The 109,455-nt window shown below is 72.7% G+C and carries 110 protein-coding genes and 5 pseudogenes (2 of these 115 cut by a window edge); 66 read left to right on the top strand and 49 right to left on the bottom strand.

Annotated features, from left to right (window positions below; all coding sequences use genetic code 11):
- Positions 1 to 1,095, top strand: the 3' portion of a protein-coding gene (locus tag ACIRG6_RS35145; RefSeq protein WP_403325833.1) for an SDR family oxidoreductase. 462 nt of this gene lie to the left of the window's left edge; only the last 1,095 of its 1,557 coding nucleotides appear in the window; its start codon lies off the left edge, out of view; its stop codon occupies positions 1,093 to 1,095.
- Positions 1,096 to 1,152: 57 nt separating this feature from the next.
- Positions 1,153 to 2,529 carry a cryptochrome/photolyase family protein gene (locus ACIRG6_RS35140; RefSeq protein WP_403325830.1) on the top strand — a complete coding sequence of 459 codons (1,377 nt, stop codon included), beginning with the start codon at positions 1,153 to 1,155 and terminating at the stop codon, positions 2,527 to 2,529.
- A 15-nt stretch (positions 2,530 to 2,544) separates the two neighbouring features.
- Here ACIRG6_RS35140 and ACIRG6_RS35135 read toward each other — a convergent pair whose 3' ends face one another.
- The 5 genes from ACIRG6_RS35135 to ACIRG6_RS35115 form a co-directional block, all read right to left on the bottom strand.
- Entirely contained in the window at positions 2,545 to 3,000 is a 456-nt protein-coding gene (locus ACIRG6_RS35135) for a hypothetical protein (protein WP_350724091.1), read from the bottom strand.
- 30 nt (positions 3,001 to 3,030) lie between these two features.
- Positions 3,031 to 3,363 carry a DUF3140 domain-containing protein gene (locus ACIRG6_RS35130; protein WP_364684378.1) on the bottom strand — a complete coding sequence of 111 codons (333 nt, stop codon included), beginning with the start codon at positions 3,361 to 3,363 and terminating at the stop codon, positions 3,031 to 3,033.
- 6 nt (positions 3,364 to 3,369) lie between these two features.
- Positions 3,370 to 3,597: a hypervirulence associated TUDOR domain-containing protein gene (locus tag ACIRG6_RS35125; RefSeq protein ID WP_239769125.1), complete on the bottom strand. Its 228-nt coding sequence runs from the start codon at positions 3,595 to 3,597 to the stop codon at positions 3,370 to 3,372.
- Between the two features lie 151 nt (positions 3,598 to 3,748).
- Entirely contained in the window at positions 3,749 to 6,139 is a 2,391-nt protein-coding gene (locus tag ACIRG6_RS35120; protein ID WP_403325826.1) for an ATP-binding cassette domain-containing protein, read from the bottom strand.
- A 109-nt stretch (positions 6,140 to 6,248) separates the two neighbouring features.
- Positions 6,249 to 6,659, bottom strand: a complete 411-nt coding sequence (locus ACIRG6_RS35115) for a VOC family protein (RefSeq protein WP_318215670.1) — start codon at positions 6,657 to 6,659, stop codon at positions 6,249 to 6,251.
- A gap of 130 nt (positions 6,660 to 6,789) precedes the next feature.
- Between ACIRG6_RS35115 and ACIRG6_RS35110 the strand changes: the two genes are divergently transcribed.
- The 3 genes from ACIRG6_RS35110 (at position 6,790) to ACIRG6_RS35100 (ending at position 8,172) form a co-directional block, all read left to right on the top strand.
- A complete protein-coding gene (locus ACIRG6_RS35110; RefSeq protein WP_225632872.1) occupies positions 6,790 to 7,218 on the top strand; it encodes a helix-turn-helix transcriptional regulator in 429 nt (142 codons plus the stop codon).
- Positions 7,219 to 7,228: 10 nt separating this feature from the next.
- Complete coding sequence (locus tag ACIRG6_RS35105; RefSeq protein WP_225632875.1) at positions 7,229 to 7,645, top strand: VOC family protein; 417 nt, start codon at positions 7,229 to 7,231, stop codon at positions 7,643 to 7,645.
- Positions 7,646 to 7,941: 296 nt separating this feature from the next.
- Positions 7,942 to 8,172, top strand: a complete 231-nt coding sequence (locus tag ACIRG6_RS35100) for a DUF5133 domain-containing protein (RefSeq protein WP_225632876.1) — start codon at positions 7,942 to 7,944, stop codon at positions 8,170 to 8,172.
- 131 nt (positions 8,173 to 8,303) lie between these two features.
- Here ACIRG6_RS35100 and ACIRG6_RS35095 read toward each other — a convergent pair whose 3' ends face one another.
- Entirely contained in the window at positions 8,304 to 9,296 is a 993-nt protein-coding gene (locus ACIRG6_RS35095) for an NADPH:quinone reductase (protein ID WP_364684427.1), read from the bottom strand.
- A gap of 302 nt (positions 9,297 to 9,598) precedes the next feature.
- On the opposite strand from ACIRG6_RS35095, the gene ACIRG6_RS35090 reads away from it, so the two are divergent.
- On the top strand, positions 9,599 to 11,662 hold the full coding sequence (locus ACIRG6_RS35090; RefSeq protein WP_364824614.1) for a SpoIIE family protein phosphatase: 2,064 nt from the start codon (positions 9,599 to 9,601) through the stop codon (positions 11,660 to 11,662).
- Positions 11,663 to 11,716: 54 nt separating this feature from the next.
- Here ACIRG6_RS35090 and ACIRG6_RS35085 read toward each other — a convergent pair whose 3' ends face one another.
- Positions 11,717 to 12,646: a LysR family transcriptional regulator gene (locus ACIRG6_RS35085; RefSeq protein ID WP_364824617.1), complete on the bottom strand. Its 930-nt coding sequence runs from the start codon at positions 12,644 to 12,646 to the stop codon at positions 11,717 to 11,719.
- Positions 12,647 to 12,773: 127 nt separating this feature from the next.
- Here ACIRG6_RS35085 and ACIRG6_RS35080 point away from each other — a divergent pair, with 127 nt between their 5' ends.
- The 10 genes and pseudogenes from ACIRG6_RS35080 (at position 12,774) to ACIRG6_RS35035 (ending at position 21,778) form a co-directional block, all read left to right on the top strand.
- Positions 12,774 to 13,775, top strand: coding sequence for a fumarylacetoacetate hydrolase family protein (locus ACIRG6_RS35080; RefSeq protein ID WP_403325820.1), 1,002 nt, complete (start codon positions 12,774 to 12,776; stop codon positions 13,773 to 13,775).
- The gene (locus tag ACIRG6_RS35075; RefSeq protein ID WP_364824621.1) at positions 13,772 to 14,764 is read left to right on the top strand and encodes a cyclase family protein; all 993 of its coding nucleotides are present in this window, start codon (positions 13,772 to 13,774) and stop codon (positions 14,762 to 14,764) included. The genes ACIRG6_RS35080 and ACIRG6_RS35075 overlap by 4 nt, the downstream gene beginning before the upstream one ends.
- 23 nt (positions 14,765 to 14,787) lie before the next feature.
- Positions 14,788 to 15,918, top strand: coding sequence for an FAD-dependent oxidoreductase (locus ACIRG6_RS35070; protein ID WP_403325817.1), 1,131 nt, complete (start codon positions 14,788 to 14,790; stop codon positions 15,916 to 15,918).
- Positions 15,915 to 16,928: an amidohydrolase family protein gene (locus ACIRG6_RS35065; RefSeq protein ID WP_403325813.1), complete on the top strand. Its 1,014-nt coding sequence runs from the start codon at positions 15,915 to 15,917 to the stop codon at positions 16,926 to 16,928. Before ACIRG6_RS35070 ends, ACIRG6_RS35065 begins: the two co-directional genes overlap by 4 nt.
- Positions 16,929 to 16,941: 13 nt before the next feature.
- Positions 16,942 to 17,880, top strand: coding sequence for a VOC family protein (locus ACIRG6_RS35060; protein ID WP_403325810.1), 939 nt, complete (start codon positions 16,942 to 16,944; stop codon positions 17,878 to 17,880).
- Between the two features lie 116 nt (positions 17,881 to 17,996).
- Positions 17,997 to 18,968 (top strand): fumarylacetoacetate hydrolase family protein, encoded by a 972-nt coding sequence (locus ACIRG6_RS35055; protein ID WP_403325803.1) that lies wholly within the window; start codon positions 17,997 to 17,999, stop codon positions 18,966 to 18,968.
- On the top strand, positions 18,965 to 19,723 hold the full coding sequence (locus tag ACIRG6_RS35050; RefSeq protein ID WP_403325800.1) for an SDR family NAD(P)-dependent oxidoreductase: 759 nt from the start codon (positions 18,965 to 18,967) through the stop codon (positions 19,721 to 19,723). Before ACIRG6_RS35055 ends, ACIRG6_RS35050 begins: the two co-directional genes overlap by 4 nt.
- Positions 19,720 to 19,872, top strand: coding sequence for a hypothetical protein (locus ACIRG6_RS35045; protein ID WP_403325797.1), 153 nt, complete (start codon positions 19,720 to 19,722; stop codon positions 19,870 to 19,872). Before ACIRG6_RS35050 ends, ACIRG6_RS35045 begins: the two co-directional genes overlap by 4 nt.
- Before the next feature lie 17 nt (positions 19,873 to 19,889).
- Positions 19,890 to 20,354, top strand: a pseudogene (locus ACIRG6_RS35040) (CoA-transferase); the annotation flags it as partial.
- 137 nt (positions 20,355 to 20,491) lie between these two features.
- On the top strand, positions 20,492 to 21,778 hold the full coding sequence (locus ACIRG6_RS35035) for a phosphatase PAP2 family protein (protein WP_364684352.1): 1,287 nt from the start codon (positions 20,492 to 20,494) through the stop codon (positions 21,776 to 21,778).
- Positions 21,779 to 21,787: 9 nt separating this feature from the next.
- On the opposite strand, the gene ACIRG6_RS35030 is transcribed toward ACIRG6_RS35035, so the two are convergent.
- The 4 genes and pseudogenes from ACIRG6_RS35030 to ACIRG6_RS35015 form a co-directional block, all read right to left on the bottom strand.
- Complete coding sequence (locus ACIRG6_RS35030) at positions 21,788 to 22,552, bottom strand: glucose 1-dehydrogenase (protein ID WP_350724120.1); 765 nt, start codon at positions 22,550 to 22,552, stop codon at positions 21,788 to 21,790.
- A 65-nt stretch (positions 22,553 to 22,617) separates the two neighbouring features.
- Entirely contained in the window at positions 22,618 to 23,238 is a 621-nt protein-coding gene (locus tag ACIRG6_RS35025; protein WP_364824640.1) for a TetR/AcrR family transcriptional regulator, read from the bottom strand.
- Positions 23,239 to 23,247: 9 nt separating this feature from the next.
- A complete protein-coding gene (locus tag ACIRG6_RS35020) occupies positions 23,248 to 23,628 on the bottom strand; it encodes a hypothetical protein (RefSeq protein WP_403325899.1) in 381 nt (126 codons plus the stop codon).
- 4 nt (positions 23,629 to 23,632) lie between these two features.
- Positions 23,633 to 23,935, bottom strand: a pseudogene (locus tag ACIRG6_RS35015) (FUSC family protein); the annotation flags it as partial.
- A 144-nt stretch (positions 23,936 to 24,079) separates the two neighbouring features.
- Between ACIRG6_RS35015 and ACIRG6_RS35010 the strand changes: the two are divergent.
- Entirely contained in the window at positions 24,080 to 26,584 is a 2,505-nt protein-coding gene (locus tag ACIRG6_RS35010) for an ATP-dependent Clp protease ATP-binding subunit (RefSeq protein ID WP_364684344.1), read from the top strand.
- Positions 26,581 to 27,120 carry a DUF488 domain-containing protein gene (locus ACIRG6_RS35005; RefSeq protein WP_364824642.1) on the top strand — a complete coding sequence of 180 codons (540 nt, stop codon included), beginning with the start codon at positions 26,581 to 26,583 and terminating at the stop codon, positions 27,118 to 27,120. Before ACIRG6_RS35010 ends, ACIRG6_RS35005 begins: the two co-directional genes overlap by 4 nt.
- A 4-nt stretch (positions 27,121 to 27,124) precedes the next feature.
- Here ACIRG6_RS35005 and ACIRG6_RS35000 read toward each other — a convergent pair whose 3' ends face one another.
- Both ACIRG6_RS35000 and ACIRG6_RS34995 read right to left on the bottom strand, forming a co-directional pair.
- The gene (locus tag ACIRG6_RS35000; protein ID WP_364824644.1) at positions 27,125 to 27,496 is read right to left on the bottom strand and encodes a DUF488 domain-containing protein; all 372 of its coding nucleotides are present in this window, start codon (positions 27,494 to 27,496) and stop codon (positions 27,125 to 27,127) included.
- The gene (locus tag ACIRG6_RS34995) at positions 27,493 to 27,870 is read right to left on the bottom strand and encodes a GreA/GreB family elongation factor (protein ID WP_403325790.1); all 378 of its coding nucleotides are present in this window, start codon (positions 27,868 to 27,870) and stop codon (positions 27,493 to 27,495) included. The genes ACIRG6_RS35000 and ACIRG6_RS34995 overlap by 4 nt, the downstream gene beginning before the upstream one ends.
- A 405-nt stretch (positions 27,871 to 28,275) precedes the next feature.
- Here ACIRG6_RS34995 and ACIRG6_RS34990 point away from each other — a divergent pair, with 405 nt between their 5' ends.
- On the top strand, positions 28,276 to 28,476 hold the full coding sequence (locus ACIRG6_RS34990; protein ID WP_403325896.1) for a hypothetical protein: 201 nt from the start codon (positions 28,276 to 28,278) through the stop codon (positions 28,474 to 28,476).
- A 26-nt stretch (positions 28,477 to 28,502) separates the two neighbouring features.
- Here ACIRG6_RS34990 and ACIRG6_RS34985 read toward each other — a convergent pair whose 3' ends face one another.
- From ACIRG6_RS34985 to ACIRG6_RS34970, 4 genes are all read right to left on the bottom strand, one after another.
- On the bottom strand, positions 28,503 to 29,435 hold the full coding sequence (locus ACIRG6_RS34985; RefSeq protein WP_364824647.1) for a TIGR03564 family F420-dependent LLM class oxidoreductase: 933 nt from the start codon (positions 29,433 to 29,435) through the stop codon (positions 28,503 to 28,505).
- Positions 29,432 to 29,890, bottom strand: a complete 459-nt coding sequence (locus tag ACIRG6_RS34980) for a MerR family transcriptional regulator (RefSeq protein WP_364684337.1) — start codon at positions 29,888 to 29,890, stop codon at positions 29,432 to 29,434. Before ACIRG6_RS34980 ends, ACIRG6_RS34985 begins: the two co-directional genes overlap by 4 nt.
- A gap of 34 nt (positions 29,891 to 29,924) precedes the next feature.
- Positions 29,925 to 30,986, bottom strand: a complete 1,062-nt coding sequence (locus ACIRG6_RS34975) for an MDR family NADP-dependent oxidoreductase (protein ID WP_403325787.1) — start codon at positions 30,984 to 30,986, stop codon at positions 29,925 to 29,927.
- A gap of 363 nt (positions 30,987 to 31,349) precedes the next feature.
- Complete coding sequence (locus ACIRG6_RS34970) at positions 31,350 to 32,177, bottom strand: SCO6745 family protein (protein ID WP_403325784.1); 828 nt, start codon at positions 32,175 to 32,177, stop codon at positions 31,350 to 31,352.
- Between the two features lie 368 nt (positions 32,178 to 32,545).
- Here ACIRG6_RS34970 and ACIRG6_RS34965 point away from each other — a divergent pair, with 368 nt between their 5' ends.
- Entirely contained in the window at positions 32,546 to 34,771 is a 2,226-nt protein-coding gene (locus ACIRG6_RS34965) for a penicillin acylase family protein (RefSeq protein ID WP_403325782.1), read from the top strand.
- 273 nt (positions 34,772 to 35,044) lie between these two features.
- Here ACIRG6_RS34965 and ACIRG6_RS34960 read toward each other — a convergent pair whose 3' ends face one another.
- Positions 35,045 to 36,019: an alpha/beta hydrolase gene (locus tag ACIRG6_RS34960; protein WP_403325779.1), complete on the bottom strand. Its 975-nt coding sequence runs from the start codon at positions 36,017 to 36,019 to the stop codon at positions 35,045 to 35,047.
- Between the two features lie 337 nt (positions 36,020 to 36,356).
- On the opposite strand from ACIRG6_RS34960, the gene ACIRG6_RS34955 reads away from it, so the two are divergent.
- The 4 genes from ACIRG6_RS34955 (at position 36,357) to ACIRG6_RS34940 (ending at position 41,055) form a co-directional block, all read left to right on the top strand.
- Positions 36,357 to 37,601 (top strand): NADH:flavin oxidoreductase/NADH oxidase family protein, encoded by a 1,245-nt coding sequence (locus tag ACIRG6_RS34955; protein ID WP_403325776.1) that lies wholly within the window; start codon positions 36,357 to 36,359, stop codon positions 37,599 to 37,601.
- A 181-nt stretch (positions 37,602 to 37,782) separates the two neighbouring features.
- The gene (locus tag ACIRG6_RS34950) at positions 37,783 to 38,703 is read left to right on the top strand and encodes an acetoacetate decarboxylase family protein (protein WP_403325773.1); all 921 of its coding nucleotides are present in this window, start codon (positions 37,783 to 37,785) and stop codon (positions 38,701 to 38,703) included.
- 14 nt (positions 38,704 to 38,717) lie between these two features.
- A complete protein-coding gene (locus ACIRG6_RS34945) occupies positions 38,718 to 40,316 on the top strand; it encodes a succinic semialdehyde dehydrogenase (RefSeq protein ID WP_403325770.1) in 1,599 nt (532 codons plus the stop codon).
- Positions 40,317 to 40,446: 130 nt separating this feature from the next.
- Positions 40,447 to 41,055, top strand: coding sequence for a TetR/AcrR family transcriptional regulator (locus ACIRG6_RS34940; protein ID WP_364826067.1), 609 nt, complete (start codon positions 40,447 to 40,449; stop codon positions 41,053 to 41,055).
- Between the two features lie 100 nt (positions 41,056 to 41,155).
- Here ACIRG6_RS34940 and ACIRG6_RS34935 read toward each other — a convergent pair whose 3' ends face one another.
- A complete protein-coding gene (locus tag ACIRG6_RS34935) occupies positions 41,156 to 41,632 on the bottom strand; it encodes an ATP-binding protein (RefSeq protein WP_364826070.1) in 477 nt (158 codons plus the stop codon).
- Between the two features lie 557 nt (positions 41,633 to 42,189).
- On the opposite strand from ACIRG6_RS34935, the gene ACIRG6_RS34930 reads away from it, so the two are divergent.
- From ACIRG6_RS34930 to ACIRG6_RS34910, 5 genes and pseudogenes are all read left to right on the top strand, one after another.
- A complete protein-coding gene (locus ACIRG6_RS34930) occupies positions 42,190 to 42,864 on the top strand; it encodes an Lsr2 family DNA-binding protein (protein WP_403325766.1) in 675 nt (224 codons plus the stop codon).
- A gap of 105 nt (positions 42,865 to 42,969) precedes the next feature.
- The gene (locus ACIRG6_RS34925) at positions 42,970 to 43,434 is read left to right on the top strand and encodes a MarR family transcriptional regulator (RefSeq protein WP_403325758.1); all 465 of its coding nucleotides are present in this window, start codon (positions 42,970 to 42,972) and stop codon (positions 43,432 to 43,434) included.
- 339 nt (positions 43,435 to 43,773) lie between these two features.
- Positions 43,774 to 44,462: pseudogene (locus ACIRG6_RS34920) on the top strand (haloacid dehalogenase type II).
- A gap of 640 nt (positions 44,463 to 45,102) precedes the next feature.
- Positions 45,103 to 46,161 carry an AraC-like ligand-binding domain-containing protein gene (locus tag ACIRG6_RS34915; RefSeq protein WP_403325755.1) on the top strand — a complete coding sequence of 353 codons (1,059 nt, stop codon included), beginning with the start codon at positions 45,103 to 45,105 and terminating at the stop codon, positions 46,159 to 46,161.
- Between the two features lie 369 nt (positions 46,162 to 46,530).
- The gene (locus ACIRG6_RS34910) at positions 46,531 to 47,292 is read left to right on the top strand and encodes an alpha/beta hydrolase (protein WP_403325752.1); all 762 of its coding nucleotides are present in this window, start codon (positions 46,531 to 46,533) and stop codon (positions 47,290 to 47,292) included.
- A 21-nt stretch (positions 47,293 to 47,313) separates the two neighbouring features.
- On the opposite strand, the gene ACIRG6_RS34905 is transcribed toward ACIRG6_RS34910, so the two are convergent.
- From ACIRG6_RS34905 to ACIRG6_RS34890, 4 genes and pseudogenes are all read right to left on the bottom strand, one after another.
- Complete coding sequence (locus tag ACIRG6_RS34905; protein WP_403325749.1) at positions 47,314 to 49,572, bottom strand: ATP-binding protein; 2,259 nt, start codon at positions 49,570 to 49,572, stop codon at positions 47,314 to 47,316.
- Between the two features lie 89 nt (positions 49,573 to 49,661).
- Positions 49,662 to 50,513: an NmrA/HSCARG family protein gene (locus tag ACIRG6_RS34900; RefSeq protein ID WP_403325746.1), complete on the bottom strand. Its 852-nt coding sequence runs from the start codon at positions 50,511 to 50,513 to the stop codon at positions 49,662 to 49,664.
- Positions 50,514 to 50,853: 340 nt separating this feature from the next.
- Positions 50,854 to 51,012 (bottom strand): annotated as a pseudogene (locus ACIRG6_RS34895) (alpha/beta hydrolase); the annotation flags it as partial.
- 9 nt (positions 51,013 to 51,021) lie between these two features.
- Complete coding sequence (locus ACIRG6_RS34890) at positions 51,022 to 51,993, bottom strand: alpha/beta hydrolase (RefSeq protein ID WP_403325743.1); 972 nt, start codon at positions 51,991 to 51,993, stop codon at positions 51,022 to 51,024.
- Between the two features lie 364 nt (positions 51,994 to 52,357).
- On the opposite strand from ACIRG6_RS34890, the gene ACIRG6_RS34885 reads away from it, so the two are divergent.
- The 6 genes and pseudogenes from ACIRG6_RS34885 to ACIRG6_RS34860 form a co-directional block, all read left to right on the top strand.
- On the top strand, positions 52,358 to 54,235 hold the full coding sequence (locus ACIRG6_RS34885; protein ID WP_403325892.1) for an amidohydrolase: 1,878 nt from the start codon (positions 52,358 to 52,360) through the stop codon (positions 54,233 to 54,235).
- 100 nt (positions 54,236 to 54,335) lie between these two features.
- Positions 54,336 to 54,998: a hydrolase gene (locus tag ACIRG6_RS34880; RefSeq protein WP_364686823.1), complete on the top strand. Its 663-nt coding sequence runs from the start codon at positions 54,336 to 54,338 to the stop codon at positions 54,996 to 54,998.
- A gap of 49 nt (positions 54,999 to 55,047) precedes the next feature.
- Positions 55,048 to 55,581, top strand: coding sequence for a DoxX family protein (locus ACIRG6_RS34875; RefSeq protein WP_403325740.1), 534 nt, complete (start codon positions 55,048 to 55,050; stop codon positions 55,579 to 55,581).
- On the top strand, positions 55,562 to 56,299 hold the full coding sequence (locus tag ACIRG6_RS34870) for a YoaK family protein (RefSeq protein ID WP_403325737.1): 738 nt from the start codon (positions 55,562 to 55,564) through the stop codon (positions 56,297 to 56,299). The genes ACIRG6_RS34875 and ACIRG6_RS34870 overlap by 20 nt, the downstream gene beginning before the upstream one ends.
- 91 nt (positions 56,300 to 56,390) lie before the next feature.
- Complete coding sequence (locus ACIRG6_RS34865; RefSeq protein WP_403325734.1) at positions 56,391 to 56,522, top strand: hypothetical protein; 132 nt, start codon at positions 56,391 to 56,393, stop codon at positions 56,520 to 56,522.
- Positions 56,480 to 56,578, top strand: a pseudogene (locus ACIRG6_RS34860) (MFS transporter); the annotation flags it as partial. The gene ACIRG6_RS34865 and the pseudogene ACIRG6_RS34860, both read left to right, overlap by 43 nt.
- 168 nt (positions 56,579 to 56,746) lie before the next feature.
- Here ACIRG6_RS34860 and ACIRG6_RS34855 read toward each other — a convergent pair.
- The 4 genes from ACIRG6_RS34855 to ACIRG6_RS34840 form a co-directional block, all read right to left on the bottom strand.
- On the bottom strand, positions 56,747 to 56,914 hold the full coding sequence (locus ACIRG6_RS34855) for a WhiB family transcriptional regulator (RefSeq protein ID WP_403325731.1): 168 nt from the start codon (positions 56,912 to 56,914) through the stop codon (positions 56,747 to 56,749).
- A gap of 135 nt (positions 56,915 to 57,049) precedes the next feature.
- Entirely contained in the window at positions 57,050 to 57,703 is a 654-nt protein-coding gene (locus ACIRG6_RS34850) for a CE1759 family FMN reductase (RefSeq protein WP_403325729.1), read from the bottom strand.
- On the bottom strand, positions 57,700 to 58,800 hold the full coding sequence (locus ACIRG6_RS34845) for an LLM class flavin-dependent oxidoreductase (RefSeq protein WP_365024835.1): 1,101 nt from the start codon (positions 58,798 to 58,800) through the stop codon (positions 57,700 to 57,702). The genes ACIRG6_RS34850 and ACIRG6_RS34845 overlap by 4 nt, the downstream gene beginning before the upstream one ends.
- Positions 58,801 to 58,871: 71 nt before the next feature.
- The gene (locus ACIRG6_RS34840; protein WP_403325726.1) at positions 58,872 to 59,303 is read right to left on the bottom strand and encodes an SsgA family sporulation/cell division regulator; all 432 of its coding nucleotides are present in this window, start codon (positions 59,301 to 59,303) and stop codon (positions 58,872 to 58,874) included.
- Between the two features lie 260 nt (positions 59,304 to 59,563).
- On the opposite strand from ACIRG6_RS34840, the gene ACIRG6_RS34835 reads away from it, so the two are divergent.
- From ACIRG6_RS34835 to ACIRG6_RS34815, 5 genes are all read left to right on the top strand, one after another.
- Positions 59,564 to 60,031, top strand: coding sequence for a universal stress protein (locus ACIRG6_RS34835; protein ID WP_403325723.1), 468 nt, complete (start codon positions 59,564 to 59,566; stop codon positions 60,029 to 60,031).
- A gap of 420 nt (positions 60,032 to 60,451) precedes the next feature.
- A complete protein-coding gene (locus tag ACIRG6_RS34830) occupies positions 60,452 to 61,174 on the top strand; it encodes an alpha/beta fold hydrolase (protein ID WP_364682389.1) in 723 nt (240 codons plus the stop codon).
- A 50-nt stretch (positions 61,175 to 61,224) separates the two neighbouring features.
- Positions 61,225 to 62,076, top strand: coding sequence for an alpha/beta fold hydrolase (locus tag ACIRG6_RS34825; protein ID WP_364682387.1), 852 nt, complete (start codon positions 61,225 to 61,227; stop codon positions 62,074 to 62,076).
- Between the two features lie 101 nt (positions 62,077 to 62,177).
- Positions 62,178 to 62,642, top strand: a complete 465-nt coding sequence (locus ACIRG6_RS34820; protein WP_364682385.1) for a DUF5709 domain-containing protein — start codon at positions 62,178 to 62,180, stop codon at positions 62,640 to 62,642.
- Positions 62,643 to 62,718: 76 nt separating this feature from the next.
- Positions 62,719 to 62,928 carry a hypothetical protein gene (locus tag ACIRG6_RS34815; protein WP_364682383.1) on the top strand — a complete coding sequence of 70 codons (210 nt, stop codon included), beginning with the start codon at positions 62,719 to 62,721 and terminating at the stop codon, positions 62,926 to 62,928.
- A 186-nt stretch (positions 62,929 to 63,114) separates the two neighbouring features.
- Here the strand turns inward: ACIRG6_RS34815 and ACIRG6_RS34810 are convergent, their stop codons facing one another.
- Positions 63,115 to 64,080 (bottom strand): pirin family protein, encoded by a 966-nt coding sequence (locus tag ACIRG6_RS34810; RefSeq protein ID WP_403325719.1) that lies wholly within the window; start codon positions 64,078 to 64,080, stop codon positions 63,115 to 63,117.
- 150 nt (positions 64,081 to 64,230) lie between these two features.
- Here ACIRG6_RS34810 and ACIRG6_RS34805 point away from each other — a divergent pair, with 150 nt between their 5' ends.
- Both ACIRG6_RS34805 and ACIRG6_RS34800 read left to right on the top strand, forming a co-directional pair.
- Entirely contained in the window at positions 64,231 to 64,581 is a 351-nt protein-coding gene (locus ACIRG6_RS34805; protein ID WP_364682379.1) for a tetratricopeptide repeat protein, read from the top strand.
- A 117-nt stretch (positions 64,582 to 64,698) separates the two neighbouring features.
- Positions 64,699 to 65,343: a peptide deformylase gene (locus ACIRG6_RS34800; RefSeq protein ID WP_403325716.1), complete on the top strand. Its 645-nt coding sequence runs from the start codon at positions 64,699 to 64,701 to the stop codon at positions 65,341 to 65,343.
- Positions 65,344 to 65,427: 84 nt separating this feature from the next.
- Here ACIRG6_RS34800 and ACIRG6_RS34795 read toward each other — a convergent pair whose 3' ends face one another.
- Entirely contained in the window at positions 65,428 to 66,861 is a 1,434-nt protein-coding gene (locus tag ACIRG6_RS34795) for a dihydrolipoyl dehydrogenase family protein (RefSeq protein ID WP_364682375.1), read from the bottom strand.
- A 120-nt stretch (positions 66,862 to 66,981) separates the two neighbouring features.
- Here ACIRG6_RS34795 and trxA point away from each other — a divergent pair, with 120 nt between their 5' ends.
- Positions 66,982 to 67,383, top strand: coding sequence for a thioredoxin (gene trxA / locus ACIRG6_RS34790; protein WP_225635843.1), 402 nt, complete (start codon positions 66,982 to 66,984; stop codon positions 67,381 to 67,383).
- A 12-nt stretch (positions 67,384 to 67,395) separates the two neighbouring features.
- Here the strand turns inward: trxA and ACIRG6_RS34785 are convergent, their stop codons facing one another.
- Together ACIRG6_RS34785 and ACIRG6_RS34780 are read right to left on the bottom strand one after the other, a co-directional pair.
- Positions 67,396 to 68,430, bottom strand: a complete 1,035-nt coding sequence (locus ACIRG6_RS34785) for a LacI family DNA-binding transcriptional regulator (protein WP_372462640.1) — start codon at positions 68,428 to 68,430, stop codon at positions 67,396 to 67,398.
- 559 nt (positions 68,431 to 68,989) lie between these two features.
- A complete protein-coding gene (locus ACIRG6_RS34780; protein WP_364682373.1) occupies positions 68,990 to 69,658 on the bottom strand; it encodes a TetR/AcrR family transcriptional regulator in 669 nt (222 codons plus the stop codon).
- Positions 69,659 to 69,799: 141 nt separating this feature from the next.
- Between ACIRG6_RS34780 and ACIRG6_RS34775 the strand changes: the two genes are divergently transcribed.
- Positions 69,800 to 70,360 carry an NAD(P)H-dependent oxidoreductase gene (locus tag ACIRG6_RS34775; RefSeq protein ID WP_364682371.1) on the top strand — a complete coding sequence of 187 codons (561 nt, stop codon included), beginning with the start codon at positions 69,800 to 69,802 and terminating at the stop codon, positions 70,358 to 70,360.
- A gap of 56 nt (positions 70,361 to 70,416) precedes the next feature.
- Here ACIRG6_RS34775 and ACIRG6_RS34770 read toward each other — a convergent pair whose 3' ends face one another.
- On the bottom strand, positions 70,417 to 71,322 hold the full coding sequence (locus tag ACIRG6_RS34770) for a LysR family transcriptional regulator (protein WP_364682370.1): 906 nt from the start codon (positions 71,320 to 71,322) through the stop codon (positions 70,417 to 70,419).
- Between the two features lie 144 nt (positions 71,323 to 71,466).
- Here ACIRG6_RS34770 and ACIRG6_RS34765 point away from each other — a divergent pair, with 144 nt between their 5' ends.
- The 4 genes from ACIRG6_RS34765 to ACIRG6_RS34750 all read left to right on the top strand — a co-directional run bounded on the left by ACIRG6_RS34765 (position 71,467) and on the right by ACIRG6_RS34750 (position 75,863).
- Entirely contained in the window at positions 71,467 to 71,685 is a 219-nt protein-coding gene (locus ACIRG6_RS34765; RefSeq protein WP_318215601.1) for a hypothetical protein, read from the top strand.
- Positions 71,686 to 71,836: 151 nt separating this feature from the next.
- Positions 71,837 to 73,030 carry a CaiB/BaiF CoA transferase family protein gene (locus ACIRG6_RS34760; RefSeq protein ID WP_365022834.1) on the top strand — a complete coding sequence of 398 codons (1,194 nt, stop codon included), beginning with the start codon at positions 71,837 to 71,839 and terminating at the stop codon, positions 73,028 to 73,030.
- 155 nt (positions 73,031 to 73,185) lie between these two features.
- Positions 73,186 to 74,400, top strand: a complete 1,215-nt coding sequence (locus tag ACIRG6_RS34755) for a polysaccharide pyruvyl transferase family protein (protein WP_350721783.1) — start codon at positions 73,186 to 73,188, stop codon at positions 74,398 to 74,400.
- 14 nt (positions 74,401 to 74,414) lie between these two features.
- Positions 74,415 to 75,863 (top strand): FAD-dependent oxidoreductase, encoded by a 1,449-nt coding sequence (locus ACIRG6_RS34750; RefSeq protein WP_403325710.1) that lies wholly within the window; start codon positions 74,415 to 74,417, stop codon positions 75,861 to 75,863.
- Between the two features lie 22 nt (positions 75,864 to 75,885).
- Here ACIRG6_RS34750 and ACIRG6_RS34745 read toward each other — a convergent pair whose 3' ends face one another.
- The 4 genes from ACIRG6_RS34745 to ACIRG6_RS34730 all read right to left on the bottom strand — a co-directional run bounded on the left by ACIRG6_RS34745 (position 75,886) and on the right by ACIRG6_RS34730 (position 80,022).
- Positions 75,886 to 76,905 carry a sigma-70 family RNA polymerase sigma factor gene (locus ACIRG6_RS34745; RefSeq protein WP_403325707.1) on the bottom strand — a complete coding sequence of 340 codons (1,020 nt, stop codon included), beginning with the start codon at positions 76,903 to 76,905 and terminating at the stop codon, positions 75,886 to 75,888.
- An 81-nt stretch (positions 76,906 to 76,986) separates the two neighbouring features.
- Complete coding sequence (locus ACIRG6_RS34740; protein ID WP_403325705.1) at positions 76,987 to 77,412, bottom strand: CBS domain-containing protein; 426 nt, start codon at positions 77,410 to 77,412, stop codon at positions 76,987 to 76,989.
- An 89-nt stretch (positions 77,413 to 77,501) separates the two neighbouring features.
- Positions 77,502 to 77,936, bottom strand: coding sequence for a PPC domain-containing DNA-binding protein (locus ACIRG6_RS34735; RefSeq protein ID WP_350721779.1), 435 nt, complete (start codon positions 77,934 to 77,936; stop codon positions 77,502 to 77,504).
- A 76-nt stretch (positions 77,937 to 78,012) separates the two neighbouring features.
- Positions 78,013 to 80,022, bottom strand: coding sequence for an AfsR/SARP family transcriptional regulator (locus tag ACIRG6_RS34730; RefSeq protein ID WP_403325887.1), 2,010 nt, complete (start codon positions 80,020 to 80,022; stop codon positions 78,013 to 78,015).
- Between the two features lie 147 nt (positions 80,023 to 80,169).
- On the opposite strand from ACIRG6_RS34730, the gene ACIRG6_RS34725 reads away from it, so the two are divergent.
- Positions 80,170 to 81,048 carry an alpha/beta fold hydrolase gene (locus ACIRG6_RS34725; RefSeq protein ID WP_403325702.1) on the top strand — a complete coding sequence of 293 codons (879 nt, stop codon included), beginning with the start codon at positions 80,170 to 80,172 and terminating at the stop codon, positions 81,046 to 81,048.
- A gap of 30 nt (positions 81,049 to 81,078) precedes the next feature.
- Here the strand turns inward: ACIRG6_RS34725 and ACIRG6_RS34720 are convergent, their stop codons facing one another.
- Positions 81,079 to 81,507 carry a VOC family protein gene (locus ACIRG6_RS34720; protein ID WP_318215593.1) on the bottom strand — a complete coding sequence of 143 codons (429 nt, stop codon included), beginning with the start codon at positions 81,505 to 81,507 and terminating at the stop codon, positions 81,079 to 81,081.
- 174 nt (positions 81,508 to 81,681) lie between these two features.
- Between ACIRG6_RS34720 and ACIRG6_RS34715 the strand changes: the two genes are divergently transcribed.
- The 5 genes from ACIRG6_RS34715 (at position 81,682) to ACIRG6_RS34695 (ending at position 89,127) form a co-directional block, all read left to right on the top strand.
- Positions 81,682 to 82,320, top strand: coding sequence for a LysE family translocator (locus ACIRG6_RS34715; protein ID WP_364824946.1), 639 nt, complete (start codon positions 81,682 to 81,684; stop codon positions 82,318 to 82,320).
- A 332-nt stretch (positions 82,321 to 82,652) separates the two neighbouring features.
- The gene (lanKC, locus tag ACIRG6_RS34710; protein ID WP_403325700.1) at positions 82,653 to 85,271 is read left to right on the top strand and encodes a class III lanthionine synthetase LanKC; all 2,619 of its coding nucleotides are present in this window, start codon (positions 82,653 to 82,655) and stop codon (positions 85,269 to 85,271) included.
- 35 nt (positions 85,272 to 85,306) lie between these two features.
- On the top strand, positions 85,307 to 85,435 hold the full coding sequence (gene ramS / locus ACIRG6_RS34705) for a mycelium formation morphogenetic lantipeptide SapB (protein ID WP_003972313.1): 129 nt from the start codon (positions 85,307 to 85,309) through the stop codon (positions 85,433 to 85,435).
- Between the two features lie 135 nt (positions 85,436 to 85,570).
- Positions 85,571 to 87,343, top strand: coding sequence for an ABC transporter ATP-binding protein (locus ACIRG6_RS34700; RefSeq protein WP_403325884.1), 1,773 nt, complete (start codon positions 85,571 to 85,573; stop codon positions 87,341 to 87,343).
- On the top strand, positions 87,340 to 89,127 hold the full coding sequence (locus ACIRG6_RS34695) for an ATP-binding cassette domain-containing protein (protein WP_403325697.1): 1,788 nt from the start codon (positions 87,340 to 87,342) through the stop codon (positions 89,125 to 89,127). The genes ACIRG6_RS34700 and ACIRG6_RS34695 overlap by 4 nt, the downstream gene beginning before the upstream one ends.
- Before the next feature lie 27 nt (positions 89,128 to 89,154).
- Here ACIRG6_RS34695 and ACIRG6_RS34690 read toward each other — a convergent pair whose 3' ends face one another.
- Positions 89,155 to 89,736, bottom strand: a complete 582-nt coding sequence (locus tag ACIRG6_RS34690; protein ID WP_403325694.1) for a LuxR C-terminal-related transcriptional regulator — start codon at positions 89,734 to 89,736, stop codon at positions 89,155 to 89,157.
- A gap of 407 nt (positions 89,737 to 90,143) precedes the next feature.
- Positions 90,144 to 90,380 carry a hypothetical protein gene (locus tag ACIRG6_RS34685; RefSeq protein WP_318215588.1) on the bottom strand — a complete coding sequence of 79 codons (237 nt, stop codon included), beginning with the start codon at positions 90,378 to 90,380 and terminating at the stop codon, positions 90,144 to 90,146.
- A 163-nt stretch (positions 90,381 to 90,543) separates the two neighbouring features.
- On the opposite strand from ACIRG6_RS34685, the gene ACIRG6_RS34680 reads away from it, so the two are divergent.
- The 3 genes from ACIRG6_RS34680 (at position 90,544) to ACIRG6_RS34670 (ending at position 92,612) form a co-directional block, all read left to right on the top strand.
- Entirely contained in the window at positions 90,544 to 90,630 is an 87-nt protein-coding gene (locus ACIRG6_RS34680; protein WP_350721800.1) for a putative leader peptide, read from the top strand.
- 225 nt (positions 90,631 to 90,855) lie between these two features.
- The gene (gene ssuE, locus ACIRG6_RS34675) at positions 90,856 to 91,410 is read left to right on the top strand and encodes an NADPH-dependent FMN reductase (RefSeq protein ID WP_403325691.1); all 555 of its coding nucleotides are present in this window, start codon (positions 90,856 to 90,858) and stop codon (positions 91,408 to 91,410) included.
- A 38-nt stretch (positions 91,411 to 91,448) separates the two neighbouring features.
- Entirely contained in the window at positions 91,449 to 92,612 is a 1,164-nt protein-coding gene (locus ACIRG6_RS34670) for an LLM class flavin-dependent oxidoreductase (RefSeq protein ID WP_403325688.1), read from the top strand.
- A 33-nt stretch (positions 92,613 to 92,645) separates the two neighbouring features.
- Here ACIRG6_RS34670 and ACIRG6_RS34665 read toward each other — a convergent pair whose 3' ends face one another.
- Entirely contained in the window at positions 92,646 to 93,071 is a 426-nt protein-coding gene (locus ACIRG6_RS34665; RefSeq protein WP_239764842.1) for a PPOX class F420-dependent oxidoreductase, read from the bottom strand.
- Between the two features lie 81 nt (positions 93,072 to 93,152).
- A complete protein-coding gene (locus tag ACIRG6_RS34660; RefSeq protein WP_403325685.1) occupies positions 93,153 to 94,043 on the bottom strand; it encodes an NAD(P)-dependent oxidoreductase in 891 nt (296 codons plus the stop codon).
- Positions 94,044 to 94,180: 137 nt separating this feature from the next.
- On the opposite strand from ACIRG6_RS34660, the gene ACIRG6_RS34655 reads away from it, so the two are divergent.
- The gene (locus tag ACIRG6_RS34655; protein WP_350721799.1) at positions 94,181 to 94,627 is read left to right on the top strand and encodes a type II toxin-antitoxin system PemK/MazF family toxin; all 447 of its coding nucleotides are present in this window, start codon (positions 94,181 to 94,183) and stop codon (positions 94,625 to 94,627) included.
- Here the strand turns inward: ACIRG6_RS34655 and ACIRG6_RS34650 are convergent.
- Positions 94,612 to 95,451 carry a TIGR02452 family protein gene (locus ACIRG6_RS34650; protein ID WP_392149544.1) on the bottom strand — a complete coding sequence of 280 codons (840 nt, stop codon included), beginning with the start codon at positions 95,449 to 95,451 and terminating at the stop codon, positions 94,612 to 94,614. The genes ACIRG6_RS34655 and ACIRG6_RS34650 overlap by 16 nt on opposite strands.
- Complete coding sequence (locus ACIRG6_RS34645; RefSeq protein WP_364682344.1) at positions 95,448 to 95,714, bottom strand: hypothetical protein; 267 nt, start codon at positions 95,712 to 95,714, stop codon at positions 95,448 to 95,450. The genes ACIRG6_RS34650 and ACIRG6_RS34645 overlap by 4 nt, the downstream gene beginning before the upstream one ends.
- Before the next feature lie 25 nt (positions 95,715 to 95,739).
- On the opposite strand from ACIRG6_RS34645, the gene egtA reads away from it, so the two are divergent.
- The 4 genes from egtA to egtD are packed head-to-tail and all read left to right on the top strand — an operon-like array spanning position 95,740 to position 100,209.
- The gene (gene egtA, locus ACIRG6_RS34640) at positions 95,740 to 97,041 is read left to right on the top strand and encodes an ergothioneine biosynthesis glutamate--cysteine ligase EgtA (RefSeq protein ID WP_364682342.1); all 1,302 of its coding nucleotides are present in this window, start codon (positions 95,740 to 95,742) and stop codon (positions 97,039 to 97,041) included.
- Positions 97,038 to 98,417, top strand: a complete 1,380-nt coding sequence (egtB, locus tag ACIRG6_RS34635; protein ID WP_403325681.1) for an ergothioneine biosynthesis protein EgtB — start codon at positions 97,038 to 97,040, stop codon at positions 98,415 to 98,417. Before egtA ends, egtB begins: the two co-directional genes overlap by 4 nt.
- The gene (gene egtC / locus ACIRG6_RS34630; RefSeq protein WP_365022828.1) at positions 98,417 to 99,250 is read left to right on the top strand and encodes an ergothioneine biosynthesis protein EgtC; all 834 of its coding nucleotides are present in this window, start codon (positions 98,417 to 98,419) and stop codon (positions 99,248 to 99,250) included. Before egtB ends, egtC begins: the two co-directional genes overlap by 1 nt.
- Complete coding sequence (egtD, locus tag ACIRG6_RS34625; RefSeq protein WP_364824964.1) at positions 99,247 to 100,209, top strand: L-histidine N(alpha)-methyltransferase; 963 nt, start codon at positions 99,247 to 99,249, stop codon at positions 100,207 to 100,209. The genes egtC and egtD overlap by 4 nt, the downstream gene beginning before the upstream one ends.
- Before the next feature lie 33 nt (positions 100,210 to 100,242).
- Here egtD and ACIRG6_RS34620 read toward each other — a convergent pair whose 3' ends face one another.
- Entirely contained in the window at positions 100,243 to 101,508 is a 1,266-nt protein-coding gene (locus ACIRG6_RS34620) for an extracellular solute-binding protein (RefSeq protein ID WP_364682336.1), read from the bottom strand.
- Between the two features lie 278 nt (positions 101,509 to 101,786).
- On the opposite strand from ACIRG6_RS34620, the gene ACIRG6_RS34615 reads away from it, so the two are divergent.
- Positions 101,787 to 102,002 carry a dodecin gene (locus tag ACIRG6_RS34615; protein WP_189233697.1) on the top strand — a complete coding sequence of 72 codons (216 nt, stop codon included), beginning with the start codon at positions 101,787 to 101,789 and terminating at the stop codon, positions 102,000 to 102,002.
- 53 nt (positions 102,003 to 102,055) lie between these two features.
- Here ACIRG6_RS34615 and ACIRG6_RS34610 read toward each other — a convergent pair whose 3' ends face one another.
- The gene (locus tag ACIRG6_RS34610) at positions 102,056 to 102,547 is read right to left on the bottom strand and encodes a phosphatase domain-containing protein (protein ID WP_239764833.1); all 492 of its coding nucleotides are present in this window, start codon (positions 102,545 to 102,547) and stop codon (positions 102,056 to 102,058) included.
- Positions 102,548 to 102,651: 104 nt separating this feature from the next.
- Between ACIRG6_RS34610 and rpmF the strand changes: the two genes are divergently transcribed.
- Genes rpmF through ACIRG6_RS34595 form a run of 3 tightly spaced genes read left to right on the top strand, consistent with a single transcriptional unit; the run spans position 102,652 to position 106,304 of the window.
- Positions 102,652 to 102,822: a 50S ribosomal protein L32 gene (gene rpmF / locus ACIRG6_RS34605; protein WP_364682333.1), complete on the top strand. Its 171-nt coding sequence runs from the start codon at positions 102,652 to 102,654 to the stop codon at positions 102,820 to 102,822.
- A gap of 60 nt (positions 102,823 to 102,882) precedes the next feature.
- Positions 102,883 to 103,902, top strand: coding sequence for an LLM class flavin-dependent oxidoreductase (locus tag ACIRG6_RS34600; RefSeq protein ID WP_403325675.1), 1,020 nt, complete (start codon positions 102,883 to 102,885; stop codon positions 103,900 to 103,902).
- A 56-nt stretch (positions 103,903 to 103,958) separates the two neighbouring features.
- Positions 103,959 to 106,304, top strand: a complete 2,346-nt coding sequence (locus tag ACIRG6_RS34595; RefSeq protein ID WP_403325672.1) for an ATP-binding cassette domain-containing protein — start codon at positions 103,959 to 103,961, stop codon at positions 106,302 to 106,304.
- Positions 106,305 to 106,347: 43 nt separating this feature from the next.
- Here ACIRG6_RS34595 and ACIRG6_RS34590 read toward each other — a convergent pair whose 3' ends face one another.
- The 4 genes from ACIRG6_RS34590 to ACIRG6_RS34575 form a co-directional block, all read right to left on the bottom strand.
- The gene (locus ACIRG6_RS34590) at positions 106,348 to 107,247 is read right to left on the bottom strand and encodes a PRC and DUF2382 domain-containing protein (RefSeq protein WP_364682327.1); all 900 of its coding nucleotides are present in this window, start codon (positions 107,245 to 107,247) and stop codon (positions 106,348 to 106,350) included.
- Between the two features lie 72 nt (positions 107,248 to 107,319).
- Positions 107,320 to 108,162 carry a lysophospholipid acyltransferase family protein gene (locus ACIRG6_RS34585; protein ID WP_403325669.1) on the bottom strand — a complete coding sequence of 281 codons (843 nt, stop codon included), beginning with the start codon at positions 108,160 to 108,162 and terminating at the stop codon, positions 107,320 to 107,322.
- Positions 108,159 to 108,932, bottom strand: a complete 774-nt coding sequence (locus ACIRG6_RS34580) for a GNAT family N-acetyltransferase (RefSeq protein ID WP_403325666.1) — start codon at positions 108,930 to 108,932, stop codon at positions 108,159 to 108,161. Before ACIRG6_RS34580 ends, ACIRG6_RS34585 begins: the two co-directional genes overlap by 4 nt.
- Positions 108,933 to 109,121: 189 nt before the next feature.
- On the bottom strand, positions 109,122 to 109,455 hold the end of the coding sequence (locus ACIRG6_RS34575) for a succinate dehydrogenase/fumarate reductase iron-sulfur subunit (RefSeq protein WP_239764826.1). It continues 416 nt past the right edge of the window; 334 of the gene's 750 nt are visible here — the last part of the coding sequence; the start codon falls outside the window, past its right edge — the gene reads right to left on this strand; its stop codon occupies positions 109,122 to 109,124.

The following is a 109,455-nucleotide window of genomic DNA, read 5'->3' as shown; positions in this document are numbered from 1 at the left end:
GCCTCCGGTGTGCCCACGACCGTTCTGCGGGCCGCCGTCATCATCGGCTCGGGCTCGGCCTCCTTCGAGATGCTGCGCTACCTCACGGAGCGGCTGCCGGTGATGGTCACGCCGAGCTGGGTCCACACCCGTATCCAGCCGGTCGCCGTCCGGGACGTGCTGCGCGCCCTCGTCGGCAGCGCGCGCATGCCGGACGACGTCAGCCGCGCCTTCGACGTCGGCGGCCCCGACGTCCTCACCTACCGGGACATGATGCTCCGCTACGCCGAGGTGGCCGAGCTGCCGCGACGGCTGATCCTTTCCGTGCCGGTGCTCACGCCCGGCCTGTCCAGTCACTGGGTCGGGCTGGTCACCCCGGTGCCGGCGTCGATCGCGCGTCCGCTCACCGAGTCGCTGCGCCACGAGGTGGTGTGCCGGGACAACGACATCGAGCGGTACGCGCCGGCACCCCCCGGGTATCCCCTCGGTTTCGACGACGCCCTCCGGCTGGCGCTGCGCCGGGTGCGGGAGGCACGCGTCACCACCCGCTGGTCGTCCGCGTCCCTCCCCGGTGCGCCCAGCGACCCGCTGCCCACCGACCCCGACTGGGCGGGCGGCAGCCTCTACACCGACCACCGCGTGCTGAGCGTCGACGCCCCGCCCGAAGCGCTGTGGCGGGTGATCGAGGGCATCGGCGGCGACAACGGCTGGTACTCCTTCCCGCTCGCCTGGGCGGTACGCGGCTGGCTGGACCGGCTGGTCGGCGGGGTGGGCCTGCGCCGCGGCCGGCGCGACGCCGCCCGGTTGCGGGCGGGCGACTCGCTGGACTTCTGGCGGGTGGAGGAGATCGTCCCCGGCCGGCTGCTGCGGCTGCGCGCCGAGATGCGGCTGCCGGGACTCGCCTGGCTGGAGATGTACGCCGAGACCGACGGGGCCGGCCGGACTCTGTACCGCCAGCGGGCCCTGTTCCATCCGCACGGGCTGGCGGGCCACGCCTACTGGTGGAGCGTGTCGCCCTTCCACGCCGTGGTGTTCGGCGGCATGGCCCGCAACATCGCCCGGGCCGCCGCCCGCACGCCCCGGCCCGGACCGTCCCACCGGACGCCGGCCGTCTGAGGCCCCGCGCGGCGTCCCGAGGGCGCCTGCCGCACCCCACCCCCGCGAAGGAGCACCATGGCCGTTCGGGTCGTCCTGTTCACCGCCGATCTGCGCCTGCACGACCACCCGCCGCTGCGCGCCGCCCTCGGCCGGGGCGGTGACGTGGTGCCGCTGTTCGTCCGGGACCGGGCCGTCGACGCCGCGGGGTTCGCGGTGCCCAACCGGCTGGCCTTCCTCGCCGACTGCCTGGAAGATCTGGACGCGCGGCTGCGTGAGCGGGGCGGGCGGCTGGTCGTGCGCTCCGGTGACGTGGTCGAGGAGGTGTGCACGGTGGTGCGGGAGGCGCAGGCCGACGAGGTGCACCTGGCGGCCGATGTGAGCGGCTACGCCCACCGCCGCGAGGAGCGGCTGCGGGGCGCCCTCCGGGCCCAGGGGTGCCGGCTGCACGTCCACGACGCCGTGACCACCGTCCTGGCCCCCGGTTCCGTCACTCCCGCGGCCTCCGACCACTTCGCCGTCTTCACGCCGTACCTGCGGCGCTGGTCCGCACAGCGCGTGCGGGAGGCCCTGGCGGCCCCGCGCCGCATCAGCGTCCCGGACGGCGTCGGGTCACAGCCGCTGCCGTCGCGCCCGGATCCCGCGGAACTGTCACCCGGACTGCCCCCGGGCGGTGAGAGCGAGGCACGCAAGCGGCTGACGGCCTGGCTGCGCGGCCCCGTGACCGGCTACGCGGACCACCAGGACGACCTGGCCGGCGACGCCACCTCCCGCCTCTCCCCCGACCTGCACTTCGGCACGCTCTCCCCGGTGGAACTCGTCCACCGCGCGCGCCGCGTCGGCGGCCCGGGCGCGGAGGCGTTCGTGCGGCAGTTGGCCTGGCGCGACTTCCACCGCCAGGTCCTGGCCGCCCGTCCGCACGCCGCCGCCCACGACTACCGGACCCGGAACGACCACTGGCGCACCGGCGCCGGGGCCCGGCGGGACGTGGACGCGTGGAAGGCGGGCCGTACCGGCTATCCCCTCGTCGACGCGGCCATGCGTCAGCTGCGCCACGAGGGCTGGATGCACAACCGCGGCCGTCTGCTGACCGCGTCCTTCCTGAGCAAGACGCTCTACGTGGACTGGCGCGTGGGCGCCCGGCACTTCCTGGATCTGCTCGTGGACGGCGACGTGGCCAACAACCAGCTCAACTGGCAGTGGATGGCGGGCACCGGTACCGACACCCGCCCCCACCGCGTCCTCAGTCCCGTCGCCCAGGCCAGGCGGTTCGACCCCGACGGCGCGTACGTGCGCCGCTGGGTTCCCGAACTGGCCGGGATCGACGGGGCGGCCGTGCACGAGCCCTGGAAGCTGCCCGGCCCCGCGCGCGCCGCCTGCGCGGCGTATCCCGACCCCGTCGTGGACCTGGCCGAGGGCCTGGCCCGTTTCCGGCGGGCGCGCGGACGCGACTGAGCGGGTGCCCGCTCGTCACGTGAAGGGGGGGTTCGGCGAACGGGTGCCGGGGCTGTCGGGGCGGGCGGTGTGGTCGGCGTGGTTCCGGGTGCGGCGGGCTTCCTTCATCTCCGCCTCGTACAGATGGCGCCGGCCGTCGGCCAGCTGCCCCACCACCTGGTTCTCCAGGTCCTTGAACGCCCGGTAGTACGTCTGGTCGTACGCCTCGACGATCTGGAAGGTCCAGTGGCCGGGGATGACGTTGCGCCCGAGGATCTCCGTCTCGACGCGCTGCGCCCACTGCGGGTGGCCGGCCTCGCGCAGCAGTTCCACGGCGCGGTCCAGTTCCAGATCGGCGGTGCCGGTGAGCTGGTGGAAGGAGTACAGGTGCCCGCGGGCGCGTTCGGTGGTCTCCAGCGCCTTGGACAGGGACCCGAGGGCCTCCACCGTCTCGTCGCCGACGCCCTCGGGACGCCGGTACATGTCTGTCATGGGGTGTCCCTCCGGTGCGGTGGCACGGCGTCAGTCCAGCGGATCGTGGCCCCAGTTCATCAGCGAGTGCCGCCAGCGGGTGTCACTGACGTCCCCCGACGGGCGCTGCGCCAGGTGCCGGCGGACGTAACCGACGACCTTGCGCATGTGCTCGTAGTCGTCGTCCGTGAGGTCGTTCTTCTTCGCCCGCAGGATGTCCACGATGCGGCGGCCGGAGGCGTGCCCGGTGGACTCTCCGCCGTCCTTGTGCTGTCCGGCGTCGCGGGAGGCGTCGGTGGCGAGCCACTTCTCCAGTTCGGCCGGGGTCATGTTCACCAGCTCGCGGAAGGCGTCCCAGGCTTCCTTCCGCTCTCCGTCGTCCACGTCCGCTCACTTCTTCCTGAGGGCGGACGGCTTGTGCACCGCGGACTTGCCGGACTTGTCGCTGCGGACCTGGTACTGCGGGTCGTCCGGTGAGGCGTCGACCGTGCGGCCCGCGGCCTCGGTCCGTTCGGTGATCTCCTTCTCCACCGTGCCCTCGGTCTCGCTGCCGTGACTGCTCCAGGCGACCTTGTCGCCCTTCTTCGGCTTCTTGCCCTTGCCGTGCTGTGCGGCCATACCGGTACTCCCTGCTTCCTCGGTCCCGACGGCGTCGCCCGGCAGGACGGCCACCGGGACCCGCTCCGCGGCCCCCGACCAGCGTGGACCGCGTACCGCCGCGCCACCACTCGGGCGTGCCCGGACGGGAAGGCGTCCGGGCACGGACCGGTCAGGCCCCGACGTAGGCCGCGAGGTGCTCACCGGTGAGGGTGGAGCGGGCGGCGACGAGGTCGGCGGGGGTGCCCTCGAAGACGATCCGGCCTCCGTCGTGGCCGGCACCCGGACCGAGGTCGATGATCCAGTCGGCGTGGGCCATGACCGCCTGGTGGTGCTCGACGACCACGACGGACTTGCCGGAGTCGACGAGCCGGTCCAGGAGGCCGAGCAGCTGCTCGACGTCGGCGAGGTGGAGGCCGGTGGTCGGCTCGTCGAGTACGTAGATGCCGCCCTTGTCGGCCATGCGGGTGGCCAGCTTGAGCCGCTGCCGCTCGCCGCCGGACAGTGTGGTGAGCGGCTGGCCGAGGGTGAGGTAGCCGAGGCCGACGTCGGCGAGCCGTTCGAGGATCCGGTGCGCGGCGGGCGTGCGCGCCTCACCGGCGCCGAAGAACTCCTCCGCCTCGGTCACCTGCATGGCGAGCACCTCGCTGATGTCCCGGCCGCCGAGGTGGTACTCCAGCACCGACGCCTGGAACCGCTTGCCCTCGCAGTCCTCGCAGGGAGTCGCGACGCCCGCCATCATCGCCAGGTCGGTGTAGACGACGCCGGCGCCGTTGCAGGTGGGGCAGGCGCCCTCGGAGTTGGCGCTGAACAGGGCGGGCTTGACGCCGTTGGCCTTCGCGAACGCCTTGCGGACGGGGTCGAGCAGTCCGGTGTAGGTCGCCGGGTTGCTCCGCCGCGAGCCCTTGATGGGACTCTGGTCGACCGAGACGACGTCCGCCCCGGCGGGGACCGATCCGTGGATCAGGGAGCTCTTGCCGGAGCCCGCCACCCCGGTGACCACGCAGAGCACCCCGAGCGGGATGTCGACGTCGACGCCCCGGAGGTTGTGCGTGGTCGCGCCCCGGATCTCCAGCGCGCCGGCCGGCTTGCGCACGCTCTCCTTGAGGCCGGCCCGGTCGTCGAGGTGGCGGCCGGTGATCGTGTCGCTGGCCCGCAGGCCCTCGACGGTGCCCTCGAAGCAGACGGTGCCGCCGGCCGTGCCGGCGCCGGGACCGAGGTCGACGACGTGGTCGGCGATGGCGATGGTCTCCGGCTTGTGCTCCACGACGAGGACCGTGTTGCCCTTGTCCCGCAGCCGCAGCAGCAGGTCGTTCATCCGCTGGATGTCGTGGGGGTGCAGGCCGATCGTGGGCTCGTCGAAGACGTAGGTGACGTCGGTGAGCGAGGAGCCGAGGTGGCGGATCATCTTGACGCGCTGTGCCTCGCCGCCCGACAGGGTGCCGGCCGGCCGGTCGAGGGAGAGGTAGCCCAGCCCGATCTCCACGAACGAGTCGAGGGTGTGCCGCAGCGCGGTGAGCAGGGGTGCCACCGACGGCTCGTCGAGGGAGCGGACCCACTCGGCAAGGTCGCGGATCTCCATGGCGCAGGCGTCGGCGATGCTGACCTTCCCGATCCGCGAGTTCCGGGCGCCCTCACTGAGCCGCGTGCCGTCGCACTCGGGGCAGGTGGTGAAGGTGACGGCCCGTTCCACGAAGGCCCGGATGTGCGGCTGCATCGCCTCCTTGTCCTTGGACAGGAACGACTTCTGGATCTTGGGGATCAGGCCCTCGTAGGTGAGGTTGACGCCGTTGACCTTGACCTTGACCGGCTCGCCGTGGAGGAAGGCGTGCAGTTCCTTCTCGGTGTAGTCACGGATCGGCTTGTCCGGGTCGACGAAGCCGGACTGGGCGTAGACCTGCACGGTCCACTGGCTGTCCGACTTCCAGCCGGGGATGGTGAACGCGCCCTCGCTGAGCGACTTGGAGTCGTCGTAGAGCTGGGTGAGGTCGATGTCGGAGACCGTGCCCCGGCCCTCGCACCGGGTGCACATGCCGCCGGTGCGCTGGTAGGTGGCCTTCACGGCCTTCTTGTTGCCGCGCTCGACGGTGATCGCGCCGCTCGCCCGGACCGAGGCGGTGTTGAAGGAGTACGCGCTGGGCGGGCCGATGTGCGGCTCGCCGAGCCGGCTGAACAGGATGCGCAGCATCGCGTTGGCGTCGGTGGCGGTGCCGACGGTGGAGCGGGGGTCGCCGCCCATGCGCTGCTGGTCGACGCTGATCGCGGTCGTCAGGCCGTCGAGGACGTCGACCTCGGGCCGGGCCAGGGTCGGCATGAAGCCCTGCACGAAGGCGCTGTAGGTCTCGTTGATCAGCCGTTGCGACTCGGCGGCGATCGTGTCGAACACCAGTGAGCTCTTGCCCGACCCGGAGACCCCGGTGAAGACCGTCAGGCGGCGCTTCGGGATATCGATGCTGACGTCCTTGAGGTTGTTCTCCCGCGCGCCGTGCACGCGGATCAGGTCGTGGCCGTCGGCGGCGTGCGGCACAGTCGGGCGGGTGTCGGGCCGCGCGGCCTTGCTCATGGTGTCTCCCTCTGTCGGGCGGGGCCGGCTGCGCGGCCTCCGCCGGCATCCCCTGGCTCGGTCTGCGAGCAGTATGTCCGGTCGCCGCGCACCGTCGGTGCCGAACGGCTCAGCGGCGTTCGTTGACGCGGACCAGGTTGCCGGCGGGGTCGCGGACGGCACAGTCGCGCAGGCCGTACGGCTGCTCGGCCGGCTCCTGGACGACCTCGGCGCCGCCGGACCGCAGCCGCGCGAAGGTGGCGTCGAGGTCGTCGGTGGCCAGGGTGATGCGGGCGTAGGTGCCCTTGGCCATCATCTCGGTGATGGTGCGGCGCTCGTCGTCGGTGATGCCGGGGGCGGTGGCGGGCGGCTCCAGGACGAGCGACGTCTCGGGCCGGCCGGCGGGGCCGACCGTGATCCAGCGCAGGGCGCCCTCCCCGACGTCGCCCCGGACCTCGAAGCCGAGGGTGTCGCGGTAGAAGGCGAGGGAGGCCTCCGGGTCGTGGTGCGGGAGGAAGGTCCAGTGAAGGCTGATGTCCATGCCGGCCAGGCTAGGCACGGCTCCCGGGCGGGTGCTTCTCCGTTCCTGACCGGTCCGGTCGGCCGCCGGCCGGTGCCCCGACGGGCTCCCGAGGTGGCTCGGCCCGTCGGGGCTGTGGGAAACTCACCGCATGGGACGGCCGACACTCGACGACCTCGTCCGGCTGCGGCGGGCCCGCGACCGGATGGACCGCGACTACGCCGAACCGCTGGACGTCCCGGCCCTCGCGCGTGACGCCCTGATGTCGCCGGGGCACTTCTCCCGCAGTTTCCGCGCCGCGTTCGGCGAGACGCCCTACAGCTACCTGATGACCCGCCGCATCGAGCGCGCCAAGGCGCTGCTGCGGCGCGGCGACCTGACGGTGACGGAGGTCTGCTTCGAGGTGGGCTGTACGTCGCTGGGCTCGTTCAGCTCGCGTTTCACGGAGCTGGTCGGCGAGAGCCCGAGCGTCTACCGGACCCGCGACCACGGCCCCGGCGCCGCCGTCCCCGCCTGCATGGCCAAGATCCACACCCGGCCGGTCAGAAAGAGAGAAGCGGGTCCCGCGGCACGGCCGTAGCGTGAACGGTATGGACATCAAGCTCTCCCAGTGCTTCATCGCCGTCGACGACCACGACAGGGCGATCGCCTTCTACCGCGACGTGCTCGGCCTCGAGGTGCGCAACGACGTCGGCTTCGAGGGGATGCGCTGGGTGACCGTCGGGTCGCCCACGCAGCCGGACGTGAACATCGTCCTGGAACCGCCCGCGGCCGACCCCAATGTCTCGCCGGCGGACAAGCAGGCCATGGCCGAGCTGATGGCCAAGGGCCTGCTGCGCGGCGTCATCTTCGCGACGGACGACTGCGACGCCACCTTCGAGCGCATCAGTGCCGCGGGCGGCGAGGTGCTGCAGGAGCCGATGGACCAGCCCTACGGCGTCCGCGACTGCGCGTTCCGCGACCCCACGGGCAACCTGCTGCGCTTCACCCAGCCGCTCGGGAAGTGAGACCGGCGGGCCGCTTTCGGCGGTAACGGTTTGAGCCCCGTGCCGCGGGGCATTCGGCGTGCCAGGTGCTTGGGATCACAGGCCCGTCGCGGCGGCGGCCATCGGTCGCTCTCCGAAGCGCCTTCCGGAGCCCTTCCGCGACTGTTCGACCCGGTCGAGGCGGGAGGAAGCAGACTCGATGATCACCAGGAGCGACCGCGCACGGCACCGCCGCGTCGGCGGAAGACCCCCTCCCTGCCCGGTGTCGACCGACGTCCGACCAGCCCCGCCCGACCCTCGCACAAGGGAGTAGTCCCATGCTCATGGCCCACCCCGCCGTTCTGACCGACCTGCTCAAGCAGTACGCCTCCCTGCAGGCCCTGCACGCCGAGCACGGCACGCCCGAGGCCCGTCAGCGGCTGGAGGACGTCTCCTACACCCTGTGCATCGCCACCGGGACCCGGGACATCGAGTCGGCCCTGGTGGCCGCCCGCCACCAACTGCCGGGCGCCCGCCCGACGGACGACTCGGTCGTCGCCTCCGCGTAGCGGGCCGCCGGCCGGGGCCGGTCCGACGGCGTCCGGCGGCGGCAGGGGCGGGCGGCACCAGGGTGCCGCCCGCCCCGCCGGTGCCGTGGGGGCCTGTGCGCCCCACGGCAGGCACCTCGCGGCCCGCCGTCTCATGCGCTCTCCCGGCCGGCCGGTACGAGGATCAGCCGGCCGCGCACCGTGCCGGCCTCCAGCCTCCGGTGCGCCTCCGCCGTCATCGACAACGGCAGGCGGTCGGCGATGCGCGGGCGCCACGGGGTGTCGCGCAGGACGCTCACGACCCCCTCGGCCGCCTCGGCGAGGTCGGCGGTCGTGGCGTTGCTGATGGCGAAGCCCACGATGCTCGCGTCCTTGGTGTACAGGCGGCCCAGCGGCAGAGCCGAGGGACCACCGCCCAGTCCCACCATGGCGACCAGGCGCCCGCCGTGCGCCAGCAGATCGACGGAGTCGGCCAGCACACCGTGCCCGGAGGTGTCGAGGTGCAGGTCGTATCCGCGGGGTGCGGCCCGGCGCAGTTGCTCACCGAGACCGGGCGCCCGGTGGTCGAGGACCTCCGCGGCGCCCAGGGCGCGGACCGCCGCGGCGTCCTCGGCACGCGCCGTCGCGATCACCCGTGCGCCGGCCCGGGCGGCCAGTGCGACGGCGGCGCCGCCCACGTTGCCGGCCCCGCCGCCCACGTACACGGTCTCGCCCGGCCTCAGCCGCCCGTGCCGGAACAGCGCGAGCCAGGCCGACGCCGCCGGATGGGCGGCCGCGACGAGGTGCTCCCCGGCGATGCCGGGCGGCGCCGCGTAGAGCCGTTCGGCGGCGACCGTCGCGTACTCGGCGCAGGCTCCCTGCCGGCCCGCGTGTCCCAGGCTGTTGCACCACACCCGCTGCCCGGGCGTGAAGCCCACCGCGCCGGTCCCGGTCCGGGCGACCTCACCGACGAGATCACGCCCGACGACGAACGGGAACGGGAGCGGCGTGGCGTAGGCCCCGGACCGTACGAAGGTGTCCACCGGGTCGACGGCCACGGCCTCGACGCGGACGAGCACGTCCGTGGGTCCGACGGGCGGCACGGGGAGCGTCCCGTACCGGATGGCGTCGGCCGGGCCGACGGCGTCGATGCAGGCGGCCCGCATCATGTCGGGGACTGCGCTGACCGGCATGACTCCTCCTGGGTCCGGGGCGTCGGGGACGACGACGCCGTACCACCCGATCATGAACCCGTTGCCACGAACGGGCAGATCCCGGTGCCGCCCCGCGCCGGCCCGGGAGCCCTCCGGCGACCGGATGCCGGACCGGCGGGCAGGGCGTAGTGTCCGCGTATGGGTGATGTTCGGTCCGGCCGCCGGGCCGGGGTGAGCGGACCGGGGACCCGGAGGCGACGGCCTCGGACCGGTGCGGCGGGGCCGCCCCGGCCGCCGGCCGGGACGGGCGGCTGATGGACGCCGAGATGGCCGCCGTGGTGCGGGAGTGCGGGGCGTTCGGCGGACTGCTGTACGTGATGCCGCCCGGCGGTGACGCGTTGTGGCTGGTCCGGGTGGCGGGGGTGCCGCAGGAGATCGCGGCTCCCTGGCGGCGCGTCGCGCTCACCGACCCCATGCCGGTCGCGGACGCCGTGCGCGAGCGGCGCCTGGTGTGGGTCGGTGGCCAGGAGGAAATGGCACGCCGGTACCCGCGGCCCGCGCTCGTCCTGCCCTACGAGTTCGCGCTGGCGGCCGCCCCGGTCGTCTCGGACACCACGCTCCGGGGCGGGCTGGTGCTGATGTGGCCCGCGGGCCGTCCGGACCGGCTGAGCCGGAGCGAGCGCGACGCGCTGGAGAGCGGCTGCCGCAGACTGGGCAGCCTCCTGCAACGAGCGGCGGACCGCGGCGAACCGGTGCTGCCCGCCGACCGGCCGCGGACGCTGCCGCCGCCGACCGGCCGCGTCGTCCCCCCCGACGAGGCGACGGTCGTCTCGGCGTTCGTCGACCGGCTGCCCGGGGGGTCCTGCGCGCTCGACACGAACGGCCGCATCACCTTCATGACCTCGGCCGCCGCCGACCTCGTCGGCCGTGAGGCGGCCGAGCTGCTCGGCACGCTGCCCTGGGAGTCGCTGCCGTGGATGGACGTCCCCCAGGTGGAGGACCGCTACCGGGCCGCCGTGGTCAGCCGGCGGCCCCAGGCCTTCACCGTGCTGCGTCCCCCGGACGTGTGGCTGTCCTTCGAGCTGTACGCGGACTCGTCCGGTGTCAGCGTGCGCATCATGCGCAGCGACCCCGCGGAGGACGCGCCCGGGTCCCCGTCCGTCCCGACCGCCGGTCCCAGCCGGGCCACGGTGCTCTACCACCTGATGCACCTGGCCTCCACCCTCACCGAGGCCGTCGGCGTCCAGGACGTGGTCGAGCAGACCGCGGACCAGCTGCTGCCCGCCCTCGGCGCGCAGGCGATGGCGCTGATGACGGCCGAGGACGGCCGTCTGAAGATCCTCGGTCAACGGGGCTACCCCGCCGAGGTCATCGGCCGTTTCGACGCCATCCCCCTGAGTGCGGACGTCCCCGGCAGCGAGGTCCTGACCACTGGTGTGCCGGCCTTCTTCCCGACCTTCGCCGACCTCGAGCGGGCCTACCCCGGCACCGTGCACGAGGACGGCATGGGGTCCTGGGCGTTCCTGCCGCTGATCGCGTCCGGCCGCCCCATCGGCTCGGTCCTCCTCGCCTACCGCCGTCCCCGGACCTTCCCGCCCGGCGAGCGCGCCGTGCTCACGTCGCTGGCCGGTCTGGTCGGGCAGGCCCTGGACCGGGCCCGTCTCTACGACGTCAAGGACCACCTCGCCCACCGCCTGCAGTCCGCCCTCCTGCCGCACACGCTGCCGCGGGTCCCCGGGCTGAGGATCGCCGCCCGCTATCTGCCGGCCGCCCGGGGCCTGGGCATCGGCGGCGACTTCTACGACCTCATCCGTCTGGACGCGCACACGGCCGGCGCCACCATCGGCGACGTGCAGGGACACAACGTGGACGCGGCGGCCCTCATGGGGCAGGTCCGCACCGCCGTGCACGCCCACGCCACCGTGGGAGCGTCCCCCGCCGACGTCCTGGCCCGCACCAACCGCCTGCTCACCGATCTCGACCCCGGCCTGTTCACCAGCTGCGTCTATGTCCACCTCGACCTCGCCGGGCGCCGGGCGTGTGTGGCCAGCGCCGGCCACCCGCCGCCGCTGCTGCGCCATGCCGACGGGCGCACCGAACTCCTCCGGGTGCCCCCCGGCCTGCTGATGGGCATCGAGCCGGACGCCGTCTACCCGGCCCTGGACATCCCGCTGCCGCACGGGTCCGTGCTCGCCCTCTACACCGACGGGCTCGTCGAGGCCCCCGGTGTGGACCTCGACGACGCGACCACCGCCCTCGCCGGGCTTCTCGAACACGCGGACCCGACCGACCTCGACGCCATGGCCGACACCCTCATCCGGCACTCGCCCACCCCGGGCGACGACATCGCCCTGCTCCTCATCCGCCCCGGTGACTGACCGGCCTCCTGCGGCCGGCCGACCCGGCCGATCCGTCGCGTGGATGCCTGCCGCTCAGGGCCGGCCGTCCCCCTCGTTCGCGTCGCTCATGCGCCTGCCGACGCGCGCGGCGGTCTCCCGCAGCCAGATGTGGGCCGCGTCGTGGGTGTGCACCGGGTGCCACCACATCGCCTCCTGCAACGGCACCGCCTCGTACGGCGGTTCCAGCACCCGGACGGCGGCGATCGGCGCGAGAAGGCGTGCGAGGCGTGCCTGCACCAGGGCGATGCGCCGGGTGCCGGCCACCAGCAGCGGCAGCAGCTGGAAGCTGTCGACGGAGACCTCCACCCGGGGTTCGACGCCGAGCATGCCGAGCTGGCGCACGGCCGGGGCGTCGTAGGTCCGCTGGTAGGTGACCCAGGGCAGCCGGGCCAGGTCCTGCCGGGTGAGGCGCTCCTCGACGCTCGGGTGGTCGTCGGCGACGAGGAACACCCAGCGGTCCTGGTAGAGGTCGGTGGCCGGGAAGTCGCTGATGACGCCGTGCGGCATGAGCAGTCCGTCGGTGGCGCTCAGCAGCGTGGCGGTGTCGTCGACCACGGTGGGCGGGGTCTGCGCGAAGCGCAGCCGGATGCCGGGGGCCTCCTCGTGCACGACCCGGGCGAGTTCGGTGCCGAAGACGGCGACGGCGTAGTCGGAGGCGACCAGCTTGAACTCACGGCTCTCCCCGGCCGGGTCGAAGTCGGCCTGGCTGGCGAAGAGGCGTTCGAGCACGGCGTACGCGGTGGAGGTGCGGTCGAGCAGGACCTGGCCGAGGGCGGTGAGCTCGTAGTGCCCGCCGACGCGGGCGAGCAGGTCGTCGTCGAAGTGCCGGCGCAGCCGGGCCAGGGCCGCGCTCATCGCGGGCTGGCTGAGGCCGACGCGCTGGCCTGCGCGCGTGACGTTGCGTTCCTCCAGCAGAGCGCGCAGGGCGACGACGAGGTTCAGGTCCAGGCGGCTCAGATTCACGGGTCTTCCTCTTGCTGTACGGCCCCGACCAGCGCTCATTGACGCGGTGGATGTGCGTCATCCACGGAATCGATTTCCCTGATCACGGGTGGCGGGTCCAGATTAGTCCCATCGTCATCAGGAGGACATGTCCGTGAAACCCGAACCCGTGTCCGCGCTCTTCGCCGGTCCGTTCGCCCTCGCCACCCTCTCGGCCCCGGACGAGCCGGCCTTCCCCGCCCTCGTCACTCCCGACTCCGAGGTCCTCGACCTGCGCGCCGCCCTCGGCGACGAACAGCTCGCCGTCCGGGACCTGCTGGAGAACTGGGAGACGGTCCTGCCGCGGCTGCGGACGCTCGCCGCCGACGGCGGCCTCCCCCGCCTGCCGCTGGCGGGCTTCCGCGTGCACGCGCCGGTGGAGCCGCGGCAGGTCTTCCAGTCGGGGGCCAACTACCGGCAGCACGTGATCGACCTGCACGTCGCGCACCGGGCCCCGGGTGACGACCGGCCGGAGGAGGAGCGGCGCGCCGAGGCGGCCGAGATCATGGACCGGCGGGCGGCCGAGGACCTGCCCTATGTCTTCATCGGCCTGCCGAGCGCGATCACCGGCCCTTACGACGACGTCGTACTCCCGGCGTGGGCCGAGAAGCCCGACTGGGAACTGGAGTTGGCGGCGGTCATCGGCCGGCCCGCCCACCGGGTGTCCGTCGAGGAAGCCCTCGGCCATGTCGCCGGTTACACGATCGCCAACGATCTGACCGACCGTGCCACGGTCTTCCGCCGGGACATGCCGCAGATCGGCACCGACTGGCTGCGCAGCAAGAACGCGCCCGGCTTCACACCGCTCGGCCCCTGGATCGTGCCGGCCGGATCGGTCGCGGACACGGGCGACCTGCGGCTGACGCTGAAGCTGAACGGCGAGACCATGCAGGACGAGTCGACCAAGGACATGATCTTCGACGTGGCGCGGATGGTGTCCTACGCGTCGCAGACCGCCCGGCTGCTGCCCGGCGACCTGGTGCTCACCGGCTCCCCGGCCGGCAACGGAATGCACTGGGGCCGGCTGCTGCGCGACGGCGACGTCATGGAGGGCTCGGTCACCGGACTCGGTGTCCAGCGCACCCGCTGTGTGGCGGAGGTCTCCCGGTGACACTGGACCGCACCGACCCCGAGGGCTCGATAGCGCGCGCCACGAAGGCGTACTCCAACTGGGGCCGCTGGGGCGAGGACGACGTCCTCGGCACGCTCAACTTCCTCGACGAGGCGGGGCGTCGTGAGGCCGCCGCGCTCGTCCGGCGGGGTGTCAGCTTCTCCCTCTCCCAGCGGTTCGACATGAACGGCCCGCAGAAGGGGTGGCGCCGGCGCACCAACCCGGTGCACACCATGCTCGACACCGGCACCGACGCCGCGCTCGGCAACCAGGGTTTCCCGCACGGCATCGGCGGCGCCGACGACGTCATCGCCATGCCGTTGCAGTGCTCCACCCAGTGGGACGGGCTCGGCCACATCTTCGACCACGGCAGGGCGTGGAACGGGCGCCCGGCGGAGAAGGTCGTCACCTCCGACGGCGACCTGGTCACCGGCATCGAGCACATGGCCCCGCACGTCGCCGGACGCGGTGTGCTGCTGGACGTCGGCCGGGCGGTCGGCGAGAACGGGGAACTGCCCGACGGCTTCGCCATCACCGAGGAGCACCTCACCGCCACCGCGCGGGCCCAGGGCGTGACCGTGGGGCGCGGCGACATCGTGCTGGTGCGCACCGGGCAGCTGTCCCGGGTGCGCCGATGGGGGTCCCCCCACGCCGAAGGCGGTGGGGGAGGCTGGGGCGACTACGCGGGCGGCCCCGCGCCCGGCCTGTCGTTCACCACGGCCGGCTGGCTGCACGGCACCGAGATCGCCGCGATCGCCACCGACACCTGGGGCTTCGAGGTCCGCCCGAACGAGTTCGAGCACGCCTTCCAGCCGCTGCACCAGGTCGCCATCCCGCACATCGGGCTGCTGATCGGCGAGATGTGGGACCTGGACGCCCTCGCCGAGGACTGCGCGGCCGACGGCGCGTACGCCTTCTGGCTCACCGCGGCGCCCCTGCCCATCACCGGCGCGGTCGGCTCGCCCGTCAACCCGATCGCGGTCAAGTAGACCGAGGAACGAAGGAGTTCTTCATGACCCAGCCCCGCACGGTCCTCGTCGTCGGTGGCGGCGCCGCCGGCAACGCCGTGACGATTCTGCTGCGCCGCGCCGGTCTCGCCGTGGACCTGATCGAGGCCAAGGACGACTGGAACGCCACCGCCGGCTCCGGCATCACCCTCCAGGGCAACGCCCTGCGCGTGCTGCGCGAACTCGGTGTCTGGGAGCGGGTGGAGGCGTCCGGCTTCGGTTTCGGCTCGGTCGGCATCACCGCCCCCGACGGGACCGTCCTGCACGTCCAGGACGACCTGCGCACCGGCGGCGACGACCTGCCCGCCACCGTCGGCATGCAGCGCCCCCGGCTCCAGCAGATCCTGATCGAGGCCGTCCGGTCGAGCGGCGCCACCGTCCGCCTCGGCACCACCGCCGAGATCCTGGACCAGGACGCCGACGGTGTCCGCGTACGCCTCAGCGACGGCACCGAGCGCCGCTACGACCTCGTGGTCGCCGCCGACGGCCTCGGCTCGGGCACCCGCGCCGCGATCGGCATCAGGGCGAAGCCCGAACCGACCGGCATGGCCATCTGGCGCGTCGCGGCCCCGCGCCCGGCCGGCGTGATCCGCACCGACCTCGCCTACGGCGGCCCGGCCTACATCGCCGGTTACTGCCCGACCAGCGAGACGACCCTGTACGCGTACGTCGTCGAGGCCAACCGGAACCGAGCCTCGATACCTGCCGAGTCGTACGCCGACGAGATGCGTCGCCTGGCCTCCGCCTACGGCGGCCACTGGCCGGAGATCACGGCGCACATCACCGATCCCGCGAAGGTCAACTACACCTGGTTCGACCGGATGCTGGTGGAGGGCTCCTGGCACCGCGGCCGGGTCGTCCTCGTCGGCGACGCCGCCCACTGCTGCCCGCCCACCCTCGCCCAGGGCGCCGCCCTGTCCCTGGAGGACGCCTGGGTGCTGGCCCAGATGCTGACCGCCACCGGGACCTGGGACGACGCGCTGTTCCAGGCGTACTACGAGCGACGCGTCCCCCGTGTCCGGCCCGTCGTCGAGGCGTCGGTGCAGATCGGCCGGTGGCAAGTGGACGGAGTGCGCGACGCCGACGTGCCCGGGCTGATGGGCCGCACCATGACGATGCTCCGGGAGCTGCCGTGACCTCGCGTACCGTTCCGACCGTCGACGTGCACGCCCACGTCCTGCTGCCCGAGGTCGACGCGCTCGTGGCGGGCCTGCCCGGCCACGCCGGGGCACGGGAGCTGGACGCCCGGCGCAACGGCCCCGCCGCCCTCGCCGTCAGCGGACCCATGGTCCGCGAACGCGTCCCCAGGCTGACCGACCCCGCCGTGCGCCTGGCCGCGATGGACGCACAGGGCGTCGACGTGCAACTGGTCAGCCCCTCCCCCTCGCACTACCACTACTGGGCCGACGAGGAGGCGGCCGAGAAGGTGTACCGCCTGGCCAACGAGGCGACGGCCGCGCACTGTTCGGCCGCCCCGGACCGGCTGCGCGGGCTCGGGCTCGTGCCCCTGCAGCACCCCGGCCCGGCCGTGGACGCCCTCGGGCACGCCCTGGAGCAGGGCCTGTCCGGAGTGGAGATCTCCAGCCACGCACCGGGCCGGGAACTCTCCGACCCGGCCTACGAGCCCTTCTGGACCCGGGCCGAGGAGACCGGCGCGATCGTCTTCCTGCACCCCTTCGGCTGCACGCTCGACGAGCGCCTGGACCAGTGGTACCTGTCCAACACGGTCGGCCAGCCCACCGAGAACGCCGTCGCGCTCTCGCACCTGATCTTCTCCGGGGTGCTCGACCGGCACCCCGGACTGAAGCTGGTCGCGGCGCACGGCGGCGGTTACCTGCCCACGCACATCGGCCGCTCCGACCACGCCTGGTCGGCCCGTCCGGACGCGGGCGCCGGCTGCGCGCACCTGCCCAGCAGCTACCTCAAGCGGCTGTACTTCGACTCCCTCGTCCACGACCCGCACGTGCTGCGGGAGCTGGTCCGGGTCGCCGGGGCGGACCGGGTGCTCCTCGGGTCCGACTTCCCCTTCGACATGGGCACCGAGGACCCGGTCGGCGCCCTGCGCGCCGCGCGCCTGTCCGGGGCCGACCTCGACGCCGTACGCGGCCGGAACGCCGCCGCCCTGCTCAACCTCGCCACCGCCTGAGGAGGACCATCCCATGAGCGCACGCCTGCTCACCCACCTGCGGCACGTCGACCTCGCCGTGCCCGACTACGACAAGCAGCTCGACTTCTACTCCGGCGTCTGGGGCCTGACCAAGGTCGCCGAGGACTCCGGCATCTCCTTCCTGGCCGCCGAGGGCTCCCCGGAGCAGTACGTCGTCCGGCTGCGCAAGGCCGGCGAGAAGCGCCTCGACCTGGTCTCCTACGGTGCCGCGTCCGCCGCCGACGTGGACACCCTCGCCGAGCGACTGCTCGCCGGCGGCGTGCAGTTGATCTCCCAGCCGGGCAAGGTCGACACCCCCGGCGGCGGCTACGGCTTCCGGTTCTTCGACGTCGACGGCCGCACCATCGAGGTCTCGGCCGATGTCGAGGTCAGGCAGCACCGCAGGATCGAGGAGAAGGAGTCCATCCCGGTCAAGCTCTCCCACGTCGTCCTCAACTCCCCGGACCTGAACCGCACCCGCGAGTGGTACGAGCGCCACCTCGGCTTCGCCCTCTCGGACACGCTGAGCTCGCCGCACATGGGCGAGGTCATGCACTTCATGCGGATCAGCAACCAGCACCACTCGATGGCCATCGCCCAGGGCCCGCACACCGCCCTGCACCACGTCTCCTTCGAGATGCGCGGCATCGACGAGTACATGCGCGGCTCGGGCCGGGTCATGCGGGCGGGCTTCAAGAAGATCTGGGGTCCGGGCCGGCACATGGCCGGGGACAACACGTTCACGTACTTCCTCGACCCGCACGGCAACACCGTCGAGTACACCACCGAGCTGGAGTGCCTGGACGAGGACACCTGGCACCCCCACGTCTACGACTTCTCCCGGCCCGAGGTCACCGACCAGTGGGGCACCGCCAACCCCATGAACGAGCTGGTCGCGAAGGAGTCCTTCAACGACCCCGACCACGGTGTGTTCGTGGCCCCGCCGGTCTGATCCCGCACCCCCTCCCCGGGGACGCGCCGGTGGCGTCCACGCCCTGGCTCCCGCCGTCGCGTCCCCGGTTCACCCCTGCCTCTCTCCGCCCCTTCCTCTCCGCCAGGAGCGACATCATGCGTTTCGCCGCTTACGAACAACGCCACCGCCGCCGGGTGGCCGTCGTGGAGGAGGACGGCACGCTCTTCCCGCTGCCGGGCGTCTCCTCGCTCTCCACGCTGCTCGGCGAGACGGACGGCCTGCCCGGGCTGCTCGCCGCCGGCCGGCAGGCGCTCGACGTCCCGCCGGGCCCGCACGTCTCCCAGGTGCGGCTGCTTCCTCCGCTCCAGCCCGCGTCCGTACGGGACTTCGTCACCTTCGAGAAACACGTCGAAGGCGTACGCCGCTCCGTCGACGGCGTAGCCGGCGTGCCCGAGCAGTGGTACGCGGCGCCGACCTTCTACTTCACCAACCCGCACGCGATCTACGGCCCCCACGACGACATTCCGATGCCGCCCGGGGCGGCCGTGCTGGACTTCGAGCTCGAAGTGGGCGCCGTGATCGGCCGCGAGGGCCGTGACCTCACCCCCGGGCAGGCCCGCGACCACATCGTCGGCTACACCGTCTTCAACGACTGGTCCGCCCGGGACCTCCAGTCGGCGGAGATGAAGGTCGGCCTCGGCCCCTGCAAGGGCAAGGACACCGCCACCACCCTCGGCCCGTACCTGGTCACCGCCGACGAACTGGAGCCGTACCGGGACGCCGACGGCTTCCTGCGCCTGTCCCTGACCGCGGAGATCAACGGCGAGACGGTCGGCGAGGACCTGCTGTCCAACATGAGCTGGACGTTCGAGGAGATGACCGCCTACGCCTCCCGCGGCACCCGAGTCGTGCCGGGCGACGTGCTCGGCTCGGGCACCTGCGGCAACGGCGGCTGCCTGGCCGAGCTGTGGGGCCTGCGCGGTGAGCGGACCCCGCCGCCGCTGAAGCCGGGCGACACCGTCGGCCTCACCGTCGAGGGGATCGGCACCGTGACCAGCACCGTCGTGCCCGGTGTGGCGCCCGTACCGCTTCCGGCCGGCCGGCGGCGGACCCGGGAGCGGCCGTGAGCGACCTGCTCCCCAAGAGGCTGCTCGGCAAGGTGGTGGTCGTCACGGGCGCGGCCCGCGGCCAGGGCGCCGCCGAGGCCGAGGCCCTCACCCGCGAGGGCGCCCGGGTCATCGCCACCGATGTGACGCCCGAGAGGGACTGCCGCCGCCTCGACGTCAGCAGCGACGGCGAATGGGCCGCGCTGGCCGCCGAGTTGAGGGGAGCGTACGGCGAGGTCCACGGCCTGGTGAACAACGCGGGCATCACCTGGCGGGCGCGGATCGGCGACGTGCGGGCGGCGGACTTCGAGCGGGTGCACTCGGTCAACGTCACCGGTCCGCTCCTCGGCATCCAGCACCTGAGCCCGCTGATGCCGCCGGGCTCCTCGATCGTCAACGTCGGCTCCTCCGCCGCGCTCACCGCCCACTACCCGGTGGCCTACACGGCGAGCAAGTGGGGGCTGCGGGGCCTGTCGAAGACCGCCGCCCTCGCACTCGGGCCGCGCGGCATCCGTGTGAACACCGTCCACCCGGGCTACATCGAGACCGAGATGACCGCCTCGGCCGCCCCCGCGTTCCGTGCGGCCAACGTCCGGGAGACCCCGCTCGGCCGTACCGGCACCGTCGGCGAGGTCGCCCCGCTGGTCGTGTTCCTGCTGTCGGACGAGTCGTCGTTCATCACCGGTGCGGAGATCCCCGTCGACGGCGGCCTCACCGCGCACGGCGGCGTCAAGTCCGTCTCCGACGCCGTGCTCGGGACGGGGGCCGGCGGATGAGGCGGCCGGAGGACAAGGTGGCCCTGCTCTCCGGCACCGCCCTCGGCGGCATCGTCCACGCCGACGCCGCGGCCGGCACGGCACTCTTCCCGGCCTCCGAGGAGGCCGCGTACGTCACCGGCGCCGACCGAAAGGAACCCCGCACGTGAACAAGGTCCGCGGCAGTGCCGCCGAGGCGGTCGCCGACATTGCGGACGGTGCCTCGCTCGCCGTCGGCGGCTTCGGCCTCTCCGGCGCCCCCGCCGCCCTCATCGACGCCCTGTACGGCCACATCGACACCGCCGTCCTCGGTGCCATGCAGGTGTCGGAGAGCGGCGACCTGGCCAACTGGATGATCCCCGGCAAGACGGTCAAGGGCATGGGCGGGGCCATGGACCTCGTCCACGGCGCGCGCCGCGTCATCGTCCTGATGGAACACACCGCCAAGGACGGCAGCCCGAAGATCGTCCGGGAGTGCACGCTGCCCCTCACCGGCGAGCGCTGCGTGCACCGCGTCGTCACCGACCTCGGCGTCATGGACGTCACCGAGGACGGCCTCACCCTCGTGGAGACCGCCCCGGGCGTCACCGTCGAGGAGATCACCGCGCGCACCGGCGCTCCCCTCGACAGGACGCCCACAGCTTGCCGCTAGCATGTTCGAGCTCACGACGATCCCCCTGATCGTCGGCTCTTCACCGGAAGACCATGCCGAACAGAACCACTCCCCCTCGAATACCCCGGCGGACAGACCGCGCTCCTGTGTTCGCCGCGTGGCGCCGGCCACGCACGATGCTGTGGGCCACGGCGGGTGTGGCGACCCTCGGTTTTCTCGTGGTGCTGGAATGCGCCGCGCGCCACTACGGCCTGCCGGGGCCGATCACCCACCAGGCACGCGAGGTGATCTTCACCCCGGCGTCGGGGCCGCTGCTGTACGGCGGGCTGGCGTTGACGATGGTGGTGCTCACCTGGCGGCAACGGCTCGTCTCGGTCGCCGTCGCGGTCGCCGTCGACGTCGTCTTCGCGCTGGTGCGGTGGACGGCCGGTGCCGACATGGAGTTCGGCAACGGCGCCCTGTGGGTGGTCCTGGGCTGGGCGGTCGTCGCGGTCACGCGCCGCACCGGCCGGGAGCGGCTGCTGCTCCTGAAGGGCGTCGGGCTGGGGCTGCTGCTGGTGGCCGGGCACAAGACGGGCGACACCTGGCTGCTCATCACCTCCAAGACCCGGCCGACGGTGCTCGACCAGTACGTGGCGACCGCGGATCACGCGCTGGGCAACCCGTCGTGGCTGGTCGGCCGGATCGTCGAGGCCGCCCAGCCGGTCAGCGGCCACGCCCTGCACCTGGTCTACGGTCAGCTTCCGCTGGCAGCGGCCGTCGTCGGGCTCTACCAGCTGCGCCATGTGGCGGTCGAGCGCCGTTTCCCACGCCACCACCTGGTGCGCACCTTCCTGATGATCGGTCTGCTGGGACCGGCCGTGTACATGCTCTTCCCGGTCGTGGGACCGGTCTTCGCCTACGGCCCCGAAGGCGGGTCCTGGGCGGCGGCCGACCTGTGGCCCGGCACGCTGCCGCCGGTCGGCGTCCCGCACTCGATGCCGTTCGACGCGGTCACCCCGCGCAACTGCATGCCCAGCCTGCACACGGCGTGGGCCACCACGCTCTTCGTCCACACCCGCAAGGGTTCTCGGACCATGCGCTGGGCAGGAACGTTCTGGCTGGTCGCCACCCTCACCGCGACGCTGGGCTTCGGCTACCACTACGGCGCGGACCTTGTCGCCGGTGTGGTGTTCGCGCTCACCGTCGAGGCGGCGATGCGCTCGCTGGCACGCGGCTGGGACCGGTCGGCCACCCTGCTGGTCACCCACGGCGCGACGGTCTTCGCCGCGCTGCTGGTGTCGTACCGCTTCCTGCCGAGGGAGATGGCCGGGCATCCGTGGCTGTTCGGGCCGCTGCTGGTCCTGGCGATGGCCTCGGTGATCCACGGCTACGTGCGGACGACCGGGCAGTGGGAGCCGAAGGCCGCGCCGGCACCGCAACCGGGGCCGAGCCCCACGGAGCCGCGGCCCGAGCTCGTGTGAGGCGGCGTCCTACTGGCCCATGACGTACTTCACCGTCGGGCCGGTGGTCCAGCCGCCGTCCACCGCCAGCTCCGCACCGGTGACGTACGAGGCGGCGTCCGAGAGCAGGAAGACCACCGCGCCGGCGATCTCGTCGGCCTCCCCGACCCGGCCCATCGGGGTGTTGGGGTACTTGCCCTCGCCCCGTTCGATGCCCACGGCGGCGGTCATCGGCGTGTAGGTCATGCCCGGGTGGACGGAGTTGACGCGGATCCCCGCCGTGCCGAGCTCCACCGCGCCGATCTTCGTGAGCCCGCGGACGCCCCACTTGGAGGCGCCGTAGCCGGCCGTCAGGGCCAGGCCCATGAGGCCCGCCGCGGAGGAGATGTTGACGATGGAGCCACCGCCGGCCTCCTTCATCGCGGGTATGGCGGTCCGCATGCCGATGAAGACACCGGTCAGGTTGATGTCGAGGACCTTGCGGAAGTGCTCGACGGACTCGTTCTCCAGGAGCGTGCCGGTGGAGATGCCGGCGTTGTTGACCAGGCCGTGCAGCCCGCCGAACTCCGCGACGGCGTGGGCGACGGCCGCCGCCCACTCCTCCTCGGAGGTCACGTCGTGCCGGACGAAGCGGGCCCGGTCGCCGAGGGCGTCGGCGGTGGCCCTGCCGTCCTCGTCGAGCACGTCGGTGATCACCACGTTGGCGCCGGCGGCCACCGCCTGGCGGGCCGCTTCGGCACCGAGGCCGCGGGCGCCGCCGGTGATCAGCACGGTCTTGCCGGTGAGATCGTTCATGAGAGGTCCTTTCAGGGCCGTTCGGGGTCGCACGGGGTCGTGCGGGCGGTCGGGGGGCCGGGAGATCAGGGCCGCGGGGCCCGGAGCAGTGCGGTGGTGGTGCCGACCAGGTCGGCGAGGAACAGCTCCTCGCCGGTCAGCGGTTCGGTGCCGTCCAGGTACTGCCGGGCGCGGTCCGCCAGGGCGGCTCCCACCACCGTGAGCGCCAGGTCGAGGCGCTCCAGGAGCAAGGGCTCGGGCAGGCCGTCGGCGGCCAGGCGGGCCTCGATCCGCTCGATCAGGCGCCAGTAGGCCGTGCCGGCGAGCGTGGGGTGGGGCGTGCGGGCGCGGACGCCGCTCTCATGGCTGAGCTGCGCGGAGATGCGCAGACACCGGAGGCCCCGGTCGTCGCGCAGCTCACTGGCCTCCGCCGTGACCAGTGCGCCGACCAGCGCGGCCACCTCGTCCGGCGCCGCTTCCAGAAGCGGCGCGAGCACCCGCTCGGTGCGCTGCTGGCGGCCGGCCATGACCGCGTCCAGCAGCCCGGCGCGGGAGCCGAAGTGGTACTGCACGGCCGACGGATTGCCCTGCCCGGCCAGGGCGACGACGTCCCGCAACTGTGCACCGTGGACGCCCTGCTCGGCGAAGAGCGTCTCCGCCGCACGGATCAGCTTCTCCCGGGTCTCGGGTCCGGAGGTTCTCGCCATGCCCGCATATTAATGCTCGACATTAGAAAACGGAAACGTCCTCTTCACGGCCGGGGGACGGTGCAGCCGGGCGAGCAGGCGACAGGCACGCTGCTCGGTGGTCGCGAGCAGGGCCGGGTCGATCCCGGCCGGCCGCTGTTCCCCGGAAGCGGCGTCGTCGGCCTCGCGGAGCTCCACGACGGCCGGTGCCGGCGCTACCGGGATGTGGGCGGGCGGCGGCCCGGCGAGGTTCCTGAGCACCCGTTCGGCACGGTCCGCGTCCTGCTCGCACCCGGCCGGCGCGCACTCCACCCGGACCGCGGCGCAGTCGTGCACGACGAGCAGCGCGCACCCCCAGGGCGCCGACGATTCCGACGACGCTGCCCAGGACGCGGTCGAGGACGAGCTCACCGGCCGGGGCGGGAGCCGCCAGGTCGCTCATCAGCAGTGCCGGCGGCGTGACGAAGACGACGGCCGGGGCGTAGTTGCGGACGACGGCGTACTCCGGCAGGAACTCCAGGACGACGATCAGCACCGCCAGGACCACGGGTTCGACGCCCGCGGCCAGGGCCGCGAAGGCGAGCAGCAGTCCGGCGGCCGAGCCCAGGGCGCGCTGGGCGGCACGCTGCGACGTGATCCGCAGGTTGACCGGGTGCAGCACGGCGGCCGCGGAGATCGCCGCCCAGTGACCGCGCTCGACAGGGAGAAGAGCGGCCACTCCTCCCGCCACACCGGTGCCCAGGCCGTCCGCACGGCGAGCACGGCGAAGGGGGCGGTTCCGTGCAGGCCCCTCCCCGGGTTGCGGGGCCCTCGGCGACGCGCTTCGGTTGAAGGACCCCCTGTCACTGCACGAGGAGCTGTCATGTCGATGTCGTCCTTCGGTTTCGGCTCGTCCGACCCGTTCAGTGACCTGTTGAACCGGTTCTTCGGCATGTCGCCCACGTCCTCGCCCCCGGCGGTGCAGCGGGTGCCGATCGGGCGGCTGCTGACCGAGTCCTCGCAGGAGCTCCTCAACCTGGCGGCGCGGCGTGCCGTGGAGGACGGGACGTCCGACCTCGACACCGAGCACCTGCTGTGGGCGGCCACGAAGGTCGACCCCGCGCGCGGGCTGCTCGCACAGGCCGGGGCGGACCCCGACGCGCTCGCCTCCCGGATCGCGCAGGTCCTTCCCCGCGAGTCGGGCGAGCCGTCCTCGGAGCCGGGCCTCACCCCGGCCGCCAAGCGCACCCTCGCCACCGCCTACGCCCGTTCCCAGGCGGCCGGTGTGTCCTACATCGGGCCCGAGCACATCCTCGGTGCGCTGCTGGACGGCGCCGACACGGGGGCCGCCCGGCTGCTGAGGGCGGAGGGCGAGGACGTGAAGAAGCTCGCGGGCCTCACGGAGCGGGCGGCCCGCACGGAAGGGCAGCAGCCCGCCGAGCGGGGTGAGCCCGCGACGACCCTCGACGAGTACGGGCGGGACCTGACGGACGAGGCGAAGGCCGGGAAGCTCGACCCCGTCGTCGGACGGGCCGAGGAAATCGAGCAGACCGTCGAGATCCTCTCGCGGCGCTCCAAGAACAACCCCGTTCTGATCGGGGAACCCGGCGTCGGCAAGACCGCGATCGTGGAAGGACTGGCGCAGCGCATCGTGGCCGGCGAGGTTCCCGACACCCTGAAGGACAAGAGGGTCGTCGCCCTCGACCTGTCCGGCATGGTGGCGGGCGCACAGTACCGTGGCCAGTTCGAGGAGCGGCTGAAGAAGGTCATCGAGGACGTCCAGCAGGCGAGCGGGAACATCATCCTGTTCATCGACGAACTGCACACCGTCGTCGGCGCGGGCGCCACCGGCGAGGGCTCGATGGACGCGGGCAACATGCTCAAGCCGGCCCTCGCGCGCGGGGAGCTGCACGTGGTGGGCGCGACGACCATCGACGAGTACCGCAAGTACGTCGAGAAGGACGCCGCCCTCGAACGCCGCTTCCAGCCGGTGATGGTGCCCGAGCCGACGGTCGAGGAGACGGTGCAGATCCTCGAAGGGCTCCGTGACGTGTACGAGGCCCACCACCAGGTCCGTTTCGCCGACGGCGCGCTGGCGGCGGCGGCTGACCTGTCGGACCGTTACGTCAGCGACCGTTTCCTGCCCGACAAGGCGATCGACGTGATGGACCAGGCGGGAGCGCGGGTGCGCCTGCGCAGCGCCAGCCGTTCCACCGAGGTCGTCAGCCGCGAGGACCGCATCGCCAAGCTGCGCCGGGAACAGGACCAGGCCGTCGCCGCACAGGACTTCGAGAAGGCCGCGCAGCTGAAGGGGGAGATCGCCGAGGCGGAGGGCGAACTCGCGGGCATCGAGGAACGTCGCGAGGGCGTCGTCTCCGTCACCGCCGCCGACATCGCGGACGTGATCTCCCGCCGTACGGGCATCCCCGTCTCCCAGCTCACCGCGAGCGAGAAGGAGAGGCTGCTCCGGCTGGAGGAGGAGATGCACTCCCGGATCGTCGGCCAGGACGAGGCGGTCACCGCCGTCTCCCGGGCCGTGCGCCGCAACCGGGCCGGCATGGGCGACCCGAACCGCCCCGTTGGCTCCTTCCTCTTCCTCGGTCCCACCGGTGTGGGCAAGACGGAACTGGCCAAGACCCTCGCCGAGCTGCTGTTCGGCGAGGAGGACCGCATGATCCGGTTCGACATGAGCGAGTTCCAGGAGAAGCACACGGTCGCCCGTCTCGTCGGAGCCCCTCCCGGCTACGTCGGGTACGAGGAGGCGGGCCAGCTCACCGAGAAGGTCCGCCGGCAGCCCTACAGCGTGGTCCTGTTCGACGAGGTGGAGAAGGCCCACCCCGACGTGTTCAACACGCTGCTGCAGATCCTCGACGACGGACGCCTCACCGACGGCCAGGGCCGCACCGTCGACTTCCGGCACTGTGTCGTCATCATGACGTCCAACATCGGGGCCCACCGGATCCTCGACCACAAGGGCGACGTGTCCGACCTCAAGGACGAGCTGATGGGGGAACTGCGGGCCAGGTTCCTGCCGGAGTTCCTCAACCGCATCGACGACATCATCGTCTTCCACGGCCTCACCGAGAACGACCTGGGCGTGATCGTCGATCACCTGCTGGGCCAGAGCGAGCGCCGGGTGCACGCGCAGGGCTTGAAGCTGGAGGTCACGGAGGCCGCGAAGAAACTGCTGATCGCCCACGGGCACCAGCCGGAGTTCGGCGCGCGCCCGTTGCGGCGCACGATCCAGGCCGAACTCGACAACCGCATCGCCGACCTGCTGCTCGGCGGGGAGGCCGATCCCGGTGACACCATCGTCGCCGACGTGCGCGACGACTCGCTGCACTGCACGGTCAGGAAGGGCGGTGGCTCCGAGCCCGCGACTCCATGACGAACCGTGTCTGCACGGTGGGGCACTCGACCCGCGACTTCGACGAGATGCTGACGATGCTGCGGAACAACGAGGTGACCGACCTCGTCGACGTGCGCTCGTTCCCCTCGTCACGGAAGTACCCGCAGTGGAACCAGTCCGCGATCGTCGACGCGCTCCCTGCCGACATCGCCTACCGGCGGATTCCCGAGCTGGGCGGTCGACGGCACACCCCGAAGGGCGTGCCGAGCGAGAACGGCGCATGGCGGGTCAAGGCGTTCCGGGACTACGCCGACCACATGGCGAGCGACGAATTCAAGAACGGGCTGGACGAGTTGATCGGCCTCGCCGCACAGGGGCGGCGGCCGGCGATCATGTGCAGTGAGGCGGTGCCCTGGCGCTGCCATCGCAGGCTGATCACCGACGCCCTGATCGTCGCCGGCGTGGAGGTCGCGCACATCATGTCGGCCACGACGACGAAGCCCGCCGCCCTGAACCCTCACGCGCGCGTCCGGGACGGACGCCTGACCTACCCGCCGGGCGAGGACAATGCGTGAGGCCTCATGGTGAGGTGCTGCCGTCGTTCAGCCATTCAGCCAGCACGGCGGCCTCGCTGTGGTCCGCGTCCTTGGTGGCCGTCAGCAGCGTGACCCTGTCGTGGGCCGCCAGGTCGCGCAGCTCCCGGACGGCCTGCTCGTGCTCCGGGTCGTCCAGCTCGGCGACATAGCGGCGGCGGAATTCGGCGAAGCGTTCGGGGTCGTGGTGGTACCAGCGGCGCAGACCGGTCGAGGGCGCGACGTCCTTCAGCCACTCGTCCAGGTGGGCCGCCTCCTTGCTCACCCCGCGCGGCCACAGGCGGTCCACCAGCACCCGCTTGCCGTCCTGCGGCGACGGCTCCTCGTACACCCTGCGATAGGCGATCTCTCCGGTCACGGGGGTCCTTCCTGTCGACCGTCCGCCGGTGGTGTCCGACCGGCTGCCGCCCCGCCCAGGGACACGACGGCGGCGGTCGTGCGCCCTTCCGGCGTGTCGTAGGTGACCGTGTCCCCGGGGCGACGGCCGAGGAGGGCGCGCCCGAGGGGGCCCTCGGGCGTGATCAGTTCCTGGTCCGACGCCTCGGCACGCTCGCCGATCTCGAGGGTCTCCTCCGTGCCGTCGCCGTACCGCACGGTGACCGAGCTGCCCACGCCCTCCTCGGAGTCCCGCAGCGTCGCCGCGACTCTCGGGCGTTCGGCCTGCAGGTCGGAGCGTTCCTGTTCGAGGGCGTGCCGGGCGTCGGCGCCGATGGGTGCGGGTTCGCTGGGCATTGCTGGTCCTCTGCGTGCAGGAGGCAGCCGGGGCACGATCTGCGGGACATTTTAGTCGGGTTCGTGCCCGACATCGCCTCGAGTCGCGTCGCTCGGTGCCGTGTGGAACGGTGGGGATGGTCAGCGCTCGCAACGCTCCCCCACCTGCACGGGGAGGAGGGTGACATGTCTTCGAAGCGACGTCGGAAGAAGAAGGCGCGCCGCAATCACGCCGCCAACCACGGGAAGCGGCCACAGTCCTGAGGGCCCGGTCGGACACGAACGCGGCAGTCCGGACACGGACCGCGGGGACGGCGGGCAGGCGTGTGCATCGGCCTCCCGCCTTCCCTCGCGTCCGGGAGACGGCCGGGCGACGTGCCCGGCGGGCCTTGAGGCACAGCCTCGGCGGCGACGCCGGGGCCGGCGGTGTCCGGAGCAGGTGGGCCATGCACAGCGTCGAGGAAACGCACCGAGCGCCGGGCCGAGGACTTCGAGGTCGTCCCGTACCCGGCCGCGCGCGGTTCCGCCGCCGCGTACTACCCCGAGACCAACGTCCTGGTGCCGCTGGACAGCGTTGCCGACATCAGCAACCAGCCGACGTCCAAGGGGATCGTGGTGCGCCTGTAGCCCGCCGCCGTCCGGTCGGCGTCGGTCTAGGCGTCGGTTCCGGCGAGGGACCCGAGCAGGTCCCAGGTGCGTCGCCGGCCGGTGTCGCCCGCGAGCTCCGTCGACGTGAACACCACCTCCGTCGCCCCGGCGTCCCGGTACCGCCCCACCTCGGCGGCGACCGTCCGCTCGTCGCCGATCACGGCCACGTCGACCGCCCGACGGGCCCCGGACAGCTCGATGGCCCGGGCGTAGGACGGGAACTGCTCGTAGAAGGCCAGCTGTTCGGCGGCCTTCTCGCGCACGGCGGTCACGTCGTCGGTGACCACGCCGGGTACGAGTGCCACGATGCGGGGCGCGGGACGGCCGGCTGCCGCGGCGGCCGCGGTCACGGCGGGAACGATGTGCTCGGCGAGGGCTCGGGGCCCGGCGAGGTAGGGGAGGATCCCGTCGGCGAGTTCGCCGCTCGCCCTCAGTGCCTGGGGGCCCATCGCGGCGACCAGCAGCGGCACGCCGGCCTCCGCTCCCGGCACGCGCGCGGGTACCGGTGTGGTGGCGCTGAGCAGCTCGCCGTGGAAGTCGGCCGAGCCCGTCTCGGTCAACTGCCGTACCACGGTGAGGAACTCGCGCAGTCGGCGGACGGGCCGCTCGTGGGGGATGCCGAAGCCCTGTTCCGTGAGCAGTCTGGTGCCGAGGGCGAGTCCGAGGTGGTACCGGCCGTGCGTGGCCGCCTGTGCCGTGAGGGCCTGGCCGGCGACGGTGAGCGGGTGCCGGCCGAAGACGGGGACCGCGGACGTTCCCACGTGGAGAGCCGGTACCTCGCGTCCGACGATCGCCGCGAGCTGGGGCGAGTCGGCGCCGAAGGTCTGGCCGAACCAGGCCGACCGGAGCCCGGCTGCCGCCGCCTCCCGGGCCAGTCGCACGCTTGCGTCGATCTGGTTGTCGGCGTCGGTCGCGTTGAGAGCCACTCCCACAGTCATGACTGCGCCAACCCGGATCCGGGACCGCCGATTCCCGGTGCCGTGCGACAACCGCGTTGCGGTTTCGTGAACGAGCCCGGGGCCGGGTCGAGTCCGGCCCGCAGCGCGTCGCGCAGCCGGGTGAGCCGCTCGATCTCCGAGTCGAGCGCGGCGATGCGGCGCCGTACCACCGCCGTGCCGACGACGGCCGGTTCGCCGGGTGCCGCCGGGTCGCAGGGCCGGGGCGGCCGGCCCGCGAGCAGCGGAAGGCGGTCGGCGATCCCGGCCAGGTCCTCGACGGTGAGGCCGAGGCCGAGGAGGTACCGGACGACACGCAGCACGGCGAGGTCCTCGGGCGTGTAGTCGCGCTGACCGGCCCTGGTGCGGCGCGGTGGCGGCAGCAGTCCCCGCTGCTCGTAGAAGCGCAGCGCCCTCGGTGTCGCGCCGACGGCTGCCGCGGCGTCGCCGATCCGCATCGTGTGTGCCTCCCGCTCGTCGTACCGGCGGCCGTCAGCCGTGCCCCGGGAGGTCGACGACGACCGTGCCGAAGGTCTGTCCCCCGGTCAGTTCCTGCAACGCCCGCGGGGCCCGCTCGATGCCCTCGAACCGGGTCAGCGGGAACCGGATCTCGCCCGACCGCAGCCAGCCGTCGAACCGGTCGTTCCATTCGGCCTCCACCTCGGGGTGGTCGACGCCGGTGTACCCGCGCACGGAAGCCCCCTTGACCACGAGCCGGAAGGTGTCGATCCGCGTCGGCGCGGTCGCTCCGGGACTCTCGGGGTCGAGCTGCCCGGACAGCGCTCCGACCAGCGCGAACCGGGCGCCCTGCCGGGCCGCCGTCACGGCCGCGGTGAGCTGGACGCCGCCGACGTTGTCCAGCAGGACGTCGATGCCGTCCGGCGCGGCCTCGGCGAGCTGCCGGGAGAAGGCGCCGTGCGCGGTGTCCCGCTCCCCGCGCCACGAGCCGCCGGTCAGCACGGCGTCGTAGCCGAGTTCGGACGTCAGGCGCGCCGCCTTGTCCGGTGACCCCGTGGTGCCGATGACCCGGGCGGCGCCGAGCAGCCGGGCGATCTGACCGGCCAGCGAGCCCACCCCGCCCGCTGCACCGGTGACCAGGACGACGTCCCCCTCGCGTACGCCCGCGAGCCGGGTCAGCGCCCCGTAGGCGGCGGAACCGGAGGAGAGGCGGGCGACGGGCTCGGCCGCCGGGCCGAGAGGGGCGCATCCGGCCAGGGGCACGAGGGCGTACTCGCGCCAGCCCATCAGGTGCGTCACCAGGTCGCCGGGACGCAGGGAGCTGTCCGGCGGCGCGACGACGACCTCGCCGACGGCCGGCCCGAACAGGGCGTCCCCGGGGCTCAGTCCCGGCACCGGCGTTCCCTCGGCCCCTCCCCCGACGAGGGTGCGCAGACCTCCGAAGACCTGGAAGTGGCGGTTGCGGACCAGGACGTGGCCCGGTGCCGGAGCGGGCGTCGCCCTCTCGACGACGGTGAAGTCGGCCGGTACGGGCAGCGCCGCGGGGACGCGGGCGAGCCGCACCTCGCGGCTGGTCCGGGGCAGAACCGTGGTCATGGGCGGCCTCCTGGGCGTGGGCACGGGTGCACGGCGCTACCGGGTGAACGGCCGGGCACCGGGCGGAACAGCGCACCGACGCTAATCCCTGACCCGCGGGTCAAGGGCAAGCCCGCCGAGACCGCGGGCCGGACGCAGGAGGTCGGCCTCCGCACGCAGACCTGCCAGGGCCTGCCGGAGTCCAGCCGCGGAAAACGGCGTACGTCTGCTCTCCGTCACCGGTCGCCGGACGAAGTCGTCCATGACGACGGCGTGCGGGGCATGGCGCTCGATGACCGACCGAACGCGATCGAGGCGGGCTGGACGTCGTCCTCGGCCCCGACGCTGTTCTGCGGTGCTCGGACGTTCGAACAGCACGCCGGGTCACTGCGACCCCGCGGCCACCAGCGTCGCGGTGATGGGTTCGAGCTCGGCGACCAGCTCGTCGAGCTCGGCGGGAGTCAGGGCCTCGTACGGCGGGGCGGCGAGCTCGTCGGTCAGGGCTTCGATGCGGTGCTTGGTCTCGCGGCCGGCGTCGGTGAACCGGCCGTCGGTGTCGACGAGCCCGCGCTCGCGCAGGCCGTCCATGACCGCGGCCAGCCGCTCCTTCGGAAGGTGATGGATGCGCCCGAACGACTCCGGCGGGTGGATGCCCTGCGCCAGCGCGGAGAGCACATGAGCCTCCGTGCCACCGATGCGCGCGCCGACGAGAGCGGCGACGTGCCCGTCACCCCGGTGCTCGCGCAGCATGGTCGCGGAATGCCACAGCCGGGCGACCGGGTCGCTCGGCACCGGGAGGGTCCGCATCCCGGCGTACATCACCCGGCCCTCCGTGGGCGCGTTCGTCGCGGCTTTCGTGGTCAGGTCGGCGGCGCGCACCAGCCCCGGGGAGTCGGCCAACTCGTCGCCGAGGATCCGTCGCAGGGAGGCCGCGCTGCCCCGCTCCCGCGCGGCGACGGACGCCTCGGGCGGGATCGTCTCCCACGCGCTCGGGATGTGCCGCGCGGCCTCCCCGTCGGCGAAGCTGTAGAAGGCCGCGTGCACGACCTCCGCCGGCACCCGCCCCAGCGGGGCGGCGCGGCTGGCGAAGTAGCCGTCCCAGTAGGTGCGGTGGCCGAGCGCGGCCAGCTCCTCGTTGCACTCGTCGGCGAAGAAGGTCACCAGGCAGATCGGCTCCAGGAGCTCGAACATGCGGCGGGCGATGTGGGTCATGGCCCCCATCATGCCTACGGCCGCGCCCCGCGGAGCGGTACTTCGTCTCCCGGGCCGCGGAGCACGTCGAGCCCGAACGTGCCGGCGCTGCCTCGCTGCATGGTCAGGCCGCCGGGGTCTCGCGTCTGGTGAGGAGCGCGGTCTTGTCAGTGAGCAGTCACCCGGATAGGACTGTCCCTGTAACTGATCAACGGGCGGTGACACCTGTACATGTCGCCTGCTCGGCGATGCCGTGTGCGCGGAAGGGAGCGGTGCCGTGAGGCCGGCCGACGCCACGGCGTGACGGCCGCCGGAACAGGCGGTGCCTCAAGTCGCCGTCCCCCTTCGGGCCACGGCCCGTTGAGGCCTGCAGGAGAGTGGAGCAGCTCATGCACCATGCGCAGTTCACCGGGGTGAGCCGACGCCGCGTCCTCGGCACGGCGGCCGGGCTCGCCGTCGTCGCCGCCCTCCCCGCCGCGACCGCGGTCGCGGCGGACTCCGCGTCCACCGCCGCCCGTTGGCGCAGACACGTGGCGCGCGTGACGATCACCCGGGACGACTGGGGCGTCGCGCACGTGAAGGGCGAGAGCGACGCCGACGCCGTCTTCGGAATGATGTACGCCCAGGCCGAGGACGACTTCAACCGCGTCGAGACCAACTACCTGGTCGCTCTCGGCCGTCTCGCCGAGGCCGAGGGCGAAAGCGCCGTATGGCAGGACCTGCGCCAGCGGCTCTACCTCGACCACGCGGAGCTGAAGAAGGCACACGCGCGCTGCCCTGCCTGGTTGCGGGTGCTGACGCAGGCGTGGGCGGACGGACTGAACTACTACCTCGCCACCCATCCCGAGGTGCGCCCCCGGGTCATCCGCCGCTTCGAGCCCTGGATGCCGCTGAGCTTCTCGGAAGGCAGCATCGGCGGCGACATCGAGTCCATCCCGCTCAGCCGGCTCGAAGCCTTCTACGGCGGGCGGACCCTGCCGATGACCGACGAGGAGCGCGGTCTGACGTTCCGGGAACCCACCGGCTCGAACGGCATGGCGATCGCGCCGAGCCACACCCGCGACGGCCACGCACTGCTGCTCATCAACCCGCACACCAGTTTCTTCTTCCGCGCCGAACAGCATGTGACGAGCAAGCAGGGACTCGACGCCTACGGCGCCGCCACCTGGGGCCAGTTCTTCATCTACCAGGGCTTCAACGCCCACACCGGCTGGATGCACACCTCCAGCGGCGTCGACAACATCGACAACTTCGCCGAGAGGATCGTGACCGGCGACGACGGCAAGCACTCCTACCGGTACGGCGACGAGCTGCGCCCCGTGACGACGAAGCAGGTCACCCTCTCCGTACGCACCGAGGACGGCGGCCAGGAGCAGCGCCGGTTCACGACCTACGCGACGCACCACGGCCCGATCGTCCGCGAGGAGGACGGCAAGTGGATCGCGTGCGCGCTCATGAACAAGCCCGTCGACGCGCTGAAGCAGAGCTACCTGCGCACCAAGACGCGGGACTACGACGAGTACATCGGCGTCGCGGAACTCAAGGCGAACAGCTCCAACAACACCCTCTTCGCCGACTCCAAGGGCGACATCGCCTTCCTGATGCCGCAGTTCATGCCGAAGCGCGACGACCGCTTCGACTATCTGAAGACCGTCGACGGCAGTGACCCGGCGACCGACTGGAACGGCCTGCACAGCCTGGCGAGCATGCCCCGGGCCGTGAACCCGAGGAACGGCTGGGCGTTCAACACCAACAACTGGCCCTGGACCGCGGCGGGGGACGACAGCCCCGACGCGGCCGACTACCCGCGCTACTTCGACCGGTTCGGCGAGAACCCGCGCGGACCGCAGGCGATCCGGGTACTGAGCGCGCGCAAGGACTTCACGCCCCAGACGTTGATCGACGCCGCCTTCGACCCGTACCTCACCGCGTTCGCCCGGCTGATCCCCGGCCTCGTCGCCGCCTGGGACGCCCTGCCCCCGGGCAGCGCGCGCAGGAAGCGGCTGTCCGCCCCGATCGCCCTGCTGCGCGACTGGGACACCCGGTGGTCGGCCGAGTCGACCGCCATGTCGGTGGCCGTGTTCTGGGGCGAGGACCTGTGGGCGATGACGGCCCAGGCGGCGGCGGACGCCGGGCTGTCCGGCTGGGACTACATGGCCGACCGCGCCACGGACACCCAGCGCCTCGACGCCCTGGGCACGGCAGTGGCCCGACTGGAGCGGGACTTCGGCAGCCAGGAGGTGCCCTGGGGCGACATCAACCGCTACCAGCGCAACGACGGCGCCATCGTCCAGGAGTTCAGCGACGACAAGCCGAGCGTCCCGGTCCCCTTCGCCTCGTCGCGCTGGGGGTCGCTGGCCTCGTTCGGGGCCAAGAGCTACCCGGGGACGAAGCGGTACTACGGCACCAGCGGCAACAGCTTCGTCGCGGTGGTGGAGTTCGGGCCCCGCGTGCGCGCCTGGGCGGTGACGGCGGGCGGCGTCAGCGGCCACCCCGACTCGCCGCACTTCGACGACCAGGTCGAGCGCTATACGAGCGGTGACCTGAGGCGGGTCTACTTCCATCCCGACGAGCTGACGGGTCACGTCGAGCGCAGGTACCGGCCCGGCGACTGAGCGGGCGGCAGTCCGAGCGGGGAGGGCGGCGTGCGCGTCGCCCTCCCCGGCATTCGTCCGACCGCGGCCGCACCCCGCGGGACCGGCGAGTTCCTGCGCGGACCAGGGCGCGTCGTGGGTCTGAACGACCGGTGGGTGCCGCACCACACACCGCGTCGGCATGGCCCGCGGACCAGGGCCACAAGAGAAGTGGCCCGGGCCCACCCCGCCTCTCAGGCGTCGGGAAGCCCGGACCGTACATCGTGCCCGGCGCGGAGGGGATGTGAGGGCGGCTCAGTTGCCGTGGAGGGCTGTCCGCAGAGCGTCGACGGCGAGTTTGCGGGCGACGTTGGCGGCGCGGGTGTCGCGCAGGCTGTCCAGGAGCAGGAAGTCGTGGACCATGCCGGCCACCCGGACCGAGGTGACGTCCACGCCGGCCTCACGGAGCTTGTTGGCGTACTGCTCGCCCTCGTCGCGCAGTACGTCGGCCTCGTCGGTGATCAGCAGGGTGGTGGGCAGTCCCCGGAGCTGGTCCACAGACGCCTGGAGCGGCGAGGCGTACACCTCGGCGCGCTGGGAGTCGTCGCTGGTGTACGCGTCCCAGAACCACTTCATGCCGTCGCGGGTGAGGTAGTAGCCCTCGGCGAACTGCAGGTAGGACGGCGTGTCGAAGTCGGCGTTGGTCACCGGGTAGAGCAGCACCTGCGCCTTGAGGTCGATCCCGCCGCGCTCCTTGTTCATGAGCGCGAACACCGCGGACATGCAGCCGCCGACCGACTCGCCGGTGACGGCGACGCGGGACGTGTCCAGTGCGTGTTCCGCGCCGTGCTCCATGACCCACTGGCCCACGGCGTAGTTCTGCTCGACCTGGGTGGGGTACTTCGCCTCCGGCGCACGGTCGTAGACGGGGAAGACGCCCGCCGCCCCGGCACCCACGACGAGTTCGCGGAAGAGCCGGTCGTGGGTCTTCTCGTCGCCGAAGACCCACCCGGCGCCGTGGATGTAGACCACCACCGGCAGCGGCCCGGTGGCCCCCTTGGGCCGGATGATGCGGGTACGGACGGTGCCCCACTCGCCCGCGTCCACGTCGACCCACTCCTCGTCGACGTCGGGGCGGGGGACGCTCTGGTCGCTCTGCAGGCCGAGCAGGATGTCACGGCCCTTCTCGGGGGGAACCTCGTAGATCCGCGGATGGGGGTCCGTCGCCTCGCACAGCTCCTTCGCGGCGGGTTCGAGGTAGGGGGTGATCGGAGGGGGAAGGTCGGTCATGTCCACTCCATGTCACGGGCACAGGTGTGCCCTGTTCGCGCGGCCTCACCCGGCCGCTGCTGCTACGCCTGCCGGTGCGCATCCATGCCTTGTTTCATGGTTCGCGCCCTTCTCTCCCGCCGCAACCGCTCCCTGAAGCCCCTCTTGGGTCAGCCCGCCTGGTGGAGGTGAACGCTCGGCCCGGTCTTCGAACTGTTGGCCGGAACGGTCCCGCGCCGCAGGGGCGAGCCGCCTGCGACGTACCCCACACCCCTCGATGTTTACAGCGATTACATTGGTGCCCTAATGTGAGTGGTGCAAACATCGTAAGCGATCAAGTCGGAAGAGAGAAACCGGTATGACCAGCGAGCTGTTCTCACCGCTGCCCCTGCGTTCCGGGCAGGTGCTGAAGAACCGGATCGCCAAGGCGGCCATGGAGGAGAACATGGCGGGCGACGGCCAACTCCCCGACGAGCAGCTGTTCACGCTGTACCGGCGCTGGGCCGCCGGCGGCACCGGACTGCTGATCACCGGCAACGTCATGGTGCACGCCGAGGCACTGACCGGCCCCGCCGGCGTCGTCCTCGACGAGCACGCTCCACTGGATCCCTTCGTCGACTGGGCGAAGGCGGGCAGGTCCGGCGGCGGTGCGATATGGATGCAGATCAATCACCCCGGCCGCCAGGTGGCCTCCGACATGCCCGGCGTCGTGTGGGGGCCGACGGACATCGGCGTCAGCCTGGGCAAGCACAGCAGCCGCTTCGGCCGTCCGACCGCCATGACGCCGCAGCAGATCGACGAGACCGTGGCACGGTACGCGGTGACCGCACGCCGGGCCGAGCAAGCCGGCTTCGACGGTGTCGAGATCCATGCCGCGCACGGCTACCTGCTGTCGCAGTTCCTCTCCCCCCTGGTCAACAAGCGCACCGACCAGTGGGGTGGATCTCTGGAGAACCGCGCCCGGATGCTGCTCGACATCGTCCGCGCCGTCCGGGCCACCGTCTCGCCGGCCTTCGCGGTCGCGGTCAAGCTCAACTCCGCCGACTTCCAGCGCGGCGGATTCGACGCCGACGACGCCCGACAGGTGATCGCGATGCTCGACCCCCTCGGCGTCGACCTGGTCGAACTCTCCGGCGGCAGCTACGAAAGCCCGGCGATGACCGGCCGCGCCGCCGACGCCCGCACCCAGGCCCGCGAGGCCTACTTCCTGGACCTGGCCAAGGACCTGATCAAGACCAGCCCGCTCCCGCTGATGCTCACCGGAGGCATCACCAAGCGCGCGACCGCGGAGAAGGTCCTCGACAGTGGTGTGGCGGTCATCGGCATGGGCACCGCGCTCGCGGTCACCCCCGACCTGCCCGACCTCTGGGGCCAGGGCCGCGAGGCCGACCGCCGGATGCGGCCGGTGAACTGGTCCGACAAGGCCCTGGCGTCCGTCGCCGGCATGGCTCAGGTCCGCCACCAGATGCGCCGGCTCGCCCGCGGAAGCAACCCCAGGCCCGGCACCCATCCGGTGATCGCCCTGATCTCCGAACAGCGCAAACAGCGCAAGGCCCTGCGGGACTACCGCGCATGGCTGTCGAAGCCCCGGGCCGCGGCCTGAGCGGAGCCACCCGAACGGTTCAGCCCCCGCGACGGACGGAGCCGGAGCGCCCGCGAGCCCCGAGCGGTTCCGCAGCCCTCCCCGGCGGTTCATAAGACCCGCTTCCCCTTGTTGACAGTGCACACATGACAACCCTACTGCCATGTGTGCACTGCTCACATAGAATCGAGGAGCCCACTCCATGCCTTCGACGCAGAAGGACACTGTCAAGGTCGCACTGGGAGGCCGCGAGGTCACGGTCCCCAAGGAAGGCCTGTACGACCGGTACCGGATGAACCCCGACCTCGACGAGATCGCCCGGGATCCGCGCGTCAGCGGCGTGGACTTCTTCCGGCAGCTGCCCAAGATCAAGGTCGACTCCCCGGTCGGCCCCACCCTCACGCCGAACTTCTACTACCGCATCTCGACCGCCCGGCTGACGATGCTCGCGCCGTCCCGCGCGATCCGCCCCCGGCTGCCCGAGGAGCTGGCACCCCTGGAGATCGCTCCCGGACTCGGGCTGGTCTCGGTGATGTTCTTCCGCTACGACGTGTGCGACATCGACTTCTACACCGAAGCCGCCGTCGGCATCGCCGTCAAGCCCGCCCGGCACGGCAAGCTCGGCTTCTTCGACCTCGTCACCAGCCTGAAGAACGAGCACCTCGACTCCTACGTCCTGTCGCTGCCCGTCAGCACGGAGATCGCACAGGTCCGCGGCCACGACGGCTACGGATTCCCCAAGTGGGTCACCGACCTCGACGTCGACATCGACCACCACCGGACCACCGCCCGCGTGGCCAACGACTCCGGCGGCGTGGACCTGTCGCTCCTCGCGGCCACCCCCAAGCAGACCGCTCACCCCAGCGGCCGGCGCGTCAGCTCGCTCACCTCGTACACGTCGATCAACGGCGCGTGGCACTCCACCCTGAGCCAGACCAACGTGCTGAGTGCCGGTACGACCCGCAGCACGCGCGACATCACCCTCCGGATCGGCGAAGGCCGCATGGCGGACGACCTGCGCTCCCTGAAGCCCCTCAGGACCATCCAGTTCGACGCGATGACCGAAGGTCAGCTCGCCCTGCACATGCCGGTCCCCACCTCGGTCCAGCGCAGGAACAAGTAAGCAAGGAGTCCGTCATGGCCACCGACCACGCAACCGGCCCCGTCGCCGCCCGGGGCACGGGCCTGCCCACATCCCTCACCCCGGCCCTGCTCGAGCGGCTGACCACGCAGGTCTCCGCCGCGCCGAATGCCGCACGGGTCACCACCAGCGCCCCCTACACCGGCGTCCCCCTGGCCGACCTTCCGGTCTCCACCCCCGAAGACGTCGAGGCCGCGTTCGCCCGTGCCCGGATCGCCCAGAAAGCCTGGGCCGCCACACCGGTCGCGGAGCGCAAGAAGGTCCTTCTGCGCTACCACGACCTCGTCCTGTCCCGTCAGGACGAGGCGCTGGACCTGATGCAGGCCGAGAACGGCAAGACCCGCCGCGACGCGTTCCTCGAGGTCGTCGACATCGGCATCGTCTCCCGCTACTACGCCCGCAACGCCGCCAAGTACCTCGATCCCAAGCGCCGCCGGGGCGCGATCCCGGTGCTGACCCACACCACCGAACTGCGCCACCCCAAGGGCGTCGTCACCGTCATCTCCCCGTGGAACTATCCGCTGAGCATGGCGGCCGGCGACACCATCGCCGCCCTCATGGCCGGCAACGCCGTCGTCCAGAAGCCCGACACCCAGACCGCCCTCACCGCGCTGTGGTCCATGGACCTCATGTACGAGGCGGGACTGCCCAAGGGTGTATGGCAGATGGTGATCGGCCGCGGCAGCTCCATCGGCGGCCCTCTGATGGACAACGCCGACTACATGATGTTCACCGGCTCCACCGCCAGCGGCCGTAAGATCGCCGGCGACGCCGGCCGGCGCCTGATCGGCGCCTCTCTCGAGCTCGGCGGCAAGAACCCCATGATCGTCCTGGACGACGCCGACATAGACAAGGCCGCCGACGGCGCCGTCGCCGCCTGCTTCCCCTCCGCCGGCCAGCTCTGCGTCTCCGTCGAGCGCCTGTACGTGGCCGAATCGATCCGCGACGAGTTCATCGCCGCGTTCACCGCCCGGACCGAGAACCTCAAGATCGGCGCCGCGTACGACTACAGCGTCGACGTCGGCAGCCTCACCACTCCCGCCCAGCTCAAGACCGTTACCGAACACGTCGACGACGCCGTCGCCAAGGGCGCCACCCTCCTCGCCGGCGGCAAGGCCCGGCCCGACCTCGGCCCCCTCTTCTTCGAACCGACGGTCCTCACCGACGTCACTCCCGACATGACGCTGTACGACCACGAGACCTTCGGCCCCGTCGTCTCCGTCTACAGCTATCGCGACATCGACGAGGCCATCGCTCTGGCCAACGCCACCTCCTACGGCCTCAACGGCAGCGTCTGGTCGCGCAACGGCGCCCGCGGCCGAGCCGTCGCCGCTCGTGTCCACGCCGGCACGGTCAACGTCAACGAGGCCTTCGCGGCCGCATGGGGAAGCGTCGACGCGCCGATGGGCGGCATGGGCGACTCCGGCCTGGGCCGCCGGCACGGCGCCGACGGCATCCTCAAGTACACCGAGCCCCAGACCATCGCCCACCAACGCATCCAGGGCTTCACCCCACCCGCCCGGATCAGCCCCGAAACCTGGGCGACCCTGCTGACCGGAGCCCTCAAGGTCCTCAAGGCGGTCGGCGTCCGCTGAGCCGCGAGCGCGGCGCCCGGCCCACGGACACTGCTCGCGGTTTCCCTCTTCCCTTTCGATCACTTAGGATGTATGCGGCGTTCACATAAGAGGGAGAATGTGAACACCGTAAACATAAGGGATGAGACCCATGCCTCAGGACACGTATCACCACGGCGACCTGCGTGCCGCCTGCCTGCGTGCCGCGCGTGAACTCCTCGAAGAGGACGGCAGCGCGGCACTCTCGCTGCGCGCGGTCGCGCGGCGCGCCGGGGTCTCGGCCACGGCCCCCTACCGCCACTATGCCGACCGTGACGCGCTCGTGTCCGCGGTGGCCGCCGAGGGCTACCGGGAACTCGCCGGGCAGCTGGCCCAGGCCCATCCCGCACCCTCGACACCCGACGAACTCGCCGCGGTCGCCGTCGCCTACGTCCAGTTCGCCCTGGAACACCCGGCACTGTTCAGGGCCATGTTCGCCGAGCCCTGCGACCCGACCAGCGAGGAACGGGTCGCCGCGACGGCCGCCATCTCGGAGTACGTCCGCGGCATCGTCCGGGCCACCTTCCCGGGTGCGGACGCCGACGCCCTGTCCACCACGGTGTGGGCCCTCGTCCACGGCCTGGCGTTCCTGCACCTCGACGGCAAGCTCGACACCTCCTCCCCCGAAGTCGTCGCCGGCCAGGTCCGGGCCGCCGTCCACGCGCTGTTCAGCGCGTCTCCGGCGATGTCGCAGGCGGCGAACGCCCCGACCGCGGTCTAGGCCGCCGGCACCAGTCCGGACGAGCCGGATCCGACGGACGACCAGCCCTGACCGGCCGCATCACCGCCGGTCAAAGCGGCCGCTGGGGATTGGTTCTACGTCACATGGCCCGGCGGCCGGCGACGTCGCCGCCAGGGTCGTCGGCGAGCTGGACGGTGGCAATGATCCGCTTGCCCACGGGCTCCCGGCGGACACAAAAGGTCTGGCACACCGCCATCACGATCTCCAGACCGTGCTGGCCGACCCGACCCGGGTCGGCTGCCAGCACCGACGGCAGCGTCGGGCTGCCGTCCCACACACTCACCTGGACAGTCCCCCTGCTGACCTCCAGGTCGAGCAGACAGGGACCCGGGGCGTACTTGCGGGCATTGGTCACCAGCTCACTCACCACGAGCTGCACCATGCCCATGGCCCGGGCCGACACCGGCAGTCCGTACTCGGCCTGCACCGAGGCGAGGAAGTCGCGGGCCGTGCGGCGGGCCTCACCGATCTCCGCACCGTCCTCGAACACAGCGGAGACCGCTGTCCGAGGGTCGCTGGAGGCCTTCCGGTCCTCATATCGCGCAGCAGGGACCATGAAGCCGCCTCACTTCCGAAGCTCCGCTGATTACGCGCTTCGTATGCCCCGCGAAATCCGGCACACTCCCCACCGGATTGTTGCTGTTCGATCACGACGCCCGCCCCCGCTTCAGATACCGAACCGGGCCACGGCGGCCGGGCGCGGGCGGTGCGAACGTACGGGGTGGTGACAAACGGCCGGTATACCCCCAGGCCGGGCCGAGCTGGACCGCCGGATCAGCGAACCTCGCCTGGTCCTGGATGTGAAGAAGTCCCGCCCCCCGAGGTGTCGGGGGGCGGGACCGGGTGGAGCGCCGGGCAGGCCTTGCACCTGCATTGCCCCGCAGGAAGCGGGGCGTCTTTCCTTAGACGACCGACGCGCGGAAGGCAGCCGCCGCAGCGACCCGCCTCGCAAGATCAACTATAGACGCTGTCGCACTCCCGTGCACATCGTGTTCGCAGCCCCGTGTACTTCGAGCCCGACCAGACGTCAGGCAGCATTCGTCACGCAGATGCCCGGTCACCGGCACGGCGCCGGTGGCAGCGCCCGAGATCCGACACCGCCCGAGGAAGCCCATGACTGATCTCACCACCCTCACTCAGCTGTGCGCCCCGCCCGGGCAGGACCTGGGCCTTGGCTGGGGCACGGTCGAAGCCGGCCTCGGCATGCCGCTGCCGCGGGACTACAAACAGCTCGCCGACCGGTACGGGCCCGGCTCCTTCAACGACTACCTCAGCCTCTTCCACCCTCACGGCGTGACCGAGTTCGTCGACCTCACCGGCCCCATGCCCGGCCGGATCCGCGCACAGCTGCGCAAGGACCACGACCAGGGCACGCATCCCGTCCCTCACGATCCGGACACGCTCTTCGCCTGCGGGGCCACCGACAACGGCGAGTACCTCTTCTGGATCACCGACCCCGCCGACGATCCCGACCGCTGGCGCATCGCGGTCAACGAAGCCCGCGGCCCCCGCTGGTTCACCTACGACGGAACCCTCACGGCCTTCCTCACCGGCGTCCTCACCGGACAGACCCGTGTTCCGCAGTTCCCGCCGAGCCTCCTCGACACCCCGGCCCGCTTCACGCCCTCACGCCCCGCCCTCGTCGAACCAGCACCCCCCACCGCCACCCGGCCCGCCGACACGGCAGTGATCCGCTCCTGGGCGCGAGCCAACGGCTACCAAGTGCCGCCTCGGGGGCGGGTCCCCATTGGAGTCCGCGAAGCCTGGGAACGCGCCACCCGCCGCTGACAGAGCAGGGAGGGCCGCGGGGTGCCGGCCAGGGGAACTGCCTTGACCTCGACTGAACCTGAGGTTCTACGGTGACCGCCATCCATTGATCACGAGGAGGGGCACGTGACCGTGACGCTCAGGGAGTACTCGCAGGAGGAGTTGGCCGCTCAGCCCATCGGAGCATGGACCGGCATGGCGGGCCGGCTGGTGGTCGGGGCCCTCCGTGAGCAGTTGGCGGTGGAGGACCTCACACAGCCGCATTGGTGGACGCTCAACCACGTTGCCGGGGAGCCGGGTAAGTGGACCCGGGCAACGTTGATCGAGCGGCTGGCGAAGTGGGACGACCTCGGGATCGACCTCAACGGTGTCTTCGACGATCTGGTCGACCGTGGTTGGCTGGCGGAGGATGCCGGGCTCATGACGTTGACCGAGGCCGGAGAGAACGGGCGCGTTCGGGCCAGGGAGCGCAACTTGCGCGTGCATCAGCAGGTGCACGAAGGCATTGACCCGGCCGACTTCGTGACCACGATCAACGTTCTGCGACGCATGGTCGCCAATCTGGGCGGCGACGGCAATCTGCCCGACTGACGGGTGCCGCGGCCGTGCGGTACTCCTCGCGGATCTCGGCCTTGATCGCGTCGGCGACCTTGCCGAAGCAGTGCAGGGTGCCGCCGGGGCCTGCCGCGGTGTGTGGGCGTGGGTGACGGGCCGGTCCGTGACCAGGCACGCCCGGGCCTCGCTGGGGCACCCGCGAGGCGATCGACCACCGGCCGTCGTGCCCGACGCCGTGACCGAGTTCGCCGGAGACACCGCGGTGGGCGTGGGCCGTTGCCGCACGGCCGTGCGGTTCGGGAATCCGGGTGGCTTGCCGCCACGTTCGACTGACAGCCACTCTCGAGCCGCTGCCTCGTCCAGGAGACCTCTCTCATGTCAGAGCCAGAGATCGATGCCCTCGTGTTCGACGTGCTCGGCACGCTCGTCGACGAACCCGCAGGTATCCGCGCCGGCATTCGGAAACTCGACCCATCGCTCGACGATCCCGGGGTCGAGCGGCTCTTGTCGCTGTGGCAGCAGCACATCGACCGCGAGCAACGTCGCGTCCTCGACGGAGTCCGGCCCTACCTCACGAGCGACGTCCTCGACCTGGAAGCCGCCAGGCTCGTCGCCGATGCCGCCGGGGTCGACGACCCGACCGCCGTAACGGCGCTGGCCCAGGCAGGCCGCAGGCTCCCGCCGTGGCCCGACACCGTGGCCGGGCTCGCCCGACTCGCCGAACGGTTCCCGCTGATCGGTCTCTCCAACGCCAGCCGGACAGCGCTGCTGGAACTCAACGCCCACGCCGGACTGCGCTGGCACAGGCCCTGTCCGCCGAGGACGCCCGGGCCTACAAGCCGGACCCCGCGGTCTACCAGCTGGCCGTCACCGTCTCCGGACGACCGCCGGAGCGGCTCCTGATGGTCGCCGCCCACGCGTGGGACCTGCGCGGAGCACAGGGCCTCGGCCTGCGCACCGCCTACGTCGCCCGCCCCGTCGGCGACCCGCCCACCTCCTCGGACGGGTTCGACCTGCACGCCGATGATCTGACCGGCCTGGCCGACCTGCTCGACCATGCCTAGGTTCGTGTTTCGGCTGGTCTCCATATCGACGATCAGGTCCGAAGCCACCGTTTCGCACGAGGTATCAGCGCACTCCGATCGCAAGGGATCATAGGCCGCACCCAGCCGGCACGAACCCCCAGGACACGTGTGTTGGCGCGTCAGTAGAGCGAGCAAAGGGTCAGCAAGAGTCCTGCCACGGCAGCCCCGCAGACAGTCGCACGCGGAACCCGCGCGTGATGCGTCCAGTCTCGCCCGCGGCCTCCTCGCGTGTATCCGCGGTCTCCCTGCTCGGGCACTTCCGGGCAAGAGGGGGGCCGTCCGACGGCAAAAGAAGTCGGCGCCCTCACCAGGTGGTGAGGGCGCCGAAGCGTCACCCCTGCCACCCGTCTGATCACCATCGCCATGTCGAAGGCCGCTCGCACAATTTCTGCCTGCGGTTCTGCCTGGGATCGTCTGCCGTCCGCTGCTTGGCTGTTCCCTGCGGGTAGGAACCGGGCCTCGCCGAAGCGGCACGGTTGCGCTCCAGCGAGGCCGCTGCCCGTACGAGGACACATCCGGCCCTGCCCGGGCACCGGCCGCCGTCTTCCGGAGAGACGCAGCCGTCCGAAACCGTTCCCGTCCCTCGCAGCCTCCAGACATTTCCTGAGCGGAGAGCAACTTGAGCATGGTGTTGACTACCGCTTCCGTACCGGACCGGGAGAAGGTCGCGTACTGGAACGACGTGGTGAGCAGGACGTTGGTACCCATGACGATCGCCCCGCGGGACGACGGGCCGTTCGACGGTCGGATCGCCACCCACCGCCTCGGATACCTCCAGGTCTCCACCCTGGAAGCCGATGCAGAGCGAGTCAGCCGCACTCCGGCATTGATCACCCGATCGCCCGAAGCACTGATGGCCGTCGGAGTTCAGATATCCGGCACGGCCACCTTTGTCCAGGACGGCCGAAGGGCGGAGGTGGGCGAAGGAGACCTGGTGCTGTACGACACGACACGGCCTTATTCCTTCGACTATCCGCGGCGATTCGCCGCGCATGTCTTCCAACTGCCCCGCCACACGCTGGGTGTGCCGGACAGCGACATCCGTCGGGTGACGGGCGATGTCATCGGCACCCGGGCCGGTGTCGGCGCAGTGCTGCTCCCCTTCCTGGCCACGCTCGCGTCCACGGCCGGCAGCTACCCCGCGGCCGTCGCCAACCGGCTGGCCGGCAACGTCGTGGAACTGTTCGCCACGTTGATCGCCGAACGCGCCCATCCCGCCGACACCGTCCCGGACACCGCCCGCAGCCAATTCCTGCTTCGGATACGCGAACACATCGACCGGAACCTGGGTGACCCGGATCTCTCGCCGGAGCGCATCGCCCGGGCGTTCCACATCTCCATCCGGTACCTGCACCGCTTGTTCGAAGGTGAGGGCATCACAGTCGCCCGGCTCATCCAGCAGAGGCGCCTGGAGGAGTGCAGCCGGGAACTGGCCCGCCGTGCCAGGACCGCCCCCACGGTGTCCTCGGTGGCCCGGCGGTGGGGATTCGTCAATCCCGCCCACTTCAGCCGTACCTTCCGCGCCACGTACGGCGTCTCCCCTCGTGACTGGCGCGGCGCGCACACCGCTCAGGGCCACAGCAGTCAACTTCCGGTCGACACGCGGCCGTCAGCGAGGACCGAGCAACTCAGGGCCGGCTGCCCGGAGCCTGCGAGTAGGGTGCCGTCAGGGCCCTGAGCACCTGCCCCGCGCCCGCGTCGGCGCCACCCGATACCGGCAGCCGCACCCCCACTTCCCCTCTCCCCGTCAGGCACCCGGTACGCCCATCACCGTCCCGCCTCATCCCGCTAGGCTTTCTCGGCTGGAGACCGTATGACCGACTTCGTCACTCCCCCACACCCTCGTACGGTCCTGGACGCGTCCACCCGAGCGTTTGTGGACAGATGCGCCTGCCCACGTTCGGCCCACACCCCGGACCCGGAACAGGCCAGACTGGAGCTGGCCCGTCTCCAGGGGCAGGGCGTCGCTGACCCTCTCGACGAGCAAGCCACTTCGGCACAGTGGTTCACGGTGCCCGGTGGGCCGACCGGTCACGTACGAGTGCAGGTGGTCAGACCCACCGACAGCGACGGCAGCATCCCCGTCGTGCTCTTCCTGCACGGGCTGGGCTGGGTCCTGGGCGATGCCCACACGCACGAGCGCCTGATGCGTGCCTTCGCCCTCGGCTCGGACGCGGCCGTCGTCTACGTCGAGTACCACCGCGCGCCGGAGGCGAAGTACCCGGTCGCCATGGAGCAGTGCTACGCGGTCGCGAGGTGGATCTGCGAACGAGGAGGGGAGATCGGTCTGGACGGGAGCCGGATGGCCGCCGTGGGCGACTCGGCCGGCGGCAACCTCGTAGCGGCGCTCACGTTGCTCGCCAAGGAGCGCGGTGACGTGAGACTGCTGCAGCAGGTGCTGCTGTGCCCGGTCACCGACGCCGACTTCGACACCCCGTCGTACCAGGAGTTCGCTGAGGGGTACTTCGTCGGCCGCGAGACCATGCGTTGGTTCTGGGACCAGTACCTGCCCGACGTGCGGCAGCGGAGCGCGGCCACCGCGTCACCGCTGCGAGCGACCGTGGAGCAGCTCACCGGCCTCCCCCCGGCCCTTGTGGTCACCAGCGAGGCCGACGTGGTACGCGACGAGGGCGAAGCCTATGCCGCGAAGCTGCGTGCTGCCGGCGTGGCGGTGGTCTCCATGCGCTACCACGGCACCGTCCACGACTTCATGGTGCTCGATCCCCTGTGCGACACCGATGCCGCGCGTGCCGCCCTCGTCCAGGCTCTCGACACCGTTCACGTCGCTCTGCATCGGCATCGCGGCTGAGCCTCCTGCCGCGGGCGTTGTTCACTCGCCGGCAAGCGAGTCCAGAAGATTCCGCGCCTTCTGCAGGATGACGCCGTCGGCCGCGTCACCGAGGTCGAGAGCCTGACGGAGACAGGACCTGGCTTCCGCTCGTTCGCCCAGTCCGACCAGGGCCTCAGCCAGACCCACGAGCGAGCCTCCCTCCATGTAGGGCATGCCGACGCGCCTGAACTGGGCCACAGCATCGCGGTGACTGGCGGCGGCGTCACTCCACTGCTGGAGGGCGATGTGGTCAAGACCGAGTGCGTAGGTCGCGTGAGCACGAGTCATATCGGCGACGTGCCCGTTGACCGGACGGTCCGGCGCGTCGAGGAAGGCGATGATGCGCCTGCTCTGGTCCAGGGACTCCTCGGCACGGCCGAGGAAGCGCAGACAAGAACCGTAAGTGAGCAGGGCGCCCAGCCGGCCCTCGCAGTCGTCGGCCTCTTCGTACAGGTCGACAGAGGCAAGGGCCTTCTCTGCCGCCGCCTGCGCCTCGCCGAGTTTCCGGTGCGCGACCGCCGCGTGCGACAAGGCCGAGGCCTGCTGGGGAACGTTACCGGCGCGGCGAGCGCACTGCAGACCTTCATCGGCCCGTTCGATGGCCTCGCGGTACCTGTGATCGCACTCGATCAGGGCCCACGCCTGCATGTTGAGGTGGAAGGCCTGCAGGCCGGGGTCGCCGAGTGCGGCAGCGGACTGGCTGGAGAGCTGGTAGAGCTCGGACCAGTGCCCCCAGAAGACCCACAGGTTGCAGAACCATTCCATGGCGTCTGCGGTCTCCACGACCTGGGTGTTCTCACCCTTGCGCGCGGCGCTGTGCAGGGCCGCGCGCCAGGCAGGGGCTTCGCTCTGGAGCCAGACTCGGGCCTGCTCGGTGTTCTCCAGAGCAACCAGACCTCGCCAGGACGAAGGCGGTGCCCCGTACTTGGGCTTGTACCAGCGGCCGGCGATCACAGCTGTTTCCAGGAGCCAGGCACGCAGCCGGTCCTCGGCCGCTTCCCGCCGGTCAGGGTCTTCCTCCTGGGACAGCCGGGCGCGGGCGAACAGCCGCAGCAGGTCGTGCAGTTGGTAGCGACCGGTGAAGGCGGCCTGCAGCAGTCCGGCCTCGACCAGTTCCTCCATCACGTCCTCGGCCTCGAAGACCCCGGTCCCGGTCAGCGCTGCGCCGTACGCGGCAGTCATGTCCGGCCCCGGGACGAGGCTCAGCAACCGCAGCATCCGTGCGGCCTGGCTGCTCAACTCCCGGTAGGACAGCTCGAACGCCGCCTCCACCCGCACATCACCGGCCACCAGGGCGCCCAGACGACGCTCCTCGTCGGTCAGGCGACGAACCAGGTGATCGACAGGCCAGCCGGACCGCACCGTCAGCCAGTTCCCCGCGACGCGCAGGGCCAAGGGCAGACGTCCGCACAGCTCCGCCACCCGGGACACGGCTGCGGTTTCCGCGTCCGCCCGGTCCGCGCCCAGAATACGGCGCAACAGAGCGACCGCCTCGTCCTGCGCCATCTCCGACAACGTCAGCCGGTCGACGTCCTCCAGACCCGTCAACGGCCTCCGACTGGTGACCAGTACCAAGCTCCGCCCGCCCGCCGGCAGCAACGGACGCACTTGCCCCTCATCGCGCGCGTTGTCCAGCACCACCAGGCACCGCCGCTCGCCCAGCAGGGCTCTCAGCAACCCCGCACGCCCAGCCTCGTCCTCCTGCGCCAGTCGGCGATCCGACACCCCCAGGGCTTTCAGCAGCTTCAGCAGCGGCTCAGCCGGGTCCACGGGGCCGTCCACCCCGTGCAGGTCCGCGACGAAGCACCCGTCGGGGAACATCTCGGCAAAATCCGCCACCGCTTTCAGCGCCAACGTCGTCTTACCGCACCCCGGAGGGCCCGAGATGACCGACACCCGCATGCCCTCACCGGTCCCCGCCCGTTCCGCGGCATCCCGCAGCCGGGCAAGTTCAGGACCGCGGCCCGTGAAGTCTCCCACCGACCGCGGCGGCACGGTCGTCCCCGCTACCGCCACCGTGCGCGCCGCACGCCCGGCCCGCGCCGCAGCAAGCAGCGCGTCCCGCTCCCGCTCACCGAGACGCAGCCCCTCCGCCAGCGCCACGACCGTACGGCGCTGAGGAACCCGGCTGCGTCCCCGCTCCATGTCGCCGATGGCCCTGACACTGACGCCCGACGCCTCGGCCAACTCCTCCATCGTCAGGCGACCCTGCTGTCGCAGACCTCGCAAAACGGCCCCGAAGGGCTTCTGGTCAGCCACGCTCTCCCCTGTTCTCCCCGGACCGAAGATTAACCGGCGCCATTGCGAGCTGTTGATCATTCAAGCCAGGGCACCACAGACGGGCGGGCTCAGCGGGCGGCTGCCCAGGCACGGCCGGCCCAGTCCGCGTACCGGGTCCAGCCGATCTCCGGGTGATCCCCGTGGAGCGCTGGGATGTCGACGCGGTATCCCTCCCTGTTGAGAAAGGCCCACATCGCGTGCATGTCAGGATTGGTCACCGCCGAGAGCGGAAAGCGCTCGTGACGAACCTCCCGTCCCAAGGCGTCCCCGAGTGCGTCGGCCATCTGCACGGGAGTGGGTGCGTCACTGGCGAGTTCGATGCGCTGACCGGCGTACTGGCCCGGATCGAGCAGTACTTTCGCGGCGAACGCCCCGAGATCCGCACGGTCGAGCTGCTGCAAGGGGCGGTCCCCCGGCAGCGGCAGATCCAGGAGACCGTCGAGGATGCGCTCGGCTCCGCCAAGTGCGTTGTCGAAGAAGTACGTAGGTCCCAGCACCGTGTGCGGGACGTCTCCCGAGGCCAACTCCGCCTCGATCAGTGCCTTGCTCTCGAAGTGTGGCACCCCGCTGGCCTGGTCGGCTCCCGCCACCGAACTGAACACGAGGTGCGGGATGCGCGCCAGCGTTGCGGCAGCGATGATCGACCGTCCCTGGGCGACTTCAGCTTCGAGGCCGGCCTCGAAGGGAGTCGTGTAGGCGAAGACCGCCCGCACTCCCGCCATAGCCGCAGCGAGAGAGTCGGCGTCGCTCAGCGACCCCGTCACGACATCGACCCCGGCCGCGGCGAGCATCCGTGCCGCTTGCCGGCCGGGATCGCGGACCAGGGCCCGGACACGGGCTCCGCGGCCGGCCAACGCCTTCGTCACCGCGCCGCCCTGTCCACCGGTGGCCGCGAGGACCAGAATCGGTTCATCGGTCATGAGGGCTCCTCTTTTCGCTCGCATGTCGACTGCCTCCCGCCCATCATCGGTCCGTGACCACGGTCCGCCTGGACGGCGGGCCCGGCAGCCGGAAACAGGGCACCTGGAGGCATGAGCTGTGCACGCTCGGGCACGGCAGGCAGCCGCGCCGGGTGAGCACGTGGGAGCGGGTCTTCCCGGGCGGTGTTCTGCGCTCGCCGCCGGTATGTTCCTGAGCGGTCTCGTCGCGGTGGTCACCGTGCGGCAGCGGACATGAGACGACCACAGACATGCGAAGGCCGCGCGGCCCCTTCAGGGGACACCCGCGCGGCCTTCGTGCCGGCTGCCGACGACAGCGGTATCAGGTGGTGGCGCCCACCGCGTCGCGGATCAGATCGGTTACTTCCTCGGGGTGCGAGACACCCACGGCGTGCGAGGCACCGTCGACGACCGTCGCACCGGCCCGCTTCGCGCCGAAGCGCTCCACTTCCGGGTTGATCGCCTCGTCCGCGCCGGCCAGGCCGCCACGTCAGCGGGTGTGCAGCGCGGCGTGGAGAACGGCGACGGCCTGGTTGATGGCCGCGTCGGCGGCGTGGGTCTCGCGCAGCGCGTTGAGCATCACGAAGTCGTGGATGACGCCCTGGTAGCGGACGGCGGTGACGGGCACGCCGGCCTCGCGCAGCTTGTTGGCGTACGCCTCGCCCTCGTCGCGCAGCACGTCGGCCTCGCCGGTGATGACGAGGGCCGGCGGCAGTCCGGTGAGCTGCTCGGTGGTGGCGCGCAGCGGCGAGGCGGTGATCTGGGCGCGCTCCGCCTGGTCGGTGGTGTACTGGTCCCAGAACCACTGCATGCCGTCGCGGCGCAGGAAGTAGCCCTCGGCGAACTGGTGGTAGGAGGCGGTGTCGAAGCTCGCGTCGGTGACGGGGTAGAACAGCACCTGCTGCACCAGCGGGACGTCGCCGCGTTCCTTGGCCATGAGCGTCAGCGCCGCGGTCATGTTGCCGCCCACGGAGTCGCCGGCCACGGCCAGCCGCGCACCGTCCAGCGCCTTGGTCGCGCCCTGGGTCACGATCCACCGGGCGACGGCGTAGTTCTGCTCGATGGCGACGGGGTAGCGGGCCTCGGGCGAGAGGTCGTACTCGGGGAAGACCACGGCCGCACCGGCGCCGACGGCCAGTTCGCGCACCAGGCGGTCGTGGGTGTGGGCGTTGCCGAACACCCAGCCGGCGCCGTGGATGTAGAGGATCACCGGCAGGGTGCCCGTGGCCCCGACGGGCTTGACGATGCGGGCGCGGACGCTGCCCGTGGGACCACCGGAGACGGTGATCCACTCCTCCTCGACGTCCGGCTTGGCGATCTCACCGGACTGCACCTCGTCGACGGCCTTGCGACCCTCAGCCGGGGGCAGGTCGAACAGATAGGGCGGGTTCGCCGTCGCCTCGGCGAACGCCGCCGCCGCGGGCTCCAGCACCGGCTGAACCGGCTCCACGGGGTGGGACATAAGGACTCCTCGGACTCATGTGCGTGCCGGCGTTTCCGGCGAAGCGGCCCTCATCGGATCGGGGATCCGCTGAGCCGGCCACAGCCACGCTAAAAGTGCGTGGGCAACCGCTGTTGCCCGCCCGCGCACTGTCTCTGGCTCCACCGTGCACGGTGGAGCCTCCAGTGCGCTGCCGGACAAATTCCAGTGCGCTGACCAGAAACCGGGCCAGGGCCATCCGGCATAGCGTGAGCGGCGAAGCAGCCGCAGCACGGCCCTACGTGCACCTCGCCGTCAACCCCATCCGGCTCGAGAGCCTCGGCATTGACACAGATTCCACTTCCACGCTGTACGCCCCGAAGGAGGTTGTCGAAAGGTGTCCACGATGCCGGTCGGCGGGCTGATTCCCCGCGCCACCGACGACGCGGCGGACCTCGTCGTCCGCAACGCCAAGATCCATACCGGTGATCCCCGTCTCCCGCAGGCCGAGGCGATCGCCATCCGCGACGGCGTCATCACCGCAGTGGGCGGGGACAAGGACGTGGCCGACAAGGTCGGTCCCGCCACGCGCGTGGTCGACGCGCTGGGTCGGAGGATGGTTCCCGGCCTCAACGACGCCCACCTGCACGTGATCCGTGGCGGCCTGAACTATGTGCTCGAACTGCGCTGGGACGGGGTGCGCTCTCTGCGTCAGGGACTCGCCATGCTGCGTGAGCAGGCGGCCCGCACGCCCCAGGGCCAGTGGGTGCGCGTGGTCGGCGGCTGGTCGGCCGAGCAGTTCGCCGAACGGCGGCTGCCTACCGTCGCCGAGCTGAACGCCGCCGCACCGGACACCCCGGTCTTCGTCCTCCACCTGTACCAGTCGGCGATACTCAACCGCGCGGCGCTCAAGGCGGTGGGCTACGACAAGGACACTCCCGATCCCCGGGGTGGACAGATCATGCGGGGGCGTGACGGTGAGCCCACGGGCATGCTGCTGGCGGCTCCGAGCGCCCTGATCCTCTACTCGACCCTGGCCAAGGCGCCGATACTGGACGAGGAGCACAGGAAGACGTCCACGCGTCACTTCCTGCGGGAGTTGAACCGGTTCGGCCTCACCTCGGCGATCGACGCGGCGGGCGGCTTCCAGAACTTCCCCGACAACTACGAGACGGTCACGGAACTGGCCAGGGAAGGCGAGCTGTCCCTGCGCATCGCCTACCACCTGTTCCCGCAGACCGCGGGCCAGGAGATCGACGACCTCACCCGCTGGATCGACATGGTCCGCCCCGAGGACGGCGACGAATGGCTCCGCCTCAACGGAGCCGGCGAGAACCTCACCTGGGCGGCGGCGGATTTCGAGAACTTCGCCGAGCCACGCCCCGAACACGCCCCCGACTACGAGGTGGAGTTCGAGAAGGCCGTACGCCTCCTCATGGAGAACGGCTGGGGTTTCCGCCTGCACGCCACGTACGACGAGACCATCCGCCGCGACCTCGCCGTGTTCGAGAAGCTCGCCGCGGAAGGGCTCTTCCCCGGCGGGAACCGTTGGCTGTTCGACCATGCGGAGACCGTGTCGGCCGACAGCCTCGACCGCATCGTCGCCCTCGGCGGAGCCATGTCGGTGCAGAACCGGCTGTCCTTCCAGGGCGAGGCGTTCGTACGCCGCTACGGGATCGGAGCCGCCGCGGACGCGCCGCCGATCCGGGCGATGCTGGGCAGGGGCCTGACTGTGGGCGCCGGTACCGACGCCACCCGCGTCTCCTCGTACAACCCGTGGATCGCACTGCACTGGCTGGTCACCGGCCGTACGGTCGGCGACCTGACCATCCACCCGCCGCACAACCGGGTCGACCGGGAAACGGCGCTGGAGATGTTCACCACGGCCGGTGCCTCGCTCACCGGTGAGCAGGACCTCAAGGGCGTCCTGCGCCCGGGCTTCCTCGGAGATCTCACCGTGCTGTCACAGGACTACTTCACGGTTCCCGACCCGGAGATCACGCACATCGAGGCCCTGCTGACGGTAGTCGGCGGCCGGATCGTCTACGCCGCCGGCGAGTACGAGGGCATCGACGAGCAGATGCCTGCGGTGACCCCCGAGTGGAGCCCGGTGGCACACTTCGGCGGCTACCAGGCGGCCTCGTCGCAGGGCAGGTCGGGAGTCCGCCAGGCCGAGCTTCTCGGCGAGGCCGCCGCAGAGTCGGAACTGCACCGGCAGTGGCGGGCCCGCCGCGGCCTCGTCCCCGAGACGGACAGCCCGGTCCTCGACCCCTGCTTCTTCTGAGCCAGACGTCACTGCCGTCGATCTGGCCCCAAGACCTCCTCTCCCCCTTCGCGGACGACCGTCCGTGATCGTTGTGCATCAATCACCGAAAGGCATACTCATGGTCGACATCGCCGAGGTCACCGCTGCGCCCAGCCCGGACCTGCTGACCCCCGACAACTGCGCGGTGCTCTTCGTGGACCACCAGCCGCAGATGTTCTTCGGCACGGGCAGCGGCGACCGCACCGCGATCGTCAACGCGACCGTCGGTCTGGCGAAGGCCGCCAAGGTCTTCGCCGTCCCCGTCGTGCTGAGCACCGTGGCCGCCGAGTCCTTCTCCGGCCCGCTCATGCCGCAGCTGGCGGACGTCTTCCCCGGCCAGAAGATCATCGACCGCAGCACGATGAACGCCTGGGAGGACGAGGCCTTCGTCGAGGCCGTCAGGGCGACCGGCCGCAAGAAGCTCGTCATCGCCGGCCTGTGGACCGAGGTCTGCGTCGTCCTGCCCGCGCTGTCCGCGCTCGCCCAGGACTACGAGGTCTACGTCGTCACCGACGCGTCCGGCGGCGTCAGCCCCCAGGCTCACGAGCACGCCGTCCAGCGGATGGTCCAGGCCGGCGTGGTGCCGGTGACCTGGGTGCAGGTGCTCCTCGAGCTCCAGCGTGACTGGGCGCGTACCGAGACGTACATGCCCGTCATGGACGTAGTGAAGGAACACGGCGGCACCTACGGTCTCGGAGTCGTCTACGCACAGGCCTTCATCGGCGAGCACGCCGCCGGCTGACTCGCTCTTCACAGGTGACGACGGACGTCAGGAACAGGCAGACAACGCGATGGACAGCGGATTGTTGGTGCTCCGGCTGGTGGTGGGGCTCCTCATCACCGGGCACGGAGTGCAGAAGGTCAGTTTCCGGCTGGGGGGTAATGGGCTGGCCGGGGGTACCGAAGAGTTCCGCCGGGACGGCTTCCGCGGTGGGACACTCACCGCGCTCGTCGCGGGCGGCAGCCAGATCGGTGCCGGCCTGTTCCTGGCGGCCGGCCTCCTCACTCCCATGGCGGCGATGGCCGCCATGGGAGTGATGACCGTGGCCGGCACCGTCAAGTGGCACAAAGGGCTGTGGGTGCAGAACGACGGCTACGAGTACCCGCTGGTCCTCGTCGTCGTCGCCGCGGTCCTCGCCCTCACCGGCCCGGGCCACTGGTCGCTCGACGACATTCTCGGGCCGGCCCCTTGGCCTCTGTGGGTCTCTCTCGCGGCGATCATCCTTGGTCCGACCAGCGGACTGATCACCCGCGCTGCGCTGCGGCATCCCGCCGCCGGCGACACAACGAACGGAAGGACTCAGCGTGCGCAGGCTGCTGACTGACGCCGCCCGGACACTTGTCCCGCCCAAGGGAGACCGGCACGGGCCCCTGCCGCCGCTGATGCTGGTGCTGACGGTGGTGACCGGTCTCATCGATGCCGTGAGCTACCTGGCGCTCGGCCGGGTCTTCGTCGCCAACATGACCGGCAACGTGGTCTTCCTCGGCTTTGCTCTGGCAGGCGCGCCGGGCCTGTCCGTCACCGCATCCATCGTCTCGATGGTGTCGTTCCTCACCGGAGCACTGGCAGGAGGGCGACTCGGCACCCGGTTCGCGGCACATCGCGGCCGGCTGCTGGCCACGACCACAGCCATCCAGGCCGTCCTCGTCGCGGGAACAGTGATCGCGGTCGCGGTCTCGCACGGTGAGGTGACCAGTCCGGTTCGCTACACCCTGATCGTGTTGCTCGGCATCGCCATGGGCATGCAGAACGCCGTCGCCCGACGGCTGGGAGTCCCGGACCTCACCACGACCGTCCTGACACTCACTCTGACAGGACTGGCCGCAGACTCCTCCCCGGCCGGCGGGGCGACCCCCCGGCCCGGTCGACGCGTCCTCTCGGTCCTCGCCATGTTCCTCGGAGCTCTCGCCGGCGCCCTGCTCCTGCGACACGCCGAGCTTCTCCACATTCTGGTCCTCACACTGCTGATGCTCGTGGTGACATCAGCAGCCACCCACCGCCTGTCAGCCTCGAGCCCCGCTTGGACCAGGCCCCCGTCATGAGGCTGCCGGAGGCTTCGGCCCTGGCGCCGCTCGCAGCGCGTGTCTCCGCGCGCTGTGGATTGCGCGGCTGATATCCAACACCGGCACCTGGATGCAGACGGCCGGCGCCCAGTGGCTGCTCGTCGTCTCCACCACCCTGACGGTGCTCGCCTTCCGCACGGCACTCTCGCCCCGGGTGTCCTGCTCACGCTCACCTTTCTGCTGGGCTGCGGCACCGCACTGATGGGCCCGGCCTGGCAGGCGATCCAACCGGAATTGGTGGAGCGTGAGCAGTTGGGCCAGGCCGCGGCTCTGGGGGCCGTGAACATGAACCCGGCCCGCGCCGTGGGCCCGGCCTCGGCGGCGCGGTGGTCGCCGGCTGGTTCTTCGCCTTCAACGCCCTGTCCGACCTGGGCATGGCGGCAGTGCTCAACCGGGTGGGACGGGGGATCGCCACCACCCGGTCTGCTACTTCCGGTTCATCCTGCGGACCGCAGATCGCCGCTCGGTCTCGGTATATCCGCCCCAAACGCCGTAGTGCTGCTGGGAGGCCAGGGCGAAGCGACCGCACGGACCGCTCACAGGGCAGCTACGGCAGATCGCTCGTGCCGCGTCCTCGCGCCGCCGGCGAGCCATGGCCCGTTCGCTGCGGGCGGGAAGAAGACCACGCTGTCCATGCCGCGGCAGGCAGCATCGGCTTGCCACTCCCATACTCGCAGAAGCGGCTTCGTCCGAGCCTTCATCGACCTCTCCTCCAATGACCCGACAGCATCACAGTTCCGTGGCGGGGAGCGCCTGAGTACGGACGGGAAGCTGATTCAGCGCGGCGAGCTGCTGAGCGAACGGCACGAATGCAGGGCTCCCTCCAGCAGGCTTGGGGACCGTAGCGATCCCGCTCATCAGGGCCGCCAGCTCCCCTGCGGCCCGTTCGATCCGGCGGTCGAGGCCCTCGGCGCCCCAGTCCTCGGAGGCGGCGTAGACGCCGGTCGGGACGACGACGGCCTTGAGGTAGGCGAAGAGCGGACGCAGCGCGTGCTCCAGCACGAGCGAGTGCCGGGCCGTGCCGCCGGTCGCCGCGATCAGCACCGGCTTCCCGGCGAGGGCGTCCGGTTCCGTGGCGCCCAGCGCGTCGAAGAACGACTTGAACAGCCCGCTGTACGACGCCGAGAACACCGGCGTGACGACCATCAGGCCGTCGGCCGACCGCACGGCGTCGAAGGCGGCGGACAGCTCCCGCCCGGGGAAGCCGTTGGTGAAGGTGTGCGCGATCTCCACCGCGAGGTCACGCAGCTCGATCACCCGGACAGCGGCCGGCTGGGGCTCCGGCGCGGTGGCCGCCGGGGCAGCGACCGCGGCCAGCCGGTCGGCCAGCAGCCGGGTGGAGGACGGGACGCTCAGTCCCGCGGAGACGACGACGAGCTTCATGCCCGTGCTCCTTCCTGCTCGGCGTTCTTCGCGCTCGCCAGCAGCGAGGCGTGGGTGGGGGCGTCCGGCACGTCCGCCGGGCGGTTCTTCGCGAACTCCTTGCGCAGCACCGGCACGACCTCCTCGCCGAGCAGGTCGAGCTGCTCCAGCACGGTCTTCAGCGGCAGCCCCGCGTGGTCCATCAGGAACAGCTGGCGCTGGTAGTCACCGGCGTAGTCGCGGAAGGCGAGGGTCTTCTCGATCACCTGCTGCGGCGAGCCGACGGTCAGCGGCGTCTGCTCGGTGAACTCCTCCAGCGACGGACCGTGCCCGTAGACCGGCGCGACATCGAAATACGGCCGGAACTCGCGCACCGCGTCCTGGCTGTTCTTCCGCATGAACACCTGCCCGCCCAGGCCGACGATCGCCTGCTCGGGCGTACCGTGCCCGTAGTGGGCGTAGCGCTTGCGGTAGAACTCGACCATGCGCTTGGTGTGGTCGGCGGGCCAGAAGATGTTGTTGTGGAAGAAGCCGTCGCCGTAGTACGCGGCCTGCTCGGCGATCTCCGGGGAACGGATCGAGCCGTGCCAGACGAACGGCGCGACGCCGTCCAGCGGGCGGGGCGTGGACGTGAAGCCCTGCAGAGGGGTGCGGAACTTGCCCTCCCAGTTCACGACGTCCTCGCGCCACAGCCGGTGCAGCAGGGCGTAGTTCTCCACGGCCAGGTTGATGCCCTCGCGGATGTCCTTGCCGAACCAGGGATAGACCGGGCCGGTGTTGCCGCGCCCCATCATCAGGTCCGTCCGGCCGTCCGCCAGGTGCTGGAGCATCGCGAAGTCCTCGGCGATCTTCACCGGATCGTTCGTGGTGATCAGGGTGGTGGAGGTGGACAGGATCAGCCGCTCGGTGCGCGCCGCGACATAACCGAGCATCGTGGTCGGCGACGAGGGCACGAAGGGCGGGTTGTGATGCTCGCCGGTCGCGAAGACGTCGAGCCCGACCTCCTCCGCCTTCAGCGCGATGGCGACCATGGCCTTGATGCGCTCACGCTCGGTCGGCGTACGCCCCGTGGTCGGGTCCGGAGTGACGTCACCGACGGTGAAGATGCCGAACTGCATGGTCGGCGCCAATTTCGTCCGAGGCATTAAGATCTCCTATTTCAACAGGGAATTCGTCAGAGAAACCAGAACTACGGCATGCTGCTTCTCCCCATGAGCGCAGTTATGGTGCCGTCGAGATCCAGGTGATCGCTCTCGGCCCCGCCAGGCACCACGGTGAAGGCCTCCCGAACGAAGGAAGCCACCTCCATGGCCGCCAGATCGACGAGTGCCGTGCCAGCACAATTGCTCAGGACGATGCGGATGGAATGTGGATTCTGACCGTATCTGGGGAGCACCAGCACGTCACCGGAGCCTGTAGGACGCCTCAACCCTTCGGCGAGCAGTTCGCGGGCAAACACCCAGGTGACGGGTGGTCCGGTCGACGGCCCGAGGGAAAGGCGAACGGAATAGGGGTCGGTTATCCCATAATGCAACTCCGCCGGCAACGGCAATGGCGGCCCCTTCAGAGCACTGACGCGTGCCGTCATTGAGCACGTGACCGTGCTGAGATGCTGTTCCATGGTGGCCCTCGAAGGATGACAGAAGCGCAATTCTTCCCGTCACCCTAGGACCCAGCGGCCGGGCCGCTTGTCGAGGAACGCACGGACTATGTGCCCAGAAGGGCACACTCATCCTGGAGGCGTCCGCACAGCGGTGATGCCCTGATTCACTGTTGCATGGGGAAGGCCGGTCACCAGTGGCCGCCGGAACACACCAGCACCACACGGTTGTTCATGAGGAGGCCTCGTCCCCTGCGGGGCCGCATCCCGGTGCAGTCCTGATGCACGCTCACAAAAGGACAAAGGAAATGTTTCAGCGCATTCTCGTCGCAGTCGATCCCAGCCCCGCGCGTCACTCCGTCATACGCCTGGCCGGCGACATGGCCCGACTGACCGGGGCCAGGGTCAGTGTTCTGCACGTCGCTCCTTCCACGGCGACGCTTGCCGCCGTGGTCTCTCTGGAGGACGACGTGGAGGCCAAGGCCGTCCTCGATGAGGCGCTCACCTCGCTGCGGGACGCGGGCGTCGAGGCCGAGGGCACCGTCGTCAACGCCCTGACGACTCAGATAGCCACCACCATCTCCTCCGCCGCCGAGGAGTGGCAGGCCGACCTCCTGATCCTCAGCCCTCATCACCGCGGATCACTCGAAGCGCTCGTCAACCCCCGGGTCAGCGACGCCGTCGCTCACCGGAGCCGGGCGGCCGTACTCCTGGCGCCGCCCGAGGACGCTTCCACCACCCAGCACTGACTCCGGCACGGCCGGGTGTGTCACGCCGGCCCGTTTCCTGGCGGGCCGGCCGGCTGCGCCGGAGACCCGACCGCGCCGTGGTGTCGGCGCACAACCGGGGTGCGACCCGCATCTGCTGGTCGCACCCTTTGCGTACGCGCGAACCACGAACTCCTGGGCTTCCTGACCGAGTAGAGCGGCTGAGTCCCGTGTGAGCACGCACAGGCCAACAGCAGGGCACAGACGGACAAGTCTGCTTCCCCGGCAGCCCTAGTGTTGGCTGCGCACCGACCGCCGGCTCCCCGCTGACGTGGACCGCGTACAGCCGCGAGGCCAGGAACAGCCCGGCCGAGGCGGTCCGGTAAGCCAACGATCCCTCGTCGCCCGCGCCGGTCAGTCGCTCGCGCACCCCGACCATGACACCCACCAGGGAGCTCACCCATGTCCCGTTCCGCCAAGCCCACCGTCGTCCTCGTCCACGGTGCGTTCGCCGACGCCTCCAGCTATGCCGAGGTCATCCCCCGGCTCATCGCCCGCGGTCTGGACGTGGTGGCCCCGGCCGTCCCCAACCGCAGCCTCATCGGTGACGCAGCGTACGTCGCCTCGATCATCCGGCAGATACCCGGCCCCGTCGTCCTGGTGGGCCACTCCTACGGCGGCGCCGTCATCACGGTCGCCGGCACCGAGGACAACGTCAAGGCGCTGGTCTACCTCGCCGGGTACGCCCTGGAGAAGGGCGAGAGCCTCGGCGAACTGCAGGGCCGATTCCCGGACTCCGACCTTGCCGCCGCGTTGGTGTACACGCCGTTCCCCCTAGAGGGTTCGACCGGGACCGGCACCGATGTGTCGGTCCAGCCCGACAAGTTCCCGGCCGTCTTCGCCGCCGACGTCGACTCCCGCCTCGCCGAGGTCCTCGCGGTCTCCCAGCGTCCGCTCGCGGCCCAGGCCTTCGCTGACGCGGCCCCGGCCGCGGCGTGGAAGTCCAAGCCCTCCTGGGGTCTGGTCGCCTCGTCCGACCACACCATCAATCCTGACGTGGAGCGCTACGGCTACCAGCGGGCCGGCATGACCACCGTCGAGGTCGACTCCTCGCACCTGGTGATGCTCTCCCACCCCGAGCGCGTCGTCGGTCTCATCGAGGAAGCCGTCCAAGCCACCTCCTGAGTCACGCCCGTCCGGCCGTGACGAAACGGCCCTCTCTTCAGAGGAGAACCATGAACTCGATCCCGCGTCGTACCGTGACGACGTCCCTCCTGGCCGGAGCCGCCGCGCTGGGCACCGCAGACGTCGCGGTCTCCGCGCCGGCCACGGCAGCCGACCGCTCGCGCAGACCGCACCAGCACCCGGACACACCCACCGTCGTCCTGATCCACGGCGCGTTCGCCGACGCCTCCAGTTGGAGCTCCGTGGTCGAGCGCCTGCAGCGCCACGGCCACCGTGTCCTGGCGCCGGCCCTGCCGCTCCGGGGGCTGGCGAGCGATGCCGCCTACATCCGCAGTGTCCTGGACAGCGTCACCGGCCCGATCGTCCTGGTGGGCCACTCCTACGGAGGGGCGGTCATCAGCGAGGCCGCGGCGGACGCTCCCCAGGTCAAGGCCCTGGTCTACGTCGCCGCCTTCGTTCCCGAGGTCGGCGAGAGCGCGCTCCAGCTCACCGACAAGTTCCCCGGCAGCACGCTGGGACAGGCCACCGCCACCCAGTACTACCCGTTGCCCGGGGGTGGGCAGGCGGAGGAACTGGTCATCAAGAAGGAGCTGTTCCGCAAGCAGTTCGCGGCCGGCGTCCCCGTCCGGACCGCTCAGGTCATGGCCGCGGGGCAGCGACCGATCACGCTGGCCGCGCTCCGGGAGCCGGCCACCGTCGCCGCGTGGAAGAAGATTCCCAGCTGGTACCTCGTCGCCACCGAGGACCGCAACATCCCACCGGCCGCCGAGCGGTGGATGGCCGAGCGCGCCCGCGCGCACACCGTCACCGTCCGCGCCCCGCACGCCGTGTCCGTGAGCGATCCCGGGCCCGTCACCGACCTGATCCTGCGCGCCGCTCGCTCCCTTCGTTCCGGTCACTGACCGATGGGTCCCTCAGCTTTCGGCGGAGCACCGGTACGGCCCAACGACTTGAGGGATGACGATTCCATTTCTCCAGGCCGGAACGAGGACGAACACAACAGATGACTGCAGAGATGATGGGCGACGAGGTGTACCAGCCGGACGGGGCCGAGGTGCAGGACGACGCCGGCGTGCTGGATGCGTCCGACACCCTGGATTACCGGAGCGGTGACGAGGTCTTGGACGAGGGCTACTCACCCCCGGACAAGCCGTGGGGGGTGGAGCACCCCGGTGTCACGGCGTCGGAGCGGTGGCGGGGGGAGAGCCTGGATGAGCGCCTCTCGGAGGAGTTGCCCGACTTCGGTGTCCCGGAGGGCGACGGCATCGGCGATGTCTGGGACACGGATGGGGAGCTGGTCGACGACGAGGTCGGTCACGAGCGAGCGGGACGGCTCGTCGCGCCGGACGAAGGCAGTCACGCGAACACCGAGTCCGACCTGTTCGCGTCCGACGTGGGGCTGGACGGGGCCGGCGCGTCGGCGGAGGAGGCGGCGATGCACGTGATTCCCGACCCCGAACCCCACTGATGCCGGCCGGGAGTCCCTGACGTCTCCAGGCCGACGCGTGCGAGGCCTCGGTACGGAGCGTCAGGGCCCCAGCGCCATGTTCTTCGCCGGAGGCGCAGCCGGATCCCAGCTCGGCTCCGTCGTCTACCACGCTGGAGGCTGGACCGCCGTGACCCTCCTCGGCGCCGCCCTCCCGATCGTCGCTCTCCTCTACTGGAGCACCGAGCGCCGAGCCCTGCGCGTCCTGCACGCTACGCGCCAGGGCGACCGAGAGCGGGTGAAGGACGTGCTTCCCGAGGGGAGTTGACCCCTTCTCCAAGCCAGGCGAGTCGATATCGCCCCCACAGGCAGTCGCTGCGGGACAGCATGACACGGCGTCGTGAGGTGAGTGGTGATCGTGGTGACGGCGGGCCCTGCTCCCTGGCGGCGGCCCTGAGCGGGAGGGCGCAGCAGGACGACCGGCCGTCACCGGCCCGTCAGCCATTCCCGCGAGTCAACGACGCCTTCCCCGAGGCTTCAGCGGCGTCGCCGGCAGCTCGGGGGCCGGCAGCGGAGCGCCGTCGTAGCCCTTCACCTCGCCGAAGCGTGTCCCTTCCATCCAGTCCCGCCGGGCCTCTTCGATCTCCTCCTGCGACCGTCCGATCCAGTTCCAGAACATGATCAGTTCCTCCTCGAACGGCTCGCCGCCCAGGAGCATCAGGCCCGCGTCCGACTCGGCCCGCAGCGGCAGTTCGCGGCGGCCGCAGCCCAGGTAGAGCATCGAACCCGGCACCAGGGGCACGCCGTCGACGTGGGCCTCTCCCGACATGGCCAGGACCGCGTACTCGAAGTCCGGCTCCAGCGGCAGGCGTACGTCCGCTCCCCCCGTGAGGCTCAGGTCGGCGCCGACGATGGGCGTGTACGTCGTTCCGGGCGAGGTCGCGCCGTCGAGTTCGCCGAGGAGCACGGTGGCCGTCAGGCCGGGGGCCGTGACGTGCGGCAGGTCGCCGTGGAACTCGAAGTGCGGGTCGGTGTTGCGGTGGGCGTCCGGGAGGGCCACCCACAGCTGGGCGCCGTGCAGGTAGCGGGCGTGCGAGCGCGGGCTCTCCTCGGAGTGGCTGATCGCGCGGCCGGACGTCATCAGGCCGAGCTGGCGCGGGCGGACGGTCTGCAGGCTGCCGGTGGAATCGCGGTGCAGCACCTCGCCCTCGTGGAGCCAGCTCACCGTCTGCAGGCCCATGTGCGGATGCGGCGGCACCTGCATGCCGGGCTCGTCGGCGATGTCGTCGGGGCCGTAGTGATCGACGAAGCACCAGGCGCCGACCATGCGCCGGCCCAGGTTGGGCAGGAGCCTGCGGACCTCGGTGGACTCGCCGAGCTTGACCTGGCGGGGGCTGAGGAGTTCCCGCACGGGCTCCGCCACCACGAAGCCGCGGCCGCCGCACACGGAGGGAACCGCCTCGCGATCAAGATTGCTCATGCCGCCCAACCTAGACCCGGACGGCTTGCCGCGTCAGTCCGTCCCCGGCCCCTTCACCCCGCCGGACCGGCACACCCTGGGGAGGCCCGGAAGGTGGTGGAATTTTCAATCAATGGGGGTGGTTGCAGAGTGCGCAGAAGGAGGTCACGAGTGGACACGACGTACTACGACCACGGAACGCCGGCGGAGCGCTGGGAGCGCGCGCAGATGTTCTTCGACGCCAAGGACTACGCCGCCGCCGCGCGCGTTCTGGGCGGGCTGGTCGAGGAGGTGCCCGAGCAGACCGGACCGCGGCTGCTGCTGGCGCGTGCCTACTACCACTCGGCCCAGCTGCGCCGCGCGGAGGCCGAGCTGCGGGTCATCGTCGAGCGCGATCCCGTGGAGCACTACGCCCGGCTGATGCTGGGCCGCACCCTCGAACGGCAGGGGCGTCAGGAGGAGGCGGACTCGCACCTGCGGATCGCCTCCGCCTTCGCGGGCGACTTCGAGGAGGGCATCTGAGCGGTACACGCTGCCGGTGATGCCCGCGGTGCCCGGCTCCCCACGGGGGGGCCGGGCACGTCGTTCGCCCGGGCAGCGGCGGTGCGTGGGCGCCGTGCGCCGTGTCATGCTGGCGCGATGGGAGCCCTGAATGAGCACGCGTCTCTTGCCGAGCGGGTCGAGGAACTGCTCGCCGCCGGCGGCCCGTTGCCGATCGTCGCGGCCGGTGACCCGGTGCTGCGGCGGGTCGCCGAGCCCTTCGACGGGCAACTGGAGCCCGCGCTGCTGACGCGGTTCGTGGAGGCGCTGCGCGTCACCATGCACGCGGCGCCGGGGGTCGGCCTGGCCGCGCCGCAGGTCGGGGTGGGGCTGAGGATCGCGGTGATCGAGGACCCGGCGCCGGTGCCGGACGAGGTGCGCGTGGCGCGTGGGCGGGCGCCGCAGCCGTTCCGGGTGCTGGTCAATCCGCGCTACGAGCCCGTCGGCGCGGGCCGGGCCGCGTTCTACGAGGGCTGTCTGAGCGTGCCGGGCTGGCAGGCCGTGGTGGCCCGGCACGCCGAGGTGCGGCTGGTCGCACGGGACGAGCACGGGCACGCGGTGGACGAGGTGTTCGCGGGCTGGCCGGCCCGGATCGTGCAGCACGAGACGGACCACCTCGACGGCACGCTGTACCTGGACCGTGCCGAGCTGCGGTCCCTGGCGTCCGGCGAGGCGATGGCGGCACTGTGGGCCCAGCCGACGCCGGAGCGGGCCGCGGCCGCCCTGGGTTTCGATCTTCCCTGACGTCACGTCAGGAGCCGGCTGCCGGCCGCGGGCACGTTCGGGGCGGACGTGTCCCGCTCGCCCCGAACGCCGCTAGCAGGCCGGTCAGTTGTCCCGGTAGGCCTCCAGCAGTCGCAGCCACACCTCGCTGATCGTCGGGTAGGACGGCACCGCGTGCCACAGCCGGCTGACCGGCACCTGCCCGGCGACGGCGATCGTCGCGGAGTGGATCAGCTCGCCGACGCCGGGGCCGACGAAGGTGACACCGCGGACGATCTCGTCCTCCAGGTCGACGACCATGCGGGCGCGGCCCTTGTAGCCGTCGCGGTACAGCCCCGCGCCGGCCACGGTCGACAGGTCGACGTCGACGGCGCGGACGCGGTGGCCGGCCTCCTCGGCCTCGGCCAGGGAGAGGCCGACGGCGGCGGCCTCCGGGTCGGTGAAGACCACCTGGGGCACGGCGTCGTGGTCGGCGGTCGCGGCGTGCGCGCCCCAGGGTCCGGACTCCAGGGCGGCCTCGCCGGAGGCGTGGGCGGCGATGGCGGCGCCCGCGATCCGGGCCTGGTACTTGCCCTGGTGGGTGAGCAGCGCACGGTGATTGACGTCGCCGACGGCGTACAGCCAGTCGTGGCCCTCGACGCGGAGGCTGTCGTCGACCGGGAGCCAGGAGCCGGCCTGGAGGCCGACGGTCTCCAGGCCGATGTCGTCGGTGCGCGGGGCGCGGCCGGTGGCGAAGAGGATCTCGTCGGCCTCGATGCGGTCGCCGGTGCCGGTGACGGCGACGACGGTGCCGTTCTCACGGGTGACGGACTCGACGGAGGTAGCGGTGCGGATGTCGGCGCCGGCCTCGGTGAGCGCCTCGGCGACCAGTTCGCCGGCGAACGGCTCCATGCGGGCGAGCAGGCCCTTGCCGCGGACGAGGAGGGTGACCCGGGAGCCGAGGGCCTGCCAGGCCGTGGCCATCTCGACGGCGACGACTCCGCCGCCGACCACGATCAGCCGTCCCGGCACGCTCTGGGCGCTGGTGGCCTCGCGGCTGGTCCAGGGGCGTACGTCGCCGAGGCCGGGCAGGTCCGGCAGGGCGGCCCGGGAGCCGGTGCAGACGGCGACGGCGTGCCGGGCGGTCAGGGTGCGGCGGGCGCCGTCGGGGCCGGTCACCTCCACCGTGCGGGGTCCGGCGAGGCGTCCCTGTCCGCGGTACAGGTCGGCGCCGATGCTCTCGACCCACTGGACCTGGCCGTCGTCCTTCCAGTGCGAGGTGAAGTCGTCGCGGTGGGCGAGGACCGCGGCGGCGTCGAGTGGGGCCTGCGCCGCCCGGCTCAGTCCCGGGGTGCGGCGGGCGTCCGCGTGGGCGATGACCGGGCGCAGCAGGGCCTTGCTGGGCATGCACGCCCAGTAGGAGCACTCGCCGCCGACCAGCTCGCTCTCCACGATCGCGGTGGACAGTCCCGCCGCCCGGGTGCGGTCGGCGACGTTCTCCCCCACGGGGCCCGCGCCGATCACCACGACGTCGTAAGCGATGGATTCCGATTCCGTCATGGGGCCAGTCTGGTGGGTGGTGTGCGGCGAGGCCACATGGGTACGTGCGCGGAATAGCCGCCCCGTCGGCCGCGTTTGTGCCAACGGCTTGTCGCCGACACCAGGAAGAGGGATCACGTCATGAGCAGCACCGTGGAGCTCACCAAGGAGAACTTCGACCAGATGGTCACGGACAACGAGTTCGTCCTGATCGACTTCTGGGCCTCCTGGTGCGGGCCGTGCCGTCAGTTCGCCCCGGTCTACGAGAAGGCGGCGCAGGAGAATCCCGACCTGGTGTTCGGCAAGGTGGACACCGAGGCGCAGCCGGAGCTCGCGCAGGCCTTCGCCATCCAGTCGATCCCGACGCTGATGATCGTCCGGGACCAGGTGGCCGTGTTCGCGCAGCCGGGTGCGCTGCCGGAGGCCGCGCTGACGGACGTCATCGGGCAGGCCCGCAACCTGGACATGGACGAGGTCCGCAAGGCGGTCGCCGAGCAGCAGGCACAGCAGCAGGGCGGCCAGGCCGGGCAGGACGTCCAGTAGGGGCCGGGCGGCTCAGCTCGATTCGCGGTGCACCACCCTCGCGCCGAGCACCGTGTGCAGCTCGGGCGCGGCGCCGGGGTCGTGGACCGCGCGGTCGACCAGCGCGGCCAGGTCGCGGCCGGACGGCAGTTCGAGGTGGACGGTGCTGAGCCGGGGCCGGAGCAGACGGCCGAGCATGAGGTCGTCGGCGCCGATCACGGCCGCGTCCCGGGGGATGTCCAGGCCCGCGTCCTGCAGGGCGCGCATCAGCAGCATCGCGTACTCGTCGTTGTACGCGAACACCGCGTCGAGGCCGAGGGAGGGCCAGCGGGCGGCCAGCCGGGCGGCGTCCCGTTCGTCGTAGGCGAGCGGCAGTTCGGTGACGGTGGCGTCGGTGCCCGCGGCGGCGCGGCGCACTCCGTGCAGGCGGGGTGCCGAGAAGACCTCCAGTCCGCCTTCCGCGGGGACGACGACGCCGATCCGGCGGTGTCCGCGGTCGTAGAGGTGGCGTCCCGCGCAGTGGCCTACGGCCTCGTGGTCCATGAGCAGGGCGTGCGCGCCCTCGACGGCCTCGGGTGCGAGGGTGACGACGGCGCGGGCGCCGGAGCGTTTGAGCAGTTCCACGCCGCGCGGGCCGAGTCCCGAGCCGGGCACCAGGACGGCGACCGGGCGCAGTTCGGCCCAGGCGCGGGCCGCGTCGTCGTCGTGCGGGCCGGCGGTGCCGTACTGCACGACGGTGTAGTCGAGCCGGCCGAGCGCCCACTGGAGTTCGGTGAGGAAGCGGCTGTAGAGCGGGCCGACGGGGAAGGCCGGGGCGGGCATCAGGACCATGCGGCTGTGTCCGGCGCGCAGGGAGCGTGCCGCCGCGTGGGGGACGTACCCGAGTTCCCGGGCGGCCTCGTGGACGCGGCGGCGGGTGGCTTCGCTGATGCGCACGGCGCCGGTGTTGTTGAGGACGTAGGAGACGGTCGCGCGCGAGACGCCGGCCAGGCGGGCCACATCGGCACTCGTGGGGACGGAGCGCGGTGCCAGGGACGCGGGGGCGGGCGTTTTCGGTATCTGCACCATGACGTACGGCATCTTGGCAGAGCCCCGGACGTTGCCCACGGGCGGGGGACCGTCGTCCGGACCGGACGAAAAACGACGGCCGGCACGGGACGCAGCCACGCCCGTACAGGGCAGGACCACGGCCGGCATATGACGAGGCCCCGGCCCGGAACGGAACCGGACCGGACCACGGGAGCAGGACCTGATCCGAGGCCACGGCCTGGAACAGGACCCGACCACGGGAGCGGGAACCGATCAGAGGCCCAGGAGCGGGACCGACCCACCAGGTCCGGAACGAAACCCGCCCCCCAGGTCCGGAACGGAACCGGAGTACGGGCCCGGCACGAGACGAGACGAGACGACGGCCCGCGCCGGACGGACGACCGCCCGGGCCGGACGAACCCACGCCCTGTAGTCGTACGAACCAACCCCCCGTGCCGGACGAACCCACGCCCCGGACCGGGGCCGGGCGGCACCGGCGCGGCCCGAACCTCACCCCCCCGCCCGCGCCCGCGCCCGCGCCCGCGAGGCACGAGATCACCACGCCGGCCGGACGGAACCCTGCCCGGGCAGGCGAAGCTCAGCGCGGCGGCTCCGTGCGGGTCACCCGTGCCACCAGGTCCAGCCAGCCCGCCTCCAGCCGTGCCACGGGCACCCCGCACTGCTCGGTGAGGTGGTGGATCAGGGCCGCGTCGAGGTAGGCCATCAGCGTGTGGGAGAGCAGCTCGCTGTCCGCGTCCGGAACGGCCTGGCGCAGCAGCAGGGCCACGTGGCCGCGCAGGAAGCGGCGCGGTGCGGCGGTGTAACGGCGTTCCGCGCTCGGCTCGGCGGCGAGTTGCAGGGCCAGTTCGTCGACGCTGCGGCGCAGCATCGCGCAGCCGAAGGCCCGCAGCCGCTCCACGGCCGGCGCGCCGGGCCCCAGGGGCGGCGGTCCGCCGAGGAGGGCGGCCTGGAACTTCTTCTCGGAGTGGTCGAGCAGCGCCATCAGCAGGCCCGTGCGGTCGCCGAAACGCCGGAAGACCGTGCCCTTGCCCACCGAGGCCGCCGCGGCCACCGCCTCCATGGTGAGGCCGGCCGCGCCGTGCTCGGCCACCAGCCGCGCGGCGGCCTCCAGCAGCCGGGCCCGGTTACGGGCGGCGTCGGCTCGCAGGCAGGGTTCGTCGTCGTCGGCTCCCGTGCCGAGCTGGAGCAACTCGGGCGGACCGTCGGTCTCCTGGGTCTTGGGAAGGGGCGGCAGGGCGGCGGACATGAAAACAGCGTAAAGCATCGGGAACAAAACTGGACCGCGGTCCGCTTAGGATGTTAGAAATTAAACGGACCTCGGTCCGGATCGCTCCGGCGGTGTTTCGGCACCGGCCGTTTCACAGCAGCACCAGCAGTGGGAGTACTCATGTCTGTCCGCATCCTTGCCCTCGTCGGTAGCCTTCGCGCCGGTTCGCACAACCGTCAGCTCGCCGAGGCGGCCGTCAAGTTCGCCCCGGAGGGCGCCGAGGTGGAGCTCTTCGAGGGCCTGGCCGACGTCCCGTTCTACAACGAGGACATCGACGTCGAGGGCAGCGTCCCGGCCGCCGCGATCAAGCTGCGTGAGGCCGCGCAGGCCGCCGACGCCTTCCTGTTCTTCTCGCCGGAGTACAACGGCACCATGCCCGCCGTGCTGAAGAACGCCATCGACTGGCTGTCCCGCCCGTTCGGCGCCGGCGCCTTCAACGGCAAGCCCGTCGCCGTGATCGGCACCGCCTTCGGCCAGTACGGCGGCGTGTGGGCGCAGGACGACACCCGCAAGTCCGTGGGCATCGCCGGCGGCAAGGTGATCGAGGACATCAAGCTGTCCATCCCGGGCTCGGTCACCCGCTTCGCGGAGACCCACCCGGCCGACGACGCCGAGGTCGCCGCGCAGCTGACCGAGGTCGTCGCCCGCCTGCACGGCCACGCGGACGGCGCCGCCGCCTGACCGGCCCGCACCGGTACACCGGACCGGAGCTCACCGAGCTCCGGTCCTGCCGTGCGTCAGGCCACCGCACCCGACGCCAGGACGCGCAGTTCATCCAGCGCGGCCGCGACCGCCGGGCGCCGATGCCCGCCGCGGCGCGTGCAGGTCAGCAGCGTGCGGTGCGGCCGGTCCGCACAGGTCACCCGGACGATCGGCAGATCCGCGTCCGGCCGGGCGAGCCGCGGGATCAGCGCCACGCCCAGCCCGTGCGCGACGAGGTGGGCGGTGACGTTCCAGTCGAGGGCGTGATGCACCACGTCGGGGGTGAACCCGGCGGCACCGCACGCCGACATCACGTGCGGCCGGCAGGGGCTCTCGGGCACGGGCGCGATCCACGGCTCGTGCGCCGCCTCCGCCAGGCCGACCGACTCCCGTCCGGCCAGCGGGTGGCCCTCGGGCACGACCAGGTCGAACGGGTCGTCCAGCAGCGGCCGCTGATCGAAGCGCGCGTCGGCCGACGGCGGGTTGTGCGGCGTCGCCTCCACCACCGCCAGATCGCTCTCCCCCTCGAAGAGCAGGTCGAAGCTCTCCGTCACGCCGGCCTCCCTGATCCGTGGGGACAGCCGCGGATACCGCTCCCGCAGCCGCGCGGCCAACGGCGCCAGCAGCACCGAGACGGCCACCGGGAACCCCGTGACCCGCAGCGGCCCGGCGGGCGTCCCCTCCCCCGCGCGCAGATCGAGTTCCGCCTCGTCCCAGCGGGCCTGGATGGCGTCGGCGTGCGCGAGCAGGCGCTCGGCGGCCGGGGTCAGTCGTACGCCCCTGCCCTGCGGCTCCAGCAGGACGACGTCCAGGTCGCGGGCGAGCTGCCGGATCTGCTGGGACGCGGCCGACGGGGTGAAGTGCAGGGCGTGGGCCGCGGCGGTGACCGTGCCGTAGTGGGCGACCGCTCTCAGGACGTGGAGCCTGCGCAGGTCAATCATGAAGGCCACGCTTCACGGTGAGGTCCGGGGAGTCAACCTGGACGTGAACGGATCTGTGGCCGCACCCTGTCTGTGGTGCCGCGGTCGATCGGCACTCGCGCACCAGCCCTCCCCCGCGTACCACCCATGCCTGAAGGAGTCGCCATGCCCAGCACGACTGGTGCCCTCTGCCCGCACTGCGGGTGGCCGGACGGTGCCGAGCCCTTCCAGGTGGTGTCCACGCACACCACCGCGGCGGGCGGCACGGTGTGGACCCGGTGTGCCTGCGGTTCCCTGCAGGCCCGGGTCGTCGACGACCACGGCACGCGCGTCGTCTCCCGCGGCGGGCCCTCGCCCGCACCCTCGGGCCCGGCGGGCCGCTGAGGGGCCGCGGGCCGGCCGGCGAAGGCACAGGTGAGGGCGCCCGTGCGGGGGCCGGCCGCCGTTGACATCCGCCGGACGGGGGCCGTAGAAATCAGCGCACAAGGCCTGCCGGGTGTACCGCCCGCGGGCGCCCGGCCCGGCGGCAGGAGACATCGGCGTGCAGCGGCTTCCCCTGACCGGGATCACGGTGGTCAGCCTCGAGCAGGCCGTGGCGGCGCCCTACGCCACCCGGCAGCTCGCCGACCTCGGCGCCCGGGTGATCAAGGTGGAGCGGCCGGGCGACGGTGACTTCGCCCGCCGCTACGACACGACCGTGCACGGTCACTCCAGCTATTTCGTGTGGCTGAACCGGTCCAAGGAGTCGCTCACCCTCGACCTCAAGGACCCGAGGGGCCGCGAGATCCTGCACCGGCTCCTCGACGACGCCGACGTCTTCGTGCAGAACCTCGCGCCGGGCGCCGCCGGCCGCCTGGGCCTGGACGCCACGGCCCTCGCGGAGCGCTGCCCGCGGCTGATCCCGTGCACCGTCTCCGGCTACGGCACCAGCGGCCCCTGGGCCGGCCGCAAGGCCTACGACCTGCTGGTCCAGTGCCAGACCGGCCTGGTCTCGCTCACCGGAACCGCCGAGGAGACCGCGCGCGTCGGCATCTCCGTCGCCGACATCGCCGCCGGGATGTACGCGTACAGCGGCATCCTCACCGCCCTGTACACCCGCGCCACCACCGGCCGGGCCCACCCGGTGGAGGTCTCCCTCTTCGAGGCCCTGGCGGAGTGGATGGGCCAGCCCGCCTACTACACCGAGTACGGCGGCAGCCAGCCCCCGCGCCTGGGCACCCGGCACGCCACGATCGCGCCGTACGGGGCCTACCGGGCCGCCGACGGCAAGGAGGTGCTGTTCTCCGTCCAGAACGAGCGCGAGTGGGCCGCCCTGTGCGCCGGCTTCCTCGGACAGCCCGAGCTGGCGGAGGACCCCCGGTTCGCCACCGGCTCCGACCGCGTCGCCCACCGGGAGGAACTGGACGCCGTGGTCGCCGCCCGCATCGCCCGCTCGGACAGCGACGCCGTCCTGAAGGACCTGCGGGACATCGCCATCGCCTGCGCCGGGGTCAACGACATCGCCGCGTTCCTCGACCACCCGGTACTGGACGCCCGCGACCGCTGGCGCCGGGTGCCGGTGCCGGGCGGTGCCACGGTACGGGCGCTGCTGCCGCCGGCCGACCTCGCGGGGCTGCCCGCGCGCATGGACGCCGTGCCGGCGGTGGGCGAGCACACCGACGCGATCCTCGCGGAGCTCGGCCGCTCCCCCGACGAGATCGCGGCGCTGCGCGCGGACGCCGTGATCTGAGGGGCGGCACACCCACCGGCGCAAGTCCGGACAGGACGGCACCAATGGGGTGTTTCCGGGGCGTGAGGCAGGCAACTCGGCACGGCACGCGGGCGAAGACTGTCCGTGTGCCGGGCCGGCGGGCCGGCCGACTCCGACGTGACGGGAGCCCCCGGATGACCACTGCCCCCTCGCATCCGCACTCCGCCCGGCCGGGCCCGCGCATCGGCGTGCTCGGATCGTACGGAGGGTTCAACACCGGCGACGAGGCGATCCTGACCTGTGTCCTGGCCTGTCTGCGCGCGCAGCGGCCCGACGCGCACCTGGTGGTGCTCAGCCGGAACGCCGAGCACACCCGCGCCCATCACCGGGACGCCGACGAGGTGGTGCCCTGGGAGGGCGTCAGCCGCAACCACGTCCTGGACGTGCTGCCCGGCCTGGACCTGCTGGTGCTCGGCGGCGGCGGCATCCTCTACAACGGCGAGGCCCGCCGCTATCTGCGGCTGGTGCGCGCCGCGCAGACCCGGGGCGTGCCCACCTTCGCCTACGCCGTGGGCGCGGGGCCGCTGACGGACGCCGAGGACCGGGAGGCGGTGCGCACCGTCCTGGCGGACATGGACGACGTCGTGGTGCGGGACGAGGAGTCCCGGCTGGTCCTGGAGGAGGTCGGCCTGGAACGCGAGGTCACCGTCACCGCCGACCCGGCACTGCTGCTGCGTCCCGAGCCGTTCACCGAGGCGATGATGCGCGACGAGGGCATCCGCACCGGCGCCCGGCTGGTGGGAATGTCGGTGCGGGAACCGGGCCGGGCCGCCGAGAAGCTCGACGAGGGCGACTACCACGCGCTGCTCGCCGACGTCGCGGACTTCCTGGTGCGCCGGCTCGACGCGCACGTGGTGTTCCTGCCGATGGAACGGCACGACGTACGGCACGCGCACGCCGTGCTCTCCCACATGACCGCGCCGGACAAGGGGCGGATCCTGCACGGCGACTACAGCCCCGGGGAGATCCTCGGCTTCATGCGCCATCTGGACCTGGCCGTCGGCATGCGGCTGCACTTCGTGATCTTCGCGGCGCTCACCGGGGTTCCGGTGCTGCCGCTGCCCTACTCCGGCAAGGTCTTCGACTTCGCGCGCCGGCTCGGCGCGCCTGCCCTGGTGGGCGTGGCCCGGGAGCAGGCGGGGCTGCTGCTGGCGGAGGTCGACCGGCTGTGGGACGAGTACCCGCAGCGCCGTGAGGACCTGCTGGACCGGATGCGGGAGCTGTCCTCGGCGGCCCGGGAGACCTGCGTGCGCTGCGGCTCGCTGCTCGACGAGATCGGCGGCGGCCCGGGGGCGCAGACGGCGGGGACCAGGCCGTACGTGTCCGAACCGCGACCGCTGCACGCCTGATCCCTGGGAGAGCGATGCCGATCCTGGAAGAACCCCACGAGCCCCGCACGGTCACCCTGCCCCCGCGGCCCGCCCGGCACGGGGGCCGGTGCGACGTCCTGGTGGTGGGCGGTGGCCCCGCCGGGTTCGCCGCGGCGGTCGGCGCGGCCGACGCCGGGGCCGACGTGGTACTGGTCGAGCGGTACGGGTTCCTCGGTGGCAACGCGACCGTGGCGCTGGTGATGCCGCTGATGTCCTTCCACAACGAGCACAAGCAGGCCGCGTTCACGGAGTCCGGGGACACCTCGCGGCTGCTGCCCACCGACCACGGCGAGGGCGAGCCGGTGGTCGCGGGCGTGCTGTGGCAGCTGCTCGACCGGCTCATGGGCCGCGGCGGCTGTCTTCCGCCGTCCCCCAGGACCGGGTACACGGTTCCCTTCGACCCCGAGCTGTTCAAGCTGGCCCTGCTGGAGATGATGGACGAGTCGGGGGTGCGGATGCTGTTCCACTCCTTCGCCTCCGGTGCGCTGCCGCTGGACGACGGTTCCGGCTGGCGGGTGGTGTTCGAGACCAAGTCGGGTCCGGTGGTGATCGACGCCGGGGTGGTCGTGGACGCCACCGGGGACGGGGACGTCGCGACCGCCTGCGGGGCGCCGTACGAGATCGGCCGGCCCGAGGACGGGCTGGTGCAGCCGATGACGCTGATGTTCCGCGTCGCCGACTTCGCGCGGCCCGACTTCGCCGACTACGTGCGCGCGCATCCCGACCAGTGGCGCGGTGTGCACGGCCTGTGGGACCTGGTCGAGGAGGCCAGGGCGGCCGGGGAGCTGAGGCTGCCGCGCGAGGACATCCTCTTCTTCGCGACCCCGCACCCGCGCGAGGTCGCCGTGAACAGCACCCGGGTGAACCGCGTCCTCGGCACCAGCGTGTGGGACCTCACCCGCGCCGAGTACACCGCACGGCGCCAGCTCGCCTCGATCGACCGCTTCCTGCGCACCCGCGTGCCGGGGTTCGAGGAGTCGTACGTGGTGCAGAGCGGCACCCACATCGGTGTGCGGGAGACCCGCCGCGTCCTCGGCGACTACCAGCTGACCGGTCACGACATCCTCGCCGCGCGCACCTTCCGGGACGTCGTCGCGCACGGGGCCTATCCGGTCGACATCCACAATCCGCGCGGCTCCGGAACCACTCTGAAGCGGGTGCCGCAGGGCAGCTTCTACGACATCCCGCTGCGCTGTCTGGTCCCCCGGGACACGGAGCGGCTGCTGGTGGCCGGGCGCTGCATCTCCGGGACGCACGTGGCGCACTCGTCGTACCGGGTCATGCCCATCGCCATGGCGACCGGCCACGCGGCCGGTGTGAGCGCCGCGCTGACCGTCCGGCACGGGCGCGGACCGCGCGGGCTGCCGTACCGGCTGGTGCAGCGGGAGCTGCTGCGGCAGGGCGCCCGGCTCCGGGTGCCGGGGGACGGGGACGGCGGCTGAGGCCGGGCGGGCCGCCGGGGGCTCAGCTCGCCCAGTCCAGCAGGCGGTCCCGGTTCTCCGGGGCGCGGAGGTGGGCGAGGGAGGCCTTCTCCAGCTGGCGGACGCGCTCACGGGTGAGGCCCACGTGCTCGGCGACCTGCTGGAGGGTGCGGGGCCGGCCGTCGTGCAGGCCGTAGCGCAGGCTGAGGATGAGGGCGTCACGGGGAGCCAGGGTGCCGACGGCCTCCCGCAGTTCCTCCGCCAGGGCCCGGAACTCGGCGACCTCCGGGGCCCGCAGCACCTCGGTGTCGGGGATGAGGTCGCCGACGACGGTCTCACCCGTCTCGTCCACCGGCGTGTCCAGGCTGACGGCGTCCCGTCCGACGCGGCGCAGCCAGACGACCTTCTCCGCGTCGATGCCGCTCTCGGCGGCCACCTCCTCGACGGTCGGCTCGCGGTCGAGGCTGCCGCGGAGTCTGCGCTCCACCTTGGCGAGCTTCTGCAGCTGCTCGACGACGTGCACGGGCAGCCGTACCGTTCGCGCGTGGGTCGCGAGGCCCCGTTCGATGGCCTGGCGGATCCACCAGGTGGCGTACGTGGAGAACTTGAAGCCCTTGGTGTGGTCGAACTTCTCCACGGCCCGGATCAGTCCGAGGTTGCCCTCCTGGATGACGTCCAGCAGGGGCAGGCCCCGGTGGGCGTGGCGCTTGGCCATCGACACGACGAGCCGCAGGTTGGCACGCACCATGTGGTCCTTGGCCGCCTGGCCGTCGTGGACGGACTTCTCCAGCGCGCGGCGCCGCCCGGGCGCCGGGGCCGGTTCGCCGGCGTCGGCCGCCGCCAGCTCGTCGAGCGCCCGGACGCCGGCCTGCATGCGCTGGGCGAGCCGTACCTCTTCCTCGGCGGTCAGCAGGGGGGTGGCGCCGATCTGGGCCAGGTACTGGCCGAGGAGGTCGGGTTCCTCGTCGGGTTCGGGGATGCGGCTGCGCAGCCGTGCGGTGCGGCCGACGGCACGGCGGTCCTCCCGGGCGCCTGCCGCGGGGGTTCCTGCCAGGGGGGTCATGTCGCTTCCTCCGTCCGTCCCCTCCCGGATTCTCGGTCGGCGCGGGGCGGTGCGCCCCGGTCGCTCGTGCCGTCGCCCCGGTCAGTGGCCGGGGGCGGCCGTGCTGATGTCCGCCAGGGCGGAGTGCGGGTCCTCGGTGCCGGCGAGGTCGCCGAGGCTGACCACGCCGACGGGGACACCGCCGTGCTCGACGACCGGGAGCCGCCGGACGGCGTGGCGCCGCATCAGGTCGACCGCGTGCTCGGTGGAGTCCTCCGGTGCGAGGGTCACGACGGGTGGCGGAGTACACACCGAGCAGACCGTGGTGTCGTCCGGGTCGCGGCCGGCGGCGACGCTCCGGAGCACGATGTCGCGGTCGGTGAGCAGGCCGAACAGGTCGCAGTCGTAGGTCACCAGAACGTCGCCGACGTTCTCCTCGCGCATCAGCCGGGCCGCCCGGGTGACCGTGGTCATGGGCTCTACGGCCACCGTCGCGGGTGACATCACGTCTCGGACGCGCTGTGTCATCGTCGGGCCTCCCTGGGTGTCGGTGCGTGCTTGCGTGCGGGCCGCGTAGCCCGCACGCGGGCCGGTAAACCGTCTTCCGGCGGCCGGGCTCACCCCAGGTCGATCAGGGCCAGGCCGATCTCCGGCCGGTGCGTCTTGGCCAGCTCCGCCGGGCTGTCGCGGACGACGACCTCCAGCGTCGGCCAGACCCGGCCCGAGAGCAGGTGGCCGCCGCGGGTGGAGCCGTCGGACAGGCCCAGTACGGCGTGCAGGTGCGGGGTGGGTCCGTCGTCGGCTACGGCGATGTCCCCGATCAGCGACAGCACCTCGCACTGCTCGCCGACGGGAATGTGCCGGTAGTCCTTGGCCGCGCGGTCGAACCAGCCGACGACCGCCTCCGAGAAGGCGCCCACGGCGGTCACCTGGGACGCCTTGAGGGAACGGTCGCGGGCGAAGGCGGTGAGCTCGGCGACCGCGTCCTCGCCGGGGTCGAGCACCACCACGTACACCGCGGACGGACCGTCCTGCACCTGTTGCCACTTCATGCGCTGCCGGGTACCCGGCGAGGCTCGGCCCAACCGACGCCCGGACGGGGCGCGGGCGGCCGGGAGACGCGCCGGGTCAGTCGTGAGGTGCCGCGGGGGTGTCCGGCGGTGTGCCGGCCGGACCGAGCGCGCGGCGGATCGCGGCGAGCCAGTCGTCGACGGGCCCGAAGGTGAGCAACCCGCTGCCCGCGCCCGCGAGTTCACCGGAGGCGGGGAGCAGCCTGCGGTACGCCCGTCGCAGTGCCGTGCGGTCGCCGAGGGCGAGGGCGAGCGCGGCCTCGGCGCAGCACAGGGCCTCGTGGAGGAGGTCGGGCGGCGGTTCGGAGAGGGCGCGGAGCGCCGACCGGGCCTCGGTGTCGCGGCCCTCGCGCAGGAGCGCGAACGGTTCGGCCCACGGGCGGTACGGGCCCCAGTCGGCCCGCGGGTCCACCTCCGCGGGCCGTCCGTGGGCCAGGCGCAGGCCGAGCAGTGCCAGGGGCAGCAGGCCGCGCTCCAGGCCGGGCATCCCCGCGCCGTCGAGCCGTGCGGCGGCGGCCCGGTAGCCGGCCTCGGCCCGGTCGTGAGGGCTGCCGGCGGCGGCCTGCCGCAGGGCCCGGTACCAGGACGTGAACACCGCCACCAGGGGCCGTTCGTACCGTTCGGCCAGGCGGTCCACGGCGTCGGCGTGCTCGTCGGCGGCGGTGAAGTCGGCGAGGGCGGAGCGCGCCTGGACGCGGATCAGGTGGCCGAGCACCTCGTGACTGTGCAAGCCGTGCCGGCGGGCGAGGGCGATGAGTTCGGCGCCGATCGCGTCGCGGCGCGGGGCGAGCCCGGCGGTGGTGCAGGACTGCATGAAGGCGCCGTTGAGGGCGAACGCCAGCAGCGCGGGGTCGTCCAGGCGGCGGGCGATCCGCTCGGCCTCGGCGGCGGCCTCGGGTCCGCGCGGGGAGCGGACGCCCCGGGACTCCAGGGCGACGGTGGCGAGCAGCCGGCAGCGGGCCGGGGCGGCCCAGGCGTCGTCCGGCAGGGCGGCGAGGGTGTGTTCGGCCGCCGTGACGATCCGCCGTGCCGCTTCGGGGTCGTCGCTGCGGGTCCAGACGGCGGGGACGTCGTAGGCGCCGATCACCCGGGCCGCGAGTTCCGCGTCGCCGGTCTCCTCGGCCGCGACGATCGCCGCCGCGCGGTGCTCCCGGGCCGCCTCGAGACCACCGCCGCCGGTGACCGCGAGGTCGCGCAGCAGGCCGACGGTCGACTCCAGGCGGGCGCGGGCCCCGGCGGCGACCGTGCGGTCGTACGCCTCGGTCGCGCGGGACCACAGGCGGGCGGCGGCGTCCGCGGGCTCGGCGGGCGGGTCGAGGGACGGGTCCTGGGCGAGGATGCCGGCCTCCAGCCGGCGCAGGCCGGGCCCGGGGTCGATGCCCAGTTCCCCGGCGAGCAGGGCGCGGGCCCGGCGCAGTACCGCGAGGGCGTCCGCCTGGCGGCCGGTCCGGTACAGGGCCAGGGCGAGCAGCCGCCATGCCTCCTCGCGCCAGGGGTGCTCGGCCAGGTGTGCGTCCAGGTCGGGGACCGCCTCGGCCGCCCGGCCGTGGCCGACGAGCAGGTCCGCCCGCCGCTCGACCGCGTGAAGTCTGAGCTCGGTCAGCCGGGCGCGCTCGCCCCGGGCCCAGCCCTCGCCGCCGAACTCGGCGTAGGCGGGTCCCCGCCACTCCCCCAGGGCCGCGCCGAGCCGGGCCGGCGCCCGGTCGGCCGGCAGCCGTTCGGCGAGGGCCACGCCCTCCTCGAAACGCCAGGCGTCCACCGCGTCCGGTGCCGCGCGCAGGGCGTAGCCGGGACCCTCGGTGACCAGCAGCCGGGCCGGTGCGCGGCGCGGGCGTTCGGGTTCCAGGGCCCGGCGCAGATCGCCGACGAAGGTACGCACCGTGCCCACGGCCCGGGCGGGCGGTACGTCCCACAGGTCCTCGACCAGACGCGCGACGGGGACCACGCGCCGCCGGGCCAGGAGCAGCCGGGCCAGCAGGGCCCGGTGCCGGGGTCCGCGCAGGTCGAGCGGGTCGCCGTCCCGTTCGGCCGTGACGGGCCCGAGCACCCCGAAGGTGACCGCTTCCATGTTCCGTCCGCCCTGCTCCGCGTCGTCGCGCCCGTGGTCCGTGATCACCACGGTACGCGTGCTGATCGGTTGCTGATCCGCGCCCGGCAGCCTGGGAGACGTCCTGGACCGGACGCGTCGAAGAACACCGAAAGGCACCGATCACTCATGGCACCGACCCTTCCCGGCTTCACCTACGACCGTGTCACCGTCGCCGACGGCGTCGCGCTGAACGTGGCCGTCGGCGGCTCCGGCAGCCCGCTCGTGCTGCTGCACGGTTTCCCGCAGACCCACCTGATGTGGCGGCACGTCGCCGCCGACCTCGCCGCCGAGCACACGGTCATCTGCCCGGACCTGCGCGGCTACGGCGACAGCGACAAGCCCGCCGGCGGCGACGGCGCCGCGTACGCCAAGCGGACCATGGCCGCCGACGTCGTCGCCCTGGCCCGGGCGCTCGGGCACGACAGGTTCGCGCTGGCCGGGCACGACCGGGGCGCCCTGGTCGGGATCCGGGCCGGACTCGACCACCCGGACGCGGTGACGCACCTGGCCGCGCTGGACGTGCTGCCGACCCTGAACATGTGGGACGTCCTGCACGGGACGACGGCGGCCGTGGGCTTCCACCTGTATCTGATGGCGCAGCCGCCCGGTCTGCCGGAGCAGCTGATCGGCGCCGCCCCGGACGCCTTCTTCGGCCACTTCCTCGACGTCTGGACCCGGGACCCGGGCGCCCTGCCCACCGACGTCCGCGCCGCCTATCTGAAGGCGTCGCGCGAGGCGGTGCCGTCCATCGTGGCCGACTACCGGGCCTCGGCGGGCATCGACGTCGACCACGACCGGGCCGACCGCGAGCGCGGCAACCGGCTGCGGATGCCGGTGACCGTGCTCCAGCAGGACTGGGGCACGGCCCTCGGGTACGACGCCACCGCGCTGTGGCGGGCCTGGGCCCCCGATCTGCGGCACGTCACGGTCGGCTGCGGCCACTTCATGGCGGAGGAGGCGCCCGGGGAGGTCGCCGGGGCCCTGCGGGACCTGCTGGCCCGGTAGCGGTACCGCAGGGGATCCGGCCGCCGGCGGTCAGTGTGCTCCGGGCACGTCCTCGGTGACGCCGTTCAGCGGTGAGGCCGGGTCACTGCCGTAGGGGCGGGTGAAGGCCTCCATGCCGTGCCCGGACGGGTCGGTGAAGTACACGCCGCGTCCGCCGTCGTTGCGGTTGATCCGGCGCGGGTGCCGCCCGTGCGGGTCGGCCTGGATGGGGACCCGGCCCTCGACGAGCCGGGCGAGGATGGTGTCGAACTCGTCCTCGGAGACGAGGAACGCGTAGTGCTGGGCCGGGATGTCGGTGCCGACGGTGGCGAAATCCAGGGTGACGCCGTTGGCGGTCGTCACGGGCAGGAACATTCCGGCGGGTTCCCCGACCTCGAGGCCGAGGATCCCGGCGAGGAAGCGGGCGGACTTCTCCCGGTCGCGGGAGAGAACGATGGTGTGGTTGAACTCGACTGACACGGTCAATGCCTCCACGGGCATCTCCGCGGCGCCTCCATGCCTCACCCGGCCGGTGACCGGCACGCGATGCCGCGCGGAAGATCTTAGGCGAGCGGGCCGGCCATGTCGACCGGGCCGGCCGGCGGCCGCGAAATGCCGTGGATCGCCGGGCCCGCCCCGTGCTTGCATGGCGTCATGGTGTCGCCCGACCGTCTCCTCGCCTTCGCCGCCCTGTCGCTGCTGCTCATCGTGGTACCGGGCCCCAGTGTGCTGTTCGTGATCGGCCGGGCGCTCGCGCAGGGGCGCCGGGCCGCGCTCACCACGGTCGTCGGGAACACCCTCGGCGCGTACGTGCTGGTCGTCGCCGTCGCCCTGGGGGTCGGGTCGGTCGTGGAACGTTCGCTCCTGGTCTTCACGGTGCTCAAGCTGGCGGGCGCCGCCTACCTCGTGCACCTCGGGGTGAAGGCGTGGCGCGAACGGCGTTCCCTGCGGGCGGCGTTCACCGGCGACGGGGAGGCGCCTGGAGGCCGGCGCACCTTCTGGGAGGGGTTCGCGGTCGGTGTGACCAATCCCAAGACCATCGTCTTCTTCGCCGCGGTGCTGCCGCAGTTCGTCGACCGTGAGCAGGGTGGTGTCGCGGCTCAGATGCTGCTGCTCGGCCTGGTGTTCAACGTCATCGCGGTGGCCTGCGACAGCGCCTGGGGACTGCTCGCGGCCACGGCGCGCGACTGGTTCGCGGACTCCCCGCGGCGGCTGTCCGCGGTCGGCGGGGTGGGCGGCCTGGCCATGATCGGCCTCGGTGTCACGGTGGCCGTGACCGGACGCAAGGACTAGAGACGGTCCCGACGCACCCGCCGGCTCTCCACCGCACCAGGTACGTCACGGGCAGCCCTCCCGTGCCGACGAGCAGGCGCTGGATCACCACCGTCGGGTCGGTCGTGGCCGCGTAGCGCAGAGCACCGCCGGTCTACGGACGGCCGCGTCGCGGGGAGAGATCCGTCCGGACGGTCACCCCGCCGACCGACAGCGGCGTCACCTCGTCGTCTCCGGCGCCTCCCAAGTTACCTGTGCGTTCCGCACGTTCGAGAGGTGACAGCGGTGACTGTCCCGGGCGCGGTGGCGCGTGACAGCGTCTTCCTCGGCACCGACCGGTGGAGGGAGAAGGCGTGAACAAGGGCTACGCCGTGTACTGCGACGCAGACCCGCACTTCTACGACGCGCCGCACCGCACGGCCCCCGGCACCGCCGCGGCCGGCACCCGGTACGCGGCGGCCACCGAGCCGGTCCCGGCCGGTTGGCAGCGCGGCGAGAGCGGCGACTGGCTGGCCCTGCGGCCGCTGGACGCCGAACTGCCGGCGCAGGGCTGGAAGATCCACGTCTCCGCCTGCCTGGACAACGCCGAATCCGTCCTGGAGCGCGTACGGCGGCACTGCCTCGAGCACGGTGTCGCGTTCAAGTTCGTCCCGAGCCGCTATCTGCTCCACCAGCGCAACGCCAAGTACGCCGACCGGGCGGGCAGCGGCAAGTTCATCACCGTGTACCCGGCGGACGAGGAGCGGTTCGAACGCCTCGCGGGCGAGCTGAGCGACCTGCTGGCGGGCGAGCCCGGACCGCACATCCTGAGCGACCTCAGACTCGGCGACGGCCCGGTGCACGTGCGCTACGGCAGTTTCACCCGCCGCAACTGCTACGACGAGGACGGCGAGTTGCGGCCGGCGGTCGCGGACCCTGACGGAGTGCTCGTTCCGGACCTGCGCGGCCCGGTGTTCCGGGTGCCCGACTGGGTGAGCGTGCCGGAGTTCCTGCGGCCCCACCTCGACGCGCGGGCCACGGTGACCCTGGCGGACATCCCCTACACCGTCGAGGCGGCGCTCCACTTCTCCAACGGAGGCGGCGTCTACCGGGCGCGGGACACACGCACCGGTGAGCTCGTGGTCCTCAAGGAGGGCCGCCCGCGCGCGGGTCTGGCGGCCGACGGGGCGGACGCGGTGGCCCGGCTGGAGCGCGAACGCCGGGCCCTGGAGCGGCTGTCCGGTCTGGACTGCACCCCCGAGGTGCGGGACGCGTTCACCGTCGGAGAGCACCACTTCCTGGTCCTCGAACACCTCGACGGCAAGCCGCTCAACACCTTCTTCGCCCGGCGCCATCCGCTCATCGAGGCCGACCCGGACGAAGGGCGGCTCGCCGAGTACACCGAGTGGGCGCTGGACATCCACGCCCAGGTCGAGCGGGCCGTCACGCAGGTGCACGAGCGGGGCGTGGTCTTCAACGACCTGCACCTGTTCAACATCATGGTCCGCGACGACGGACGGGTGGCCCTGCTGGACTTCGAGGCCGCCCACCACGTCGACGAGCCGGGCCGGCAGACCGTCGCGCACCCCGGGTTCGTGGCGCCGCCCGGCCGGCGGGGCCCGGCCGTGGACCGGTACGCCCTGGCCTGTCTGCGGCTGGCCCTGTTCCTGCCCCTGACCAGCCTGCTGGCGCTGGACCGGCGCAAGGCGGAGCACCTCGCCGACGTGGTGGCGCGGCAGTTCCCGGTCCCGCGGGCCTTCCTGGACGCGGCGGTCGCCGAGATCACCGGCACGCCGGTCCGTCCGCCGTCGGCGCGCCGGGACGGGAGCGGCTTCGTCCCGGTCGAGCCGGGTGACTGGCCCCGCAGCCGGGACTCGATGGCGGCGGCCGTCCGCGCGTCGGCGACCCCGTCCCGCGACGACCGTCTGTTCCCCGGCGACGTCGCCCAGTTCGCCACGGCGGGCGGCGGCCTCTCGTTCGGATACGGAGCGGCCGGCGTGCTGTACGCCCTCGCCGAGAGCGGTGCGGGACGCGACGAGGACGGGGAGCAGTGGCTCCTGGAGCGGACGAAGGAACCGCCGTCGGGCATGCCGCTGGGCTTCCACGACGGGATCGCGGGGACCGCCTGGACGCTGGACCGGCTCGGGCACCGGGCCCGGGCGCTCGACCTGACCGCGACACTCCTGGAGCATCCTCTCGACGGACTCTCCCCGGACCTGCACGGCGGCACGGCCGGCATCGGCCTGATGCTGGACTCCCTGGCCGCCTCCACCGGGGACCCGGCCCTGCGCACGGCTGCCCTGCGGTGCGCCGAGCTGAGCGCACGGAGCGCACCGGCCGGTCCACCGGGCCGGGGGTCCGGCCGCCGGGCCCGCGCCGGTCTGCTGCACGGCGCGACGGGCAGCGCGCTGCTGTTCCTGCGCCTGTACGAACGCACCGGGGACACCGCCCTGCTGGACCTCGCCGGCGACGCGCTGCGCCAGGATCTCGCGCGCTGCGTCCGCGGCGCGGGCGGCGCCCTCCAGGTGGACGAGGGCTGGCGCACCATGCCGTACCTGGGGGCCGGCAGCGTGGGCATCGGCATGGTGCTCGACGACTACCTGGCGCACCGCGCCGACGAGGAGTTCGAGCGGGCGCGGAGCGAGATCGTGCGCGCGGCGCAGGCCATGTTCTACGCCCAGCCCGGGCTCTACCGTGGCGTCGCCGGCATGGTGCTGTACCTCGGCCGGACGACGGCGCCCGGCCCGGGCACCGGGCCCGCGGCCGTCCGGCGCCAGATCGACGCGCTGGCCTGGCACGCCATGTCCTACCGCGGCCGGCTCGCCTTTCCCGGCGAGCAGATGATGCGCCTGTCGATGGACCTGTCCACCGGGACGGCCGGCTGTCTGCTGGCCCTCGCGTCCGTACACGGCGACCGGTCCGCCGGTCTGCCGTTCCTCCCACCGCCGCGGCCCGAGCCGCGGCCCATGAGCCGGTCCCACGAGGGGCCGTGAACAAGCACCCGTTGTCCGTACGAAGGGATGAGCACATGAACCTGTTCGACCTGCAGTCGATGGAGACCCCGAAGGAAGAGGCCATGGGGGACGTCGAGACCGGCAGCCGCGCCAGCCTGCTGCTCTGCGGCGACAGCAGCCTCAGCATCACGACCTGTAACTGACGTCCGAGACGGCCCGCCGCGGTCACCGCGGCGGGCCGTGCGGTCCGGTACCGGCGTCCCGGCCTCACCGCCGGGGCGCCGGTGCCGTGTCTCGTCGCCGCCGTGTGCGGCGCCGACCACGAGGAGGGGCTGCCGGTGGACACGACCCCGGTCCGGCGACGACAACAGCGAGTGCCCGGCGCGGACCCCGGCCGTGGGCCCGAACTGCTGGTGCTGGTGTGCTCGGTGGCGGCGGCCGCCGCCGCGGTCGCGCAGCCCCTGGTCCTCGGCCGGGCGCTGGACCTGCTGCTGGACGACGGCGACGCCGGACCCTGGCTCGTGGTGAGCGTGGTGGTGCTCGCCGGCGAGGTGCTCCTCGACAGCCTGACCGCGCTGCTCACCGGCCGGTGCACCGCCGGCTGGACGGCGTCGATCCGCTCCCGCGCCCTCACCGGCCTGCTGCACGCCGTACCGGAAAGGGCGCGTCCGTACTCCGCGGGAGACGTCGGGACGCGGCTGACGCTCAACGCCTCCGACGCGGGCGGCGCCCCGGCTGCCCGGGCCGCGCTGGCCGCCTCGCTGATCACCCCGGCCGGCGCGCTCGTCGCGCTGGCCTTCGTCGACGTGTGGGTCGCCGTGTGCGTCCTGGCCGGGCTGCCCGCCCTGGTACTCGTGCTGCGGGTGTTCGCGCGCGACACGGGGGCCTCGGTGCGTGCCTACCAGCGCGTGCAGTCGGACATCGCCGGCCGCCTGCTGGAGGCCATGGAGGGCGCGGAGACCATCGCCGCGGCCGGGACGACGGACCGTGAACGCGACCGGGTGCTCGACCCGTTGGCCGAGCTCAGCGCGCTGGGCGAGCGCATGTGGGCACTGCACGGGCGGGCGCTGGCCACCGGCGGTGTGCTCGTCCCGCTGCTCACGGTGGCGGCCACGGCCGTCGGCGGCCTCCGGCTCGGCGCGGGAGCCCTGAGCGTCGGCGAGCTGCTGGCGGTGTGCCGCTACGCGCAGTTGGCCGCCGGGTTCGGCAGCGCGGCCACCCTGCTCGGCGCGCTGGTCCGGGGGCGGACGGCGCGGGAGCGCACCGCTGCTCTGGAACGGCTGCCCGCCCTGCGCCACGGCGGCCGGACCCTGCCCCCGGGTGGCCCGGGCGTCCTCCAGCTACGGGGTGTGCGGGTCCTGCGGGAGGGGGCGGAGGTCCTGCGGGCGGACGACGTGGTGGTGCCCGGCGGGGCGACGGCCGCGGTCGTGGGCCGCAGCGGCGCCGGCAAGTCCGTACTGGCCGCCGTGGCGGGCCGGCTGCTCGACCCCGACGAGGGCGAGGTCCTGCTGGACGGCGCCCCTCTGGACTCCCTAACCCGTGCGTGCCTGCGCGCCGAGATCGGCTTCGCCTTCGCACGTCCTGTGCTCGGTGACGGCACGGTGGCGGAGGCGGTCGCGGCCGGGGCGCGCCCCGCGACGCCGCACCGGGTGCGGGAGGCGGTCCGTGTCGCGGGTGCCGACGCCTTCGTACGCCGCCTGCCGCGGACGTACGACACCCGGCTCGCCGACGTCCCGCTGTCCGGCGGCGAGTACCAGCGTCTGGGTCTGGCCCGGGCGTTCGCCCACGCGGGCCGACTGCTCGTGATGGACGACGCGACCTCCAGTCTCGACACCGCCACCGAGCACGCCGTGGACCGGGCGGTGCGCCACTCCCTCGAAGGCACCACGCGCCTGGTCGTGGCGCACCGTCCGTCGGTCGCGGCGCGGGCGGACCTGGTGATCTGGCTGGAGGACGGGCGGGTCCGGGCGGTCGGCCCCCATCGGCGGCTGTGGGAACGGGCCGCCTACCGGGCCGTGTTCGCCACCGGCGCGGAATCCGGTGCCGAGGAGACCGGCGCCGGGCCCGCGGGCGACCGGATCGCCTCCCTGCACGGCGAGGCGCGGCCGTGACCGCCGCCGACGGCAGCCGGACGGCGTGGTCCGGCCGGGAGCCCGGTCCGCTGCGCCGGGCCGTGCCGCCCGCCCGGCGGTTCCTGGCCGGGCGCAAGGGCGTCCTCGCGCGGCTCGGGGCGTGGTCGGTGGCCGAGTCGGCGCAGACCTTCCTGATCGGGTACGGCGTCGCGCAGGCCGTCGACCGGGGGTTCCTGGCCGGAGACACGGCCGCGGGGCTCGGCTGGCTCGGGGTCGCCGCCCTCGCCGTGGTGCTCGGGGCGCCCGTGGTCAGGGGCGTTTTCGCCCAACTGGCCGGTCTGACCGAGCCGTTGCGGGACCGTCTGGTGCGGCGGGCGGTCGAGCGGTCGATGGCGGAGGCGCAGGCCCGTCCCGGTGGTGGGGACCGTGCCGCCGTGTCGCGGCTCACCAACCAGGTCGAGATCGTGCGGGACAGCTTCGCCGGGCTCGTGCTGACGCTGCGCTCGTTCGTGTTCACCGCCGCGGGCGCGCTGCTCGGTCTGTTCTCGCTGGACCCGGCGCTGCTGCTGGTCGTCGTGCCGCCCCTCGCCGGGGGCCTGGCCCTGTTCCTGGTGACGCTGCGGCCCATGGCTGCGGCGCAGCGCCGGGCCCTCGCCGCCGACGAGGCGCTGGGCGATCACGCGGCGCGGACGCGGGGGGCGCTGCGCGACATCACCGCCTGCGGTACACAGGAAGAGGTGGCACGCAGCGGTGAACGGCTCGTCGCGGACGCCGCCGCCACCGCGCGTGTCCTCGCCCGCTGGGCCGCGGTGCGCACGCTGGCCCTCGGTGTCGCCGGTCAGCTGCCGGTCCTGCTGCTGCTGGTGGCCGTGCCGTGGCTGCGCGGCAGGGGGGTCGGCACCGGGGCGCTGCTGGGGGCCTTCACGTACCTCGCCCAGGCCCTGCTGCCCGCTCTGCACACCCTGATGACGGCGATCGGCGCCGCGGGCACGCGGCTGCTGGTGGTCCTGGACCGCATCACGGGGCCGGGGCCGCGTCCGCCCCTCCCCGGCACGACGCCGCCGGCGCCCACGGCGGACGCCGGCCGGCGGGCGGGGTCACCCGTACCCGCCGTGGAACTGCGGTCGGTGACGCTGTCCTACGGTGCGCGGGCGGAACCGGTCCTCGACGCGCTCGACCTGCGGGTGGAGGACGGCGAGCACCTGGCCGTCGTCGGCCCCAGCGGCATCGGCAAGTCGACCCTCACCCGCCTGGTCGCCGGAACACTGGCGCCGAGCGGCGGTGTGGTCGAGGTGGCCGGCCGTACGGTCACCGGCCGGGCCCCGGCCGAACTCTCCGCCCTGCGCGTCCTGCTGCCGCAGCAGGCGTACGTCTTCAGCGCGACGGTGCGGGACAACCTCACGTATCTGCGGCCGGACGCGTCCGCGGCCGGCATCCGGGCCGCCGTGCGCGAGCTCGGTGCCGACGGTCTCGTCGAGCGCCTGGGCGGGCTCGACGCGCCGCTCGGCCCGGGCGATCTCTCGCAGGGCGAGCGCCAGCTGCTCGTGCTGGTGCGGGCGCACCTGTCCACGGCCCGCCTGCTCCTGCTCGACGAGGCGACCTGCCACCTCGACCCGGCCGCCGAGGCGCGGGCCGAGGAGGCCCTCGCCCGCCGTCCGGGTGCGCTGGTCGTGGTGGCCCACCGCATGTCGTCGGCGCTGCGGGCCGACCGGATCCTGGTACTGGACGGTGTCGGTGCGGCATGCGGGACGCACCGTGAACTCCTGGGCCGTTCACCGCTCTACCGCGATCTGGTGGGGCACTGGGGCGAGACCGGGAAGTGACCCCGGCGCGCCCCGTGCCCCGCGTTCTCACACCCAGCCGGCGCTCTGGACGATGCGTATCGCGTCGACCCGGTTGCGCGCGCCGACCTTCCGTATCGCGCTGGCCATGTAGTTGCGCACCGTCCCCCGCGACAGGTGGAGGGCGCCGGCGATCTCGGCGATGGAGGAGCCCTGCGCGGCCTGCGCCACCACGTTCAGCTCACGGGCCGTCAGCGGGGTCCGGGACGCCTCGAGAAGGGCGACAGTGAGTCTCTCGTCGAGGAACCGTTCCCCCTTGGCGACGGTGTGCACGGCGTCGATCAGACGGTGGGACGGGGCGTCCTTGGCGACGAAGCCGAGCGCTCCCGCGTCGAACGCCCTGCGCAGCACGCCCGGCCGTTCCGGAGCCGCGAGGACGACCAGCCGTGTCCCGCACCGCTCCCAGAAGGGTGCGCGGCAGAGTTCCGTGCCCTCCAGACAGTCTCCGTCCACGACGCACACGTCCGCGGGTAAGTCGTCCTCGCCCTGGGAGGACATGGACGAGACCTCCAGTCCGTCGGCGGACAGGAGCAGTTGTGCCAGCGCCGAACGCAGCAGCAGCGCGTCGTGCACCACGAGAACACGGACCATGTACGACCCCCAAGGTCATCCCGGCCGTCCTCGCGGACCACCGGGCTCGTCCCCCAATGTCCCCAGCCGTCTGCCCCGGGGTCCCGCCGGAGAAGCACGGCATGTGGCCGCACCGGGGAGACAGCGACAGCAATACGCCGTTCTCGACGGCGTCGCGGACCGCGGCCGGGACGGGCGGTCAGGCCGGATCACGCCCCTGGCGCGGGGTATGCCGCTTCGGCAACGGGCAGGGTGTGAAGCAGGGCCACGGAAGGGGCGTCTCCCGTGCGCGCCTCACGGGCCGAAAACCGTCGAAGTGAATGTGGCCCAAAAGCCCGCATCCGGCCCTCTCCGACTTGCCCCGCACGGCCCCACCCGCATGGTCGGCGTCGGTGCCACGCCGCGCATCCGGGGCACCCGCCGCCGCGTTACTCGGCGGCGTGCCCCCGACGGCGCTCCCGCGCCCGCTCGCCCGCCCGCCGGGCCGTGCCCATCAGCCGCTCCCGCCCCGCGGACAGCAGCAGGGCCAGCGGAGTCACGAGCAGGGCGATCAGCAGTGCCGGGCCCCAGTCCATGCCGTCGCGCCGGTACCGCAGGATCAGCACGGCGCAGGCGTAGGTCAGCACGACGATCAGCGCGTTCTTGAGCGGCTTGGGCAACGTCATGGAGGTTCGAGTACCCCCGGAACGCACCCGCATGGCGATGGGGCGGGGCCGCGTTCACTGTACCGGCGGCCATGTCACGCCCATGTGAAATCCCGCGGTGGACGGACGGGAACGGACCGCTGTTCCTTGACGGCCGCGCGGGCCGACTGCGACGATCGCCGTCATGAAGCAGACGCGACCGGATCTCACGCGGCGACGCCACGTCGACCTCGCGCGTGTCTCCAGCGCCTGCTGTCGCCGCCCGGTCTGACCTTCCCGCCGGCAGGCCCACTTTCTCCCGCAGCGGCGCGCAACCCCCGGACACGGCCGCCCTCCCGCACGGACTGTCCCCCTCACCCGCGCACGCGCACGGCGTGTTCCGACGAGCCGGCTTCCCCGCTCGGGTCCGCGCCCGCCGGCCCTCATGTCCCCTTCCCGCACCCCCGCGTGCTCCGGCACGCGGAGGTCTCCGGGCGTTTCCCGAAAGAGGTCCCCCATGGCCACCGTCCTGTCCGTCTCCGGCAGCCCCTCCGCCTCCTCCCGTACCAACCGTCTGCTGCGCCACCTCGACGAGCGGCTGGTCGCGCAGGGCCACCGGGTGATCCCGCTCGACGTCCGCACCATCCCCGCCGAGGCGCTGCTGGGCGCCGACTTCGCGCATCCGGCCATCGTGGAGGCCACCGAGCTGTTCGCCGCCGCGGACGGCGTGGTCGTCGGCACCCCGGTCTACAAGGCCGCGTACTCCGGTGTGCTGAAGGCGCTGCTGGATCTGCTCCCGCAGTACGCGCTCACCGGCAAGACCGTGCTGCCGCTCGCGACGGGCGGCAGCGTCGCCCATGTGCTGGCCATCGACTACGCACTGCGTCCGGTCCTCACCTCGATGGGCGCGCGGCACATCGTCCAGGGCTGGTTCACCCTCGACCGGGACCTCACCCGGCACGACGACGGGACCCTGTCGGTCGCCCCGGCCGCCGCCGAGGCGCTCACCCAGGTGGTCGACCAGTTCTCGGCCGCGCTCGGGCACGCCCCGCTGCTCGCCGCGGCGAGCTGACCCGGCGCCCCGAAGACCTCCCCCTGATCGGAGACGGCATGTCCCTGACCTTCCACTGGTTCCTGCCCACCAACGGCGACAGCCGCGACGTCGTCGGCGGCGGCCACGGCACACCGGCCACCACGTCCGGCCGGGACCGGCCCCCGACGGTGGCCTATCTGAGCCAGATCGCCCGTGCCGCGGAGAACCTCGGTTTCGCCGGCGCCCTCACCCCCACCGGCGCCTGGTGCGAGGACGCCTGGCTGACCACCGCGATGGTCAGCCAGCACACCGAGCGTCTGAAGTTCCTGGTGGCCTTCCGGCCCGGGCTCCTGTCTCCGACGCTCGCCGCACAGATGGCCTCCACCTTCCAGCGGCAGACCGGCGGGCGGCTGCTGCTGAACGTGGTCACCGGCGGCGAGAGCCGGGAGCAGCGGGCCTTCGGCGACTTCCTCGACAAGGACGCCCGCTACCGCCGTACCGGCGAATTCCTGAGCGTGGTCCGGCAGTTGTGGGACGGCGGGAGTGTCGATCTGCTCGGCGAGCACCTCCGGGTGGAGGACGCGAAGCTGGCCCGCGTACCCGACCCGGTGCCCGAGGTCTACTTCGGCGGCTCGTCGCCCGCCGCGATCGAGGTCGCCGCGCGGCACGTCGACGTGTACCTCACCTGGGGCGAGCCGCCCGCGCAGGTCGCCGAGAAGATCGCCCGGGTCCGGGAGCTCGCCGCGCAGGAGGGCCGCACCCTGCGCTTCGGCATCCGGCTGCACGTCATCAGCCGCGACACCTCGGCGCAGGCCTGGGCGGAGGCGGAACGGCTGCTGTCCGGCTTCGACCCGGCCACGGTGACGGCCGTGCAGGAGGGCCTGGCGCGCAGCGAGTCGGAGGGGCAGCGGCGCATGCTGGCGCTGCACGGCGGCGCCCGCGACGGTCTGGAGATCCACCCCAACCTGTGGGCCGGCATCGGCCTGGTGCGCGGCGGCGCGGGCACCGCCCTGGTCGGCAGCCACGAGGAGGTCGCCGAGCGGATCGAGGAGTACGCGTCCCTGGGCATCGAGGAGTTCGTGCTCTCCGGCTACCCGCATCTGGAGGAGGCGTACTGGTTCGGCGAGGGCGTCCTGCCGCGGCTGGCCGCGCGGGGCCTGTGGCGGCACCCGTCCGACGGGCCGGTCCTCGCCCCTCGGGCGCGGACGGCGCGGGCGGCCCAGGCCGTCTTCGCGAGCTGAGCCCGGCCGGCGCGGAACCGGCCGGGCCGGCGCTCAGGTCGACGCCTGGTCGCTGTCCTTCATCGAGCCCCAGCCGTGCCAGCGCTCGACCTCGATCCACGCGCTGACGCGGGCGCGGACCCGGTCCGGGTAGGCGTTGCCCGTGTAGTGAGTGGAGATCCGGTCGATGTCGGCCAGGTCCTCGTCGTCCCGGGTCTCGGTGACGCGGCCGATGAGGGTGACGTGCGTGTACCAGTCGTCGCCGTCCAGGACGGTGAGGGTCACGCGCGGGTCGCGGCGCAGGTGCTTGAGGCGTACGCGGCCCTCGTCGAGGCTGATCAGGACGCGGCCGTCGTCCTCCCACACGTACCAGGTGGGCGTGGAGACGGGGGCGCCGTCCGAGCGGAGGGTGGCCATCACGCACGGGTTGGGGCGGCGCAGCAGGTCGACGGCCTCGGGCGGCAGCGGGGGCTTGGACATCGGAAACTCCTTCGTGTCTTGATCGTTTCGAGGCTGCTTCGGCATTCCGTTGCTTCCGCTCGTCCGGTACCCCGGACGCGCTCAGTCGGACGGCTTCTCGTCGAAGCTGGCGAAGTAGGCCGCCGCCATGTCCTCGTCGCCGTGTCCCTGGGCCGCGGCGCGCTCCAGGCGCTCCGCGCTCGCGGCGGCGACGTCCAGGCGTACGCCGTTGCGCTCGCCCGCCTCGACGATCAGGCGGGCGTCCTTCGCGGCGGTGGTGACGGCGAACTGGGGCGGGGTGAGGGCACCGTCGCGGATCAGTCCGGCCTTGGCGCGCAGATAGCCCATGTCGAGGGGTCCGCCGGCGATGGCGTCGAAGAAGCCGTCGGGGTCCACGCCCAGCGCCTGCGCCAGGGCCAGGACCTCGCCGACCGCGTTGGTGGCGGCGAGGACCCAGCTGTTGGCCACGAGCTTGAGCCGGGTCGCGCTGCCGGCGGCACCGTCCTCGCCGGTCCACACCGTGCGGGAGCCGACCGCGTCGAAGACGGGCGCCACCGTGGCGCGCGCGTCGGCCGGGCCGGCGGCCAGGACGAGCAACTGGCCGGCCTCGGCGGGCTGCCGGGTGCCGAGCACCGGGGCGTCGAAGAAGACCAGACCGTGTTCGCGGGCGAAGGCGGCGAGGTCCTCGACCGCGTCGAGGCCGGCGGTGGTCGACTGCATCCACGCGGCGCCGGCGCGCAGGCCGGGGGCGGCGCGGCGCATGACGTCCAGGGCGGCCGGGCCGTCGTGGAGCATGGTGAGGACGACGTCGGCGTCCCGCACCGCCTCCTCGGGGCCGTCGGCGATGCCCACGCCGTCGGCGGCCAGCGGCTCCGCCTTGTCCCGGCTGCGGTTCCAGGCGCGGACGGTGAGCCCGGCACGGGCGAGGTTGCGGGCCATCGCGGCGCCCATGATGCCGGTTCCCAGGACGCTCACGGTGAGCTTGTCGGTCATGACGTCGGCTCCTGTTCTCGTTGCTCGTACGGAGGGTGGCCGAAGATCAGCCTGCCATCCGGCCCAGGGCCGCGCCGACCGGTCCGGCAACCGCGGGACGTGTCGCGTACGGTACGGCCGTGAACGCCTTCACCCGCATGACCGATGACAGCGACGCGTACGTGCCCGGCCGCCGCGGCCCCGCCGCGACCACCGAGGCGGACCCGCGGGAGGCCGGCCCGGTGCGTACCGAGTACGCGCCCGCGCACGACGGGGATCCGGATCCGGGCGAGATCGTCTGGACGTGGGTGCCGTACGAGGAGAACGACGGGCGCGGCAAGGACCGTCCCGTGCTCGTCGTCGCCCGGGAGGCGGCGGGCACGCTGCTGGCCGTGCAGCTCTCCAGCAAGCGGCACGACGGGGACCGGGAGTGGGTGCCGATCGGCAGCGGGCCCTGGGACCGGTCGGGGCGGGATTCCTGGGTGGACGTGGACCGGGTGCTGCGGCTGCACGAGGCCGGTATGCGTCGCGAGGCGTGCGCGCTGGACCGGATGCGGTTCGACCTCGTACGGCAGCGGCTGCGGGAGCGCTACGGCTGGAGTTGACGCCCGTCGGCGGCGGCCTCCGGGAAGGTCCGCGCGAACGCGGCGCGGACCGTGCCGCCGGGTGTGCGGTCCAGGATGCCGAACGTCACCCGTTCGAACGCCGAGGCGAACCGTCCGCCGGGCCCGAGCAGCGTCCGGAAGGCGCCGGCGACCTGGGCCGGGTCGTTGCGGAACACGCCGCAGCCCCAGGCGCCGAGCACCAGCCGCCGGTAGCCGTGGGCCGCGGCCGTCTCCAGCACCCGTTCGGCGCGCACGGCCAGCGCCGTGCCCAGCTCGCCGGCGCGCTCCGGTGCGGTGCGCAGCACCACGCCCGCGTTCGGTGCGGCGGCGGTGAGGAATCCGGCCGTGTACGGCGACTCCAGCAGCCGTCCGCGGTCGTCGCGGAAGACGGGCACGGCGGGTGAGTGGATGACGCGGTCCGTGTAGAACGGGTCGCGGTGGGCACGGTGGTGGTCGTAGAACGCGCGGGCCCGCAGCAGGCACGTGTACAGGGCGGAGGCCCGGCACAGGGCCTCCTCCTGGGCCTGGGCGCCGTTGAGGTACCCGCCGCCGGGGTTGCGGGCGGAGGCGAAGTTCAGCACGGCCACCTCGCCGCCGAGCCGGCGGGCGGCCTCCAGGCTGCTCTCGCCCGTGACCTCCAGGACCGTGGCCACCGGGGCGGACGGGGGCACCCCGACCGGCTCCGGACCGTACATCCGGGTGCCCTCGCGGGCCGCCTCGACCGCCGCCGCGAGCGGCACCTCACGCCCGCCGGGCGTGCGATAGGCCCCCGCCATGACGATCTGCTCGGTCTGCTGCGCGATGCCCCGCAGGCGCGCGCTCATGGCGCCACCCCCGTGGACGCCATGACCGCACACCGCGCGGCCTCCCCCGTCGTGCTCATGCGGGAATCCTGGGTGATGCTGGTGATGCGGCGCAACGGCATTTCCCGGCCCGGGAAACGACGGGGGAAGCCCCCGGAAACGGTCGGGTCGTGGAGATTGCCGAACAGGAACGTCCCGATATGCACCCTTGTGCGGAGCGGCGCGAGGGTCTTGGCTGGGGCGAGTATGCCGACCCGGCCCACCACGAACAGGGTCGGCGACATGGTGGAATCTCAGGAGGATCCCGACATGTCCGATGCGGTAGGTGGCTGTACGCGGCCACGCACCACCGTCACGGAAGCCGAGGTCGAGGCGCTGGTCCACGGCATCTGCTTCAAGACCGGTCCGCCCGCGCGCCTCGGCGTCGAGGTGGAGTGGCTGGTCCACGAGCAGCGCGCGCCGTGGCTCCCTGTGACGGACGAAAGACTGGAAGCGGCTTACACCGCACTGCGAACCGTGCCCCTGAACTCGGCGTTGACCGTCGAACCGGGCGGCCAGCTGGAACTGAGCTCGCTGCCCGCCGCCTCCCTGATGGAGTGCGTCGACGCCGTCCGGGCCGACCTGGACGCCGTCCGGGCGGTCCTGCGGGAGGACGGTCTCGCCCTCGTCGGCCTCGGCCACGAGCCCTGGCGCGCACCCCGCCGGTACCTGCGCCAGGCGCGGTACGACGCCATGGAGGCCTGCCTCGACCGCACCGGTCCCGCGGGCCGCTTCATGATGTGCACCACCGCCTCCGTGCAGGTATGCCTGGACGCCGGGCACGAGGAGCCCGGCCAGCTCGGTCACGTACGCCGCTGGTGGCTCGCCCACCAGCTGGGCGCGGTCCTCGTGGCCGCGTTCGCCAACTCGCCGCTGTCCGGCGGCCGCCCCACCGGCTGGCGGTCCACGCGGCAGCTGCGGTGGGCCCAGATCGGCACCGGCCGGGCGGGCGGGCCGCCGCTGGACGCCGACCCGCGCCGCGCCTGGGCCCGCCATGTGCTGGACGCCCCGGTGATGTGCGTACGCCGGGACCGCGGTCCCTGGGACGTCCCGGACGGCATGACCTTCCGGGAGTGGACCAGGACCCGCTCGCCGAGACCGCCGACCAGGGAGGACCTCGACTACCACCTCACCACGCTGTTCCCGCCGGTCAGACCGCGCGGGCATCTGGAGCTGCGCATGATCGACGCGCAGCCCGGGGACGACGGCTGGATCGTGCCGCTCGCCGTGACGGCGGCACTGTTCGACGACCAGGAGGCCTCCGAGACCGCCTACCGGGCCGTGAAGCCCCTCGCGGAGCGCACCCTCGGCCGGCCCGCCCCGCACAACCCGCTGTACCGGGACGCGGCCCGTGACGCCCTCACCGATCCGGAGCTGCGCGACGCGGCCGGCGCGTGCTTCGCGGCGGCGCTCGACGCGCTGCCCCGGCTCGGCGCCACCACCGGGGTGACGGACGCGGTCGCGGCCTACCGGGACCGCTACGTCGCCCGGGGCCGCTGCCCCGCCGACGACCTGCTGGACACGCACGACGGCGCGGGCCCCGGCCCGCACGGGAGGGAGACCCGCCCATGACCGACTCCGTCACGGACACCGCCGGCGGCCCGGCCACGGGCCCCACCGCCGAGCCCGCCGCCGACCCGCGCATGGACCCCGAGACGCTCCGTGAACGGGCCCTGGCCAAGCTCGTCACGGCGCGTGAGCGCACCACGCTGCTGACCAGCTGCGTGGAGGGCCCCGACCTGACCGCCCAGGTGTCGCCGCTGATGTCCCCGCTGGTGTGGGACCTCGCGCACATCGGCAACCAGGAGGAGCAGTGGCTGCTGCGTGCCGTCGGCGGGCACGAGGCGATACGGCCCGAGATCGACAGCCTGTACGACGCCTTCGAGCATCCGCGCGCCGCACGCCCCACGCTGCCGCTGCTGCCGCCGGACGAGGCCCGCCGGTACGCGGCGGACGTGCGCGGCCGGGCCCTGGACGTGCTGGAAAAGGCCGCGTTCCACGGGACGCGGCTGACGGAGGCGGGCTTCGCCTTCGGGATGATCGCCCAGCACGAGCAGCAGCACGACGAGACCATGCTGATCACCCACCAGCTCCGCAAGGGGCCGCAGGCGCTGACGGCCCCGGACCCGGACCCCGTCCCGCTGTTCACCGGCCCGGCGGAGGTCCTGGTGCCCGGCGGCCCGTTCACGATGGGCACCTCGGCCGAGCCGTGGGCCCTGGACAACGAACGGCCCGCGCACCGGCGTGAGGTGGCCCCGTTCTTCATCGACACCACGCCGGTGACGAACGCCGCGTACCAGGCGTTCATCGAGGACGGAGGCTACGACGACCCGCGCTGGTGGGCCCCGGAGGGCTGGGAGCACATCCGCCGCCACTCGGTCACGGCCCCGCTGTTCTGGCGCCGGGACGGCGGGCAGTGGCTGCGGCGCCGCTTCGGCGTCACCGAGGTGGTGCCGCCCGACGAGCCGGTGGTCCACGTGTGCTGGTACGAGGCCGACGCGTGGGCCCGCTGGGCCGGGCGGCGGCTGCCCACCGAGGCCGAGTGGGAGAAGGCCGCCCGGCACGACCCGGCCGGTGACCGCTCCATGCGCTATCCGTGGGGCGACGCCGACCCGGGCCCGGAGCACGCCAACCTCGGGCAGCGGCATCTGCGCCCGGCGCCCGCGGGCAGCTATCCGGCCGGTGAGTCCCCGCTCGGTGTACGGCAGTTGATCGGCGATGTCTGGGAGTGGACGTCGAGCGACTTCGCCCCGTACCCCGGTTTCCGGGCGTTCCCCTACCGGGAGTACTCGGAGGTGTTCTTCGGGCCGGACTACAAGGTGCTGCGCGGCGGTTCGTTCGCCGTGGACGCGGTGGCCTGCCGGGGCACCTTCCGCAACTGGGACTATCCGGTCCGGCGGCAGATCTTCTCCGGCTTCCGCACCGCCCGTTCCGCGGAGGCCTCCTGATGTGCCGTCACCTGGCCTATGTGGGCCCCGCGGAGCCGCTGGGCCGGCTCCTGGTGGAACCGGCGCACGCCCTGTACCGCCAGTCCTGGGCGCCCCGGCGCCAGCGGCACGGCACGGTCAACGCCGACGGGTTCGGCGTCGGCTGGTACGCCGAGGGCGACCCGCGGCCGGCGCGCTACCGCCGGGCCGGGCCGATCTGGGCCGACCAGTCCTTCGCCGACCTGGCCCGGGTGGTGCGGACCGGCGCGCTGCTGGCCGCCGTGCGGGACGCGACCCTGGCGGGTGCCGACGCGGAGGCCGCGGCGGCGCCGTTCGCCGCGGGGCCCTGGCTGTTCAGCCACAACGGCGCCGTGGCGGGCTGGCCCGGCTCACTGGAGCGGGTGGCCGGGACCCTGCCGGCAGGGGAGTTGCTGTCGCTGGAGGCCCGCAACGACTCGGCGCTCGTGTGGGCTCTGGTCCTGCACCGGCTGCGCGCCGTGGGCGCGGGTGAACCACGGCCACGCGCCGACGCGCGGGCGCTGGCCGGCACGGTGCTGGAGGTGGCCGCGGCCGCTCCCGCCTCCCGGCTCAACCTGCTGCTCACGGACGGCGAGACCATCGCGGCCACCGCCTGGGGCGACACCCTCTGGTACCTGGCCAGGCCCGGCGGCGGCACGGTCGTCGCCTCCGAGCCGTACGACGACGACCCGCACTGGCAGGAGGTCCCCGACCGCACCCTGCTCGCGGCGAGCGGCACGGACGTGCTGCTGACTCCGCTCGAGGACCCGCGCGAGAGCGCCCTGGTGCCCGCGGCCCCGGCCGCTTCCGTATCTGTGAAGGAGCCCCGCACGTGAGCCCGTTCCGCCTCACCCGCACGCTGCCCGAGGACGCCACGGACGCCGCCCTGCGCGCCGACGTCCTGGCTGGCCTGTCGAGTACGCCCAAGTCGCTGCCGCCCAAGTGGTTCTACGACGCGCGGGGCAGCGAGCTGTTCGAGGAGATCACCGGGCTGCCCGAGTACTACCCCACCCGGGCGGAGCGGGAGATCCTCGTCGACCGGGCCGGGGAGATCGCCGCCGCGACCGGCGCCCGCACGCTGGTCGAGCTGGGCTCGGGCTCCTCGGAGAAGACGCGGCATCTGCTCGACGCGCTGACCGGGCTGGACGCGTACGTGCCGGTCGACGTCAGCGAGAGCGCCCTCACCCAGGCGGGACAGGCGATCGTCGCCGAGCGGCCGGGCCTGCGGGTGCACGCGCTGATCGCCGACTTCACCGCCGGGCTCACGCTCCCGGACACGCCGGGTCCCCGGCTGGTGGCGTTCCTCGGCGGCACGATCGGCAATCTGCTGCCCGCCGAACGGGCCGCGTTCCTCGCGTCCGTCCGTGCCCTGCTCGCGCCCGGCGACGGGCTGCTGCTGGGCACGGACCTGGTCAAGGACGAGGGGGTGCTGGTGCGGGCGTACGACGACGCGGCCGGGGTGACGGCCGCGTTCGACAAGAACGTCCTGACCGTGATCAACCGCGAGCTGGGCGCCGACTTCGTGCCCGCGGCCTTCGACCACGTCGCGGTGTGGGACCCGGAGCGGGAGTGGATCGAGATGCGGCTGCGCTCACGCACGGCGCAGACGGTGAAGGTCCAGGCGCTCGACCTGGCCGTGGACTTCGCCGCCGGGGAGGACATGCGCACCGAGGTGTCCGCGAAGTTCCGCCGGGAGGGCGTGCGAAAGGAGCTGTCCGCGGCCGGCCTGGACCTCACCCACTGGTGGACCGACGGCGAGGAACGCTTCGCGCTGTCGCTGAGCCGGGTGCGCTGAGCCGGGCGCGCCGATCCGGGACCCGGCGCCCGGTCAGCCGGCGTCGGGGTCCAGCAGTTCGGTGATGCGGTCGGAGGCCCGCTCGGCCTCCGGCCGCGCCTCGGCGCCCGTGAGGACCTTGGTCATGTACTCCTTGATCGGGTTGTCCGCCTCGACGGCACCCCACAGGGGCGTACCGGGGGTCGCCCGGCCCTGCGCGGCGCCGGCGGCCATCGCCTCGACGCCTTCCTCGCCCGCGACGTCCGCGGCCAGCGACTTCTTGTTGGGGACGTAGTTCATGGTGCGGGCCAGGTCGGTGTTCCACTTGGCCCCGGTGAGGGCCTCGAGCACGGCGACGGCGCCGTCCCGGTCGTCGGTGTTCCCGGGGACGACGAGGTCGGAACCGCCGGTGAACACGGCGCCGGGCTTGCCGGCACTCTTGCCGGGCACGGGGAAGAAGCCCAGCTTGTCCTTGAGACCGGGGTTCTCGCGCAGGATGGACTGGGCGAGCCCCGGCACAGCGATGATCTGCGCGACCCGGCCCTTGGCGAACACCCCGGCCTGCGGCGGGTGTTCCTCGTCGGCGTCGACGGGTCCCTTGCCCAGGGCCTGCAGTTCACGGTAGAAGTCCATGCCGCGCAGGGCGGCCGGACTGTCCAGCGCGCCCGTCCAGACGCCGCCGTTCTCCTTGGCGAGGTCGCCGCCCTCGTCCCAGATGAAGCCGGACAGCGTGTACCAGTCCTGTCCGGCCAGGTAGATGCCCTGGTCGTCGCCCTGGTCGAGCTTCTCGGTGGCGGCGAGCCACTCCTCGCGGGTCCGCGGCGGCCCGGTGATGCCGGCCTGCTCGAACAGGTCCTTGCGGTAGATGACGACGCGGTTGGCGGCGTACCAGGGGATGCCGAACTGCTGGGACAGGTACTCCCCCGGTTCGGCGAGGCCGGGCAGCCAGTCGCGGATCCCCCAGTCGCGCATCGACTCGAGAGTCAGGTCCTCCAGCCGGCCGCCCTCGGCGTACTGCGGGACCTGGGTGTTGCCGACCTCGATGACGTCCGGCTGCCCGTCACCGCCGCCGGACTTCAGCGCGGTCTGCACCTTCTCGCCGATGCCGGTCCACTCCTGGATGCGGACGTCGAGGGCCAGGTCGGGGTGCTCGCGTTCGAAGTCCTCGGTGAAGCGCTTCAGGAAGTCCTCCGAAGCGCTGCCCTTCATCAGCCACACGGTGACGGCGCGCCGCCCGCTCCCGCCGTCCGAGGAGATCAGACCGCAGCCGCTCAGCAGGGAGGCGGACACGCAGACAAGGGCGAGGAGGCGACGTCTCACGAGGGGTCCTTCTGGTCGAACAGTGTCGGTGACGGACCGGTGGGTCCCGCGCACGCGAAGGGAGACCCGACGTGGGGGGACGAGCGTGAGGCTCGTACGGGTGTCTGGGATTTTGGTATGGACCAATGCATAGGTCAAGGGGGAGGCCCCGCCGAGATGGCGGCGGGGACGGCCGACGGGGACGCCGACGCCTCGCGCTCCTCCGCCGCGTGGGGCACGGTGGAGTGACGCGTGACACACGCGGCACCGCCGCCCGCCCCGCAGGAGGGAGCACCCGCATGTCGAACCACACCTACCGAGTCACGGAGATCGTCGGCACCTCGCCCGACGGCGTCGACCAGGCCATCCGCAACGGCATCACCCGCGCTTCGCAGACCCTGCGCAACCTGGACTGGTTCGAGGTCACCCAGGTGCGCGGCCAGATCGAGGAGGGCGAGGTCGCCCACTGGCAGGTGGGCCTGAAGCTCGGTTTCCGCCTGGAGGGTTCGGACTGACGCCCCGCCGGGCCCGGACCGGGACTCACGGAGCAACGGGGCCGCCGGGGCGGTCAGGTACGTCCCTGCCGCTCCTGGGCGTCCTTCAGCTCGGCCGATCCGGCGGCCCAGTCCGCGCGGACGACGGTGAACCCGGCCCGTTCGGCGTCGGCGCACACCAGCTCGTCGTCGTCCACCAGGACGCGGATCTCGCGGGCGCGGGCGAGCCGGCCCAGGATCTCCAGCTTGGTGCGCCGGGCGGGCCGGCGGTCGGTGTTGCCCCGCATGTACACCCGCCCCTCGGGGAGCCCCTGCGCGGCGAGCCAGTCGAGCGTGTCGCGCCGGCAGCGCTCGGGCCGTCCGGTCAGGTAGACGATCTCGCACTCCCCGGCGCTCGCGTGCACCAGAGCGATGCCCTCCGGCAGCGGCGGATCCTGGGGCGCGGCGGCGAAGAAGGCGTCCCAGTCGCGCGGCCGGCGCTCCAGGAAGCGCTGCCGGTGCGCGGTGCCGGCGAGGGTGTTGTCCAGGTCGAACACGGCCAGCGGAGGCCTGCTGCTGTCGGTCACGCCCCCACCCTAGAGCGCGGGCCACGGCGGCCGGCAACCCCTGTTTGTTAATGGGATTCATTTTCAGGTAGCGTCCCGACGGTCACCGACCGAAGGGAAGTCCCATGGCCGTTCCGAAGCGGAAGATGTCCCGCAGCAACACCCGCCACCGCCGCGCCCGGTGGAAGGCCGCCGCGCCGGCACTCGTGCCCGTCACCGTCGACGGCGTCCGCCACCTCGTACCGCAGCACCTGGCGCGGGCCTACGAGCGCGGACTGCTGCGCCCCGAGGACTGACCGGGACCGGCCGGCCACCCGCCCCGGGAATCCCCGCGCCGTGCACGCGTTGAACCCCGTGTGAGCTCAGTGATCGCGACGACCCGCTTCTCCGTCCTCGACCGCTCCCGCATCCGCGAGGGCCGCACCGGCGCCGAGGCGCTGCGCGACACCCTGGCCCTGGCCCGGGAGGCGGAGCGGCTCGGCTACCACCGGTTCTGGGTGGCGGAGCACCACGGCGTGCCCGGGGTGGCCGGCTCCGCGCCGACCGTGCTGGCCGCCGCCGTCGCCGGCGCCACGCACCGCATCCGGGTCGGCACCGGCGGCGTGATGCTGCCCAACCACCGGCCCCTGGTCGTCGCCGAGCAGTTCGGCGTGCTGGAGTCGCTCTTCCCGGGCCGGATCGACATGGGCCTCGGCCGGTCGGTGGGCTTCACCGACGGCGTGCGCAAGGCCCTGGGCCGGGACAAGGACGACGCCGAGGACTTCGACGCCCAACTCGCCGAGCTGCTCGGCTGGTTCCGGGGCACCTCCCCCACGGGGGTGCACGCCCGCCCCGCGGAGGGGCTGACCGTGCCGCCGTTCGTGCTGGCCATGGGCGAGGGCGCGGCCGTCGCCGCCCGTGCGGGCCTGCCGATGGTCATCGGCGACCTGCGCGACCGCGACCGGATGCTGCGCGGCATCGACCGCTACCGCGCCGCCTTCCGCCCCTCCGCGTGGTCCCGGGAGCCGTACGTCGTCGTCTCGGGAACCGTCGCCGTGGCCGCCACCCCGCAGGCCGCCCGGCAACTCCTGCTTCCGGAGGCCTGGTCCATGGCCCACGCGCGCACCCGCGGCGCCTTCCCGCCGCTGCCGCCGCCCGAGGACGTCGAGGCCCGCTCGATGACCGCCAAGGAGCGCGATCTGTACGAGTCCGGCCTGACCGGCCACATCGCGGGCACCGAGGAGCAGGTCGCCGGCGAACTGGAGTCGCTCCTGAAGGAGACCGGCGCCCAGGAGGTGCTCGTCACCACCAGCACGTACGACCGCGAGGCCCTGCTGGACTCCTACCGGCGGCTCGCCCGCGTCACCGGCGCGGGGGCGGGGACCGCCCCGGCGTAGAATCGCGGGGTTTGTCCCACCGGCCGTGACCCGAAGACCGTACGGAGTTCCCCCCGATGCACAGCCCCCACGACCCGTACGTCCGCGTCCGCGGCGCGCGTGAGCACAACCTCAAGGGCGTGGACGTCGACGTCCCGCGGGACGTGGTGGCCGTGTTCACCGGCGTGTCCGGCTCCGGCAAGTCGTCGCTCGCCTTCGGCACCGTCTACGCGGAGGCGCAGCGGCGCTACTTCGAGTCGGTCGCGCCCTATGCCCGCCGGCTGATCCAGCAGGTCGGCGCGCCGAAGGTCGGTGAGATCACCGGGCTGCCGCCCGCCGTGTCGCTCCAGCAGCGCCGGGCGGCGCCGACGTCCCGTTCGTCGGTCGGCACCGTGACCAACCTGTCCAACTCCCTGCGGATGCTGTTCTCGCGCGCCGGCGACTACCCGCCGGGCGCCGCGCGGCTCGACTCCGACGCCTTCTCGCCCAACACGGCGGCCGGGGCGTGCCCCGAGTGCCACGGGCTCGGCCGGGTGCACCGTACGACCGAGGAGCTGCTCGTCCCCGACCCGTCGCTGTCGATCCGGGACGGTGCGATCGCCGCGTGGCCCGGCGCCTGGCAGGGCAAGAACCTGCGGGACGTCCTCGACGCGCTCGGTCACGACGTGGACCGGCCGTGGCGCGAGCTGCCCGCCGAGCAGCGGGAGTGGATCCTGTTCACGGACGAGCAGCCGGTGGTCACCGTGCACCCCGTGCGGGACGCCGGCCGTATCCAGCGGCCGTACCAGGGCACGTACATGAGCGCCCACCGGTATGTGATGAAGACGTTCTCGGACTCGAAGAGCGCGACGCTGCGGGCGAAGGCCGAGCGGTTCCTCACCAGCGCGCCCTGCCCGGTCTGCGGCGGCGGGCGGCTGCGGCCCGAGGCCCTCGCGGTGACCGTCGGCGGCCGGAGCATCGCCGAGCTGGCCGCGCTGCCGCTCACGGAACTCGCCGGGCTGCTGCCGACGGGCGACGAGACGGCCCGGGTGCTCACCGCCGACCTGACCTCCCGCATCACGCCCGTCGTGGAACTGGGCCTCGGCTATCTGAGCCTCGACCGCCCCGCGCCCACGCTCTCGGCGGGCGAGCTGCAGCGGCTCCGGCTGGCGACGCAGTTGCGCTCCGGGCTGTTCGGCGTCGTGTACGTCCTGGACGAGCCGTCCGCGGGCCTGCACCCGGCGGACACCGAGGCCCTGCTGGCGGTGCTGGAGCGGCTGAAGTCGGCGGGGAACTCGGTGTTCGTGGTGGAGCACCACCTCGGGGTGATGCGCGGCGCCGACTGGATCGTGGACGTCGGTCCGCGGGCGGGCGAGCACGGCGGACGGGTGCTGTACAGCGGCCCGGTGGCCGGGCTGGCCGAGGTCGGGGAGTCGGCGACGGCGCGTCACCTCTTCGACCGCTCCCCCGCTCCCGTCCGCGAGGTGCGCACGCCGCGCGGCACCCTGACGGTCGGCCCGGTCACCCGGCACAACCTGCGCGAGGTGCGCGCCGGTTTCCCGCTGGGTGTCCTCACGGCGGTGACCGGCGTGTCCGGGTCCGGCAAGTCGACGCTGATCGGCGCGATCACCCAGGAGTTGCCGGGTGTGGAGCGGCTGGTCTCCGTGGACCAGAAGCCGATCGGCCGCACCCCGCGGTCCAACCTGGCGACGTACACCGGCCTGTTCGACGTCGTACGGAAGGTCTTCGCGGCCACCGACGCGGCACGCGAGCGGGGTTACGGCGTCGGCCGCTTCTCCTTCAACGTGGCGGGAGGGCGCTGCGAGACCTGCCAGGGCGAGGGGTTCGTCAGCGTCGAGCTGTTGTTCCTGCCGAGCACCTACGCGCCGTGCCCGGACTGCGGCGGAGCGCGCTACAACCCCGAGACGCTCGAAGTGGCCTACCGGGGGCGGAACATCGCCGAGGTGCTGGATCTGACCGTGGAGGGCGCGGCGGAGTTCTTCGCGGACACGCCGGCGGTGGCGCGCAGCCTGGCGGCGCTGCTCGACGTCGGGCTCGGCTATCTGCGGCTCGGCCAGCCCGCGACGGAGCTGTCCGGCGGGGAGGCCCAGCGCATCAAGCTGGCGAGTGAGCTGCAGCGGGGCCGGCGCGGCCACACCCTGTACCTCCTGGACGAGCCGACGACCGGTCTGCACCCCGCCGATGTCGAGGTGCTGATGCGGCAGTTGCACGGCCTGGTCGACGCCGGGCACACGGTGATCGTGGTGGAGCACGACATGACCGTGGTGGCGGGCGCCGACTGGGTCATCGACCTGGGGCCGGGCGGCGGCGACGCGGGCGGGCGGATCGTCGCCGCGGGCCCTCCGGCCGAGGTGGCACGGGCGGAGGGCAGCGCCACCGCGCCGTACCTGGCCGCGGTCGTGCACGGCGGGGCGCGCCGGTGAAGCCGCTTCACCGGCGCGCGCCCTGCCGGACGGTGGCGGACCGCTACTCGCGGCCCCGCCGGATGTCGTCCTCGGTCATGCCCTCCGTCTCGGCCTCGATGCGCTCCTTGCGGACCTGACCGCGCACCGTCTCGTTCTCTATGTGCTCCTCCGTGGTCAGCCGGACGCGTTCGACCGGCACCGTCTCGGTCTCCACGACGGCGCGTTCCTCGTGCAGGGTGACCTCGTGCTCGGCCTCGCCGAGTTCGGGACCGGAGAGCGCCTCGTCACGGTTGGCGTCCGTGATCGGCTCGCGCTCCACCCGCACCTCCTCGTGGCGCACCGGGACGGTCTGCTCGACCTCCTCGGTGACCACGTACTTGCGCAGCCTGGCCCGGCCGATCTCGTGCTGCTCGACGCCGACGTGCATCCGCTCCTCCGAGCGGGTCATGGCGTCGTCGCCGCGCATGCCGCGCCGGCCCGACGCGTCCTCGCGTCCGGTGGTGCCTGCCGTGCCCGCCATACCGGCGGTGCCCGCCGTACCGGCCGTACCGGCCGTACCGGTCGTACCGGCCGCGCCCGCCTCGCCGGGGCCGGCGGCCCAGCGGCCGTCGTCGGTGCGCTCAGCCTCGGACAGCACGCTGTCCCAGTTGATGCCGTAGTAGTCGTAGAGCCGGTGCTCCTCGGTCTCCGACAGATGGCCGCCCGCGTCGACGTCGACATTGGGTGCGTCCTTGACCTGGTCCTTGCGGTACGGGACCTCGAGGTGGTCCTGCACCAGCGAGGCATCACGGATGGGCACGAACGACTCGTTGGAGCCGAACATGCCGGTCTTGACGCTCACCCACTCGGGGCGCCCCGTCATGTCGTCGAAGAAGACGTGCTTGGCGTCACCGATCTTGTTGCCGTCCCCGTCGTAGACCGGATGATCCAGGACGTTGGCGATCTCTTCACGGGTGATCATCTGGCATCACCCTCCTTCCGGAGTGCCTGTACTCCGACTGTCCGCATCAGCAGTCCGAAAACAGCACACTCATCACAAAGGGCACATACTTTTCGAAGGTGCTTTCCCCTGGTGACCGTGGACGCCCGTCTGCGCCGCCGTGTCCGCCCGCTGGGCCGCGCCCGCGAGGGAGCGGCGGTCGCGGTGACACCCGGGCGGGACGGCCGGGCACACCTCCACCTCGGCCGTCAGCCCGCGCGCCGACGTCACCCGCCACAGGGAGGCGAGCAGGGTGTCCTCGCCGACGAACGCGGGCGCCGTGCTCAGGGTCCGTGCCCCGGTCCGGTAGCGGATGCGGACCGGCTGGACCGGCACCCCGGCGTCGAGCGCGGCCTGGAACACGGCCCGGCGGAAGGTGCCCTGTGCGCGTCCGCACCAGGTGCTGCCCTCGGGGAAGGCGGCGACCGCGGCGCCCTCGCGCAGCGCCCTCGAGACCAGGGCGACCGTGTCCGGCAGCGCCCGCAGGCGGTCCCGTTCGATGAACAGGACTCCCCCGCGCGCGGCGAGCGGCCCGGCCACCGGCCACCGCCGTATCTCGCTCTTGGCGAGCATCCGGGCCGGGCGCACGGCGGCGAGCAGCGGGACGTCCAGCCAGGAGACGTGGTTGGCTACCAGCAGCAGCCCGCCGGTGGGCGCGGCGGCACCCGTGAGGCGGACCCGGACGCCGGCGGCGCGCACGATCCACCGGCACCAGCGCCGCACCAGGCCGGCCGGCATCCGTCCCCGCAGCGGCGACAGCGCGACCGCGCACCCGGCGAGGAGGAGGACGGTGACCGCGGTCAGCCGCAGCACGGCACGGGGTATGCCGCCCGCGGTCCGGACGGGCTCCACGCAGGCCCCGGGAGTGCAGGGCGCGGCGGGCAGCCAGGCGCTCATCGGGCCGGCAGCAGCGAGAGGAAGTGGCGCAGGTAGCGGGGGTCGACGCGGCTCATCGGCAGCAGCACGTACAGGTCGGCGACGCCGAAGTCCACGTCGTGCGCGGGCTCCCCGCAGACCCAGGCACCGAGGCGGAGGTAGCCCCGCAGCAGGGCGGGCAGTCCGGTGCGGGGGGCGGGTGCCGCGGCGCGCGGTGTCCAGGGCAGCAGCGGCCGTACGCGGTACTCCTCGGGTGCCAGGTGCTTGGCGCGGACCCGGTCCCAGGTGGCGGCGGCGAGGGCTCCGCCGTCGGCGAGCGGGATCGAGCAGCAGCCCGCGAGCCATTCGTGGCCCCGGTCGCTCATGTACCGCGCTATGCCGGCCCAGATGAGCCCGATCACGGCGCCGTCGCGGTGGTCGGGGTGTACGCAGGAACGGCCGACCTCGACCAGGGAGGGCCGGATCGGGTCCAGTGCCGCGAGGTCGAACTCGCACTGCGCGTAGAGCCGTCCGGCGATCGCGGCGCGTTCCGGCGGCAGCAGCCGGTAGGTGCCGACGACCTGCCCGGTCGTCTCCTCGCGCACCAGCAGGTGGTCGCAGTACGCGTCGAAGGGGTCGATGTCGTAGCCGGGCTGCGGGCTCGCCAGCAGGGCGCCCATCTCCCCGGCGAAGACGTCGTGCCGCAAGCGCTGGGCCGCGCGCACCTCGTCCTCGTCGCGGGCGAGGGTGACGGTGTAGCGCGGGGGTGCGGCGGGCGCCGGGGGGCGGTCCGCGGTCAGTACGCCGGTCATGGGTGCTCTCCTGGTGACGGGGCCGGGTCCGCCACAGTTCTTCCGAGGCGGCTGTCCTGTGCGTGACCAGTACCGGGAGAGCGGATGTGGGATTGCTGAATGCCAGGGGCGCGGAAGCGAGACGGGGCCGGGAGGAGCACCTCTCCCGGCCCCGTCCGTCCGCACCTGTCGGCGAACGTTCGGGTGGTGCTAGCGCTTCGCCACCTTGCGGGTGGCGCGCAGCCACTCCTTGTTCATGCTGGTGATGGACACCAGCGGGATGCCCTTCGGGCAGGCCGTCGCGCACTCGCCCGCGAGCGTGCAGCCGCCGAATCCCTCGTCGTCCATCTGCGCGACCATGTCCAGCACCCGCGTCTCCCGCTCGGGCGCGCCCTGCGGCAGGACGTTCAGGTGGTTGATCTTCGCGGAGGTGAACAGCATCGCCGCGCCGTTCGGACACGCGGCGACACAGGCGCCGCAGCCGATGCACTCGGCGTGCTCGAAGGCAAGGTCGGCGTCCGGCTTCGGCACCGGCGTCGCGTGC

It is taken from the genome of Streptomyces flaveolus, assembly GCF_044765825.1.
In the GTDB taxonomy this organism is placed as follows: Bacteria; Actinomycetota; Actinomycetes; order Streptomycetales; family Streptomycetaceae; genus Streptomyces; species Streptomyces flaveolus.
This window is presented reverse-complemented; position numbering and strand designations above follow the sequence as displayed.

Coding starts and splice junctions, on each gene's coding strand:
- ACIRG6_RS34825 (WP_364682387.1), top strand. CDS start 61,225: ATGAACTCGATCCCGCGTCGTACCGTGACGACGTCCCTCCTGGCCGGA.
- ACIRG6_RS34950 (WP_403325773.1), top strand. CDS start 37,783: ATGCCTTCGACGCAGAAGGACACTGTCAAGGTCGCACTGGGAGGCCGC.
- ACIRG6_RS34615 (WP_189233697.1), top strand. CDS start 101,787: ATGTCGAACCACACCTACCGAGTCACGGAGATCGTCGGCACCTCGCCC.
- ACIRG6_RS34670 (WP_403325688.1), top strand. CDS start 91,449: ATGTCCCTGACCTTCCACTGGTTCCTGCCCACCAACGGCGACAGCCGC.
- ACIRG6_RS34855 (WP_403325731.1), bottom strand. CDS start 56,914: ATGGCTCGCCGGCGGCGCGAGGACGCGGCACGAGCGATCTGCCGTAGC.
- ACIRG6_RS34740 (WP_403325705.1), bottom strand. CDS start 77,412: ATGACACAGCGCGTCCGAGACGTGATGTCACCCGCGACGGTGGCCGTA.
- ACIRG6_RS35010 (WP_364684344.1), top strand. CDS start 24,080: ATGTCGATGTCGTCCTTCGGTTTCGGCTCGTCCGACCCGTTCAGTGAC.
- ACIRG6_RS34685 (WP_318215588.1), bottom strand. CDS start 90,380: ATGACGTTGCCCAAGCCGCTCAAGAACGCGCTGATCGTCGTGCTGACC.
- ACIRG6_RS34765 (WP_318215601.1), top strand. CDS start 71,467: ATGCCCAGCACGACTGGTGCCCTCTGCCCGCACTGCGGGTGGCCGGAC.
- ACIRG6_RS34945 (WP_403325770.1), top strand. CDS start 38,718: ATGGCCACCGACCACGCAACCGGCCCCGTCGCCGCCCGGGGCACGGGC.
- egtA (WP_364682342.1), top strand. CDS start 95,740: ATGTCCGATGCGGTAGGTGGCTGTACGCGGCCACGCACCACCGTCACG.
- ACIRG6_RS35105 (WP_225632875.1), top strand. CDS start 7,229: ATGGACATCAAGCTCTCCCAGTGCTTCATCGCCGTCGACGACCACGAC.
- ACIRG6_RS34645 (WP_364682344.1), bottom strand. CDS start 95,714: ATGTCGCCGACCCTGTTCGTGGTGGGCCGGGTCGGCATACTCGCCCCA.
- ACIRG6_RS34750 (WP_403325710.1), top strand. CDS start 74,415: ATGCCGATCCTGGAAGAACCCCACGAGCCCCGCACGGTCACCCTGCCC.
- trxA (WP_225635843.1), top strand. CDS start 66,982: ATGAGCAGCACCGTGGAGCTCACCAAGGAGAACTTCGACCAGATGGTC.
- ACIRG6_RS35070 (WP_403325817.1), top strand. CDS start 14,788: ATGACCCAGCCCCGCACGGTCCTCGTCGTCGGTGGCGGCGCCGCCGGC.
- ACIRG6_RS34885 (WP_403325892.1), top strand. CDS start 52,358: ATGCCGGTCGGCGGGCTGATTCCCCGCGCCACCGACGACGCGGCGGAC.
- ACIRG6_RS34880 (WP_364686823.1), top strand. CDS start 54,336: ATGGTCGACATCGCCGAGGTCACCGCTGCGCCCAGCCCGGACCTGCTG.
- ACIRG6_RS34780 (WP_364682373.1), bottom strand. CDS start 69,658: ATGTCCGCCGCCCTGCCGCCCCTTCCCAAGACCCAGGAGACCGACGGT.
- ramS (WP_003972313.1), top strand. CDS start 85,307: ATGAACCTGTTCGACCTGCAGTCGATGGAGACCCCGAAGGAAGAGGCC.
- ACIRG6_RS34960 (WP_403325779.1), bottom strand. CDS start 36,019: ATGACCGACCTTCCCCCTCCGATCACCCCCTACCTCGAACCCGCCGCG.
- ACIRG6_RS34735 (WP_350721779.1), bottom strand. CDS start 77,936: ATGAAGTGGCAACAGGTGCAGGACGGTCCGTCCGCGGTGTACGTGGTG.
- ACIRG6_RS35035 (WP_364684352.1), top strand. CDS start 20,492: ATGCTGTGGGCCACGGCGGGTGTGGCGACCCTCGGTTTTCTCGTGGTG.
- ACIRG6_RS34875 (WP_403325740.1), top strand. CDS start 55,048: ATGGACAGCGGATTGTTGGTGCTCCGGCTGGTGGTGGGGCTCCTCATC.
- ACIRG6_RS34970 (WP_403325784.1), bottom strand. CDS start 32,177: ATGACCCACATCGCCCGCCGCATGTTCGAGCTCCTGGAGCCGATCTGC.
- ACIRG6_RS35090 (WP_364824614.1), top strand. CDS start 9,599: ATGGACGCCGAGATGGCCGCCGTGGTGCGGGAGTGCGGGGCGTTCGGC.
- ACIRG6_RS34890 (WP_403325743.1), bottom strand. CDS start 51,993: ATGTCCCACCCCGTGGAGCCGGTTCAGCCGGTGCTGGAGCCCGCGGCG.
- ACIRG6_RS35005 (WP_364824642.1), top strand. CDS start 26,581: ATGACGAACCGTGTCTGCACGGTGGGGCACTCGACCCGCGACTTCGAC.
- ACIRG6_RS34755 (WP_350721783.1), top strand. CDS start 73,186: ATGACCACTGCCCCCTCGCATCCGCACTCCGCCCGGCCGGGCCCGCGC.
- ACIRG6_RS34795 (WP_364682375.1), bottom strand. CDS start 66,861: ATGACGGAATCGGAATCCATCGCTTACGACGTCGTGGTGATCGGCGCG.
- ACIRG6_RS34940 (WP_364826067.1), top strand. CDS start 40,447: ATGCCTCAGGACACGTATCACCACGGCGACCTGCGTGCCGCCTGCCTG.
- ACIRG6_RS34965 (WP_403325782.1), top strand. CDS start 32,546: ATGCACCATGCGCAGTTCACCGGGGTGAGCCGACGCCGCGTCCTCGGC.
- ACIRG6_RS34800 (WP_403325716.1), top strand. CDS start 64,699: ATGGGAGCCCTGAATGAGCACGCGTCTCTTGCCGAGCGGGTCGAGGAA.
- ACIRG6_RS34980 (WP_364684337.1), bottom strand. CDS start 29,890: ATGCGGATCGGCGACGCCGCGGCAGCCGTCGGCGCGACACCGAGGGCG.
- ACIRG6_RS34590 (WP_364682327.1), bottom strand. CDS start 107,247: ATGATCACCCGTGAAGAGATCGCCAACGTCCTGGATCATCCGGTCTAC.
- ssuE (WP_403325691.1), top strand. CDS start 90,856: ATGGCCACCGTCCTGTCCGTCTCCGGCAGCCCCTCCGCCTCCTCCCGT.
- ACIRG6_RS34995 (WP_403325790.1), bottom strand. CDS start 27,870: ATGCCCAGCGAACCCGCACCCATCGGCGCCGACGCCCGGCACGCCCTC.
- ACIRG6_RS34810 (WP_403325719.1), bottom strand. CDS start 64,080: ATGAGCAATCTTGATCGCGAGGCGGTTCCCTCCGTGTGCGGCGGCCGC.
- ACIRG6_RS34850 (WP_403325729.1), bottom strand. CDS start 57,703: ATGAAGCTCGTCGTCGTCTCCGCGGGACTGAGCGTCCCGTCCTCCACC.
- ACIRG6_RS34730 (WP_403325887.1), bottom strand. CDS start 80,022: ATGGAAGCGGTCACCTTCGGGGTGCTCGGGCCCGTCACGGCCGAACGG.
- ACIRG6_RS35055 (WP_403325803.1), top strand. CDS start 17,997: ATGCGTTTCGCCGCTTACGAACAACGCCACCGCCGCCGGGTGGCCGTC.
- ACIRG6_RS35060 (WP_403325810.1), top strand. CDS start 16,942: ATGAGCGCACGCCTGCTCACCCACCTGCGGCACGTCGACCTCGCCGTG.
- ACIRG6_RS34775 (WP_364682371.1), top strand. CDS start 69,800: ATGTCTGTCCGCATCCTTGCCCTCGTCGGTAGCCTTCGCGCCGGTTCG.
- ACIRG6_RS34935 (WP_364826070.1), bottom strand. CDS start 41,632: ATGGTCCCTGCTGCGCGATATGAGGACCGGAAGGCCTCCAGCGACCCT.
- ACIRG6_RS35140 (WP_403325830.1), top strand. CDS start 1,153: ATGGCCGTTCGGGTCGTCCTGTTCACCGCCGATCTGCGCCTGCACGAC.
- ACIRG6_RS34665 (WP_239764842.1), bottom strand. CDS start 93,071: ATGTCCAAGCCCCCGCTGCCGCCCGAGGCCGTCGACCTGCTGCGCCGC.
- ACIRG6_RS34690 (WP_403325694.1), bottom strand. CDS start 89,736: ATGGTCCGTGTTCTCGTGGTGCACGACGCGCTGCTGCTGCGTTCGGCG.
- ACIRG6_RS34680 (WP_350721800.1), top strand. CDS start 90,544: ATGAAGCAGACGCGACCGGATCTCACGCGGCGACGCCACGTCGACCTC.
- ACIRG6_RS34820 (WP_364682385.1), top strand. CDS start 62,178: ATGACTGCAGAGATGATGGGCGACGAGGTGTACCAGCCGGACGGGGCC.
- ACIRG6_RS34655 (WP_350721799.1), top strand. CDS start 94,181: ATGACCGATGACAGCGACGCGTACGTGCCCGGCCGCCGCGGCCCCGCC.
- ACIRG6_RS34725 (WP_403325702.1), top strand. CDS start 80,170: ATGGCACCGACCCTTCCCGGCTTCACCTACGACCGTGTCACCGTCGCC.
- ACIRG6_RS35135 (WP_350724091.1), bottom strand. CDS start 3,000: ATGACAGACATGTACCGGCGTCCCGAGGGCGTCGGCGACGAGACGGTG.
- ACIRG6_RS35115 (WP_318215670.1), bottom strand. CDS start 6,659: ATGGACATCAGCCTTCACTGGACCTTCCTCCCGCACCACGACCCGGAG.
- ACIRG6_RS35125 (WP_239769125.1), bottom strand. CDS start 3,597: ATGGCCGCACAGCACGGCAAGGGCAAGAAGCCGAAGAAGGGCGACAAG.
- ACIRG6_RS34865 (WP_403325734.1), top strand. CDS start 56,391: ATGCAGACGGCCGGCGCCCAGTGGCTGCTCGTCGTCTCCACCACCCTG.
- ACIRG6_RS35045 (WP_403325797.1), top strand. CDS start 19,720: ATGAGGCGGCCGGAGGACAAGGTGGCCCTGCTCTCCGGCACCGCCCTC.
- ACIRG6_RS34815 (WP_364682383.1), top strand. CDS start 62,719: ATGTTCTTCGCCGGAGGCGCAGCCGGATCCCAGCTCGGCTCCGTCGTC.
- ACIRG6_RS35100 (WP_225632876.1), top strand. CDS start 7,942: ATGCTCATGGCCCACCCCGCCGTTCTGACCGACCTGCTCAAGCAGTAC.
- ACIRG6_RS34840 (WP_403325726.1), bottom strand. CDS start 59,303: ATGGAACAGCATCTCAGCACGGTCACGTGCTCAATGACGGCACGCGTC.
- ACIRG6_RS35120 (WP_403325826.1), bottom strand. CDS start 6,139: ATGAGCAAGGCCGCGCGGCCCGACACCCGCCCGACTGTGCCGCACGCC.
- egtC (WP_365022828.1), top strand. CDS start 98,417: ATGTGCCGTCACCTGGCCTATGTGGGCCCCGCGGAGCCGCTGGGCCGG.
- ACIRG6_RS35080 (WP_403325820.1), top strand. CDS start 12,774: ATGTCCGTGAAACCCGAACCCGTGTCCGCGCTCTTCGCCGGTCCGTTC.
- ACIRG6_RS35110 (WP_225632872.1), top strand. CDS start 6,790: ATGGGACGGCCGACACTCGACGACCTCGTCCGGCTGCGGCGGGCCCGC.
- ACIRG6_RS34930 (WP_403325766.1), top strand. CDS start 42,190: ATGACTGATCTCACCACCCTCACTCAGCTGTGCGCCCCGCCCGGGCAG.
- ACIRG6_RS34845 (WP_365024835.1), bottom strand. CDS start 58,800: ATGCAGTTCGGCATCTTCACCGTCGGTGACGTCACTCCGGACCCGACC.
- egtB (WP_403325681.1), top strand. CDS start 97,038: ATGACCGACTCCGTCACGGACACCGCCGGCGGCCCGGCCACGGGCCCC.
- ACIRG6_RS34770 (WP_364682370.1), bottom strand. CDS start 71,322: ATGATTGACCTGCGCAGGCTCCACGTCCTGAGAGCGGTCGCCCACTAC.
- ACIRG6_RS34580 (WP_403325666.1), bottom strand. CDS start 108,932: ATGACCGGCGTACTGACCGCGGACCGCCCCCCGGCGCCCGCCGCACCC.
- ACIRG6_RS34835 (WP_403325723.1), top strand. CDS start 59,564: ATGCACGCTCACAAAAGGACAAAGGAAATGTTTCAGCGCATTCTCGTC.
- ACIRG6_RS34660 (WP_403325685.1), bottom strand. CDS start 94,043: ATGACCGACAAGCTCACCGTGAGCGTCCTGGGAACCGGCATCATGGGC.
- ACIRG6_RS34715 (WP_364824946.1), top strand. CDS start 81,682: ATGGTGTCGCCCGACCGTCTCCTCGCCTTCGCCGCCCTGTCGCTGCTG.
- ACIRG6_RS35095 (WP_364684427.1), bottom strand. CDS start 9,296: ATGCGGGCCGCCTGCATCGACGCCGTCGGCCCGGCCGACGCCATCCGG.
- ACIRG6_RS34595 (WP_403325672.1), top strand. CDS start 103,959: ATGCACAGCCCCCACGACCCGTACGTCCGCGTCCGCGGCGCGCGTGAG.
- ACIRG6_RS34745 (WP_403325707.1), bottom strand. CDS start 76,905: ATGACCCCCCTGGCAGGAACCCCCGCGGCAGGCGCCCGGGAGGACCGC.
- ACIRG6_RS34975 (WP_403325787.1), bottom strand. CDS start 30,986: ATGACCACGGTTCTGCCCCGGACCAGCCGCGAGGTGCGGCTCGCCCGC.
- ACIRG6_RS34650 (WP_392149544.1), bottom strand. CDS start 95,451: ATGAGCGCGCGCCTGCGGGGCATCGCGCAGCAGACCGAGCAGATCGTC.
- ACIRG6_RS34785 (WP_372462640.1), bottom strand. CDS start 68,430: ATGGTGCAGATACCGAAAACGCCCGCCCCCGCGTCCCTGGCACCGCGC.
- ACIRG6_RS35025 (WP_364824640.1), bottom strand. CDS start 23,238: ATGGCGAGAACCTCCGGACCCGAGACCCGGGAGAAGCTGATCCGTGCG.
- ACIRG6_RS34985 (WP_364824647.1), bottom strand. CDS start 29,435: ATGACTGTGGGAGTGGCTCTCAACGCGACCGACGCCGACAACCAGATC.
- ACIRG6_RS34830 (WP_364682389.1), top strand. CDS start 60,452: ATGTCCCGTTCCGCCAAGCCCACCGTCGTCCTCGTCCACGGTGCGTTC.
- ACIRG6_RS34900 (WP_403325746.1), bottom strand. CDS start 50,513: ATGACCGATGAACCGATTCTGGTCCTCGCGGCCACCGGTGGACAGGGC.
- ACIRG6_RS34585 (WP_403325669.1), bottom strand. CDS start 108,162: ATGAGCGCCTGGCTGCCCGCCGCGCCCTGCACTCCCGGGGCCTGCGTG.
- ACIRG6_RS34955 (WP_403325776.1), top strand. CDS start 36,357: ATGACCAGCGAGCTGTTCTCACCGCTGCCCCTGCGTTCCGGGCAGGTG.
- ACIRG6_RS35030 (WP_350724120.1), bottom strand. CDS start 22,552: ATGAACGATCTCACCGGCAAGACCGTGCTGATCACCGGCGGCGCCCGC.
- rpmF (WP_364682333.1), top strand. CDS start 102,652: ATGGCCGTTCCGAAGCGGAAGATGTCCCGCAGCAACACCCGCCACCGC.